Source organism: Gottfriedia sp. NPDC056225, from assembly GCF_042267765.1.
Classification (GTDB): Bacteria; Bacillota; Bacilli; order Bacillales; family Bacillaceae_G; genus Gottfriedia.
Genome location: NZ_JBHJTJ010000010.1, coordinates 36,350 through 128,311 on the forward strand (window position 1 = coordinate 36,350; position 91,962 = coordinate 128,311).

Genomic DNA, 91,962 nt, shown 5'->3' on the forward strand with positions numbered 1-91,962 from the left:
GGACCTGTTGCTCCGTCTGCTCCTGTTGCTCCCGCTGGACCCGTTGCTCCGTCTGCTCCTGTTGCTCCCGCTGGACCTGTTGCTCCGTCTGCTCCTGTTGCTCCCGCTGGACCCGTTGCTCCGTCTGCTCCTGTTGCTCCCGCTGGACCTGTTGCTCCGTCTGCTCCCGTTGCTCCTGCTGGACCTGTTGCTCCCGCTGGGCCTGTTGCTCCCGCTGGGCCTGTTGGACCTTGTGGACCTTGTGGACCTACTGGGCCTTGTGGACCTGTTGCCCCTGTAGCTCCTGTTGGGCCTGTAATTCCTGATGGGCCTGGAGGAGCTGGTGGTACTCCTGGACCTGGTGGTAATGGTGCTCCTGTTGGACCTGTTGAACTTGGTGGAATTGGGAAGAATGGTGGACTTGGTGGGCCTGGTGGCCCTGGTGGTATTGGCAAATAGATACACCTCCAAAAATATTTTGACGTACACTTTATATTATTTTGAAATAATTAATAGGATTGGATTTTATCATTAATTTGTTAATATATTTACAAAAAAATAATAGAATATAGGTATTCAGGTTAAATCTATGAATCAAATTTACTAGATTTAAGTCCTATCTACTAAATAAAATTTTATCTGTATACTTTCCAAAGCATTTCACAAAATAATTCCAATCATATTTCCGAGGCCTTTTTATTAATCATGAAAGCTATGTATTTTTTATTTATGCTCTGTTAAGTTTAAATGTTGATTTCTGAATAAAAAAAAACCACATTTTAATTGTGGTCAAATCTTTACTTTATGCGACTAACTCCCTACATTAATTGCACAATATCACTTATCAAATGCAGCTTCTGTTATTTTAATATTAAATCTTTCTTAAATACTTTTTGTAATTTAGTGTTTTCGAAACCAATCTTTTTATAAAAAATAAGGGTCTCTAATCTAGTTTCATTTGTCCTTACTCTTATTTCTTTATACCCTAATGATTTTGACCATTCTTCACATCTTTCCACTAGAAACTTACCAATTTTCTGTCCTCTATAATTACTGTCAACAATCAAACCACCAATCTCAATATAAGGTGGAGACTCAATCAAATAACGTCCGTGAGCATGAATCCACCCAATAAGTTTACCTTCAAATTCTGCTACAATTACCACATGATCTTCCTGTTCTAATATTTTATCTAATCTTTCAATGACTTGATTTTTTTGGACATTGTAACCTAATTGACATGATAATCTAGCAATTTCTGCACTATCATTCTTTGATGCAATTCTATAAATAATCTCCATATTACACCTCAATTTTTACGAGTATTTACAAATCTTTTTAATATAATAGCTGTTCTTCTTTAACTAAACCAGCTAATTTGTTGAACAAGCATACTTACTAATTCAAAGTAAAATTTACTTTTCTAAAGAAGACCCAAGTTCAAAAAAATTACATAAACTAATGCAGTAAAAATAAATGCTAACAATGCAGTTTTAAAAGTGCTCTTATTTCTCACACTATCTCCGTAAAATGAATCATCTTGCTCCATAAGTGCTCCTAATATTAGATAGAATACTGATGATACGGGTACGAATACAAATACCAATCTCACAATAATGGACGAAATCAAAAGAGCTTAAGCACCTCCACATACACCTAAAAATATATAATTCGAATATGACCTCATCAGCCTATTCCTTTTCATTATTTTCTCCTCTTTTTTGGGGATGGGATTTAATTGCCATTTAATTTTTTAAGATAAGTTTTCTATTAAAATCAAAGTATCTTTATTTTTAATATAATTTGGATCCGGATTTTTTACAAATGCATTAATTCTTGTCAACACCTTACTCTCCGATCTAGAGATGCTTGTCCGTCCATGATTTTTCAATCCATAATCAATTATAGATCGAAGTGTCTTTGACATAATTTTCGTTACCTTGGAAGTTTTCTCCTAGCTAGAAGCAAATTGTTCCAATTTTATTTGGCTTTTTTATGTCATTAAAACTATTTGTGTCAGCAATAGTAGATTTATAAATAATAGCAAATGACCATGGGTAACAACCCTTTCCAGCTTGAACTTACCAGTCTTTTAACTGAATAAGAATATCCAATCTACTTAAACTGAGTCTTTCTATAATAAAAAAACCCTACTCACATAAATTCATTCATCCATAAAGAGACGATAAATTATCTGTAAAGTAGGGCAAAAGAATCAATCATTGATTCTATTTTTATAAACTATTTCAATTAGTTAATTGATAATCCGCCGCTAGCATAGCCCGCAATTACTGTTGCAAGATCTAAGCCGCTTGAGTCAGCAGTAAATACTAGCAATACTCTAGTTCCTGCTGTTACAGGAATATTTGGTAATGCGACTGTTACAGAGCTAATAGCGCCTAAAGCTAAAACACCTGTTAAGCTAGGAGTCAATGGAGCGCTTGCTACTTGCGTAAATGTGTTATTAGGTGTAGGAGAAGTATAAACTCTCGCAGTAATTGTAACTGATCCTAATAAAGTTAATGCTACTGTAGTACTAAAGTACGCTGACACTGAAGTAAGAATACCAGCACGTGGCATAGAAAATGCTAGGTTTTGTAATAAGCCTGGTCCTCCGGCAATACTGATTGGTGCCCCTAGTACACTAACTACTGTTCCGTTGTCACCAAATCCGATTAAACCTTGTGTTCCTGCTGTATTAAATAAAGCTGATACTAATGCTACTGGAAGTCCAGATGCAAATGGGATAATAGCCGATGCCCCAGGTATACCTGTTGCTCCTACTGAACCTGTTGCTCCTGTTGCTCCTGGTGTTCCTGCTGCCCCTGTTGCTCCTGTTGCTCCTGGTGTTCCTGCTGCTCCTGTTGCTCCTGTTGCTCCTGGTGTTCCTGCTGCTCCTGTTGCTCCTGGTGTTCCCGCTGCTCCTGTTGGGCCTGTTGCTCCAGGTGCTCCCGGTGTTCCTGCTGCTCCTGTTGCTCCTGTTGCTCCTGCAGTACCTGGTGTTCCTGCTGCCCCTGTTGCTCCTGTTGCTCCAGCTGCTCCTGGTGTTCCTGCTGCCCCTGTTGCTCCTGTTGCTCCAGCTGCTCCTGGTGTTCCTGCTGCTCCTGTTGCTCCTGTTGCTCCAGCTGCTCCTGGTGTTCCTGCTGCTCCTGTTGCTCCTGTTGCTCCAGCTGCTCCTGGTGTTCCTGCTGCCCCTGTTGCTCCTGTTGCTCCTGGTGCCCCTGGTGTTCCTGCTGCTCCTGTTGGGCCTGTTGCTCCCGGTGCTCCTGGTGTTCCAGGCGTTCCTGCTGGGCCTGTTGCTCCTTGTGGACCAGGTGAGCCTTGTGGACCTGCTGGACCTGTTGCTCCTGGAATTCCTGCTGGGCCTGCTGGACCTGTTGCTCCTGCTGGACCTGCTGGACCTGCTACTCCTTGTGGACCTGTTGCTCCTGCTGGACCTGTTGCTCCCGCTGGACCTGTTGCTCCTGTTGCTCCTGATTCTCCTGTTGGACCTGCTGGGCCTCCTGAAGGGCCTGTTACTCCCGCTGGACCTGTTGCTCCTGTTGCTCCTACAGTACCTGGTGTTCCTGCTGCTCCTGTTGCTCCTGTTGCTCCTGCAGTACCTGGTGTTCCTGCTGGACCCATTGGACCAATTGGACCTCTTCTTCCTCTTTCTCCTTCTTCACCTTCTTTTCCTCGTTTACCTCTTTCTCCTTGTGGTCCTTGTGGACCATGTGGACCTCTTGGACCCGTTGCTCCTGTTGGACCTGTTGGACCAGTCGGAGGAAACGGTGGAAATGGCGGAATTGGTGGAATTGGTGGAATTTGTTCTGTTTGATTAGGATTGATTTCTGGTTCTTCTGATGGCTGTTGTGGTAGTGGTGGAATTGGTGGTAGTGGCAAAAAAATACACCTCTCATAAAAATTTTAATTGTACAATTTATTGTATAAAAAAAGGACAAATTGGTTCATTCACACCATAAAAATGAGTCAAAAAATAGGTGAATACTCTATTAAAATAATCTAATAGAATATTCACCTATTAAAAAAACCGGAAAGTTGATTTCCGGTTTTTTACTAATATAAATTAATTTAATACATGTTTGTTCCATTAATAAAACTTAATTGCCTACTAACTAGACAATTTGAAGAGTGGTCTAATTTAGCCTCTTAATTGAGCATTATGTGTTTCTTCTACTGCTTTTAATACTTTAGAGTGAGATTTTGTTACTTCTTCATCCGTTAAAGTACGTTCTGGATCGAAATACGTTAATGAGAAGGCAACTGATTTTTTACCAGCTTCCATCTTATCACCTTCGTATAAATCAAAGATTGTAGCATCTTTTAGAAGTCTTCCACCAGTTGAACGAATTGTAGAAAGAATATCACCCGCAAATACTTTCGAATCAACAACTAATGCCATATCTCGGCTCATTGATGGGAATCGAGGAATTGCATTGTATAAAATATCATCAAATTCAGTATTTAATAGCTTTTCAAGAGATAATTGGAAAACATAAGTTTCTTTAATATCCCATTCTTTTTGAGTAATAGGATGAACTTGACCAATAAATCCAATTTCTTCACCGTTTAATATAATACTAGCAGTACGTCCTGGGTGTAATTCTTCTTTTTTAGCAGCAGTATAGGCTATTTTATTTGATAAACCTAGTTCACTAAATAATCCATCTAAAATACCTTTTACAACGTAGAAATCTACTGCTTTTTTCTCACCTTGCCATGCATGTTGTAACCATAAACCAGTTAAAGCACCTGCTAAATATTCTTCTTCATGTGGAAGATCGTTCTTTTCCTTTGTTAAGAATACAGAGCCTGCTTCAAATAGTTGAACATTTTCTTCTTTACGTGCAACATTATATGCTACAGCGTCTAATAAATGAGGTACTAAGCTGAAACGTAGCTCACTACGCTCTTCACTCATAGGTAATGCTAAGCGTACAGGTTCTGCATCTACAGTTTCTAGTGCAAAGCGTTTTACTTTATTATTACTTGTTAAAGAGTAAGTAACTGCTTCGTAAAGACCTGCATGTTGTAAATATTTACGAATTTTTCTACGTTTCGCTTGATATGGTGTTAATTGTCCACGACTAGCAACACCAGTTGGTAATGTAGCAGGAATATGGTCATAGCCATATAATCTACCTACCTCTTCAACTAAATCTTCTTCTATTGAAAGATCACCACGACGGCTAGGAACAGTAACAGTAAATACTTCACCATTTTGAGTAGCTTCTAATCTTAAGCGACGGAAAATATCTTTAACAGTTTCTGCATCAATTGATGTACCAAGTACACCATTAATTTTACTAACAGATACTGATACTGATTTAGCGTCATCAACTAAATTGTCAGCAATGACAGTGCCTTCTTCTAATGTTCCACCAGCAAGTTCAGCCATTAACTGAGCAGCACGTTCCGAAGCAGGGAATGTACGTGAAACATCAATTCCTTTTTCAAAACGAGCACTTGAATCGCTTCGTAAGCCTAGATCTTTTGAAGTTTGACGAACACTTTGGCCTCTGAAAACAGCGGATTCGATTAAAACATCTACAGTATTCTCATCAACTTCTGTACTTTGACCACCCATTACACCTGCAACTGCAACTGCTTCTTTATCTGTTGCAATAACTAAATTATGTGGTTGTAATGTACGTTCTTCACCATCAAGTGTAACGATTTTTTCGTTTTCCTTCGCGTGACGAACAATAATTTGACTACTATTTAATTTATTAAAATCAAATGCGTGTAAAGGTTGACCGTACTCAATTAAAATATAGTTCGTAATATCAACTACATTGTTAATAGGACGAATACCCGCGCTCATTAATCGAGCTTGCATCCATAACGGAGAAGGTCCAATTTTTACACCTTTAACTAATTTAGCACTGTAGTATGAAACATCTTCTTTCGCTTCAATTGTAACGGAAACATAATCAGCATTTGCAGCTGAGTCAGCACAAATTGATGGAAGTTTCACATCACGGTCTAAAATCGCTGCAACTTCGTATGCTACACCAATCATATTTAAGCAATCTGCACGATTTGGTGTTAATCCAAGTTCTAATACTGCATCATCACGGTAAAGTACTTCTAATGCATCAGCACCTACTTCAGCATCGCTTGGTAAAACAAAGATTCCGTTTGAGAATTCTTTTGCAACTACCTTCCCTTCAATTCCTAACTCTTGAAGAGAACAAATCATACCTTCTGAAACTTCACCACGTAATTTTGCTTTTTTAATTTTAAAATTACCAGGTAAAACTGCGCCTACTTTTGCAACGATTACTTTTTGACCTTTTGCAACATTCGGTGCACCACAAATAATTTGGACTGGTTGCTCTTCTCCAACATCAACAGTACATTTTGATAATTTATCAGCCTCTGGATGTTGTTCACGTTCCATTACATAACCTACAACAACATTTTTAATTCCTTCAGAAAGAATATTAACTCCTTCAACTTCAATACCTGCTTTTGTAATTAACTTAGCAAGTTCGTCTGGTGTAACACCACTTAAATCAACGTATTCTTGTAACCATTTAGTCGATACAAACATGTTTTTCCCCTCCTACCTTACATTTGTTGGAATTGCTTTAAGAATCTTATATCGTTCGTATAGAAATGACGAATATCATCAATACCATATTTCAATAATGCAATACGTTCTGGACCCATTCCGAATGCAAATCCTTGAACTTCTTTTGGATTATATCCAGCCATCTCAAGTACGTTTGGATGTACCATACCTGCACCTAAAATTTCAATCCATCCAGTTTGCTTACACATGTTACAACCTTTTCCGCCACATTTCATACAAGAAATATCCATCTCTACTGAAGGCTCAGTGAATGGGAAGAAACTTGGACGTAAGCGAATTTCACGATCTTCACCAAACATTTTTTTCGCAAAAAGTTGTAAAGTACCTTTTAAGTCACTCATTGAAATGTTTTCGCCAATTACAAGACCTTCAATTTGCATAAATTGATGAGAATGTGTAGCATCGTCGTCATCACGGCGATAAACTTTACCTGGACAAATAATTTTGATTGGTCCTTTTTCGGTATTTGCTTCCATTGTTCTTGCTTGAACAGGTGAAGTATGAGTTCTCATTAATGTTTCTTCTGAAATATAGAAAGAATCCTGCATATCACGTGCTGGGTGACCTTTAGGTAAATTTAATGCTTCGAAATTATAATAGTCCTTTTCAACTTCTGGACCCTCTGCAATTTCGTATCCCATTCCAATAAATAAATCTTCAATTTCTTGAATAACCGCTCTAAGTGGATGTGCGCCACCTGCATGAACTGGTCTTCCAGGAAGTGTTACGTCAATTGATTCGCTTTCTAACTTTTCATTGATTGCATTTTGTTCTAAGACAACTTGTTTTGCTTCAAGTTTCTCTTGAATAGCTGCACGTACTTCATTAGCAACAGCTCCCATTTTTGGGCGCTCTTCAGGAGATAAATCCTTCATTGCTTTCATTGCCTCAGTAATCGGACCTTTTTTTCCAAGATAGGCAATTCTCACTTCATTTAATGCTTTTAAATCTTTTGCTTCTTCTATTTGCTTAATCGCATCTGCTTGTAAAGAAACTAAACGCTCTTGCATGAATAATCCTCCTATTCAAATTCAAATTTTATATTTTTAAACATAAAAAAACCTCGCTCCCAAAAAAGGGACGAGGATTGATCGCGGTACCACCCTAATTAACAGTTATTATTCAAACACAAACTAACTGCTCACTTCATTCATTTAACGATCTACTTAGATAGACCGAGTCGCCTTTACATTCAAAATGGTCCCGGCGCTAGCTCAAGAGGTGAATTCAATTTGGTCTACTATAAAAGTGCTCACAGTCTACGACACTTTTTCCCTGAAATAGAGATTCAAATTTACTCTTCTCTGTCAAAGCTTTTATGTATTAAATTTTTCTTAATTAATTATATTGATTTTTTTTCATTTATGCAACTACTCATTTGAGTAAGAACTATGAAAATTCAATAATTAGTGGAATCGCCCTTTTTATCTCGCGTCTTTCCGGCCTCACAAGCTATACATTAGAATTCCTGCTGCAATACCAACATTTAACGATTCAGCTTTACCATAAATAGGTATATATAGATTTTCATCCGTTAATGAAAGTAAGGTTGAATTTACACCTTTCCCTTCATTTCCTACAATAATGGCAAAACGATTTGAAGTTTTTACTTCATTAAATGGTTTTGCATTTTGAAGAGAAGTTCCATAAACAGTTATTCCCTTTTCTTTCAAATTTGAAACTACTTCGGTTAAATCTCCTCGTAAAATCGGTAAATGGAATATTGATCCTTGGGTTGATCGAATCGTTTTAGCATTATATAGATCACTTGTACCTGAACCTAATATAACGCCATCAAATCCAGCAGCATCCGCAGTTCGAATCATCGTTCCAACATTACCTGGATCTTGAACCTCATCAATTAATAATAATTTTGACACTTTCTCAAAATCAATTCTCACAAATGAAAATTCAATAATTGCAAAAATGCCTTGCGTCGTTTCTGTTTCACTTAATTCCTTACAAACCTCTTTAGATATATACGTAATATCCATTGACCCTGTTGAAAAATTAGAAGGCAGATCAATTTCTTCACTGATTAATAAATGAAGAATCGGTGCATCCTGCTTTATTGCTTCCTCCACTAAATGAAAACCTTCAACGATATATTGTTTAGCCTTATCTCTTCCTTTTTTTGTATGTAGTTTTTTCCAAGCCTTTACAGAATTATTTTGAATGGAATCAATTTGTTTCATAAAATTTCCTTTACCTTTCATCGTGTATCATATCGTTTATCATACATAAAATCGTTTCCGTTTACAAATACTACATAAAGCTTAATATGAAAGGAGAATTCAAAATGAATTTTAATATTCGCGGTGCAGTTCTTCACAATATTTCAGGTAATAAAAGTGATCAATTAGAAGCAACAATTGTAGATGCTATTCAAAGTGGTGAGGAAAAAGTATTGCCAGGTTTAGGTGTACTTCTCGAAGTTTTTTGGAGTCACGCTACTGAAGACCAAAAGCATGATCTTCTCTCAGTATTAGAAAATGGAGTAAGTCAATAATTTAATCTGTAAAAACATAGAAAAGGACTAACCAAAGTTAGTCCTCTTCATTTTTTTAGTATGATTTTACTTCGTTTTACCTTTCAAATCATCTATTGAATTAATCTTCATATATTCTGGTACGACTAAGCCTAATTTTGTCCCTTTTAAATTCGGTCCCAAGTCAACCAATTGTTTTTTGTACTCATTCATATAATCTTTATGAGTTGTCGGAAGCCATGCTGCAACCATCGCATCTGCACTTCCATCTGAGACACCAGCAAACATCGGTCCTGCCTCAACTTGTTTTAATGTAACGTCATAGCCTTGGTTTTCAAGTACTTTTCCAATCACATTTGTACTGGCAACTTCAGATTCCCATGAAACATAAACGAGACTAATTTTTTCACCATTTCCTTTTGAAGCATCTTTCGTCCAATCATTTACTTGATCTTGATGTTTTTTGATCCAATGCGCCGCTGCATTTTCAGGTTTTGCACCATCTTGAACATCCTTCATAACTTCTTCCATATCATTCGGCTTCCATGAAAAGTTATCTAGAATCTTGTACGCTCCAGGAGCGTCTTCATTTAATCCTTTTCTGACCACTGTATGAATTTCTTCATCCTTACCAAATGAGCCTTTTGGATCTTCTAAATATTTTAATTTATATTTTGAAAACATCCAGTGAGGTGTCCAACCAGTTACAATAATAGGTTCTTTATTTTCATAAGCTTTTTTTAATTCAGCAGTCATCGCTGCTGAAGATCCTTCATTTAAAGTCCAATCCTTTAAATCGTAATCCTTCATTGCTTTTTGTGTTGCTTTCATTAATCCAGCACCAGGGTCAATTCCCGTAATTTCAAAATTTACTTGTGCCCCTATTTTATTAGAAGATTTTTTATGATCATTACCGCCTGTTAATGCTACTGAAATAGCGGAAATACAAAAGATTATTGCAATTAAACAATAAACATATTTTTTGGCAAACCTTTTTCCATAAGCAGGTTGACGAAGATTTTGAGAAATTCGATCTAGAATAATTGCAACTATAACAATTGAAATACCTGCTTCGAATCCTTCACCTACTTTGATTTGGGTGACAGCACGATAAACCTCTGCACCTAACCCTGGTGCACCTACTAGTGATGAAATAACAACCATTGATAATGCAAGCATTATACTTTGATTAATACCAGCTAAAATTGTAGGTGCTGCTAATGGGAGTTGCACTTTAAAAAGTCTTTGCCATGTAGTAGAACCAAAAGCATTTGATGCTTCTATTAAATCGTTTGGAACCTCTCGAATACCTAAATTCGTTAAACGAATTGTTGGCGGTATTGCGAATATAACAGATGCTAAAATACCAGGTACGACACCAATACCGAAAAAGAGAATTGCAGGAATTAAATAGACGAATGCTGGCATTGTTTGCATAAAGTCTAGTATTGGAGTGATTATTTGTTTCACTCGATTGTTTTGTGACGTCCAGATCCCGAGTGGAATACCGATTACAACTGTAATAACGATAGCTGATAAAATTAACGCTAATGACTGAACTGTAGCATCCCAAAGACCAAGATTATCAATTAATAACAATCCGAGTAATGTAAACAGTCCGACTGTCCACCTACTCGTATAAAAAGCAATTAATGAAATGATTAAAATTAGAATAATTGATGGGCCAAGTTCTAAAACTTTAACAAGGTTATTTAAAAGGGCTTCTGTGATGTGAGTAATTGAATTAAATAGTGGATGGAAAGTTTTTATAATCACGTCTACAATTTTATCAATCCACTCAGCTAATGGAATTTTTGGAATACCCATATATTTAACCTCCTTTTATATTTAAATCGTCTGTTTTACCCGCTAAAGCTCCGATAACTGCCCCGCGAATAATAACACCTTTTAATCGATTATTTTCATCTACAACAGCTAATGGAAGAGTAGATGTTGCAAGCGCACCAATTACATCTGTTAATAAAGTATCTTCTTTAACAGACACAATGTCCTTTTGCATAACTTCCTCTACCGATTTATTTTTAATAAGGGCATTTGAAGCATCATCAGCAGTAATTGCACCAAGTAGCTTTTGTCGACGATCAATAACAAAAATACTAGAATACCCTTGATCTCTCATTATTTGTAGGGCTACTCGTGGTCCACGGTCCGGCGTAATTCTTTCAGCACGCTTCTGAACATGAGCTGCAGTTAGTACTTTTGAAAGATCGACATCTTCTACAAATCGCTCTACATATTCATTGGCTGGATTTACCATAATCTCTTCTGGTGTACCAATTTGCATTATATTACCATCTTTCATTAGAGCAATTCTGTCACCAATTCGTAATGCCTCATCAAGGTCATGTGTTATAAAAATAATCGTTTTTTTCATTGTCTCTTGTAGCTCTAATAATTCATCCTGCATATCTTTACGAATTAATGGATCGAGCGCACTGAAGGCTTCATCCATTAATAAAATGTCTGTATCACTTGTTAGCGCCCTTGCAAGGCCAACACGTTGTTGCATACCACCACTTAACTGTGAAGGGTATTGATGCTCATAACCTTTTAGACCAACGATTTCTAGTGATTTCAGAGCTTTTTCTGTTCTTTCAAGCTGCGAAATATTTTGTATTTCAAGTCCATATTCCGTATTTTCTAGAATCGTCTTGTGTGGAAACAAAGCGAAATTTTGGAAAACCATACTGATTTTTTTACGACGAACATTCCTTAATTGCTGTGGATTCATCTTTACGATATCTTCATCATCAATCAATATTTGTCCGGCCGTAGGCTCAATTAATCGATTGAGCATTCTAATCAACGTTGATTTACCACTTCCCGATAATCCCATCACAACGAAGATTTCACCTGGATAAATTTCAAAGCTCGCGTTATTCACACCAATAGTAGAGTTTGTTTGCTCTAATATTTGCTTTTTTGAATATCCTTTTTCTAGTAACTTTATGGCGTTCTTTGGAGACTTACCGAAAACCTTTGTTACGTTTTTCACTTTAACTTTTGCTTTCATTAACTCACCTCAAAACTAAATTTATTTCGCTTTTCATTGTCTAAATAAAGACTCTCCAATAATAAAATTAGCCAAGTACTTTAAAAGTCTTGGCTCCTTCAGTAACTCAATCTACAAATTGAATTACTTGTATAAATAGCTGAAAAAACAATATTCCAATTCATTTCCGAGTAACCTTATTTGAAAAGCATGCAATAATCATAACAATAGAATATGACAAAATTATTTCAAACTAATTATAGGAACAATACAATTTATTTCAGTTCGATAACATAGGTTGGGCTGTGTGAAGTGTGAGAAAGGCAAGAAAAGTTGGCAGAATGGGAGACGAGAGTATGTGGATTAGGTGTTTGAGAGTGGCGATTAAGAGTAGGTCATATTAGTTAAAAATTGGCTTCTAATTAATTTTGATATCCTCAAATAAAATTGACAGTATTACAAATACAATTCGAAAAATCGTAATTAAGAAGTGTATTGCAAATAAATTTCGGGAGTCGTAAATAAGATGTAGATCACTGCAATTTCCGAAGAATCGCAAATAAACTAAGAAAATACCCCACCAGTATAGGTATTAAACCTTATATAGCGATATAAGTATGAAATTTTCAGGTGGATACTATGCAAAACTGCTTTAAAATTTTCTTATATCGAATAAAAACGAATAGAAATTTGCTAAATTTCTAAAGAATGGATTGTTACAACGCAACGATACCCCCATTTTAGGTTTCCGGCTATTTTAATTAACTGTTAGTGATGCTTTAACTTAGCGTATAGTCGGCATTTTTCACAGTTTAAAAAGTATTTGTAGCAATAAAAAAAGGACGTCCACTTGTCAGTTAATCTGACTTATGGGACGCCCTCTTTTTATTAGTTATATGTTAATCGGTCAACTGTTTGACGGTCTAAGCGTTTAATTACTTCTACGATTAATTTAACTGTGTTTTCATAATCATCGCGATGAAGGATACCAGAATGAGAATGAATATATCTAGTTGGGATTGTGATTGCAATTGCAGGCACACCATTCATTGTAATGTGCATTGAACCTGCATCTGTTCCACCACCAGGCATTGCTTCATATTGATATGGTATTCCTACTTCATCTGCAACACTTACAACGAACTCTCTTAGATCTTTGTGAGATACCATTGAAGCATCGTATAAAACAATTTGTGGTCCTTTTCCTAATTTTCCTTGTGCTTCTCTGTCAGATACACCAGGCATATCACCAGCAACGCCAACATCTAGTGCAAAACCAATGTCAGGTTGGATTTTGTATGTAGATGTTTTTGCACCACGTAGTCCTACTTCTTCTTGTACAGTACCAACACCAAATACGACATTAGGATGTGCTTGACCTTGTAATTGCTCTAATACGTCAATTGCAATAGCACAGCCGATGCGGTTATCCCAAGCTTTTGCTAGTAATAATTTTTCGTTCTTCATCGTTTGGAATTCAAAATATGGCACTACTTGATCGCCAGGACGCACGCCGAACTCTAATGCCTCTTCTTTACTTGAAGCACCGATATCTATGAACATATCTTTAATATCTACAACTTTTCGTCTTGCTTCTGCACTCATAATATGAGGTGGCTTTGAACCGATAATTCCTGTAATATTTCCTTCTTTTGTAGTAATGGTAACACGTTGTGCAAGCATAACTTGAGACCACCAGCCGCCAATTGTTTGGAAACGTAAAAATCCTTTATCATCAATTTGAGTTACCATAAAGCCAACTTCATCAAGATGTCCAGCAACTTCAATTCTTGGTCCGTTTGGGTCACCAGTTTTAACTGCTATTAAACTACCTAAGTTATCAGTTACTACCTCATCAGCCAGTGGGGTAATATATTTTCTCATTACTTCACGTGGTTCATGTTCAAATCCAGCTACACCGTTTGCATCTGTTAGTTCTTTTAACATTTGTAACTTTGCATCTAAAGTAGACAAACTCATCCATCCTTTTTTTAATTAAAATTATGTACCATTACATTATACAGTTTGGCATTCCTTTTGACAAAATCTTTAGACTTTTCTTCAATTTCTACTTAAAACATATATATTTTATATTAATTTTCTCCTAATTATTTGTGGGGTATAATAAATAACTAATAATCAATTTTTAATTTACCCTACTGGAGATTACTATGATAACAACATCAGCTTTATATAAAGAAGCATCACAATTTATTTCACAATGTTATAAGGAGCTTAATCAATCTGGTCAAATAGAAGCTCGATTAAAATGTATTGAAATCGAAATTCAAGAGACTGGGTTTTACACTCATACATATGAAGAATTAGAACACGGTGCAAAAATGGCGTGGCGCAATAGTAACCGTTGCATTGGTAGATTGTTTTGGGATAAACTCCATGTTTTAGATGCTCGCCATATTAATGATGATGATAGTATTGAACAGGAAATCTTACATCATATAAAATATGCTACAAATTCGGGTAAGATTTTGCCTACAATTACAGTATTTAAAGCGAATCTAGGAACAAACAATTCTCTAACGATCCATAATCACCAATTAATACGATATGCTGGCTATGAAACTGAAAATGGAATAATTGGTGACCCAAAATCAATCAATTTTACAAAGGAATGTGAAAGACTAGGTTGGAGGGGGAATCATACTAACTTCGATGTTTTGCCCATTGTTTATTCTTTAGACAATAACGAACCAAAGTATTTCAAGATTCCTAATGAAATCATTCTTGAAGTACCGATTGAACATCCCGAATACGACTTTTCTTCCTTAAATGCTAAATGGTATGCAGTTCCGATGATTTCGGAGATGAATTTAGAAATAGGGGGAATATCATATAGTGCTGCTCCGTTTAATGGATGGTATATGGGAACAGAAATAGGCGCGAGAAATTTTGCTGATGAGTTTCGTTATAACATGTTACCGAAAGTAGCTACTCTTATCGGTTTAGATACAAAAAGAAATAGCACACTTTGGAAAGATCGAGCACTTGTTGAATTAAATATTGCCGTTTTACATTCCTATAAAAAAAATGGGGTAAGTATTGTTGATCATCATTCTGCAGCACAACAATTTCTTCAGTTCGAAAAACAAGAAGAAGCATGTGGCCGAGAACTAACCGGGAATTGGAAGTGGTTAATCCCACCAATGTCACCTGCTACAACTCATGTATTTCATAAACGATATGATGATACTATAATTAAGCCAAATTTCTTTCCAAAATAGATAAATAAAACCTTATGAATTAACTTAGCTAATTCATTAAGGTTTTTTCTTTTATTTGTTACAATATTATGTATCAGTTTAATTTTCTAATAATTTATAAAGGAGTATTTCAATGATCTTATTTCAAAATGACAATGTCACAGTATTTCAAAGTGTATTATTTCAAACAAACTCAACTGTCGTAGCAACTGACGACTGTATAATTATAGTTGATCCGACTTGGTTACCTCATGAAATAAATGAGATAAAAGAGTATGTTGAATCAATTAAGAATAATCGCCCAATTTATTTATATTTTACTCATGGAGATTTTGATCATATCATTGGCTATAATGCATTTCCAAATGCTCAAACAATTGGAAGTGAAAACTTACATAACCATCCCGAAAAAGAAATTAAAGTATCAAAAATTCGTCAATTCTATAATGATAATTATATTAATCATGTGGAACCAATTGAATTTCCAAGAGTTGATTTGATTATTAGTGAAGAAGGTCAGGAAATCAAAATCGGGCAGACTACGTTAAGATTTTATAATGCTCCGGGGCACACTCAAGATGGTTTATTTCTCTATATTGAAAATTTAGGTATATGGATTACAGGAGATTATTTATCTGACTTTGAGTTACCGATCGTATTTGATAGCGTGAAGAGTTACTACAGTACATTAGATAAGGCAGAGGAACTAATTAGTACTTTTGAACTTACATTATTAATTCCAGGTCATGGTCAAGTTTCATCAAATAAAAAAGAAATAAACAGAAGGATTGAACTAGGTAGAAATTACTTAAAAAGACTTCAAAATGCTGTACAGGAAATGAATGAAGCAGAAATAGATTCATTAGAAAAAGAATTTTTATTTCCTTCTGGCTTCACAAAATATTGTCATGAATCAAATGTTAATAACATGAAAAAAGAATTCGGCTTAGTTTAAAAATAAATCAAATAAAAAAAATCCTTAACAATTGTTAAGGATTTTTTAAATAATTATTTTAAGTTAGCTTTAGCAGCGTTTGCTAATTCAGCAAATGCTTTTTCGTCAGCTACAGCTAGATCTGCTAACATTTTACGGTTAACTTCGATACCAGCTAATTTTAAACCGTGCATTAAACGGCTGTAAGAAAGTCCGTTCATACGAGCAGCCGCGTTGATACGAGTAATCCATAATTTACGGAAATCACGTTTCTTTTGACGACGGTCACGGTAAGCATACATTAATGATTTCATAACTTGTTGGTTTGCAACTTTGAATAATGTATGTTTAGAACCGTAATAACCTTTTGCTAATTTAATAACCTTTTTACGACGAGCGCGTGTAACTGTACCGCCTTTAACTCTTGGCATATTGTTTCCCTCCTAGATATCTATCTAATACGTTTATCGTTCTTATTTCATGTTTGTAAGCATAAAGCGGATACGTTTGAAATCGCCTTTACTTACTAATGAAGCTTTACGTAATTTACGTTTTGCTTTTGTAGATTTGTTAGCGAATAAGTGGCTTGTGTAAGCACGACCACGTTTTAATTTACCAGATCCAGTCTTTTTAAAACGTTTTGCTGAACCACGGTGAGTTTTCATTTTAGGCATATCGTGTTTCCTCCTCAAATAAATTACTTTTCGTTTTTAGGTGCTAAGACTAAGAACATACTACGACCGTCCATTTTAGGGTGTGACTCAACAGTTGCAACTTCTGCACAAGCAGTTGAGAAACGATCAAGTACTCGTTGTCCAATTTCCTTATGCGTAATAGCGCGTCCTTTGAAACGAATAGACGCTTTAACTTTATCGCCTTTTTCTAAGAACTTAATTGCATTACGAAGCTTTGTGTTAAAGTCATGTTCATCAATTGTAGGACTTAAACGAACTTCTTTCATGCTAATAATTTTTTGGTTTTTACGACTCTCTTTGTCTTTCTTTTGTTGCTCGAAACGGAATTTACCGTAGTCCATAATACGACATACAGGTGGTTTAGCCGTTGGTGCTACCATCACTAGATCAAGATTAACATTCGAAGCTAACTCAAGAGCCTCTTGTTTAGTCTTGATTCCAAGTTGATCTCCGTTAGGACCAATTAATCGAACTTCACGAGCACGAATTCCATCGTTTACCATCATGTCTTTGCTAATAGTAAAACACCTCCAAGGTATTGTAAGAATGAGCTTAATTTGTATCGTTGAAGCAATTACGACCCAACAAAAAAGTGTGGGTATATAAATACACCCACACTGACAGTATCAAAGTAATTAATGATTCTGTTACCTGATAACAACTTGTAGCGTCATCCAGGTGAGAAGCGGGTGCTTCTTCTTCAACAAATAAGTATTCTTTTCTTTCGTTACTATAACATAGCGACATGATGTTGTCAATCTTCGTATGCTTTGTTCGCAACGAAATTTATTATATCAAAGAAACTTATTTATGACAATGCTTTTTTTTAATGTATATTTTCATTTCAATTTTTCCTGCGAAAACTCTTGTAATGTATGTATTAGGACTCGTTCTTGAAATATATTTTGTAATGTAATAATTAATGAGATATCAACTGATGAAGTGTATAAATGGATTCTTTTAGGAGCTATCGCAGTTAAAGGCAATATTAATTCATTATCTATATAATCCCTATTTCCTACTTGCTTACCATATCCTTTTAACACCTCTTTAGAGAGTGGTAAAAAAAGATGATCATATACACAAAACTTCCCGTCATAAACGATATGCACATGAGGAATGAGCGCATCTGTTTTAAGAACCTGCTGTCTTAAGCTTTCAATAAGATTTTGATACTCATTTTCTAATTTGTATTCGTCGATCGCAATTTCACAAACATAAGCTAACTGTTTATAATATTCTTTCAAACGAAATGTAATAAATGAATCAAAACTGAAGTTTACTCCATCTTTTAAATAGGTAGAAAGCGCATGTGATACTAAATGCTTACTCCTACGAATTTTTTTCTGATTTGGAATGCTCCGTCTAGTTCCTCTTAATAAAGATTGTGCGATTGGAATGATTTGACCTTGCTCGTCTTCCTCATAGAAAAAAGATGTATGTAAAATGGACTGAATCCATTTATCTTCTTTTTGAAGTAAAATAAATTGTACTAGTGTCGGAACTAAAATACTTTTTATTAAATCTTCAGTGTTTTGAGGAAATGTGATTAAAATTGTATTGATTTTGTGTCTTCTTAAAAAGTATGGTCTCGATTGCTTTTTTAAGCGTTTTTGTAATCGTTCGTAGACATAAGCTGCATCAATGGGTTCATTGAAAAAAATTTCAATCACCCTGTTCCCCCCTTTCTAGCACCACCTAGTCCTATATATATTAAAGTAATAATTAAAAAATGACGCAAAATCACATTGTTATTTGTGATTTTACGCCATTTTTTGTTTTTTTTATGAATGTCTTAAATTAGTTCCTGAAATCTTAACTGGTTTTGCTAAAAATTTTACTCGATCGACAATACGGGCAGCTTTCACTCTTTCTTCCTCTCCACGCTGAGAGTATGTCAAATGATGTTCTAATTGACTTAAATCGGCGTTAGATGTAAAGAATGTAGGCAGTTTTTCTAACATACGATATTGAAGAATCGTACCTAATATTTCGTCTCTTGCCCAACTAGACATTTGTTCGGCGCCAATATCATCTAACATAAGAATTTCTACTTTTTTTACAGCTTCAATTTTTTCTTCTAATGTCCCATCGCTAATAGAGCTTTTTATTTCACGTAAAAATTCAGGTAAATAAACGAGCATCGAAGCAATTTCTTCCTCTGCTAATTCATTTGCAATAGCCCCAAGGATAAAAGTTTTCCCAACACCAAATGGACCATGTAAATATAAACCTTGCGTCATTTTTCCCTTTTCATAATTCATAATAAACTGTCTTGCTGCTGAAATTGCTTCAAAACGGCCAGGGTCTTCTAATGACAAATTAGACATAGAAGCTTGCAGTACATCTTTTGGTAAATACATACATTTAATCAATGACTCGTGTTTTTTGCGTTTGTCATTTTTAATACCGTTTGGGCAACGATCGTATTGAACATCGATTCGCTTCCCTTGAATAATCAAATGAGGATGATATCCATGCACCATATTTTTGCATTCGCTAAATGATGGACAGTCTTCACAATTTACACTTTGGCCAATGTACTCATAAAGTTTGATTAAGCTACTATCAATCATTTTATCCGTAATTTCAGTTCTATGCTCATTTAAAAACGAAACAATTTTTGGGTGACTACGGACTTCTTGTTGCATTTTTTGAAATGTGTCCTGGAATTGTTTATTCTTCATTAATGCACTAAATGCGTTTTGAATTGGTTCCACTTATGTCCCCCCATTTACCGTTTCTTTTTATTTTTAAACATTTCTAGTTCTTTTTCTAGTCGTTTTCGTTCTTCATCTATCGAAGAATCATTTGTGCTATTCATTGCTACTGAATCTTTTGGTACTTCAGTCGTTGTATTCGGTTGAAGCCAATCAGGTACAATTTCAGTTCGAATTGCTTTATTACGTCTATTATTTGTTCGCGTTTTAGCAGCAGTTGCACTTTGTTTAGTTTCTTCAAACTCTTTGCGAGCAAGATCCATTGCTTGTTTAACTGTTGTTACACCTTTTCGTGCCCAGTGACTGGCTATCTTAATAACGTAATTTCTAGAAAGTTTTTTATCTAAACGAATCATTACGTAATCGATTAACACATTCGCTACGCCAGGTAGAAGTTTTTGTTCGATCATAATTTCTTCAATTATCTTCAAATCAGCTTCACTTGGTTCAGCTCCACCAGATATCTCCTTTAAATATTGACGGGGAGATATTGTTTCAAAGCAATGAATTAATTTTTCTTCTTGAGTTGTTGGCTGTTCATTCCCCATTTGTCTATGTTGAATTGGCTGAACCTTTTCAACAATCGTAGGTAAAGCTTCGTGATGCTGGAATTGGTACCAATCTCTTGCTTCTAAACGAAGTGTCTCTATATTAATTTTATTTTCTTCATTCAGTGAACGCATTACAATTGTTTTCATTTGAATAGGATTTATTCCATATAAAAATGCAAGTTTTAAAATGGTTTCTTTTACGTCTGAAGTAAATGAACGTTTCGGAACAAACGAATCTGAGAGACCGTCTAAAAATAAATCATAATCAAACTCTTCCATTTTCACAGAAATTTTAACAGACTGACTGTCTTGTAATATTTTCGTATCATTTGAAGTGGAAAGATCGTTACTTTGCTGAATTTCATTTAATTGCTCTACCGTAATGGTTTGAAATACTGAATCAAACGATCTAGATATCTCACAAAAGCCATCTTTCGAAAATGCTTGTCTACTAAAAAAGTTTTTTGTTCGTTGATATTGTGTTTTCCCAATTGTTTTAAACAGAAAGATATTTAGAATAGGATCTTCGAAAAAAGAATGAGGATCTAGCGGAGATTGAAGCTCATAAAGAAGCTTTTTCGTACTGTTTTCAAACCCTTCATAAACTTTAAGTAAGCCAATTCCTTCAAGGATTAATCTTTGTTCATAAATTGATTTTAAATTATTTTTCATTCCAAGCATTAGTGAATGATGTGTTAATGTATTAGGGTGGAGGTCCGTTTGCTCACATTCACCCCAAAGTGTCATATATAAACTTAAAGCTTGACTACCAATAATCGGCTGATACAACATCGTCAAAACTTGTCTATGAAAATTATGTAAATAGCCTGCTGCCGTTACAGTATAAGGATCCGCAGGAAGAACATCCATCCAATGTTGCTTATCAATAGACATTCAAAACTTCCTTTCTTGTATCAAAAGAGCGAAGTATTATTCGTCTTTACCTCGCTCTTTGCTAATTAAATCTTTTAATTCATCAATGAATACATTAATATCTTTAAATTGACGATAAACAGACGCAAATCGTACGTATGCAACTTCATCAACCTTTGATAAATGCTCCATAACCATTTCTCCTAGAACTTCACTTGGAACTTCAGATGTTCCACTATTTTTCAGTTCTTTTTCAATGCTATGAATAATGTCCTCTAGCTGAGATAAAGAGACAGGGCGTTTCTCACATGCTTTAATCAGTCCCCTTAACATCTTATCTTTACTAAATTCTTCACGAGCTCCCTCTTTTTTTACAACTAAAATAGGATTATCTTCAACTCGCTCAAAAGTTGTAAAACGATGCTGACATTCTTCACATTCACGTCTTCTTCTAATTGAACGACCTTCATCAACTGGTCTACTATCAAGTACTCTTGTCCCATTAAAGTTACACGTTGGACATCTCATCGTTATAGTTCAACTCCAAACACTAAATTGTTTAAACGTATTATTATAACTCTATACTATAACAAATTCAAAATAAACTAAAGTTTATTTCTAAAATGTCACAAAGACTTAGTTCTTGCAAATATTTTTCACTATGCAAAGCTAGTTCATTCCATAAACGTCTATATAAATACAATATTAATTAAATTAGTTAGAAAGAAAACAAAAAAGAGAGATGAAAAATCACCTCTCTCAATTCTTTTTAGTTACCGTTTACAACTTTTACATTATTAACTTGAATGGGACCCATTCCTCTTGGTAGCTCAACGTTTTCGCGAGTATCAGCTTCTAAAGCCTCTGCGATAAAGTTTGCAGCTACATTTGGATCAATTCTATCACCGCAAGTGTAAACATCAATACTTGCATAACCATGCTCAGGAAAACTGTGAATAGTTAAGTGTGATTCTGAAATGATTACGACACCACTAACGCCATGAGGAGCGAACTTGTGAAAAGCAACTTCACGAACTTCTGCACCAGAGCGTAACGCAGCATCAACAAAAGTTTCCTCAATAAATTTCATATCATTTAATTTTTCTGTATTGCATCCCCATAATTCTGAAATGACGTGACGACCCATAGTATCCATATTCATTTCCCCCTTAAATAATTTGTCATGACTTCTATTGCGAAAGTATGATCAACTACCACGGGGGAAAGTTAGTCCAAAGAGGTCCTAACCCTTTAAGTAATTAGTTATACTTTTAGAAGTTCACGAAAGTTAGTATACTTTCTTTAAATTTGAATTGCAAGATAAATTTTATTTTTTTGTTATTTACTTGATTAATTGTAATGAAATTGGGTCAGGGAAATATAGAAGTTCTATTGGCGCTACTATTATTTCAAAGCAACAAAAGGAAACCATAAAGGATTTAAGAGAAGAAGATTGGTGCATTTTTAAAACTTCCATCTTCTTTATAAACTCCTTTTTTAAATATATTATGTCGCACTAATCTTTAGTCAAATTATGGATAAAAAGTGTTTAAAATAAGACTTGTTGATTGGAACGAAAGGCACTCGACTCCCTAGAGAAATGCAAGAAGCCTAAATACCCCGCAGACGTTTTTTCTTACATATAAAGTCACAAATATCTTCTGTAAAACAGAGAATTAGTATGACATTTTTATTTATCATGCAACTTCAAAAAGACTAACCAGATTAACTAGTTAGCCTTTTGTATTCGTTTACATAATTTTATAAGTTCAGTTTTATCTTTTAATTTTTAAACCGTTTCAAGCTTTTTTATTTTTGATGCAACGATTGACACTAAGTCAACTACACGTCTTGAATAGCCCCACTCATTATCGTACCAAGCTAATACTTTTACTTTTGTACCATCGATTACCATAGTAGAAAGAGCATCAATAATTGCAGAATGTGTATTTGTATTAAAATCAATTGATACTAATGGCTCATTGCAGTATTCAATAATTCCGCTCATTGAACCTTTTGATGCTGTTTCAAATACTTCATTTATATCGTCAACTGTTACTTCTCTCTTTAAATCAACAACTAAGTCAACAAGAGAAACGTTTGGAGTAGGAACACGTAAAGCCATACCATGTAATTTTCCATTTAAGTGTGGAAGTACTTTAGATAATGCTTTAGCTGCCCCTGTAGTTGTTGGAATAATTGACTGGCTACAAGCACGTGCACGACGTAAATCCTTATGAGGATTATCGATATTTTTTTGATCATTTGTAAATGAATGAACTGTTGTCATTAAGCCGTTTACAATACCGAATTGCTCATCAAGTACTTTTACAACTGGCGCTAAACAGTTAGTAGTACATGATGCATTTGAAATAATATGATGTTTTTCTAAATCTAATTGATCATCATTTACTCCAATTACTACTGTAATATCTTCGTTTTTACCAGGTGCAGTTAAAATTACTTTTTGTGCTCCAGCAGTAATGTGCATTTTTGCTTTTTCAGCATCATTAAATTTACCTGTTGCTTCTATAACTATATCAACATTTAGCTCGTTCCATGGAAGTAACTCAGGATTTCTTTCGCTAATTAGTTCCACACGCTTTCCATCAACGATTAAATGATCTGCGTTTGCAATAACTTCACCATCAAATTTACCGTGAACTGTGTCATACTTAATTAAGTGCGCTAAAGTTTCAGAAGGATAGCTTGCATTAATCGCTACTATATTATAATCACCATTTTTAATTGCTTGACGGAAAACCATGCGTCCGATTCGACCAAATCCATTTATTGCTACATTTACCATAAGTAAACCCCCAATTAAGTTATACTGTTTATTATCTCCCTGCAATTAGTATAACACATAAGTCGGATTTTGGTTAAACTATTTACATTATTTTCTTAAATAATTTTATTTAATAGGTCTTTTACTTGTCTTTTTGTATCCTCAAGGTCACCATTATTATCAATTACATAGTCAGCCCTATCAGCTTTTTCCTTTACAGGTATTTGTGACCCTATACGTAATAGTGCATCCTCTTTCGATAATCCATTACGTTCCATCAACCGTTTTAGTTGATTTTCTTCAGACACAGTTACCACGATTACCTTCTCCACCAATTCAATTGAGTTACCTTCATATAAAAGTGGTATATCTAAAATAACAAGTGGTTCACCTTGATTTATGTACCTGTCTGCTTGTTTCTTCATTTCTCGTCTGACTTCGGGATGTACAATTCCATTAAGTTGTAAGCGCTTTTCTTTATTATTAAAAATAATACTTCCAAGAAGTGGTCTGTTAATTTCTCCAGACTCTAATAGAATCTCACTTCCGAAAGCTTCTTTGATCATTTCATATGCAGGTTGTCCAATTTCAACTACTTCTTTAGCAATTACATCTGCATCTACAATTGGAACATTTAATTGTTTTAAAAAATTAGAAACAGTACTTTTGCCACTTGCAATACTACCAGTCAGTCCAAAAATTTCACCCATGTTATAATTCTCCTCACTAAATAAAGAGGCCCAAATGGAAAAAATCCATTCGGATACACTCTTTCAGTATATTTATTACATCTTCAATAATCCAATTAATATTAAAAATATGCCTGGTAAAAAAGTTAATTTTTGAAGCCATAATGTTTTCGATAACACATTTCCTAATTTCATACCAAATAATAAAAATAATGCACTAGCAGTTGATGTTACAAATGCTGTCAATAATGGAGAAAATCCAAGTAATGATGCACCGATCCCAGCACCAAATGCATCAAGTGAAAGTGCAAAACCAAGTAACAACGCTTCCAATCCATTAATACTTCCAGAACGATCTATATCTGCAGTTGTAGGCTTCTTTAATATTTTTACGACCACACCTAAAATTTCAAATTCCCAGTCAATCCCTTTATCTTCAATCTCATTTTTTTCTTCCGCTGCTGAACTAGCGTTTTTATTCGATCGGTAAAATTGAAAAAGTACCCACAAACCTATACCTACAAGTACAATTCCTCCGATTCTTTTAGCGATTACTGGTGAGAAAAAGTCTGTAATTGCATGCCCAATGCCCATTGATGTCATTAGTATAATCCCTGAACAAGATGCAATTGTAATAATTGATTTTAAAGGAATTCTTACTTTTCGAAGTCCATAAGTAAATCCAACACTGCAGCTATCTAAACTTAGCGCGCATGCTAGTAGTATTAATGATAGCATATTTACCATAAAAATAGGCTCCTCTCTTTCGTACTCTTGTTATAGTATGAAAGAAAGGAACCTTATGTTAATTTTTTTTAGGCTGACAAACCGGACAAAAAGAAGTACCCCTGCCACCCACTGTTATCTTCTCGATCGGTTGGCCACAATTATGACATTCCAATCCTTTTCGGCCATACACTTTAATAATATCTTGAAAGGTTCCTATTTTCCCTTGCGAATTTACATAAGAACGAATTGTACTTCCACCTAAATTTACAGCTTCTTTTAATGTTTCTGTTATTGTTTCGGCAAGTAATTTTATTTGTTTTGGTTTTAAAGATGATGCAGGTGTTTCCGGGTGAATCATAGCCCTAAATAAAACCTCATCAACGTAAATATTGCCTAAACCGACCACCAATTCCTGATCTAATAACACGACTTTAATTTTTCGATTTGTATTTTTAAGTTTTTCTTTCATGTACTCCGGAGTAAACTCATCCGAAAATGGCTCTGGCCCTAACTTAGCAAGTGGGGGCCCTTCACTTTCTTCACCTTTATTAAACAAATGCATCGTCCCGAATTTGCGTACATCTTGATATCGAAGTTCCGTGCCATCATCAAATAGAAAACGCACATGAGTATGAGGTGCTACAGGTTCTTCGGTAGGGAAAACTCGAAATTTCCCTTCCATTCTTAAATGAGAAACAAGTGTGAAATCACTTAATTGAAAAAGAAGAAACTTACCTCGACGATTAATATTTTCTACAGTTTGACCTTTTAGTAAAATCTGAAACTCTTCAACTTCACTAGGTTTCTTAATGATTTTTCCCCATGAGACGATTACTGCCGAGATTGTTTTTCCTACTACTAAGTCCAATAAAGTTCGTCTAACGGTTTCGACTTCCGGTAACTCAGGCATACAATTTTCATCCTATCTATTAATTTAACTGTATAAGTACTATTGGTATTGATTTCATTATCCTTACTAGAAAATTGCACTTACTTTTTCTATTCATGCATTTCCTAATCTAGATTGTAAACACGCTCGATATTATTTTGCTTCGAACCAAGATTCTCCAGAATTATAGTCAACCTTTAGTGGTACTAATAATTCGACTGCATGCTCCATTACTTCTGGAACTAATTTTTCTAAGGTTGCTAATTCTTCTTTAGGTGCTTCTAAAATTAATTCATCGTGTACTTGTAAAATTAATTTTGCTTGAAGTTTTTCTGCTTTAAGTCGTTCATCTAGTAAAATCATTGCCTTTTTAATAATATCCGCAGCACTTCCTTGAATAGGCGTATTCATCGCTGTTCTTTCAGCAAATCCACGGACATTAAAATTAGAGCTTGTAATTTCAGGAATATAACGACGTCTATTTAAAATTGTACTTACAAATCCATCTAACTTAGCTTTTTGAACGATATCTGACATATAATCTTTTACTTTTGGAAAACTAGCAAAGTATTTTTCAATAAATATACCTGCTTCTTTTCTTGTAATACCTAATCCTTGTGATAAACCATAATCACTAATTCCGTACACGATCCCGAAGTTAACAGCTTTTGCTTGTCTTCTCATATTGCTTGTCACTTCATCTGCATTTACATGAAAAACATCCATTGCAGTTTTTGTATGAACATCAAAATCGTTTTTAAATGCTTCCATTAAATTATCATCTTGCGCTATATGAGCCAATACCCTTAACTCAATCTGTGAATAATCAGCTGCAAAAATCACCCAATCTTTTTTTGATGCTACAAAAGCTTTCCTAATTTTTCTACCTTCTTCTAATCGAATCGGGATGTTTTGAAGGTTAGGATCAATTGAGCTTAAACGACCTGTTTGTGCCAATACTTGATTAAAGCGAGTATGAACCTTCGAATCTGTCTGATTGATTACTTTTAATAATCCCTCGACGTATGTGGAATTCAATTTTCCAACTTGTCGATAATGAAGAATTAATCGAATAATTTCATGTTCTGATTCTAATTTTTCAAGGACATCAGCAGAAGTCGAATAACCTGTTTTTGTTTTTTTACCAGACGGCAAATTTAATTTCTCAAATAATATAACACCTAATTGTTTAGGCGAATTAATATTGAACTTCTCACCAGCTAGCTCATAAATATTTTCTTCAAGTACTTTTAATGTATTAGCTAGCTCTGAACCCATCGTACGAAGAGTCTCTTCTCTAACTGTTACTCCTTCAAATTCCATATCACCTAAAATAAACGTTAATGGTAATTCTAACTCAGTTAATAGTTCATATTGACTATTTTTTCGTAATGACTCTTCAAGTGTTTCTTCTAACTTACTAATAGCAATCGATTTGCGAACGATATACTCGGCTAAAACTTCTTGAGATGGCTGCGCTTGTTTTGCCCCTTTACCGTAAATTGATTCAGCGGTTTGAATTGAAAAATCAATTTTACCATTTACGATATCAGCAAATTCTTTATTAGACTGTGCTGGGTCATATATATATGAAGCAAGTAACGGATCGAAATTAACTCCCTTTAAATCGATTCCTCTCCACTTTAGTGCAACATATGCACCTTTCGCATCATATACATTCTTTTCAACACGCTCATCCTCAAGCCACTTTTTAAACAAATCTGACTCTAATCCAACAGATGTCGGAATGAAGAAATGGCCATTTTCATTTGAAAGTCCAAAGCCTTGAATTTGTTCCGAGTGATAATTTTCACCAATCATTTCCACGATTAAACTTGAATGATTTGCTAAGTGTTTTTCTTCGATTGAATCAAGTACATCATACTTTATCTCTTCTAGTTCTTCGACTGATTCCGTTAGATCCAATTTAGCTAATAAAGAAGTAAAACCGAGAGATTTAAAAAACTCTGCCACCTTATTCACATCTGCTTCAGGAAGCATAGTATCATTTACAGTCAGTTCGATTGGCGAGTTTTTATTGATTGTTGCTAATTGTTTACTCATTAGAGCTTGTTCTTTATTCTCACTTAAATTTTGAAGAAGCTTAGCCCCACTTACTTCATCCAAATGTTCATATAGGCCCTCTACAGTTTGATACTGCTTTAAGAGCTTAATTGCAGTTTTTTCACCAATCCCTGGAACACCAGGTATATTATCTGATTTATCACCCATTAAACCTTTCATATCAATAATTTGCTCAGGTGAAATCTCATACTTTTCATGTATTGCAGCCGGATTATATTCCTCTACTTCAGTAATTCCCTTTTTAGTCATACTTACTGTAATACGGTCATCAACTAACTGTAATAAATCTCGATCTCCAGAGATGACTTTTACTTCATATTCATCTTTTGACGCTTGTCCTGCAAGTGTTCCAATAATATCATCCGCTTCGTAATTATCTAATTCATAACGTGCAATTCCATAAGTATCTAATAGTTGACGAACAAGTGGAAACTGTTCGCTTAACTCTGGTGGAGTCTTCTGTCTTCCACCTTTATACTCTTTAAATGTACTATGTCTAAATGTAGTTTTCCCAGCATCAAATGCAACAAGCATATGACTCGGTTTTTCATCCTCAAGAATTTTCAACAACATCATTGTAAAACCATAAATCGCATTCGTATGAACACCTTTATCATTACTCAATAAAGGCAATGCAAAGAAAGCCCTATAGGCAATACTATTCCCATCAATCAAAACCAACTTATTCTTCAAAAATAAATCCCCTTTCTTAACCTCAGGGTAATCATCCCAGCTCTTGATATGTTATTAATACCAACCTTGCCTAAATTCCCTTATCCTTCTCTTAATAAAAGTTCAACTTTTTATGTAAATTCTTTTTCATGAAATCTTTAATCTAATAACGAAAACAAATAACTTATTTGAAATTGAACTTTGGTATTTATTTCCTTCCCAAAGCCCTGCCCTACTATTTTAACATGAACTACACATAAAAGAAAAAGAGGTCGTCTTTGATTTACCATTTAAAAGTATTTATTCACTCAGATGAAAGTTGAATAATATATGACTTTTAGAATGAATCAAAAACTACCTCTGTATTTATTCGAAATCGAGTATTTCTCTTTCAAAAATCAGTTCAACACTAGCTCCTTCAATCGCTTGTTGGCTGTCGACAACTTGGTGAAGACGCCAACCACTTTTAGCATAGTTTCCAACTACATCATAATAATGACGATTTGAAGACTTAGTGTTTACTTTTACAAATTCATATTCGTACATCAATAATCAACCTCCGATGTATGATTCTACTACACATAATTTCCCCAAAAATTATAAAAGTAACATAATCTCATAAAGAAAACTTTGTCGACTGACAAGCCTTTTTTTGACGAAGGTAGGAGCTTAGTTGTACTTATACTTTATTCTTAAAATTGGATACCACATCGAGTACGATCCAATTTATACTTTCTGAATATGCAATAAAAAAAGGTATCCTCTAGTATGGACAGGTTGATAAAAATATAAAACTGATCTACCAAAGAAAATCCGCTGACTGGCTAGGCCATTAGAAGAATATTGAGGCGTATCTGTAATTACACTTATTTTGATTTTTCTTTTCAAATAAAAAATCCCGGAAGTATCAATACTTCCGGTTTGAAGACAACACCTTGGATGAAGGGGTTTTCATCATTACTATAACAAGTTTTTATTAACGATTATTAAATCTACTGTAAAATATGTGTAAATTATCAAATTGAAGTATTTTTATTTAACGTTACAATAAATGATGTCCCATGACCTAGTTTACTTTCTACTTCGACTTTACCTTTATGAGCTTCAACGAGATGCTTCACAATAGCTAGTCCTAAACCAGTTCCACCGGAGTTTCTACTTCTTGCTTTATCTACCCGGTAAAAACGTTCGAAAATACGAGAAATCTCTTCTTTCCCTATTCCTACTCCTGTGTCATTAACTTTTATTACAATATGATCATCAGCCTCAACAGCAGTAACAAATACTTTGCCACCAGCTGGAGTGTAATGAATCGCATTATCCACTAAATTGATAAATACTTGTTTTAATCTTAACGCATCAGCATTAACCACTAATGGACTATTCAAATATAATTTAAATTCTATATTTTTCTCTAATGCCTTTTGATTCATCATTTGATGAACATCTTCAATGACTTGTTTTACCGAAACTTCTGCAAGGTCTAATTTAAAATTCTGCTGCTCTATTTTAGATAAGTCTAATAAATCTTGAATCAGTGTTTGCATACGGTCACTTTCCGTTAATATAATCGATAAGAAGTTTTTACATAACTCTTCACTTTCCATTGCACCATCTAGAAGAGTTTCAGTAAAACCTTTAATAGACGTAATCGGTGTTTTCAGTTCATGAGAAACATTTGCAAAGAAATCTTTACGAACTTGCTCTAGTTTCTTTAATTCACTTATGTCATGAAAAACAAGAACAATACCTTTCCATTCATGATTAATCCCAATAATTGGAGCACCATAAATTTCAAAATGTTTTCTTTCAATTGATAATGGTAGAATAATTTGCTTCCTAACTTTTATTTCTTTTAAGAAGATTTCTTCTACGATTTCGATTACTTCTTTATGTTTAAATGCATCATAATAAAGTTCACCTAAAATACTTCTCGAGTCCACTTTAAATGTCTCTCGATACGTTTTATTAATTAAATTAACGTGGCCTCTACTATTAATTAAAACGACACCACTACCAATATTATGGATCAGCGTGTTTAATCGATCTTGCTGCATCTCTTGTTGCATGGTCATTTCCTGCAAATTTTTTGCTAGTACATTCATTGCCTGACTTAAAACAGTTGTTGATTCATTACTTTCAGTCAATGTTCTAGCTTTATAATTCCCTTTAGATAATTCAATGGCAACTTGGGTGATATCCTCAATCGGTTTTGAAAATTGATGGGAATATCGTATTAATAAAATAATAATGGCAAATAACACAAAACCTAATAAAGAAAATAGCAGCACCCAAATACTACTATATACTTCTTTGATTGACTTCGTTGAATAATCAACTATTAAAAATTGCTTATTCCCATTTGGATTTGTAATTTTCTTTCCATAAAACTTAACTCCAGATTCTTTTTCGCTAAATTTAGCTGCTTTCTTTACTTTATCAAGCTGTTCAAAATAAGAATTTAAACTTTCTGATGCAATAGTTAAATCTGCATTGCTAGATTTAGCAATAAGATTGTGCTTGTCATCAAATAACAAAACATCTATATTTAAGTCCTTTGCTATTTTCTTTAACGTTTGATCAGAAATATTACTAGTTAATGGTGTATTTGACTCCATTATCGAAGCAATTAAGTTTGTTTCGCGCGCAATCCTTTGATCAAAGTTTGTTAAATAAAACGATTTAAATATTTGCCCTAATATGATTCCTAAAATTGCAAGGATCACAATAATAATTGCGGAAAATCCATAGAGCAATTTTCGATTTAGCTTACTCATTCAGTCTAGGTTCCTCTAATTTATAACCTAATCCACGAATCGTTTTAATATAAACTGGTTTTTTAGAGTCTAGTTCTATTTTTTCTCTTAAATGACTTATATGAACGTCGACTATTCTAGTATCACCTGCAAAATCATAATTCCAAACTGCGCTTAATAATTGATCTCGAGTTAATACCCTACCTTTATTTTTGGTTAAATATAATAATAACTCGAATTCTTTAGGCGTTAACTCCAGTTTTTCACCTTGGAAATACGCTTCATAGTACTCCGGTAAAATTTTCAAATCTCCAATTATTAGCGTATCAGTATCGTCGTTAGACTGTACCGGTGTTTCCGTAATTTTACTTCTTCGTAAAATAGCCTTTACGCGTGCTACAACTTCTCTTGGGCTAAATGGTTTTGTCATATAATCATCTGCGCCAAGCTCAAGTCCTAAAACTTTATCAAATTCGTCATCTTTTGCGGTTACCATTAAAATAGGCGTCGTATTTCTTTGTAATCGTAATTCTTTACATACTTCCATGCCATCTTTTTTTGGTAGCATTAAATCTAGAACAATTAATTCTGGCTTCTCTTCAATCGCTTTTTGTAAACCTGCATCACCATCAGTTGCCGTAACGACTTGAAATCCAGCTTGTTCTAAGTTGAATTTGATTAAGGTTAAGATATGCTCTTCATCGTCTACTACAAGAATTTTATTGTTCATTTGTTTATATTCCTCCAGGTTAATGTTAAACCCTCATCCATTTTGTATCTTATTTTTTTATATTTATCTATTTTTAATCATACTAGAAATTTATTCAGACGTAAAACTTTAAAAGTAAGTCGGGCAGTTTAATGCTTAGTAGTAAAAACTGCGGATATGAAAATTAGATACTCAAGTAAGGATTGGAGTATGCTATTGAACATGGAGACGTTGTTAGCATAATCATGGAGGGGTCATGAGTTAATAAGTGAGTGGGATTTTAATCTTTTTAACTCATGAGGCTGTATTGGTAATAAAGCTAGCTTCACAGAAAGAAAAAAAGAATGTCTTTTGACATTCTTTTTAAAAGTTTTCATATAGTAGTGCATTTGATTGATTTACTGTAGGTGGAATAACTGTAAGTTTTCCTGTTGCAATTTCAGTTTGCGTTTTATTTAAAACGCTTACATTAATTTCTACTTCATTTTTTTCTATATTAATATCGACTACTTCAAAATGAATTGAGATTGTTTCATTGTGGTATATATGTTGATCAAATTGAAGTTCTTTTTTTACAACGTGACTTCCAGGTCCAGGTAAGTGCTTTGTAACTGCTGCAGAAACTAATCCGCTAATAATAAAGCTTGGTACGATTGGTTTATTATATTTTGTTTGTGAAGCATAGTTATATTGAGTATATAAAGGATTTGTATCGCCTGTTAAAGCCAGGTATAAGTAAATATGTTTTTCTTCAATATGTTCTGTTACAATTAATTTTTCTCCAATTGAAATGTCTTCAAGTTTTCGTCCGATCTTTGCTTTTTTAGTTAACATATTAAACCCCCTGTTTATCTTAATATTTTAAAAATTCGATAAACAACAGCAAAATTCCTTCTTAATCGGCAAATTTTTTATCAAAAAAATAATAAAAATTGTCAATTTAATCTATTTGTATTTTCTCCCTATATAGTAGATAAAATTCTCGGCTCCACATTTAATTTCTCCCCCTCCAATTTGCTTAATCATAATAAGCCAAAGGAATTTGAAACAAACATATCGAAAATATAATAAGAGCTTATGAAAGGAAGAGTCAAATTTGAATAATATCATTTTTCCAGGAATTATCTTAATTATATTAATAGCAGTTTTTATTCTAATCAATAAATTATTGAGAAAGTCTAGAAGGTTATAATTCAAGCTGGCCCTTCCATCATCATGTATTTTAGATCTAGGGTTTGTTGGTAAGTTAACTTGTACATACTTATATCGTGAAATACCATACCGAATTATTTAGATATTAACTGTAATTTAGCTAAGAGAAAAGGAGAGTTGGGAATGTCTTATATCGTTGATTTTAAAAATGTGTCTACAGTCGGTTTAGAGTCTTCACCTGTTGCCGAAGCTCTTGCCGGTTTACGTGCAAATGAAGCACGCTATTTTATGAACAAATATAAACATGAATTCACAGTAGTACCAGCAAGCGAAAGTCAGGATGCTCTTGATTATGCAAATCGTATTTTGAAAGAAGAGCGAGATATTGAGTTTGCAGCCAAACCATTAGAAACGTCGAGTTTTCAAGTAGAAAATATTAAATTTACTTACGTATTTTATGAAGATGGTCTCTCGATAAATGTTATGTATACAGTTGATGATCCTAAGAAGCGAGCAGTTGGTTTTAAGCTATCTGATGGTATGGAAGTACCAATGGAATTAGTAGAGAAATTTAAGTTCGCTAGACAGAAGTCTAAGCTAGCTGGAACTATTCGTGGCTCATATTTTGTTATTAAAGGCGAATATTAATCAGCAATAGAGTAATCATTTTAACATTGAATCGACTTGGAAGTTTTTAAATGAGGATGTCCTAAGAGTTAACTTTTAGGGGCATCCTCATTTTACATTTATAGGAAAAATTAAAAAGAAGAGTAATCGAAATATAAGTCGAAGTGCAAATAAGATCGTGAATCTTGCAAATAAAAATCCGGAAACTTCAATTAAATGTCAAAGTGCAATTAAAAATGGAGAATCTGCAATTAAAATTAGTGTAACTGCAATTAAATTCAGTGAATCTGCAATTAAAATTAGTGTAACTGCAATTAAATTCAGTGAATCTGCAATTAAATTCAGCAAAACTGCAATTAAATTCAGTGAATCTACAATTAAAATCAGCAAAACTGCAATTAAATTCAGTGAATCTACAATTAAAATCAGCAAAACCGCAATTAAATTAGCTAGAATCCTTTTTAAGATAAGATATTACCTCTACCGGTTAGGGTATTTCTCCTGAAAATGATCAAAATTAGTTGAACAAATACTGAATTTACTCTAATTCTTACTAGACCGACTAAAAAAGTGAAGAATTAAACTAAATATCCGAAAATGGGGATCACAAAATCAGCACTAATTGCAAAACACCACTAAAACACCCCTTCTTTGCTCCAAGAGGGACATAGCCCAAATTTCTCTAATTAAAATAAGGGTCGCCCTAAGTGTCAGTTATTGACATCTAGGACAACCCTTTCTTGAAACTCTGTTATTTAAGCTAATACATTCATAACGTTTTTAACAGCTGCAACTGAACGATCTAATGCTATTTTTTCATCAGCCGTTAAATCTAATTCAATAATTTGTTCAATACCGTTACCGCCAATTATTGTAGGTACTCCTAAGTATATTCCGCTGTAACCGTATTCGCCTTCTAAGTAAGCAATTGTAGGTAACACGCGACGTTGATCTTTAAGAATAGCTTCAACCATTTCTACTAAAGAAGCTGCTGGTGCATAATACGCACTGCCGTTACCTAGTAGATTAACAATTTCTCCGCCACCCTTACGAGTACGTTCAACAATAGCATCTAAACGATCTTTTGGAATTAGTTTTTCTAATGGAATACCACCTGCATATGAATAACGCACTAATGGTACCATATCATCTCCGTGACCACCTAAAACAAATCCAGTTATATCTTTAACAGATAAGTTTAGTTCTTGAGCAACAAACGTTCTAAAACGAGCTGTATCAAGTACTCCAGATTGTCCGATGACACGGTGTTTTGGAAATCCAGCTTCTTTGTATACTGTATAAGTCATTGCATCAACCGGGTTTGTTAAAACTACGATTGTACAGTTAGGAGAGTATTTTACGATTTCACGAGTAACTGCTTTCATGATGTTTGAGTTAGTTGATACTAGATCATCACGACTCATACCCGGTTTACGGGCAATTCCTGCTGTGATGACTACTACATCTGAGTCAGCAGTGTCAGCATAATCACTAGTACCAATAATGTTCGCATCAAATCCTTGGACAGGACTTGCTTCAAGCATATCTAAGGCTTTACCTTTTGTAGGGTTCTCTAGTTGCGGAATATCAACTATAACAACATCCCCTAATTCTTTTTGTGCAAGCAAGAAAGCTGTTGTAGCACCAGTAAATCCAGCACCTACTACGGAAATTTTACGTCTACGAATTGACATACAAATACCTCCCTTTTGTTTACAAACACAATTTAATTATACAAGAACTGATTCCATATTAGAAATTAATTCGCTTGCAAATTCTGAACATTTCACTTCAGTAGCCCCATCCATTAGACGAGCAAAGTCATAAGTAACAACTTTTGAAGCAATTGTTTTTTCCATTGAACTTAAAATCATAGAAGCTGCTTCATTCCAGCCCATATGCTCAAGCATTAATACTCCAGAAAGAACAACTGATGATGGGTTAACTTTATCTAATCCAGCGTATTTAGGTGCTGTACCATGAGTAGCTTCAAAAATAGCATGTCCAGTTTCGTAGTTGATATTTGCTCCAGGAGCGATACCAATTCCACCAACTTGAGCAGCAAGTGCATCAGAAATATAGTCACCATTTAAGTTCATTGTAGCTACTACATCAAACTCACGTGGTCTAGTTAAGATTTGTTGTAAGAAGATATCAGCAATACTGTCTTTTACTAAGATTTTGCCAGCTTTTTCAGCATCATCCATTGCTTTATCAGCAGCATCTTTACCGCTTGTTTCTACAATGCGATCGTATTCTGACCAAGTAAATACTTTATCACCGAACTCTTGTTCAGCAACTTCATATCCCCAGTTCTTAAATGCACCTTCAGTGAATTTCATGATGTTACCTTTATGAACTAAAGTTAATGATTTACGGTTTTCTTGGATTGCATAATTAATAGCAGCGCGCACAAGACGTTTTGTACCTTCTTCAGAAATTGGTTTAATACCGATACCAGATGTTTCTGGGAAGCGGATTTTATTTACTCCCATTTCTTTTTGTAAGAATTCTAATACTTTTTGTACTGCTTCAGAACCTTTTTCATACTCGATACCAGCATAGATATCTTCAGTGTTTTCACGGAAGATTACCATGTCTGTATCTTCTGGACGTTTAACTGGTGAAGGTACACCTTCAAAGTAACGTACTGGACGTAAGCATACGAATAAATCTAATTCTTGACGTAATGCTACGTTTAAAGAACGAATTCCGCCACCAACTGGTGTTGTTAAAGGTCCTTTGATTGCGATCATGTATTCTTCAATTACATTTAAAGTTTCTTGAGGTAACCACTCACCAGTTGCGTTAAATGCTTTTTCTCCAGCAAGAACTTCTTTCCATTCAATTTTACGAGTACCATTATATGCTTTTTCTACAGCTGCATCTAATACACGTGAAGATGCTGCCCAAATATCTGGACCTGTTCCGTCGCCTTCAATAAAAGGAATGATTGGATTGTTTGGCACGTTTAATTTGCCGTCTAATAAAGTAATTTTTTCAGCTTGCATTACATGCTCCCCCTTGTATAAATAATTAAATACATTTAAATACATGCTTTTGAGAGGAAGATGGCTCTTCCTCTCTTTACTATACCACTATTATTCGGATATTAAATACTATTTTAAGTATTCAATCTCTTCCTTATGCACGCTCTTCAATTGGAATGTAAGAGTTTTTCTCTGGTCCTGTATAATCTGCGCGTGGACGAATAATACGATTATTTTCGTATTGCTCCAAAATGTGCGCAGTCCAACCAGACATACGGCTAATAGCAAAGATTGGTGTAAATAAATCATGTTCAATTCCTAAGCTGTGATATACAGATGCAGAGTAGAAATCAACATTTGGCGGAATATTTTTTTGAGTTGTAACAATCTCTTCAATTTTTTCAGACATTGTGTACCATTTTAATTCTCCAGTAATTGCACCTAATTGACGAGACATTTCTTTTAAATGTTTCGCACGTGGGTCCCCACCACGGTAAACGCGATGTCCGAATCCCATAATTTTAGATTTAGCATCCATCTTCTCTTGAATGTAAGCTTCAACATTTTCAATCTCACCGATTTCGGCTAGCATTTTCATAACGCTTTCATTTGCACCACCGTGTAACGGACCTTTTAAAGCACCGATCGCAGCTGTAATTCCTGAGTAAATATCAGATAATGTAGCTACGCAAACGCGTGCAGTAAAAGTTGAAGCATTTAATTCATGGTCAGCATGTAGTACTAAAGCCTTATTAATTGCTTCTTCTGCAATTGCATTCGGTTTATCACCTGTCAGCATGTATAAGAAGTTAGCTGAGAATGATAAATCTTTATTAGGAGCAACTGGCTCAAGCCCCTGACGAATACGAGAAAACGCTGCCACAAAAGTCGAAATTTTAGCTTGAAGCTGGATTGCTTTTAGATAATTTGAATCAGAGTCCATTGCTTCCGCATTTTTATCGTACACTGCAAGCATTGAAATAACTGTGCGAAGGACCGTCATAGGATGTACATTTTTTAAGTTAGTTGATTTTAAGTAAGTAATAACTTCTTCTGGTAATTCAGCATTTTCTGCTAATTGAGAAGATAGTTCTTTAAGTTGATCCTTATTTGGTAATTTGCGTTGCCATAATAAATATACTACTTCTTCAAAACTCGCATATTCTGCTAATTCATCAATCCCAATACCTACATACGTTAATGTATCATCAATAATAGAACTTATAGAAGTCGTAGCTGCTACAACACCCTCTAAACCACTTTTAACTGTCATATTGCCCTCTCTCCTTTACGCAAAAATTTCCCCTAGTATTTATTAACATATATATACTGGTATAACTCTTTTATAATACCGAGTATACATAGAAAGGAACCCTACTATCATTTATTATAAACAATAATCTGACTTTTGTGAATGAAAACAATTTACTAAAATATAATTATTATGCAATTACTTAACTAATTCTACAATCCAAATGAATAGATATGCGATTCCAGCGCCTATTAACGGGCCTACTGCAACCCCTTTAAACACGGCTACAGACAACACAGTACCTAGCACTAACGCAGCTGTTATTTGTGGACTAGTTGCTAGTAAATGAACTCCTCCTTTTGCAAGTAATGCGACAGCGATACCAGAAAGCAATGCAATCCATGCAACAGGAGTTTTTAATGCTTCGATCAATTGTTTAAAACCGATTTCACCAGTTGCAATCGGCACTAAAACAGCAATCGTAATAATCGTTACTCCTAAATTAATACCTTTTGATTGCATATAAGGAAATACTCGTGCCCCTAAAGGAGTATATTTTAGTACTAACAATACTATAATTGAAATAATTAAAGAGTTATTTTTAGCTATCACACCAATTAATAATAAAACCAAAAGAAAAATTGTTGATTCACTCATTTGTTAGTATCCCCTTAATGAATATTTTATTAATAAATACTACCAAAATTTACTATTATAAAAAAATAATTCTTGATAAAATAAACTAGAGGACTATTTTACATTGGAAGGAGGTAAAAATTTGAGTAGAACTTTAGTTTTTCAAATCATTCGTTTTTTATTTGTGATCGCATGTATTATTTTAGGCCTTTACGTTGCTTTATTCATATCTAAACTTACATATCCTTTTATTATCGCAATCATCGTCGCATACATTTTAAATCCACTAGTTAATTTATTAAACGAAAAAGCACGTATTCCAAGAGGAATAGCTGCATTTTTATCAATTATTTTACTTTTAGCAGTAGTTGCAGGATTGTTTACACTATTAATTACTGAAATTATTTCAGGGTCAACGTATTTAATTCAAGTTGTTCCAGATAGCTTCGAACGATTAATTTATTTTGCTGAAAATATTGTCTCAGATAAAGTTATTCCTTTATACGACTTAATTATGAGCAAATATAGCCAACTCGGTGCTGGACAGCAACAGACAATTCGAACTAATATTCAATCGATTGGTGATTCTGCAATTAATCTAGGAAAAGAAGGATTAAATGGGATTATTTCCGGGATCAAATTAGTAATCGCTCTACTTCCAAACACAGCTACAGTAATTTTCGTTTCTTTCTTAGCTACATTCTTTATTAGTAAAGATTGGTACAAAATTAAAAATTTATTCGCAAAATATACTCCAAATCGCATCCAACACTACAGCAAAACAATCTTTATTGACCTACGAAAAGCTTTGTTTGGTTTCATCAAAGCACATATCACTCTTATATCTATGACAACAGTGCTAGTCTTAATCGGTTTATTAATCCTTAGAATCCCTTTCGCAATCACTATAGCTATTTTAATTGGCTTCATTGACTTACTACCATACTTAGGAACAGGCTTAATTTTTGTACCATGGATTTTATATACTTTCCTTTCTAGCGACTATAAATTAACGATTGGTCTCGCGATTTTATATGGTGTTGTAATCGTACAACGTCAACTTGCCGAGCCAAAAGTTCTATCTTCAAATATAGGCCTAGATCCACTTCCTACTTTAATCTCGTTATACGTTGGTTTTAAATTTTTTGGTTTTCTAGGTTTAATTGCCGGACCTGTTACACTAGTAGTACTATCAACGTTATATCGTGCAAAAGTCTTCCATGAGCTTTGGAAATATGTAAAAGGTTCACAATAAAAAATGTCCTATAAATCATTACATGAAATATTTATGAAACAAAAAAGCCCATGTGAACGATTATTCCATGGGCTTCTTTTAGTTAATCTATATCTATTGATTAATAGACTGTAATTGATCTTGGTGCACTACTTTTAGCTTTCGTGTCCTTTGCTGTAATCGTCAGTTTCGTTCCCTTTTTTTGCTTCGGAATGCTAACCTTAAAGTCTCCATTACTGTTTGATTTTGCACTATATGAATGTGTTCCAATCTTTACAATAACAAGCGCATACTTTTCAGCTTTTCCTGTAACAGTTGTGGATGTATAACGAACAGCATTAACAATCGGAATATTCGGCGCTGCCCTTAATACAATAACCGTAGTTTTCGTACTAAGATTCCCACTCAAATCCTTTGCAGTAACATTTATTTTCCCTCCAATATTTTGAACAGGAATAGTAATTTTATAGTTTCCGTTGATATCTGCTTTTAAATTATATATTTTCGATCCAATTGTTACAGACACTAACACATACTTTTCTGTTTTACCTGCAAGATATGAAACGTTGTTGTAGACTTTATTAACGCTAGGTGGCTTAGGTGGCGTTACATCCTTTACTTTAATTATCACTTGTTTACTTGCTTCGCTACCATCCATGGACATAATTTTTATTTCTGTTCCGGCAGTCTGTTTTGGTATCGTGATTGAAAAAATTCCTTTCTCTGAAACGATTCCATTTCCTAGTATTGTGCCATTTTTATAAAGTACAACATTCGTTCCTGGTTTCGCACTTCCTGTGACCGTCGTAGACTGGTCAGTTATTTCATGAGGAACAGGAGTTGGTACTAGATTTTTCACATTTACTATTCGCTCAAAAGACGTGTTATTACCTGTTTCATCCTCTGCATCAACTTTTAGTTTGTACGCACCGTTTAAAAGTTTAGTTGTATCCCATTCTCCAAAATCAACGTTCGAACCTATGCCGCTTTTAATTGTGATCCATTTAGAAGGTGATTCACCAACACCAAAAGAAACACTATATGTTTTTAGTTGAAAGTCATTGATTGACCCCTTTAGAAGTACCGTTCCACTTATCAGTTGATTGTCAACCGGCGAAATAAGTGTGATTTGAGGTGACGTTCGATCTTCAATATTGATGGGAGTTGAAGCATAATCTCCAAAGTACCCATCATTTACATTAAACATTCGCCATTTCATAATAGAAGTTCCAATCGGCAGATCAGCTGGGAGGCGAAAATCAAAAGTTTTCGTATCTCCAGTGTTGATGAGATCCTTATCGTCTAATTCATTCACATATGTATCCGTTTTTAAAAGGAATCCTGCTGATTGACTCCATGGCTCTGTTCCAATATTTTTGAATACATACTGGACATAAGGGCTACTTCCCGCCTCCTGAACTTGAGGAGGGGAAGATAATCTGATTAGTTGAGCGTCAAACTTCTTTCGGGCTGTCACTGTAACTGGATTGGAATATGAAGAATAGTTATCTCCAAGATCCTCTACAGCCTTGACTGACACTTTATACGTAGCCCTTGGTGATAAATAACTTTCTGGGATGACAATACTGTTCGTTTGAGTGCTACCCACATAAACTGTACTACCTGTTTCCGTTGTTAGTTTCACATTATATTTTAGGGACCTTCGATCAGTTGACGGATTCCATGATAATGAAAAATTTGAAAATAGTTCATCAGTTGCGCTTATTCCATCAGGAATAGTTGGTGCCGTCGCATCAGGCATTATAACAGGTAAAATTTCAGTTGGCCGAGATTCTCCATATTCATTATAAGCCGTAACTTTAAAGTAATATGTATTTTCTTGGTGCTCTTTATCACCTTGCTTTTCATACAAATAACCCGGGGTATCAGATAAGTCAGTTCCTGAACCGTCTGTATGTAAACTAAAATCTCCACTGTCTATTTGTTCGGCTGTTGGCCAGACCTTTCGATCAATTGATTTCCAATTAGTTGAAGGTCCATCATAAATCATTTCAAAATCTTTTCCATTAAAAAGATAGAGCCTATACCCCTTTGCTCCTGTGACTTGGTACCAATTTAAATCTACTCTTACTTTTTTTGAGTTAGCCCCTAATGTACCTCTATTAGCTATATTTCCGAATCTTGGTTTTGGTGAATAACGAATTTTTAATACAGGCATTAGTGCTCTATTATCAGTTGCTTTTACAAAAGTATGAACACTTGATCCATCTGCAGCTAACGCTGTTTTCAGAGCTAAACCGTAATTCGCATCCGGATGTTCATACCAATCAAGCACAAGTTTCGAAACATCCCAATTATAAGTGCTTCCGCCAACTTGCATTGGTAAAGTTGTATTTGTAATTGAATCATTTTCTATAGTAGGTTTATTTTCCCATGTTACATCATTTGCTGACCAATCTTTTTGAATTTTATGGATCGAAAATTCTTTATTTGAATATAACCCACAGCTAGTACAAACTTCACTATTCATTACTTTTAGGCTTAGTGTTGCACTGATAAATAATGCACCATTTAAAGATGGAAGACCATCACCGAATTTAATAAAAGTTTCATATTGACCGTTTTCATCTCTACCTACTTTTACTTCATTCGAGAGAGAAGTATTTTTTGTTGGCTCTGCTTCTGATACATATGAAATAGTACCTTGACTAGTGTCAGCAGTCGACTGCTTCATTACCCATTTTAAAGTGATAGGATCTTGTTCGTATAGCGAATACGGATGCATTTCAATCGTCTTAGAAAGATCCGTGTTCAAGAAAACTTGAGAAAATTCATCACCTGAGAAATCAGATGAGTCCGCCTCAATTTTTGACGGTAGTAGCGAAAAAAGAATACTAGATACTATACATGCTGAAATTATTTTTTTAAACATCGTTACCTCCGCTCTAAATGATACTTTTAATCACACGATTCAAATTTTATCATAAATTGAAGGAAAAAATTGGTTTAAATTACGTTTCCCTAATAAAAGGATTCTATTTAAATTTAAAAAAATGTTTTAAACACAAAAAAAGATAGGGAATCTTTATGATCCCTATCTTTCGCTTATGGTTAATATTTACTATTTTTTTATAAATCCAGTCCAAACAACATTACCTTTAAACTTCTTCATTACAAAATAAAGAAGTCGTTGAACAAATATAATTCTAATTGGTTTAATTAACAATATTATCGCCAATAAATCTGTGATTGGTCCCGGAATAAAAAATAGGAGACCGATTAGAAAAAAGGATAATCCTTCTATCATGAGTAAATCTGGCATTTTGCCTGCCCGAAGCTGTTCCCCGGCTTGTTGTTTCACTGTAACCCAAACGCTTCGCATGATATAAATACCAATTAAAAATGTACCGATCAACCATAGGAATACTGTTAAGGAACCAATAAATCTCCCAAGTATTGTTAAAAAGAATAAATCTATTATTGGGATTAACAATAGCCATCCAACCAATTTCTTCATGATAGTTCACCTCTTACTAAGAATATAAATAAACCGTTTAACTAAATTATGTTAAAACTACAGTCTTTTTTAAACAAAATCAAAAAATAAAGAGAAGGTAACTTCGTCCTTCTCTTTATTATATATTAAAATATGCTCTTATGTCCTGTACTAACAATTCCTCTTGAAGCATCTACTGTAACAGCTTGACCGTTTACTAAGATGTTTGTTGCATTATCAACTCCAACAATTACTGGAATTCCTAAGCTTACACCAACTACTGCAGCATGACTAGTTAATCCGCCTTCTTCAGTAATGATCGCTGCAGCTCTTTCAATTGCTGGCATCATGTCTTTATCTGTGCTATTTGTTACAAGGATACTTCCTGGTGTAACTTTAGAAACAGCTTCTTCACCTGATTTTGCGATAACAACTTTTCCTGCAGCAGTTTTACGACCAATTCCTTGACCTTGAGCTATTACAGCTCCCACTACATGTATTTTCATCATATTTGTCATTCCTGTTTCACCAACTGGTAATCCAGCAGTAATGATGACAGTGTCACCGTTTGAAACGAATTTAGCGTCTTGAGCTGCTTCCATTGCATGTTGTAACATTTCGTCAGTAGAATTTGCTCTTTCTCTATATTCAGTTTGAACACCCCAAACTAAAGTTAAACGACGGCAAATACGAATATCAGAAGTAATTGCTAAGATTGGAGCCTTTGGACGATATTTCGAAATCATTTTCGCAGTATGTCCACTCTCTGTTGGAGCAATAATTGCAGCAACTTTTAAGTTTAATGCCGTTGCAGCAACAGATTGGCCAATTGCATCTGTGATTGTTCCTTTATTTTCTCTTTGGCGCTTTTTAAATAATTCTTCGTATTGTAAGCTTTTTTCAATTCGAAGTGCAATAGAGTTCATCATTGAAACAGACTCAACTGGGTACGTACCTGCAGCAGTTTCACCTGATAACATAATTGCATCCGTTCCATCAAGAATTGCATTCGCTACGTCACTTGCTTCCGCTCGTGTAGGACGTGGATTACGTTGCATTGAATCTAACATTTGAGTAGCAGTAATAACTGGTTTGCCTAAATTATTACATTTTTTAATTAATAGCTTTTGAACGATCGGTACTTCTTCTGGTGGAATCTCTACGCCCATATCACCACGTGCAACCATTAAACCATCAGATACATCAAGAATTTCATCGATATTATCAATACCTTCTTGGTTTTCGATTTTTGGGATAATTTGAATATAATCAGCATTATGTTTTCCTAAAAGCTCACGAATTTCAAGTACATCAGAAGCTTTACGTACAAATGATGCTGCAATAAAATCAACCTTTTGCTCAATACCGAATTCAATATCACTAATATCTTTTTCCGTAATACCTGGTAGGTTAACACGTACATTTGGTACGTTTACACCTTTTTTATTTTTTACTAAACCGCTATTTAAAATTTTAGTACGAATATCTTTTCCTTCAATACCGATTACTTCTAATCCTATTAAGCCATCATCGATTAAAATTCTTGATCCAATACGTACGTCGTCAATTAATCCTTCATAAGATACTGCAAATTTTTCTGCTGTACCTACTACTGGGTCAGTCGTAATGATTACTTCATTTCCAGTTTTTAATTCAGCTTGGCCACTCTCAAAATCTAAAGTACGAATTTCAGGACCTTTTGTATCTAAAAGAATTGCTACAGTTCTCCCAGTTTTCTCTGAAGCTTCGCGAATACTTGTAATTCTTGCTGCATGCTCTTCATGAGAACCATGTGAGAAATTTAAACGTGCTACATTCATCCCGGCATTAATTAACTCTACTAACTTTTCTACCGATTCACTAGCAGGACCAATCGTACAAACTATTTTTGTTTTACGCATTTTTTACCCTCCAAATTTATATAAAACTCTCAAAACTATTTTTATGAAATCGATTGCTCAATTAAATCTAATTAAATTAAATTGAAAGCTCTTGAGATAATTGATACATATCTTGATCAAGCTCATGCTTTTTAGATAATGCCTCGATAATATCATGATCAACTAGCTTATTATTTTGGATACCGACACAACGTCCACCTTTGCCTTCCATAAGAAGTTCTACGGCTTTTGCTCCTAAACGACTTGCTAGAACTCGATCCGCAGCGCTTGGTGAACCACCACGTTGAACATGTCCTAAAACTGTTACACGCGTATCAAAGTTAGTTCGCTCTTGTATTACTTTACCAATCTCAATTGCACTTCCAACACCTTCTGCAACTACAATGATACTATGTTTTTTACCACGCTCACTACCGCGGTTTAATTTACTGATAATATCATCCATATCATAATCACATTCAGGTATTAAAATCGTTTCTGCTCCATCAGCTAAACCTGCCCATAAAGCAATATCCCCTGCATTACGTCCCATTACTTCAATTACATATGTACGTTCATGTGATGTTGCTGTATCACGAATTTTATCAATCGCATCAATAACAGTATTTAAAGCTGTATCGAAACCAATTGTAAAATCAGTGCCTGGAATATCATTATCAATCGTACCTGGAACACCAACACAAGGATAACCATGTTCAGTCAGTTTTTTTGCACCTTGATATGAACCATCTCCACCAATAACAACTAAACCTTCAATTCCAAACTTTTTCAGCTGTTCGATTCCTTTCATTTGTCCCTCTACTGTTTTAAACTCTGGACAACGTGCACTAAGTAATTTAGTCCCACCACGGTGAATAATATCACCTACAGAACCTAATTCAAGCTTTTCAATATTTCCATTAATAAGACCAGAATAACCTTGATATACACCATACACTTCTAAGCCATGGAAAATCGCTTTCCTTACAACTGCACGAACTGCAGCGTTCATTCCTGGAGAGTCTCCTCCACTAGTTAATACGCCAATTCTTTTCATTATGTATTCACCTCAATGATTTTACCTTATGCTTTTATTCATTTAAATAAAGTACCATGTAATACATTTTTAAACAATAGAAATAATGTGAACTTTTTCATAAACTTTTTTTAATGAATGTAACACTTGTAAAAAGTATGACGATAGCCTTTATACATATTGCTATTTTTTACTAATTTCTAAAAATAATACAAAAAAGAGCATGCTAACATATTGTTTCACACACTCTAGAAGTTAAACTAAATAATATTGTTAAAAAGAAATTTGTCCTAACTTTGCGTGTTTTTCATATCGTTGTTGAACTAATTCTTCTTTATCCATAGTTAGTAAAGACTTTAATGTCTCATATAAATACTTATCGATATATTTTGCCTGTTGTTCAACATCATTTTGCGCTCCGCCTTTTACTTCAGGAATAATTTGGTCCACTACCCCTAATTCTAATAAGTCTGGAGCTGTAATTTTCATCGTTTCTGCAGCTCTACGTGCTTGTGAAGCATCCTTCCATAGAAGTGCTGCTGCACCTTCAGGTGAAATAACAGAGTAAGTCGAGTTTTCTAACATCAGTAACTTATTACCGATACCTAGTGCTAGAGCACCTCCACTACCGCCTTCACCAATTACAATACAAATAGTAGGTACTTTTAAACCTGCCATTTCAAAAATATTTCGAGCAATTGCTTCGCTTTGTCCTCGCTCTTCGGCTGCTTTACCTGGATAAGCACCTTTTGTATCAATAAATGCAATAATCGGTCTATTAAATTTCTCTGCTTGCTTCATTAAACGAAGTGCTTTTCGGTATCCTTCAGGATGGGGCATACCAAAATTTCGTTTAATATTCTCTTTTGTATCTTTACCACGTTGATGTCCAATAACAGTAACTGGTAATCCGCGATATGACGCAATACCAGATACGATTGCTGCGTCATCACCAAATAATCGATCACCATGGCATTCGAAGAAATCATTAAATAGTCTATCTATATAATCTAATGTAGTTGGTCGTTCTGGATGTCTAGCAACTTGTACACGATCCCAAACTCCCATGTTACCATAAATTTCGTTTTCTAAAGTTTTTAAACGTTCTTCTAAACGTTTGATTTCCTCAGAAAAATCAACATCATGTTGACTTGTATAAACTTTTAATTCGTCTATTTTCGTCTTAAGTTCATGAATCGGTTTTTCGAATTCTAACATAACCACTATTGCAAGACACCCCCTTGATGTAAATTAAGGATTGTAAATAATTTTGATCGTAATTCTAACCGTGAAATTACTGCATCAAGCTGACCATGATTTAACAGGAATTCAGCTGTTTGGAAATCCTCAGGTAATTCTTCACGAATTGTTTGCTCGATAATACGTCTACCAGCAAATCCAATTAACGCACCAGGCTCAGCAAAGTTAAAATCGCCTAATGATGCAAAGCTAGCAGATACTCCACCAGTTGTAGGATTTGTCATTATCGAAATTGCTAAATAGCCTAACTCGCTATGCTTTTTAAGTGCCGCACTTGTTTTTGCCATTTGCATTAAGCTTAAGATACCCTCTTGCATTCGAGCTCCACCAGATGCAGTAAAGATAATAAACGAACACCCATCAGCAGAAGCGCGTTCAACCGCACGAGTTATTTTCTCTCCTACAACAGATCCCATGCTACCCATACGGAATCTTGCATCCATAACTGCTATGACAACAGGAATTCCGTCGATGTTTCCTTTTCCTGTAACAATAGCCTCATTGAGCTCTGTTTTTTTACGATCCCCTTCAAGCTTTTCGATATAATCCGGGAAGTTTAAAGGATTCGCAGAAATCATATCTTTATCAAATTCTTCAAATGTGTCAGCATCAATTAAGCTTTCGATTCGCTCATATGCTGTCATTTGATGGTGATAACCACAACTATTACAAACTTTTAGGTTTTTTATTAATTCTTTTGTAATGCTTATTTTTTTACATTTAGGACATTTTGTCATAACACCATCAGGTAAATCTTGTCTCATTACTTCTGAAGGTATAGATGCATATTTTTTCTTTTTGGAAAATAAGTCTTTGATTTGCAACCTAATTCCTCCTAACTTTTTTAGTACTAAATACTAATAGGATACTATAAATGTTATACACTTTTTGTTAACATTTGTCGATAAAATTCAGCTTAATTTCATCATTCCTATTATTTATTTAACTTAAAAATTATAAAATGTCTTCAAAAAATATATTATACAATTTTTTTAAAAACCCTTTAATTTCAACAAACTTTGCGCTTTTTTTACCACATCTAAATATTATAGCAGATAAAAAAGGATAGTACTACATTACTTAATTTTAGTACTGTAATACTATCCCCTTTAATATTGTTATCTGGTAATAAATGTTATTTAATTAAAGCAAGTTTTTTTGTTTTTTCTTCAATTTCCTTTGGGTCAACATTCATACGAGCAACCCCTGTTTCCATTGCAGCTTTTGCAACACTAGCAGCTACTTTTGGCGCTACGCGTGCATCAAATGGAGCTGGGATAATAAAATCAGGTGATAGTTCAGATTCACTTACTAAGCTTGCGATTGCATGTACTGCAGCAATTTTCATTTCTTCATTAATATGTGTAGCACGAACATCTAACGCTCCACGGAAAATCCCTGGGAATGCAAGGACATTATTTACTTGGTTAGGATAATCACTTCGACCAGTACCAATGACTAAGGCTCCAGCTTCTTTTGCATCTTCAGGCATAATTTCTGGATCAGGGTTAGCCATTGCAAAAATAATTGGATTTTCATTCATTGAACGAACCATCTCTTGTGTAACCGCACCTTTTACAGAAACGCCAATAAATACGTCCGCTCCTTCAATTACCTCTTTAAGACTACCTTGAATTTTATCTTTATTTGTATATTTCGCAACTTCATTTTTAACACTATTCATACCACTTGGACGACCTTCGTAAATCGCTCCTTTAGTATCACACATGATAATTTGGCGTACACCAAATCGATACAATAATTTTAATATAGCAATACCTGCAGCACCTGCTCCATTTAGAACAACTTTAATATCCGCCATATTTTTATTAACTATTTTTAAAGCATTAACTAAACCTGCAAGTGTAACGATTGCTGTTCCATGTTGATCATCATGGAAGATTGGAATATTTGTTTCACGCTTTAAGCGTTCCTCTATAATAAAGCAGTTTGGAGCTGCAATATCTTCTAAATTTATTCCACCAAATGTAGGCTCTAATAATTTAACTGTTTGAATGATTAGCTCTACATCTTGCGTATTTAAACAGATTGGAAATGCATCAACACCGGCAAAACTTTTAAATAGCGCAGCTTTCCCTTCCATAACAGGTAATGCAGCCTCTGGACCGATATTGCCTAATCCAAGAACGGCAGAACCATCAGAAACGACACCAACCATATTACCTTTCATCGTGTATTCATACACTCTGCTTTTTTCTTCGTAAATTTCTTTACATGGCTCGGCAACACCTGGTGAGTACGCTAAACTTAGTTCTTTAGCATTCGTAACTGGTACCTTAGAAACCGTTTCTAATTTACCTTGGTGTACTCTATGCATATGTAATGCTTCTTCACTTAATAATGACAAACTATTCACTCTCCCTAATGTCGACGAGTTGACTTTTCAACTGTATACTTCTCAGTTATTTCTCTTTTAAATGACAATGTAAATTTTTTTGAAATACATCATGTTTATAATAAATGATTTTGAAGAAGAATGTCTATTTCTTTAGTACAACATTAGCATCTCCTACAATATTTTTTAGCGCTGAAAGACAAGCTACTGAAGGATTTACATAATATTGTTCAGATAATTGAACTGCCTTTTTTTCTTCATCGTAATAAAGAACTACCTTCGTATGTCCTTTAAATTTAGCGATTGCTTGTTGTATTGTGTAAGAAATATTTTTATTAGTATGTCCCGTTATTTTAATAAATAAAGTATACTCTTTCTGCTCATTTCTTTCTTCCATCTCTTCAATCGAAAGTACTTCATTTATGATTAATTGCTTTCTTTCATCCCGTTCATCGATTTTTGCTTTTACGACTACTACTTCTTTTTCTTTTAATTTGTGGCGGTACTTTTCAAAGGTAGTTGGAAACACGACTGCATCGATTGAAGTACTTAAATCTTCTACTTCTAAAAAAGCCATATGCTGTTGTTTTTTTGTTTTTGTAATGCGTAAATCCTTAATATAGACAAACAATAAATGCTCCGAATCCTTTTTCATCAAAATTGATGAAATGGTGGAAGTCCCACTTTCAATATGCAATTTCTCATATTGGCTAATTGGATGACCTGTTAAATACGTACCTAATGCTTGTTTTTCCAATTCAAGCTTGATTGAAATTTTCATTGGATCGACTCTAATAATTTCAGGTTTTGGAACAAAATCTTCATCTAGAAATAAGTCAAATTGATCTTCATTTTCAGGTCTTACGATATCCACATAATCAAAAATAATATCGATATTAGCTAATAAAGTTGCGCGATCAAGATTAAACTCATCGAAGCATCCTGCAAAAATCAAATTTTCAATACTCTTTCGGTTTAATGCTTTTGGAGATATTTTAATACATACATCAAAAAAATCTTTATACGGACGTTTCTGTAGAATTTCTCTTACAGTAGCCATACCAATATTTTTAATTGCCAACAAACTAAATCGAATCCCATTCCCTTCAACGACAAATGCATACTGACTTTTATTAATGGAAGGCGGGTAAATTGGAATCCCTTTTAATTTCGCTTCACCAATATAATTCGATACTTTTTCTTCACTTCCTATAAAGCTTGATAAAAGTGCAACATAAAATTGAAGTGGAAAATTCGCCTTTAAATAGGCTAATTGATAAGCAATCATACTATAAGCTACAGCGTGACTTCTGTTAAAACCATAATTAGCAAATTGAACAATTAAATCGTATACTTCATTTGCAACTTGCTCATCATAACCTTTAGAAATTGCACCTTCTACAAAATGAATTCTTTCTTCATCTAAAACTTCCTTCTTCTTTTTACTAACTGCTCTGCGAAGTAAATCAGCTTCACTTAAAGTAAATCCTGAAAGAGTGGAAGCAATTTGCATGATTTGTTCTTGATAAACGATTACTCCATAAGTTGGTTCTAATATTTTTTCTAAAACTGGATGAGGGTATGTCACCTTCTCCAATCCATGCTTATATTGAATAAACTTTGGAATTTGTTCCATCGGACCTGGACGATAAAGTGCGTTAACAGCAACTATATCTTCAAACTGATTTGGCTGTAATTGCTGTAATACTCTTCTCATCCCTGATGATTCTAGCTGAAAAACACCTGAAGTATCCCCTTTACTTAGGATTTCAAATGTTTTTTGATCTTCTAATGGAATCTCTTCCAATTTAATTAAATCGCCCTTTGTTTCGTAAATTAATCGACAGACCTCTTCTAATAAACTTAAGTTTCGAAGTCCAAGGAAGTCCATCTTTACTAATCCTAGCTCTTCAAGTATTTCAGCAGGATATTGTGTTAAAAACACCCCGTGATTCCCCTCTTGTAGCGGGACAACATTTGTTAACGGAAGCTCGGAAATAATGACACCTGCTGCGTGAATACTTGTATGTCGTGGTAAACCTTCAACACGACATGCTACTTCGAAAATTCGTTTATGAATACCGGAATGTTCTACGTGGCTATTAAATGCTTTTGATTGTTCGTAAACATCTTTTAATGTAATCCCTAGCGTTGAAGGAATTAGTTTAGAATACCGGTCGATCTCTGATGGCGCTAGTCCCATTACCCTTGCAATATCTCTAATTGCTGCTTTTGCACCTAAAGTTCCAAACGTAATAATTTGTGCAACATGAACATCACCATATTTTGATGCTACATAATCAATCATTTCATCACGTCGATGATCTGGGAAGTCAATATCAATATCGGGCATCGTAATTCTTTCTTCATTTAAAAATCGTTCGAAAAGTAAATTATAATGAATTGGATCGACATTTGTAATCTTTAAAACGTATGCTACTAATGATCCAGCTGCAGAACCACGTCCTGGTCCAACCGCAATTCCTTGTTCATGTGCATATTTTATAAAATCCCAAACAATGAGGAAATAATCATTGAATCCCATCTTATTGATCGTGTTTAATTCAAAGTCTAATCTATGCTTAAGTTCATCTTTCATTTCACCGTAACGTTCAATTAGCCCTTTTTCACAAACAATTTTTAAATATTCAACTGTTGAATATTCCTCAGGGACTGGATATTTAGGCAATAGAGGTTGATGAAATGGAATTGTTAAATCGCATAAATCTGCAATATGTAAAGTGTTTTGAAAGGATTCCTCTTCATCCACAAACAAACTTAACAATTCAGTTTTAGTTTTATAATAATATTCACTCGAATATAGTCTTGGCCTTGATTCATCCGATAACTTCGTACCGTTTTTAACGGAAAATAATGCATCTTGAATAAGTGCATCATCTTTTTCAATATATCGAACATCATTTGTAATCACTAGCTTTATATTTGTCTCTTTTTGGAGTTGCTTTATTAATGGATACAGAGCTCGATTTTCAGGTAATCCGTGATCTTGAATACTTACGTAAAAGTGATTGAAAATTGTTTGATACTCTTTTAGATGCAAGGTAGCTCTTTCAATCTCACCATTTAAAAGTAAGTTTTCAATTTCACCTTCTAAACCTGGGGTAATTGCGATTACTCCGCTACTATATGCTGATAACCATTTTTTAGGAATTCCTCGTGGTGATTTTGTTCCAATAATACTTGTCAGTTTTAAAAGATTTTGATAACCAGTCAAATCTTTAGCTAGTAAAACCATCGGATAAGACTGCTGTTCATCCATTAAAATCGAAAGCTTTACCCCTACAATAGGTTTAATTCCTGCTTTTTGACACGCATGATAAAAAGGAATTACACCGTACATGACATTTTCATCTGCAATTGCAAGCGCAGGATGTCCTTTTTTTACAGCAGCGTTTATTAATTCATCTATTTTACATGCGCTTTGTAATAAGCTATAAGAACTTTGAACTTGCAAATGAACAAAACTCATCTACATCCTCCTTACCATCTTTTATTAGATTCTTACTTATACTTATTTAGCAACGATTTATTCGAAACCAACAGTTTAATATATTCTATTCTATCACAAAATGCGAACTTACATTCTATTTTTGTTCGTAAATATTAAAACAAATCTTTTATTATAAACTTACTTTAATACTCATCATACACATCACACTTTGTCCATATATATTATTGAAGGAGTGAGGACAAGTGGAGCTTAAGTTGCCTTTTATACCGGCGTTAATTTCAATGTACTTTATTTCACTAGGAATAATAATCGGTGGATCCATAATTGGTTCAATTGGATACTATGTGATCGGTCAGCCACCGCTTAGTAGCATGTATGACTTATCAATGAAACTACGAATTTGGGCAATAGTTGGGGCGATTGGTGGAACATTTGACACTTTTTATAGTTTTGAAAAAGGACTATTTGAGGGTGAAACAATTGAATTCATTAAACAAATTTTCATGATTATCGCTGCTATGGGAGGCACTCATACTGGTACAATCCTTATCCAATGGTTTACAGGAGAACATGTTTAATGAAAGCTCCTCCAGAACGCCTTTCTCAAGCATGGGCAAAATTTTTTGTAGGCATATTTTTCGGATTTATTATTAGTTGGCTTGTCTTTATCTATATGTATGGTGTAACAGAAGAAGAGCAGGTTAAACAAATATCTGAATTGAAAATGCTCAATAATGAATATTTAAGAGATAAAAATATATTCTTTGAAAATATGGAGCGAATGAACAAAGAAAACAAACGAAAATTAACAGTACAAGAAATCAAAGTTACAATTTTAAATTCCAAACAATACAATTTAAATGAATTTACCACTCTTCAACTTGTTAATGATGTAAAGAATGACTTAAGTAATTTACTTACCCAAGATATAAAAAGCGTTTCTCAAAATAGAGAATTATTAAGGCGAGCAATCGAAAATAAAGTTTATATTAAAGACGATCGACGATTTAAACTTGAAATTGATACGATATACTTTGATACTGTGTTAGAAATTACATTAAAAATAAAGAGTACAAAATAAATGAGAGGCTATTCGTAACGATGAGCCTCTCATTTTATTTTTTAATCTTACTTCTCTTCTTTACAAACCTTTTGAAGTTCTTCAACAACTTTTTCTGTTTCTTCCCACGAGAAGACTTTTGCTCCAGATGCAAGCGGATGCCCACCACCATTAAACATAGCAGCTACTCCATTTATAACTGGACCTTTAGAACGAAGACGTACTCGAATTAAATCATCTTCCTCTAAAAATATTACCCAAGCTTTTACGCCCTTTATATGGCCAAGCGAACTTACTGCTAATGAAGCTTGCTCAGAGGTTACATTATATTCTTCCATTAGAGCCTTCGTCATATTTATATGACCGACACCCTCTTCAGTAAGTTTGAAATTTTGAAGAACATATCCATTTAAATGAGCCATCTCAATTGATGTCTCGTACATATTGTCATAAATTTCGTTTATTGAAAAATCCTTCTTAATTAAATTGCTAGCGGCATGAAAAGTTCTTTCGGTCGTACTTGGAAATAGAAATCTGCCTGTATCTCCAATGATTCCTGCATAAATTAATCTTGCAACTTGGTCTGTAATGACTAATTGCTCATTACTACTCTCAGCAAGCTCAAATATCAACTCACTTGTTGAGCTAGCAGTTGTATCAACATGCATAATATCACCATATGGATCTACATTCGGATGATGATCAATTTTAATAAGTTTCTTTCCATTAGTATACCTAGCATCATCTACTCGCTCGGTATTTGCTGTGTCGCACACAATAACAAGAGCATCATCATATACTTCGTCTGCAATTACATCCATTTTATGTAAATACTCTAGCGATTGTGGTAATTCTCCTACTACATATACTTTTTTTGCAGGATAACTTGCTTTAATCATCTCTGCTAAACCGCACTGTGAACCAATTGCATCTGGGTCTGGACGAACATGACGATGAATAATGATCGTATCATATGAATGGATATCTTTTAATATTTGTTCTTTCAATGTTAAACTCTCCTTTATATGAAAACTTTTGAAATATAGTTTCTATGACTGTAAAATAGAATTATGTATTAGTTATTGAAAGGTGGAAGCTAAGTGGATAGCATCGCAACAGTCTTAATTATATCTTTTCTATTCTTCTTATTTTACGTTACCAAATTTTTCTTTACAAGCGAACTACTTACAAAAAAAATTGCTGGCTCGCGTGCAAGAATTACCTTTGGTTTATTCCTATTACTTTATGGTGTAAATCAAATGGTTAACAAGCTTGAGTTATTAACAATTTGCATTGGAATTGTGTTCATCATATTTGGTGCGGCAAATCTATATCGTGGATATTTACAAAATAAGCACTATAAAGCAATTGAAAATAAACAAACTGCTTAAAATTAAGTGCAATCAAACGTACAAGAGTGTAAACAATTACACGGGGGATCACTAGAAATACAAAGACTATAAGATAATAAAAGAAATCTAGAAGGTGCGAAAACAACATGATGACAGAAGAACTATTTTCATCGAAATTTGATGAACTTGTAGAATTATCACATTCTAGTACCAAGCTTCAAAAACTACTTTCTTTTGCGGAAGAATTAGAAAACCAAGAGGAATGGGGCTATCTATATTATGTCAACATGGAATTAGCAGAAACCGCTTTCTCTATCGGTGAAATAGATTTGTTCATTGATACCTTTTTGTGGTGCATAGATTTATATGAACAAAATGAAGAACGCATAGAGCAAGAACAAATCTTATGGTATTACAAATGGCTATTAGAAATTTTACCACATTCTCTCAGATTCTCTTTAGAAGATATTCAACAGTATTTCGAGGACTTTAAGAATCGTTTAGTGATTGCAAACTATTCTTTAAGACCCTATTTTCAAGCATTATATGTAATGAACTTATATTTAAATAAAATCGATCTTGCAGAACAAAACTATCAACTATTTAAAAAATCTCCAAGAGACGATTTAAGTAATTGTGAAAAATGTGAATTGTATGGTGATATGATTTATTTTCTAAAAACTAAAAATCTTCAAGAAGCGTTAACGATCCAAACTCAAATAATGAATAGCACAGTTGATTGTGACGAAGCAATTCATAAATCCTACTCAAAATTACTTCTGCCATTATTAGAAGTAAACAGAAAAGAAGAAGCACTATTCATTCAACAAAAAGCTTATTTTGTAACCTATAATCGTACAAAATACATTCCTGAATTAAGTGAGCAAATTATCTTTTTAACTCATTGTGATCCTGACAGAGCAATCGAATTGTTCTATAAACATGTAGATCTCTGTGACAATCTTTCAAATCTAGCATATAAATTTGAATTTTGGCTTGCAGCATTATTTATGGCGAAAAAATTAAACTTAAATGAGCAAGATTTTATTTATGATTTAGAAAAACTAGAGAAAATTGTCTATGACCTAGCGAAGGATTTTGATACTAGAAACGAAAACAATGAATTTGTTAATAGAGTTAACAAACTACTTTCAAACTTAAAATAAAAGATGATTAGGCAGGGGCTAGTTAGTTCTTGCCTTTTTCTAGTTTAGAAATACGAACAAAATATGTACTTTGTTTATAAAGTTGTGAACTTTGTTCATAAAGGGACGGGTTTTGTGCATAAAGCTCTGACTTTTGTGCATATGTTCAGTTTTTTCGTTTATAATGTCCTTGGTTTCGTTTATAAAAGGATGATTTCCCACAAAAAAAACACTAGGAAACCTTACTTCCTAGTGTTTTTCAAATCTATTTAAAACAGCCTCGATATTATCGATCTAATAATTGCATCATCATTAATGCTTTGCCCACTAGTATTCCTTGTTGAAATACTTCAACGTCCACCTTTCCAAATTTACGACCTAATTCTAGTACTTTTGGTTTTATTTCAATTACGTCATCAATTTGAACTGGTTGAACGAAGTAAATTGTAATATTTTCAACGATTAAGTCCCCTTTTTTCATATCGCGAACAGCACGTTTGCCCGCCTCGGTTACAATCGTCGTAAATACGCCATGTGACAGTGTTCCAATTACATTTGTCATTTGCGGAGTTACATTACATCTTATAGTGAAGTCGTCATTTTTTTGTTCTTTATTGTTATGGAATTGACTAGTAACAATGTCATCAATTGTTTCGCCAACTTGAGGCTGACGTTGTAATTGTTGAAGTGCTTCAAGCACATCTTGGCGACTGATAATACCGATTAAGTTATTCGATGAATTGACAACTGGCAGAAGCTCGATTCCTTCCCAAACCATCATTCTAGCAGCTGCTGCTACGGACATCTTTTCGTTAACACTAATCGGTTGTCTAGTCATTACTTTGTCAATTCTTTGAGTACGTTGTTCGTTAATAATATCCTTCGAGGTTACGATTCCAATTAATTTACCTCGATCATCGACTACAGGATATCTTCCATGCCCAGTATCTCTATTATGCTCGTACCATTTTTCTACTTCATCTGCTGGAGATAATGTAGCTGTTTTTTCAGTTGGAATCAAAATATCTTCAACTAATACAATATCCTTTTTAATTAATTGATCATAAATTGCTCTATTTATTAATGTCGCGACAGTAAAAGTGTCATAACTAGAAGAAATGATTGGCATTTTCATTTCATCCGCAAGACGCTTAACACTTTCATCCGTATCAAATCCACCTGTGACTAAAACTGCTGACCCTTCTTTTAGTGCTAGTTCATGCGCTTTCACTCGGTTTCCGACGATCAATAAATTATTTGCACTAATATACCTCATCATTGCATCAAGTTGCATAGCACCAATAACAAACTTATTCAGTGTTTTATGTAAGCCTTCTTTACCACCTAAAACTTGTCCATCAACAATATTAACAACTTCGGCAAAAGTTAATTTTTCAATATTTTCTTTTCTTTTCGTTTCAATTCGAATCGTACCTACGCGTTCGATCGTACTAACAAATCCTTTGTTTTCCGCATCTTTAATTGCTCTATACGCAGTACCTTCGCTTACACTTAAATCTTTCGCAATTTGCCTTACCGATATTTTATGACCGACTGGTAGTTGTTCAATATGTTCTAGTATTTGATCGTGCTTTGTAGTCAATTACCTCACCAAGCTTTCAATGGTTGTATTAATATTTTTATTAACTATTATATAACAATTCATACCATGAAAAAAAGCACGTTTCAACGTGCTTTAAAAACTGTACTATAAATTTCTATATAATTTGTATTACAATATTGAAATTGTTGTATTTGCCTCGTGAATAAAACCATTTTTCTTCGGTAATTTATCTAGGAATTCGTTTGGATCTACTTGGATTGGTGGGAATGTATTATAGTGCATTGGAATTACTTGCTGTGCGTTAATCCACTCTGCAGCAATTACTGCATCGTCGATTCCCATTGTAAAGTGATTTCCAATTGGTAAATATGCTAGATCAATCTTTTCATATTCACCTAAAGTTTTCATACCTCTATATAGCGCAGTATCTCCTGCATGATAAATCGTTTTACCAGCAATTTTTAGTAAAACGCCAGATGGCGGACCAACATTAATGATTTGTTTATTTTCTTCATCAACTATGCTTGAACCATGAATTGCTTCAACTAATTTTAATTTTCCAAAAGAAAATTCTTTTTCTCCACCAATATGCATCGGAACAACTTTAACTCCTTGCCAAGAGATCCAAGTTGCTAATTCAACTGGAGCAATAACAGTCGCATCATTTTTTTTAGCGAGTTCAACCGTATCACCTAAATGATCACCGTGACCATGTGTTACATAGATATAATTCACTTTTAGCTCGTTTACTTTCACATTAGTATGTGGATTTCCGTTAATAAATGGGTCAATAATAATTGTATCTTGACCATGCTCTACTAAAATAACACTGTGTCCAAAATATGTAATTTTCAAATTAAGTCGCTCCTTTATAAAAAATTAGTCTCTACCACATTTTAACAGATTATTTTCCATTACAAAAATAAGAAATAAGTTAACTATTTTACGAAATTCGATAAAAAATGCTAAAATAAGAGAGTTATGAACTGTAAAGACTTTTTTTGTTTATTGCAGTAATTTTTGTTTTTTAAGAAAGGATGTTACAAATGGAACACCGTATACAAAATCTATCAACTTGGTTAAAAGAGCAAGATATTCAACTAGGATTTATTACATCTACTGAGAATGTATTTTATTTAACAAATTTCCATTGTAATCCACATGAACGTCTTTTAGCTTGTCTTGTATTTCCAAATCATGAGCCTATCCTTGTTTGTCCACAAATGGAAGTTGGACATGTACAAAATGCTGGTTGGAAATATGACGTAATTGGCTTTAATGATAGTCAAGATCCTTGGGCTATGATTCAAGAATCATTAGCAAAACGTAACATTACAGTAAATCGTATGGCAATCGAAAAAGAACATCTTCTTGTTGGTCGCTATGAAAGATTAGTACAACTTTTCCCTGGTGTTCAATTCCTTGCGGCTGAAGAAAAATTACATGACTTACGCCTAATTAAAGATAGTGAAGAAATTCGTCGTATGCAAGTTGCAGCTGAGGCAGCTGACATGGCTTGCCAAATTATTGTTGATCGTATTGCTGAAGGCAAAACAGAAATGGATCTAATTGCTGAAATGGAATACGAAATGAAGAAAAATGGTATTTCTAAAACTTCATTTAGTACGTTAATTTTAACTGGTGCAAACTCAGCGCTACCTCACGGAAATCCTGGTACTAACCCTATTAAAAAAGGTGATTTCGTACTAATGGACTTAGGCTTTATCGTTGATGGATATTGCTCTGATATTACTCGTACAGTTATGTTTGGTCAACCAAATGAGCAACAACGTGAAATTTATGAGACTGTATTAAAAGGTCAACTTGCTGCAATTGAAGCAAGTAAACCAGGCGAAGTATTAGGTAATGTTGACCGTGCTGCTCGCCAAATTATCTCTGACGCTGGTTATGGTGAATATTTCGTGCACCGAATTGGACATGGTTTAGGAATTGGTATCCACGATTATCCGTCAGTAAATGATTCAAATACTGATATTATTAAACCTGGCATGTCTTATACAATTGAACCAGGAATTTATGTTCCAAATGTTGGTGGAGTACGTATTGAGGATGATATCGTTATTACAGAAACAGGTGCAATTACGTTAACGAAGTTCCCTAAAGAATTAATCATTCTATAATTATGAATCAAAACCAATTAATGAAAATTCGGCAAGTCCTTCCTTCTGACGTTCCTATTATGCATAAGTGGGAATGCGATGATGAGATTGGTAAACTTGTAGGTATCGAAAAACCTCGTTCATTAGAGGAAATAGTACAAGGTTATGAAAAGTACTTTAACGGACTTAAACCAAATCTTCATTTGTTTACGATCGAATATAATGGGGTATGCGTTGGAAGAATTGAGTTAGGAAATCTAGATCAAGAGAATAATCACGCTGCTTTTGGAATTGTAATTGGAGATCAATCGATGCATAACAAAGGACTTGGATCATTCGCTTTAAATTACCTACTAAATTATTCTTTTAATGAACTAAAACTCGTAAAAGTATATTGTGAAGTATATGACTTTAATATTGCTTCACAAAACTTCCTTACAAAATTAGGCTTTCATTTAGACGGTATATTGCGTAAGCATGAGTATTTTAAAGGTGCTCAGCGTGATATGTATCAATATAGCATTTTGGAGGAAGAATTTAATTTTAGTACAGAATAAATACAATCAGAAAACCCCACCTTCATTTTATTGAAGATGGGGTTTTCTTTTTAAAAAATCCCTTTACCAAAATTGATAAAGGGATTTAATGATTTATTAGTTTGTAGAAACAGACGTACCTTGTAATAAAGTAGTTGCTTCTTTATATTCTAAACCATGTGCTTCAGCTACTGCTTCGTAAGTTACATATCCATCAAGTGTATTAATACCTTTGAATAAAGCAGTGTTTTCTAAGCAAGCTTTTTGGTAGCCTTTGTTAGCAATTTGTACTGCATAAGGAACTGTAACATTTGTTAACGCCATAGTAGAAGTACGAGGTACAGCACCAGGCATATTTGCTACAGCATAGTGTACTACTCCGTGTTTCTCATACGTTGGGAAATCATGAGTTGTAATGCGATCTGTCGTTTCGAAAATACCACCTTGGTCAATTGCAATATCAACTACAACTGAACCTGGTTCCATTGATTCGATCATTTCTTTTGTTACTAGTTTTGGAGCTTTTGCACCTGGAATTAATACTGCACCAATTACAAGATCAGATTCTTTAACCGCTTCAGCAATATTGTAAGGGTTTGACATTAATGTCGTAATTTGATGACCAAAAATATCGTCTAATTGACGTAAACGATCTGGATTTAAGTCAATCATCGTTACGTGAGCACCAAGACCAACAGCTACTTTAGCAGCATTTGTTCCTGCTACACCTCCACCAATGATTGTAACTTTGCCACGACGTACTCCTGGTACTCCACCTAATAAAATACCTTTTCCGCCTTTGTTTTTTTCTAAGAATTGAGCACCGATTTGAGCAGACATACGTCCAGCTACTTCGCTCATTGGAGTTAATAATGGTAAAGTGTTACCAACTTGTACAGTTTCGTAAGCAATACCAACTACTTTATTATCAATTAAAGCCTTCGTTAATTCAGGTTCTGGAGCTAAATGTAAATATGTGAATAAAATTAATCCTTCACGGAAATATCCATACTCACTTGGAATTGGTTCTTTAACTTTCATAACCATTTCATTATTCCAAGCTTCTTGCGCTGTTTCAACAATTGTTGCGCCAGCTGTTACGTATTCTTCATCAGTAAAACCTGAACCAAGTCCAGCACTTGTTTCAATGAAAACTGTGTGACCATGTCCAACTAAGTTCATTACTCCAGCTGGTGTCATTGCTACACGATTTTCGTTATTTTTTATTTCTTTTGGTACCCCAATACGCATGTTATTTCCCCCTGAAATATAATTGATTCGTGCCTCTTTGATGAGCTCTATTTATTAAATAAATAATACATTTTTATATTAACACAAAACATAAAGACAGAAAATGAAAACGCTTAATTTAGTGTAATAAATATTAATTCAGAATCTTTCTTATTATAAATTATGCTTAAATAATGGAATTGTCCCATCAAACTCATCATAATGGATTATGTCTATATTTGTTAATTACATCTAAACCGCCTGTAATCTCAAATATATCTCCTGTTATAAAATCAGATTCTTCCTTACATAAAAACTGCACCATTCTAGCAATGTCTTCTCCGGTACCAGACCTACCTACAGGTGCTAGCCCTTTTCCTTCTCTACTTGCTTCATCTCGATTTACTTCTTTCATATCGCCAAAAATATCACCTGGACAGATCATATTAGATGTAATTCCGTTTTCTGCTTCTTCATAAGCAACAGTTTTAGTTAATGAAACTAGCCCTACTTTTGCTGCACTGAAAGCAGATCGATAAATCCATCCCGATGCCGAATTAGCACCTTGAAAACCATAGTTAATAATTCGACCATATTTTTGGTTTCTCATTATTGGAATAATTTGCTTTAAAAGATAAAACACACTGTGCAAATTTCCATACAACAAGTATTCCCACTCTTCATCTGTGTAGTCAGCCAGTTTTTTACGGTTAAATAAATAAGGTCCAGCATTATTAATTAAACAATCAACCCTACCGAATTTCTCCATCGTTTTTGAGACAATCTCTTTAATAAATACTTTATCGGAAATATCACCTTTTATAAAAAGAATATTATCTAAATAGTCCTTCCATTCTTCTTTACGTTGTATGACGGCCTGCTCATCCGAAAAGTATGTAACAGTGACTGAATATCCTTCGTTTAAAAATGATTCAGTTACTTTCTTCCCTAACCCCTTCGTTCCTGCCGTTATAACAGCATGTCTCATAAAACTCTTCCTTTCAAATCTAAATAATTTTATATAGGTGAAAATCATCTAGATAACTCAATCAATTGTATGTATAAGCAAGGTCATAATTTTTTGTTCTAAATTTTTGTAAAACCTTTAACACAAAGTCGTCCTTAAAAATCCTGTCATTATCTTATACAAAAAAACTGTAATTTAGTAAGATTATTTTATTAAATGATAACTATGATTTCTATTATTTTGAATTATTTTCCTTTTATTTTAATTATTTTTATTTTTAGTTTTTTGCTCTTTTCACTAAATGCGAAATCAAAATAATAAAATTTTACAATTCAATTTGTTTCACTTATTTTTTTCAATGTATAATATACTCGAGGGGAGGAGTAAAAAATGTTACAAGATTATTTTTCATATGATGAACGATTAGGTATTTTTCTACCCAACTTAAAGTTAGATTGGGAAGATTACTCTTTCGATCAACAACAAATGATTCTTACAGAATGGGAATATATCCGTGGTGAAATACCTGATCTAATTAAGCGCTTAGAGTTTTCAATTAATGATAAGCTAGAAAAATTAAATCATGAGTCTGATTTTGTTTTGAGCTGTAAACTTAATTCTGACATTGCAGATTTAGCTTCAATCATTAATGATCTTTGGATTTGGTTTAGAAGTAACCAACAAGTGTCGAATGATACAAAAATACATGGTTAAAAAGCCAACATCTAGTTTGTTGGCTTTTTTCACGTGTTGAAAAAAGAACTTGTCAATCAAACAACAATATCTTCAATGTAAAGGAAGTTGTACGTGGTTGATTTCCACTACAGGATTCTCGCTTTCCGTGGGGCGAGACCTGAGCCTCCTCCGCTAGCCTGCGGGGTCTCAGCCTTCCCGCATTTCCCATAGGAGTCGAGAACCCTTCCATTTCAATCAATTCTTTAAAATAAATAAAAATTTAATAAAACCTTATTAATCATTAGAAAAAAATAGAAATTAAATACTAGGATTCTTTGTTATAATCGGTAATCGTTTATTTATAAACAAATAAATGAATTGCTTCTTAAAAGAATTAGCATCTCAATAATTTATATTCTAACAAGAGCCATTACTAAAATTTGATGTATTACACAAACAAATTATCTAAAAAACAAATAAATAATATCTTCAAAAGAACTTTACCATCAAATAGTTAGTTTAATAACATTTTAACGATGGACTATGACTTTTTTTATTCTTCTAAAGCAATTCTTTTTGATAATATTCGATATTGATAAAATTGTTTCGTATACTCTAATACATTTTTGGTAAACGATTCATTCCATTTAGATCCTACCGTGACCCCTAATAGTGGAATACCACCAAATAGCTTTTTCCTCAATGAATGTATGACGAATAACTTACTCATTTGTAAAAGGAGCGTATAGTAGAAACCTTCTCCTTTAAATTCATTTTCCCAAGTCGCAAATACATCATCATCTTCATGCTTTTGAATATCTGTCATTAAATGATTCCATATAACATATCTCTGAGGTGACGGGAGAATTGCACCTTGAAGTACTTTTAAGCTACACTCCATCTCCTTTGGAATACTAACATCATATCCATAACAAAGCGCTATTTCTTGTACCGATTTCAGATTAATTAATAGTATTGCCGGCAAGTCGCCAAATAAGGCTAGTTTTGAACTAGTTCCGCTGATCCCACCTTGAACACATGAAATGATTAATGCTTTCGATATTTCTTGCTCAGCTAAAAAATTTAGTTGTCTTAATGGTAATTTTCTTAAATCACTAATTGTCTTAATATCACTTTTCAAAATTTGAGCTCGATTTAGGATATCTAGTTTCTTTTCTTGAAAATGTTTTGATGTTTGTAATAACGACTGTGTGTGGAAAAAAGCTGTTGAAAAAAAATCATTAAAGGCATTCGAATAGTCTTGAGGAATTTTCTGAAGGAGAAGATTAGAAGCTTTTTGATAGATCTGCTCAAATTTATTTAAATTTTGATGTTGTTGTTTCTTTTCAATTAAATCGTTCAGTTCAATCCATAATTTAAATTCTGTCAACTGATCCATATTATCACCTCGAATATAAAAAAAACGTAGAGCAAAAATGTGATCTCATTTAAAGAATATGAGGTCAACTATTTTTGTATGCTCTACGTTCATTCATTCAATTGGAATTATTACATTCCAACACGCATTACGTCTCTTGCGATCATAACTTCTTCATTTGTAGGAATAACGATAACTTTAACTGGTGAGTGATCAAAGCTAATGAAAGCTTCTTTTCCTCTAAAGTTATTTTTACTTGGGTCAAAATAAACTCCCATAAATTCAAGACCTTCTAAAACGGCTTGACGAATTTCCGGACCATTTTCACCAATACCTGCTGTGAAAATAATCGCATCTACACCTTTCATACGAGCAGCGTATGAACCTAAATATTTGTGGATACGGTTTACGAATACACTTTGTGCGATTTTAGCACGTTTGTTGCCTTCTTCAGCAGCACTTTCAATGTCACGTAAATCACTTGAGAATCCTGAGATTCCAAGCATACCGCTTTGTTTGTTTAATACTTCAAGTACTTCCTCAGCTGTTTTGCCTGTTTTTTCCATAATAAATGGAATTAAAGCAGGGTCTAAGTTACCAGAACGAGTACCCATTGTAACACCTGCAAGTGGCGTGAACCCCATTGAAGTATCAATTGATTTTCCACCCTCAACTGCAGCAATACTTGCACCATTTCCTAGGTGACATGAAATGAATCTTAACTCTTCAATAGGTTTACCAATCATTTCAGCCGCTCTCTCAGTTACATACTTATGAGATGTACCGTGGAATCCATATTTACGAATACCAAATTGTTTATAGTACTCGTAAGGTAAGCTATAAAGATAAGACTCTTCAGGCATTGTTTGATGGAATGCAGTATCAAACACTGCTACTGCAGGAACATTCGGTAATAGTTCTTTAAACGCACGAATACCAACTAAGTTAGCTGGATTATGAAGTGGAGCTAAATCAGAAAGTTCGTCAATTTGCTTCTCAACTTCTTCAGTAATTAAAACAGAATCAGTAAATAATTCTCCACCATGAACTACACGATGTCCAACACCATTAATTTCATCATATGAAGAAATTACACCTAAACCTGTTAGCTTCTCAAGTAGCATTTTTACTGCTACAGAATGATCTGCGATATCAGTAACTTCTTTAATTTTTTCACCATTTACTGTAATTACAAATACGCTATCCTTTAAACCGATACGCTCTACTAAACCAATTGTAAGTACTTTTTCACTAGGCATTTCAATTAACTGAAACTTTAATGACGATGAGCCTGCATTAATCGCAAGAATATTTGCCATTCTTCTACATCTCCTTTAAACATGAAACTGTTATATTTTTATTATCGAAATTATTATAACACAAATTAGTTTACGTGTTTAAAAGTTCAATTATTGTAAATTTTCTTTAAACCATTCATTCATTTGAATCATGATATTTTCAATTGCCTTCATATTAGTTAACTTAGGGAAATCAACTAATAAAGCCTGTTTTGGCTTCTTCATATTTTCTGCATTTTTTCGGATTATTAATATACTTTTTTGATGTCTTTCATCTTTAAAGGCAGATACTGGCAACTGTATCAATCCTTGAATAACGCCTGTTTCATTAATATAGCTCTGTAACTGTGCTGATTGTTCAGACGTAAATAGATGATTTGGAACTAATGAAATGAAAAATCCACCAGATTTTAAGTAATTCATACTTTGCTCAATAAATAAATGATGAGCATATGACATACCTTCTTTTGATTTTAGAGCAAAATCTTTTGAACGATCAGCGTTTGGATAAAAACCAACAGGCAAGTCACAAACAACAAGATCAACTGGATCAACAAATAACGGTGCCAAACTATCTTGATTAAATAATTCAACTTCGTGTCCTAACAAATTGCCAATAACAAACGCAATCTTAACTAAAACGTCATCCACATCAATCCCAACAGAAGCAGTAAATTTATCCTTTAAAGAATTTAAAATTGTTAATAAAAGATTTCCCGTACCAATTGCCGGATCTAATATCGTTAAATTTTGTTTTCCTTCAGTCAGCTTTCCAACTAAGTAAGACATAATAAAAGCAATGCCATCAGGAGTCATTTCATGGTTTGTTTGCACCCCTTGTTTCATTCCTTTTAAAATTGCTAATTGAAAGGCTCTTCGAATGCTTTCATTATCCTTTGATGCTGACGAAAATTCATTAATTGTTTTCATAAGCTTTTCTTTTTGTGAATCATTAATCTCTTCTTGTAACACTTCACACTCAAAGAAATTTTCCCCAGTTTCAATTAATGCCTCTAAATAGGATATGTCTAAATTATCTTTTAAACATTCTGTCGATTCATCTATGTAATTAAATAAAAACTCTACTGAATTCTCTTTTACCATTTTGTATTCCTCACCTTCATAATTGAACAGTCATTGTTTCTCATTATACGTATGCATTTAAAGCGTGTCCACTTTATAGAAATGGCAGACCTATTATGATGTATCTCTCAATTAGAAGGGATGAAAAAATATTCTATAGATTAATCTTAATACAAAATTAACGTTGGATATATTTAACATTGTGAATATTTAATGACTTTCAATGTAATTTTTAATTTTTCTAATATAATAAACAAGAATTATCATGAGTTGAAAGAAGGAGTTGAAGCAAATCAATATTAGGTCAGTAAGGCATTTCTATAGGAAAACGGGGTTATTATATGTCGAATTACTATAAATTAGCTCTTTTTTGGATTTTACAGGTTATTTGTTGCTTACTTTATTTAAATTTTTCACCAAGTATTCAACATGCCATTTTTTTTACAATAGCTTTTATTATTAGCGCTGTTGTATTTACTTTCACTTCTACACTACTTTCATTTACTTATTATGTAGCAATAACACTTTTATCCTCTTTTTATTATATGTATTTGGCATTATCACAATCGTGGACACCTATTGATCAAAGAGATCATATTATAGCTCACTTTATCTCGATCGCTTCTTTATTTATTTTATTTATTTCTAGCTATCATTTTAAAAAGATCGCTAAAGAAAATATTGCCTTATCAAAAAAGCTAAAGGAACTTGAAGGATATATCTTAAATACGAAAGTGTTGTCACAAAGAGAATTTGAAAATCGTGCCGAAATTGTTATGAATGCAATGAAACGTAGAAATGAAAATGGTTATTTAATAACGATTAATTTAGCTAAATTGAAAAAAAATATAAGAAAAAGTATATTTTATGATTTGTCGGATGCCGCTTTAATTTCTGTCAGAAATCAATTTGATTTAGTAGGTCAGTTTGAAACTGGAGAGGTTAAAATACTTGTTCAAAATACAAATAAAGATGGTATCGACATTGTATTAAATAGACTATTTGCAAATTTCAATAAAAAGATTGACTCAAATATAAATAATCAACTAATTATTAATACAACTTTAATTTAATTGAGGTGAAATGAAGTGCGTGTTTTTTTTGTTATATTTAGTTTCATTTTACTATGTATAGGTATAATTGCTGTTTCTTTCTTTTATGGCATTAAAGTGATTTTACTTTTTTCAACTTTTTTATTTATCACACTATTATTATATTATTCCCTTTTAACTGTAGCTGGTCTTTATTTCCGTTCAAAATCGCATAAAGAATATCAGGTTAAAGAACCAATTACTAATTATCCAAGTGTAGATATATTAATCCCCGCTCATAATGAAGGGGTTGTTATCAAAAATACTTTGGCAGCAATGGCAAAAATTAAATATCCTGGATTGCTGACAATTTATTTACTAGATGATAATTCGCAAGACGAAACAGGTGAAATTGCAAAGGAATTTGCTGATGCATATAGTCATATTCAACATATTAAAGTTCCTTCCGGAGAACCAAAAGGCAAATCACGAGTTCTAAATTATGGATTAAGCATCTCAAAAGGAGAATACTTTTGTGTTTATGATGCAGACAATCAACCTGAACCAACTGCATTAAAAAAATTAGTTGAAGCAGCTCTTGTTACAAAAAATTCAGCAGGAGCGGTCGGTTACGTTAAAACAATAAATGAATCAACAAATTGGTTAACCAGAATGATCTCGATTGAATTTCAAGTTTTTCAATTATTGATGCAATCTGGTAGGTGGCAATTGTTTAAAACTGGTTCTCTTACCGGAACAAATATGTTAGTTAAAAGAGCCGTCATAAATGAACTCGGTGGATATGACCCATATGCGATCGCGGAAGATGCTGAATTAACTTTAAGGATCACACAAGCAGGATACTTTCTTCCAATCGTTCCAAATTCGGTTACATGGGAGCAGGAGCCTGAGACAATTAAAGTGTATATAAAACAAAGAACTAGATGGTTACAAGGAAATTTATATATTCTTGAGAGAGTTTTTACTACACCTGGCTATTGGAATGGTCGATTACTTATTCACTCATTACACCAATTATTAGTCTATGTAGTATTTTGGATATTTTTAGTCATATCCTATAGTTGGTTTATACTTGGTGTACTTGGGTTATTTTCAATACACTATACAATTCCACTACTCTTTATTTGGTATCTTTCATATCTAGTTTATACGGCCCAATTGTTCAGTGCACAAATTGCAGAAAAAACGTTAAGTCCAATTAATATTTTCTGTTCATTCATCATGTACTTTACCTATGCGCAGCTATTTACGTATTTATTTGTAAGAAGTCTTGTATTGTATATTAAAGCAAAAATAAATAAAAAATCAATCGGATGGGATAAAACTACTCGTTTTACACATCAAAAGAATTTATTTTAAATTAGATAAACAAAAAACCTCTATTTTAGAGGTTTTTTAACTTATGTTCGCCTTTTTGAGGATTGGTTTTTTTAATCTAGTTATATAATTTAAGTTTTTTTGTCCGTGGACAAGAAGGTACAAAGATGTAATGACCGACATTAAAGTATACGGCTTATAAGCTAAGTACTTTGACTCCCATTTGTTCGCAAATTTACTTTTAAACGTCAATAATCCTTTAAAGTTATAAATTGAGTTACCATACTTAAAAATGATCTTTGCAAATTTTTCAATATAGGATGCACTTGAATCTAATCCGACATTCGCAAGTGGAGCCATTCCAAGACTGCAGCTTTTAAAACCGTTTTCTTTAGCCCAAAACATAATAGAAACAAAAAGCATATCCATCGTTCCATATGGTAATTCTTTTAAATATCTCATTAAATCAATCGTTATATTATCACCTTGTATTGGCAATGTAGTAAAAGCAATGACATGACCATTTATATTTCTTAAAATTCCTACAGGAAAATTTGAAACATAATCAAAATGGAATGATCCTACTGAAAAAGACAATTCTTCCCTACCATTTAACCATTCATCCGAAACTTCTTTTAATTCTTGAAGTAGTTCAATCGAATGACCAGGCATATTTACTTCAAATTGATAGCCTTGTCGAATAAATTTATTCCTTTTCGTTCTTAGTTTTGCTCCTTTTTTGCCTGTAATTTCAAACTGTTCAAGTTCAACAATTGCTTCTTCACCTAATTTTAACAACCGATAACCGGCTTTTTCGTATAACATTTTTGATTTTTCATCTATTTGATAAAAGCTTGGAATACATTTAATACTTTTACAATAATTTTCAAACTCCATTAACTTTTCAAAAGAAACCTCTCCAATTGGATCGCATAAAACAACTAATTTGTTACTTTGTTTACGATAAATAAATGCAGACTTTTGATCTTCTGATAGGAATACCTTTTTATCACCAAGTAATCCCAGATGTGTTAATGATGTCCCACCATATGTATCAATAAGTTGTTGAATGATCTCAATTGTAGTTTTATGAATTGATTCTTTTAAAATTGGTTTCATAATACCCCCTAATTATAGAGTCATATTTCTCAATCTTTATTTTACAAAAAATAATTCTAAGTGTGTATCCAATTCATCGAAATATTTTAATAATGTATTATTTGGTAATATTAAACCCCTCCTGTATAATTCAATTTATTAAACTTATTGGATGTGAAAATGTATGAATAAGAAGATTGGTTTTATTGGATGCGGAAAAATGGCCCAAGCCATGATTGGTGGGCTGATTGATTCAAATGTAATTGGAAAAAATCAGATTTATGTAAGTGCAAGGTCAAATGAGACGCTTGAAAAAGTTAAAAATTTATACGGGGTTTTAACTTTAAAAAGTAATATCGAGTTAGCTCAACAAGTTGATTATTTGTTTTTAGCTGTGAAACCTGATTTATATCCAACAATCATTGAAGAAATTAAAGAAGTAGTTTCACATAACACTGTCATCATTACAATTGCTGCTGGCATTACTTTAGAAGGTGTAGAAAAGTCATTTGGTAAAGAAGTTAAAATTGTAAGAACAATGCCAAATACACCATCTTTAGTTAGGGAAGGTATGAGCGCTCTTTGTCATAATCATATTGTTACTGAAAATGAACTAAATGAAGTTATGGAGATTTTTAATAGCTTTGGAAAATGCGAAATAGTTAATGAGAAATTAATGGATGCAATTCCTGCTATAAGCGGCTCGTCACCTGCATATGTTTACTTAATGATAGAAGCATTAGCGGATGGGGCTGTTTTACAAGGAATTCAAAGAAACCAAGCATATAAGTTAGCTGCTCAAGCAGTTTTAGGAGCTGCGAAAATGGTACTTGAAACTGAATTACATCCTGGCGAATTAAAAGACCAAGTATGTACACCAGGTGGTGCAACAATCGAAGCAATTGCTGAATTAGAAAAGCAAGGCTTCCGTTCATCAATTATTTCGGCAATGGAGCGTTGCACAGAGAAATCAAAGTCATTAGGAAATTAAATTTATCATAGCGTTGACTACCGTAATAATTAGTTTTAATAAGATTCACTCACATTTATATGTGGGTGTTTTTTTATCACGAAATATAAAAAAACTGCCGAGATCTACTCGACAGCCTTTTAACTCTTAATTGAGTTATTTTAAATTATTTTGCAGCTTTTACAGCTTCGATTGCTGCTTCATAGTTTGGATGAGTTGTACCTTCTGCTACGTACTCAACGTAAGTAACAACATCATTTGAGTCTACTACGAATACTGCACGAGCTAATAAACGTAATTCTTGCATTAATACACCAAATGCTTCACCAAAAGATGCATCACGGTGATCAGATAAAGTATGTACATTTTCTAAACCACTAGCAGCACACCATCTTTTTTGTGCGAATGGTAAGTCCATAGAAATTGTTAAAACTTCTACGTTTTCTACGTTTGATAATTCTTCGTTAAAACGACGAGTTTGTGCATCACAAATACCAGTGTCTACAGATGGTACTGCGCTAATTAAGCGAACTTTACCAGCTGAAGCTTCTAAAGTTACTGGGCTTAAATCATTTGCTAAAACAGTAAAGCTTGGAGCTTTTTCTCCTACTTTTACTTCTTGTCCAACAAGAGTTACTGGATTGTTTTTAAATGTTACAGATGCCATGATATTTCCTCCCAAAATTACAAAATGTTCACAACATTTATCTTACTGGAAGGACACCTTGATTGCAATTAACTTTACTTAAATTTTATATTTAATCTAAATCTGTATCAAAATCTTCTTCAGGTTTATCTGAATCATCTTTTTTCTTCATGTATTTTTTTACTTTTTCTAAAGCTTGTGGCGCTAAGTCCATTAGCTTTTCAATTAAATGCGTATTTTGATCTAAGTGAAGTAATTTAACTCCATCTTTGCTTACAATTAAAAATGCAATTGGAGTGATTGATGCTCCACCACCAGTACCTCCTCCAAATGGATGTGGACTTCTTACTTCAGCTTGCTTTACACCGTCTACAAGATGATAATTTCGAAATTCACTTCCACCAGCTGCGAAGCCAACTCCCACTTTTGATACAGTTAAAATTAAACTTCCATCAGGTGTTGAAATAGGATCACCAATAATCGTATTAACATTAATCATTGCTGATAAGTTTTCCATTGCTGCGTGCATTAAGTCTCCAATTGGATGTTGACTCATTGTTAATCACCTCTAATTAGTTTCGATTGGATGTGTTGCTTTAAATTCTTTTCTAGTTTTCAAATAAGCTTTTAAAAATAATAATCCCGCAAATACTGCCTTTCGTACCGAAAATGAAAACCTGATTTTACCAGTCGTTTCCATTATATTTGTATAATAGTTCGGTGTAATATCGATCGTTGGAGGATGATGTAAAACCGTAAATTTGCTTAATAAGTTTTCAAAAATTCCAATTGCACTATAAGCCGTTCCGATCGATATCCCTGTTAAAGCAGAGTTTCCAACACCAAAATGAATATGGTAAGTTAAATTGTAAATTTGTACAGACCTTAGAAATTTCGTAATGATAGTATGTCCATTCGAATATAAATTTATGAAAAAATCAATTTGTTGAAAGACAGAGATGTCCCTTTTCTTCTCTAAATCCGACACATCTTCCTTAACTTCTTTTGGTCTTTTTAAAGGAACTGTAAAGTTAAAATGTACTAAGTTTTTCAAAATAGAAAGTTTAACATTCATAAACCGTTCTTCTTTTGTATAGACACTGTTAATAACTACTTTCATATTAATAAAAAGTACAAAGAGTATTAATAGAAACACTATGCATGCAATAAAAATTAGAATAGAGTATATATAAAGCAAAAAACCACCCTTTTTTGTAACAGTATAGGCAAACCAGTAACCGGATAAACAAAAAAGAACGGTAAATTTAAATACCATTCTTTTAGAGTGTTGAACTATTGAGTTGTATTCGAACGATTTGTGAAAATTGTTGATAAAAAAGATTTTTATTGATAATTTATTTGCTTATGTTGATCTAGTTACGATATTTGTTAATAAACTATTTCTTACAATAATGATTGATTATCCAGCGTTTAATATCGCTCCTCTGACTTTCTATAAACAGTATTTCCTCGGCAAATAGTTTCACTACATTTTACAGATAGTAGACTGTTTGGATCTAACACAAAGGGATCTTCATCAAACAGAATCAAATCAGCGAAATACCCTTCTTTTATTAATCCTCTTTTGTCATCTTGACCGAATGATGCCGCACTATCAACTGTGTAAAGTTTAATTGCTTCGAATAAGCTAATTGCTTCTTGAATATTATAGACTTCTCCATTTTTTGCTTTTCGAGTAACTGCTGTATAAATTCCTTGCCATGGATTAACTGTATCAATCGGTGTATCTGATCCATTCGCTAAAGCAATTGATTCATTTAGTAAAGACTTCATCAAGAATGCATAGTGGTTTCTACTATTACCGATTCGATCTACTAACCATGGGTAATCAGCATATAAAAATGACGTTTGTACATCAACAACGATATTTAATTTTTTCATTTCCTCAATTAGCTTAGGAGATAAAAGCGCACAATGAATAAATCGATCTGGTAACTCACCTTGATTAGGATACTTTTTAACTGCATCAATACCTTGCTTTACAGCTAAGTCACCAATCATATGAAATGCAATTGGCAAATTATTTTCACGTGCTTTTTTCGTAATTACTTCTAATTTTTCTGGGGAAGTCACCTGTAATCCAGTGATCCTATTGTCGTCTTCATAAGGTTTTTCAAGCAGGGCTGTTCTACCACCAAATGAACCATCAATAAATGCTTTTACGCCTCCGAATGATACATTTTTATTTCCGCTATGTAATCTATCTTTAACCTCATCTAAAGTCGTGTGATGAATTAAGACATGTGTATGGAATGGAACTTCATTTAAAAGTTGTTCATATAAATCAATGACTAAATTGGCATTACCATAGTAAGATAAATCCTCCGTAACGGCACCAACAATACCATGTTGATAACAATCTTTTATTGCGGAAATAATTGCTTTTGACAAATATAGATCATCAGGTGCCGGCATTGCTTTAAGGACTAAATTGACAGCTTCATCATACAATAAACCGTTTAACTGTCCATCCTCGGAGAATCCAATTTGTCCACCTTCAATCTGCATATCGTCATTTATACTTGCTTTATTAAGTGCAAGGGAATTGACAAAATAGACATGTCGACAAGTCCTTTTTAACACCATCGGATTTGTATTCGATAATCGATTTAAATCGTCAATGCTAAAAGCTGGTATTGAATTCCATTCGTTTTCGTTCCATCCCTCACCTATGATCCATTCATTAGAACCTGATTCACTAACTGCTTTTTTCATACGCTCTAGCATTTCACTATATGTACTACACTTCGTCAAGTCGACGCGATTTTTCGCTTCACCATGTCCAATTAAATGTAAATGACTATCTATAAATCCAGGAAAACCAGTTTTCCCATTACAATTAATCTTTTCAAATTGTTCACCATCTAAAAAAGATAATAGCGAATTATATGTGCCAGTTTTTACTATTCGGTCATCTTCTGTAATAATTGACTCTACCTTTTCCCCTTCACTTTCCATCGTATAAAATAAACCATTATACCAAAGCTTTTTCATCTAAAAACCACCATCCCTTTGCAAATTCGTTATTTTTTCCAAACAAAAATAAAGAAAACTCGCCGGTTAGCGAGCCCTTAGGCGTATAAACTTAAACTACCCCTCACATTTGTACTTTCTTAATATGAAAAAAGGAGGGAATTCCCCCCTCATTTTAACATAAGTATTTACTCAATTCGATTCACGTAATTGTTCCATTGCACGCAGCTCTACTCTTCGGATTTTACCAGAAGTTGTTTTCGGTAGCTCTTGAACAAATTCAATTTTACGTGGATATTTATATGGTGCAGTAATTTTTTTAACGTGCTCCTGCAATTCTGAAATTAAATCTTCTTGATTTTGGGTATTCTCTGTCAATACAACAAATGCCTTTACAATATTTCCACGTAAAGGATCAGGACTTGCAACGACTGCACATTCCTTTACAAGCTTGTGTTGTACAAGAGCATCTTCTATTTCAAAAGGACCAATCGTATAACCTGAGCTAATGATAATATCGTCACTACGTCCATCGAACCAATAGTAACCATCTTCATCTTTTTTAGCTCGATCACCAGTTAAGTAATACTCACCTTTTTTTTGTGCATTTGTTCGCTCCATATCATTATAATAGTGTTTAAAAAGAGCAGGAGAGCTTAAATGCACTGCAATATGGCCTACTTCGTTAGATCCGACCGGATTTCCTTCATCATCTACGATTTCAACTAAGTTACCAGGTGTAGGAATTCCCATTGAACCTACCTTTGCTTTAATGTCCTTCATCGTTCCAATTAATAAAGTATTTTCAGTTTGTCCATACCCATCTCTTACATCAACATTAAAATGTTTCTTAAATGTACGGATTACCTCTTGATTTAATGGTTCGCCCGCTGAAACAGCACTTCTTAATGCTGGTAATTGGTATTGATCTAAGTTATCAACCTTTGCCATAAATCGATATTCGGTTGGCGTACTGCAAAAAACTGAAATATTTTGTTCTTTAAGTAATGTTAAGAAAGTGTTTGCATCAAATTTCCCTTCATAAAAGAACCCTGTTGCCCCACTTCCTAACGTTGCTAAAAACGGGCTCCAAATCCACTTTTGCCAGCCTGGACCTGCAGTCGCCCATACAGTGTCCTCCTCCGTAACATCTAACCAATTTGAAGCAACAGTTCGAATATGCGCATATCCCCAACTGTGAGTATGTACAACTCCTTTTGGATTGCCAGTCGTTCCAGATGTATACGAAATAAATGCTAAGTCATCACTTTTTGTTTCTACAGTTAATACGTGGGCTCCGCTAATCGCTTGATCATTTAATGAAGTCCACACAGTTTGTTGATTATGGATTGTAAATAATTTATATTTTCCACTTTTAGCAATCTCACTAAATGTACCTATATATTCATCATGCGATACAATCGCTTTAACTTCACTATGTTCTAGACGATATTGAATATCTTTAACAGTTAACATTTCAGAACCTGGGATGACAACGCATCCTATTTTTAAGATTGCTAAATAGACTACATAAGTCTCCACACATCTAGGCATCATTACAAAAAGTTTGTCCCCTTTTTCAATGCCACTATTTTTAAATGTAAAAGCATATTGATGAACTTTATTATAAAGTTCCTTATATGTTATTTGATTGGATTCACCGTTTGAATCAACCCATTTCAACGCTACTTTATCCGTTGTTGCAAATTTTTCAATTTCCCATACTAGATTATATACTTTTGGAGCTATTAAACTTGTTCCGTTCATCTTAGTTAGTCCTCCTTTTGATCATTACTAAAATTATATTTTGAATTTTGCAAAATAGAATAATAATGGTTTCGTTAATTATATCGTCAATTCCTGCTATTTATCGACTATTTTTCAGAAAATTTAAATAAAAACACATAAAGAAAACTCGCCGATTGGCGAGCTTTAAAGCGAAGACAGAGGGGTAGTTGCACTTATACTTATACCTAAAATTGGCAACTACGTCGATTTATCTTCACCGTTGCCAATTTATACGCTTAATGTGCAAAAAAATAAACCACCTAGATAGATGGTTTCACTTCTTATGATCTAAATCTTTCTTTTCAACTACCAACTGTAATACTGTAAGTACAAGTAAACGTTTCATTAGGATTTAAATTTTGAATACCTAGTTTGTTTTTCATTTCTTTTACTGGACCAATTTCATCTGCAATTCCATACCATGGTTCGATGCATAGAAAGGGCGCAGTTTGTGTTGTCCATATTCCCACATATGGAAAACCTTCGAAATTTACTTTAATCATACTACTGTGATTTTTTGAACGAATTGTCATTACATTTTTATTCAGTTTTTCAAATATTAAAGCATCATCCTTAAACAGCACTCGAGTTAAAGGTAAACTTTTTATGTTTTGAGCAATCAGTTCTCTTTTGCCATTTCGATAAGGGCCTTCTAATTTAATTGTTTCTAATTTTTCTTCTTCTTCAAATTGTAAATAATAGTCCTCAAAAGTTTCACCTTCCTTGAGAGGAATATTAAATGCTGGATGAGCACCTATTGAAAACGGCATCGATTTCTGATCATTATTCGTCACGACATTCTTAATAAAAACAGTATTATCCTTTATTTTATAATTAATATTTAGCGTAAATTGAAATGGATACTTTAAAAGGGTTTGTTCACTACTTTTTAACTCATAATTGATTTCACCTTCTTTTAGATCGGTTAATTTAAAATCCATATCTCTTGCAAATCCATGCTGAGAAAGCTCATAAATATGATTGTCCACTTTATATTGATTATCAATTAATTTACCTACATTCGGAAATAAAACAGGTGCATGTCTCCCCCAATAAGCTGGATTAGCGTTCCATAAATAATTTAGCCCATCCTTTTTATGATGGATACCTGTCAACTCTGCTCCCCCGGATTTAGTTGTAATTCTAATAAATTCATTTTCAATGTATGACATGAACAGGTCTCTCCTTTAATTTATTCTCTCTATTATAGCAAAGATTGATCTCGCTACTAAATCATCGAGAAAGACAAAGACAAAATAGAAAAGGGGTAGGTTTGACCCTACCCCTTAATCCATAATTATTTAAATTCATTATTTTGAATATCCACCAAGGCTTTGTTCAGCCATTTGTACTAAACGTTTTGTGATTTCACCACCAACAGAACCATTCGCGCGAGAAGTAGAATCAGGGCCAAGTTGTACGCCAAACTCTGTAGCAATCTCATACTTCATTGCGTCTAATGCTGCTTGTGCACCAGGTGCTACTAATGAATTACTTGAATTATTTCTATTTGTCATGTGTTGTCACCTCCTTGTGAGTATAGAGTGTGATAAAACACATGACTTCATTCATAATTTAATTGGTAATTTTTAGTATTTTTTATAAAAGCGCGTCGATATCGATTTCTTCTTGTTTCGTTGACGATTGAGTTCGAATCATTTCGTTTTCAAAAATGATTGATTCTCTATTGCTAACGGCTTCATTAATTAATTCTGTAAAGTCAAAACGACTTTCAAAACGAGCCACTTTGTCACGTTTTGGTTTTGTAGTTGGATTAGATGGAGTGAAGATTGTACAGCAATCCTCGTATGGTCTAATACTAATATCATACGTATCAATTTTCTTAGCGATTTCCATAATCTCTAATTTATCCATCGCTAATAGCGGTCTTAAAACTGGATAATTCGTTACTTCATTGATTGTATGCATACTTTCCAATGTCTGACTTGCTACTTGACCTAAGCTTTCACCAGTAGCTAAAGCTAGTGCTTTTCGATTCACAGAAACTTGCTCAGCAATTCGTAGCATAACTCGTCTCATGATCGTCATAGTGTAGCTTGCTGGCATTTCCTTATGAATCGCTTTTTGAATTTCAGTAAATGGAATAACATGTAAAGTTACACGTCTACAATATCTAGTTAGTTTACTTGATAAATCGATTACTTTTTGTTTTGCACGATCACTCGTAAATGGAGGACTTTCAAAATGAATCGCTTCAATTGATACGCCTCGTTTTAGCAACATATAAGCTGCTACAGGACTGTCAATTCCTCCTGATAGTAATAGCATAACTTTTCCGCCAACTCCAACTGGATATCCACCTGCACCATATTCTTCTCCACAAGTAATATACGTAGCATCATCACGTACTTCTACGCGAACAGCTACATCTGGATTATGTACATCTACAGTTAAATGCTCTGTATTTTGAAGTATATACCCACCAAGCTCACGATTAAGCTGTGGTGTATTTAATGGAAATTGTTTATAACTACGCTGTACGTTCACTTTAAATGTTTTAACACTATCACCTAGCTCATTAACCGCTTCAAGAGCACCTACTTTAATGGCATCTAATTCAGTATCAACTTTCCTAGCAAAACTAAACGTATGAATTCCAAAAACTTCTTTTAAATTTGCAGCAACTTTTTCATGGTCTTCACCATTTAATTTTATATACATACGATCACGTGTCGTAGTAATTTTTAGTTTTTCAAAAGATTTTAAACGTTTACTAACATTTTCTCTTAATATACTTGTAAATCTACCTCGGTTTTTCCCTTTTGTAGTCATTTCTCCATAACGAATCAAAATATATTCTACATTCATGCTGTTACCTCATTACCTTATATAAATTTTTTATTACTTCTTTAATTATTTTATTAAATTGCTCTACTTCATCCATCGTATTTTCATAAGAAAGACTAATTCTGACAGCACTACTCGCTACTTTCTCGCTTTTACCCATACTCTGTAAAACACGGCTAATTTCAAAAGTTTTCGAAGAGCATGCTGATTTTGTAGAAATAAAAACATTTTCTTCAGATAGAGCATGGACAATTACTTCTGGCTTTAATCCTACAAATGAAATATTTATTATATGAGGGGCAAAATTTGATTCTGGTGAATTCATTACGGCTCCGTCAATTACTTCTAAATGTTGAATTAGCTCACTTCTCATATGAATTAAGTGACTTTTCATCGTTTTTTGTTTTTCTAGCGTAATTCTTAAAGCTTTTGCCATCGAAACTATTCCAGCTAGATTTTCCGTCCCTGAACGAATCTCTCTTTCCTGTGAACCACCTGTCATTAAAGAAGATAATGTTACACCCTCTCTAATATATAAAATTCCTGTCCCTTTTACACTATGAAATTTATGACCAGAAATCGTTAACAAATCGATTGCAGACTGCTTAATCGTTAACGGAACTTTTCCAATACCTTGTACAGCATCAACATGGAAAAATACTTTTGGATAATCCTTTAATAATTGTCCGATTTCATTTATGGGCTGAATTGCTCCTGTTTCATTATTTACATGAATGACAGAAACAAGTATAGTATCATCTCTTAAAGCTTCTTTTAGTTCCTCGACAGAAATAAACCCATCCTCATTTGGAGTTAAATAAGTTACTTCAAATCCAAGTTCCTCTAACTGTTTATATGCTTCATAGATTGACGGATGTTCAATTTCAGTTGTAATGAGATGTTTCCCTCTTGAACGGTGCATCATGGCAGTACCTTTTATAGCTAAATTATTACCTTCTGTTCCACCTGATGTAAAGATGATCTCTGATGGTTGAACCGATAAAAGCTCTGCAATTTGATTTCTAGCTTTTGACAGTAATTGCTCAGACCGTCCACCAAGTTTATGAATCGAAGAAGGATTTCCAAAAAACTGGTCCGAAACTGTAATATATGTATCTAACACCTCTTTATAAGGTTTAGTAGTAGCACTATTATCAAAATAAATCATAATTCTTCCGTAACCTCCATATTGCTTGAGTCCATTTTTCATTATATCTGAAAACAGACGAAACCCCTAAGATTTGCATCTATAGGGGTAGTGTGTACTTTTGTTCATTTAGTATTTCTTGTAACTTATCAATTGCACCTGGCTCAACATTTTCAATTGAGACAGCAGCTTCTTCTAGAGCTTCATTATATTGAAATTCTCTAAATAACTGTTCTGCTTTGTCCATTGACATTGCCATTTGTACATTATTACTTCTATAGCGATTTCCATATTGTATTACTTTTTCAACGAAATATCCTTGTTCAATCATATATTTCGTTTCTTTATAACAATCGTTTACAGCTGTTGCAGCTTGTTCTAATAAAGACGAAACAGTTGTCATTTTTAATGGTTTTTTCTCTAATTCTAAATAAACCCTTTGCATACTGTCATGAGCGTCTTGAATTTGTTTCATAGAAGAAACTGGCATTCCAGGCAGATTAGAAATTTGAACAAGACGTTTGACCTCTAACATTAAGCGCTTCATATCAATCAGCTGATCACGTGCTTGTAGTTCATCTTTTCGAAGTGCTTTCAACATTTCAACATACGCTAAATGAGATTCCTTCACTTCTTCCATCTGTTTTTTCAATAAATCTAACTCATCTCTTATAACTGAAAATGCAAGATCTTGTTCAGCTACCCGAATTTGTAATAGCTCGAATCGCTTTGTAATGATATTTACCTGCTTTTCAACTAATTTTTGAGCTTTAGTATCTTCATCACTTAACTCATAAATTTGTTGAACTAATTGAGTCTCTTCTTTAGTTTTCAAATTATTTTCTCTAATTTCTAGAACTTCTTCCTGCGAAGACCAAATCTCTTTTTCAACTACGTATTTACTCTCAACTTCTTTTTCTAATAAATCATAGATTGCATCAACTTTTGCTTTTACAAAATCAAGCTTGTCGTTTGCTTCAGTGATTTCAAGCTTTTTAATTAGCTCAACACAGTCGATACAGATTTTTGAACATTCAATTGTTTCATTTTCTAAGAATTCAAAGTCAAGCGCATATCCATCTGCTTTCATTTGCTTTAAACCATCTGAAAGATTATGTATTTGAGACGGCATTGTCGTTGTGGATTCAATATATAAATCTGGTATGATTTGCATATTTACTTTTAAAGTATTCACTTCATCGCTTATATGCTTAACTAATTCTCGTGCTTCTAAATAATTACCGTTTTCAGTCGTTTCATTAAATAATTGAACTTGTTGCTTTATTTCGTCCATTTTTTCTTCTAACTGAGTTTCAGAGATAGAATATAAATGACGATGTGTTAGTAAAAGTTTTCTTTGCTCAAGATATTCTTGATTTAACTTTTCAATATCTGAATTATTTTGTTCTTCACTACCAACTAAGTCACTTACTTCATTTAGAATTAATTCTACACTTGTCTCAGCTTCATTCAAGCGCGCTTCAAGTTCCGTAATTCCAGCTTTTGCTTTCATGAAATGATACTTGTTAATTGCTTCATCAATTTCTTGGAGTGAATCAGTTACTTTCGGTATAAAAGCTGTAACTATTTCATCCCAATCAGTTCTCCATTTTTCAAAAAGCTCTTCTGTTTGTCCAGTCATATTTAATGCCTTAAGTTTTGAAAGTTCATCCGTTACGGGCTTACTCATTAACTGCATTTTCCATGCCTCTAGTTCATCGAGTCTCTTGTATAAACGTTGTCGAATTGTTAAGGCTACAATCATCAATGCGATAACAATACTAATTACGACTAAAATTACATAGAATGTCATTTCCCTGATGTACCTCCTCTACTTGCCATCTAGATCTATTTATATGTACGTCATTATTTCACTCTTTATTAAGGTCATAGTTAATAATAACATGAGACAGTTGTTTTTTGGCCTAATTTTTTCAATTTTTTCATATTTTTATCAAACTATAATATACCCTGTAAAAACTTGTAGAAAATTCAAAATTTCAATCAACGAAAAACGCCTTTCCATTGTGATTGCTCATAATGAAAAAGGCGATCTATTACGATGAAAGCTCAACATGGCTAATGATATTCTCATCCGTATCTAGTAGTGATTCAATCCATTTCTCTACATACTCTTTATATCTTTCAAAAAAATACAAGTCATTTTGCTGAATATACAAAACTTCATTTAAATAGCCAGGAAATAAGTATGGTGTAGATAGAAATGATTTTAATTGCACAAAAAATACTGAAAATGGCATCGTAACTTTTGAATTTGAATAACGAATTGCATCATAAATTTGAGAAAAAATATAACGCTCCCGCGTTAAATAAGTAATCATAATTTCTCGAATAAATACAGAGTCTAATGTTAATTCCCTATAAAAAATCGACGTAGATTCTTTCTTTATATAATAATAATTCAGTACATCTTCAACTAAATCTTTTAAAATTTTTTTTGCATTTTTATCGTACAATAATAAACAATGTTGATCTAAAATCTTTACGTAGCCTTCTAAAAATTCTACTATGATATGTTCAAGTAATCCTTGTTTACCTTTAAAATAATATGAAATTGTTGCGATATTAACATTAGCATTTTTAGAAATATCTCTCACTGAAGTGCCATGATATCCATTAACTTTAAATAAAGTAAGCGCTGTCTCGATGACTTTTCTTTTAGTTGCAAGTTTATCTTGCTCCACACTCGTCACCCTCTTCTACAACATCAATAGCTTAATTAATTAGAGAAATTTTGATAAATTCCTCTACAAATCGGTCGACAAAATTACCAGTATTATTTCGAAATATGCTATGATATTTCACATGAAATAGGGAAAGGGGTCTACAAATGTTTCAAAAAGTCGAATATTCAGGAACGAAAGAACAACAATACAATACTCTTACAGCTCAAGTTAAAGCTTTAATCTACGATGAGCATAACTTAATTGCTAATTTAGCAAATACATCAGCTTTATTAAATCAATTTTTAGATAGAATAAATTGGGTTGGATTTTATTTAAAAGATGGCGATCGCGATGAATTAGTTTTAGGTCCCTTTGTAGGTCTTCCTGCATGCGTACGTATACCATATGGTAAGGGAGTTTGCGGTACATCTGCTCAAACTAAAACAGTCCAAAGAATCGATAATGTTCACGATTTCCCTGGACACATTGCTTGTGATGCTGCTTCAAATTCGGAGATTGTTATTCCAGTAATGCACAACGGAGAAGTAATTGGCGTTCTAGATATCGATAGCCCAGAATTCAATCGTTTTGATGAAATTGACCAAAAATATCTTCAAGCAATTGTTAATTTAATTGAGGAAACAATTCAATAAGAGCTTCAAAAAGAAATCCTGAAAATGGATTTCTTTTTTTATGTTGTTGGAAAAAGAGCTTGTCAAACAGTGTCCAACATGATCATTGCTGAGTAAAGTTGTTTTAACGGATTACACTACCACCTGATATGAGTATGCTGTTTTCAGATTTGTGCTTTTTTCTTATTCATGAAAACCTTATGAGTAACATTTTTTTTGATTTGCGCTTTTTTACTTACTCATGAACACTTTATGAGTAACTATTTTTTCGGATTTCCTCTCTTTTTTAACTCATGAACCCTTTACGAGTATGTTATTACAAGATTCAACCTTATTTACTTACATGTATCCTTACATGTGTAATTATTTTCATATTGCGGTATTATACGATTCCTCTCCCTTTCATTCGACCTTGTTTTTAAAACTGCCCTTGACTATTTTATACTATTTGGTTATAATATTTTTTGTGTAAAATAACGCAGCGTTGTAAGCACAGGCTTGATCTTTATTTTGTTCCTCTACTATTTTAGAGGTGTCATCGCGTAACTCTGGCTGCTGGAGCGAGGATACATGAAAGCAAAATAAACTGACTGGGGCTACACGAACGTTTTTATTTTACTCCAAAATAAAAACTTAAAGGAGGAGACAATCAATGTCTCGTTATACAGGATCTACTTGGAAATTATCTCGCCGTTTAGGCATTTCATTAAGCGGAACGGGTAAAGAATTAGAAAAACGCCCTTACGCTCCAGGTCAACACGGACCAAACCAACGTAAAAAATTATCAGAATACGGTTTACAATTACAAGAAAAGCAAAAACTTCGTCACATGTTCGGTGTTAATGAGCGTCAATTCCGTCGCACATTTGATATCGCTGGTAAATTAACTGGTAAACATGGTGAAAACTTCATGATCTTATTAGAAACTCGTTTAGACAACGTAGTTTACCGTATGGGTCTTGCTCGTACTCGTCGTGCTGCTCGTCAATTAGTTAACCACGGTCACATCATGGTTGATGGCAAACGTGTAGACATCCCATCTTTCCGCGTGAAAATTGGTCAAACTATCAGCTTACGTGAAAAATCACAAAACTTAGCTGTAGTTAAAGAAGCTGTTGAAGTTAACAACTTTGTACCTGAGTACATCACTTTCAACGCTGACAAATTAGAAGGTACTTTCAACCGCTTACCAGAGCGTTCTGAATTACCAGCTGAAATTAACGAAGCTCTTATCGTTGAGTTCTACAACCGTTAATAATATCGCTTCTTAGAAAGCGATCAAAACTCCCTATCAATTTTGATAGGGAGTTTTATTTATAAAAAAAGCCCCCGACTTTACTCGGAAGGGCTACTTATGCGGAAATGAGAGGTGTATTAAAATAACTTTTTTATATTATTTTAATTTCACTACCGCTAGATCATGTTGCAGTGCATTATTACCTTCTTGAGGGTCAAATGCAATGTCACTAAGTCCAAATACATTTACTACAACATCACTATCTTTTGGATGATGGATTCTTACTTCGTATGCAAATAGTGTCGGTGGTAGTTGAAAAGATCTAAATGTTCTGTATTGATTTGGTGGAATTACAATCATAGTTGGGTCAACCATTGGAAGAATAACTGGTGAACCAGATGACCAGTCAAACATAAACACACTAACTGAACGAGAGTCTTCCGGGTCAAGATTAAGAGCTTCTACTGTTAAAAACTGAGTATCAGAATGTCTTCGTAATACGCCTGTTGATAAAAATCTTGCCATCAACGTCACTCCTTTCATATTATTTGGACAAGCAAATCCATATAATATAAAATGTTTCATTTTAAAAAATGAAATGGACATTGGTACAATTACTTAATAGTTTTTTAAAAAATGATAGATTACCTATTTTTAACTCATATTTGTTTATAGTACATTGCTTTTAAAATAGATAAACATTCTCTAAAATACGCTGTTGGAATAATCACTTTTGGTGTTTTTGCCGGAAGACCAATCACATTTAAGCCTTGTTTTTTAGCTAATTTTAGAGATCTAAATAAGTGATAATCATTTGATACAACGATCCCTTTTGCGTTTGCATTATTTATAAGCTTTTTGGAGTATTTCATATTTTCATAAGTATTAGTTGATAAATCTTCTTTAATAATTCGATCTTCTCCAATACCTAATTTGATTAATTCACCCTTCATACACTCTGCTTCTGATATTAATTCATCGTTTCCTTTTCCACCTGAAACAATAATTTTTGCACTAGTATTTTCTTTTGCATACTTTGCCGCTGTTTCAATCCGATAGCGTAAAGCTCTAGTAGGCTTATCTTTTTTCAAACCAGCCCCTAGTACAATAACATACTCAGCATCTTTTGGAACCTTATGCTTATATTGCAGAAAACTATTTGCACCAATAAATACGATACAGAATAAATAACCTAATATTCCAATTAATATTGTATATGTAATTAATTTTAAAAAACCCATTACGTTTATCCCCTCAAATCAATTTAATTTAAATTCTATTTTATCGAAAAATTAAGATATTTTCATTAAAAATTGAAATGTGACATAAATCTTTAACATTCATCTTTTAAATAACAGGGTATATGTGACATAGAAAAATCCCTTTTAAATGAGGATCATCTCATCATAAAAGGGATTAGACTTAAATATTCTTTATAAATTATCTTGGGTACTTTAAGTCCATTGGATTTTGTTGATCCTTAGAAAGTCTCTTTTGGTGAGCTTTCGTTTTAGCATCTACATGATTTGCATCACTTGGACGATTTTTCTTTGAACCACCAGCTGCATGACTCATCCTTTTCCCTCCATTAACCAGTTAGTACAAAAACTAGTTTACGTAGAATGAATTTGTTTATGCGGCATTTCTTGAATTTTCACCTTTAATTTCTGTCTTTAAACCTTTACCTAAAAGAGCAGCTACTATACTAAATAATGGAGTAATAAACAACACGAACGAAAATGGTAAATAATCAATAACTGGTACTCCTAATGTTGAAGCAAAGAATGCTCCACTTACACTCCAAGGTACGATTGGGTTAAAAAGTGTACCTCCATCTTCTAATGCACGGGATAAATTTTTAAGTGGAATATTTTTATTGATAAATACGTCTTTTAATAATTGCCCAGGAAGTAGAATTGAAAGGTATTGTTCACCTGTTAATAGGTTCACACTCATTGCAGATAATGTACTAGCAACAACTACATTTCCACTACGTTTTAAGTTAGATAACGATTGGATTAATGTTTCGAATACTCGAAGTTCTTGTATTAATCCACCTAAAGCAAGGGCAATAAAGATCAATGAAACAGACCACATCATGGATTGTAATCCTCCACGGTTAACAATTGAATTAAGCATTTCATTCCCTGTATCTAATTGGAAACCATTTTGTAATGTTGAGAACACTTTAGTAAGTGTAATATCTTTTTGAATGAAAAATGATAAAACTAATGAACTAACAATACCAGCTGACATTGTCGGTAAAGTTGAAAAGCCTTTAAATGCCATGATAAAAACAATTAAACATGGAATTAATAATAAAGGATTAACTTCAAAGCTAGAAGATATTGCTTTTTTCATTTCAGTTACTTGCGCCATATCTGTATTTCCATGCCCCATACCTATGATTAAAAATAAAATAACAGTAACAATTAAGGCTGGGATTGTTGTATATGCCATGTGGCGAATATGTTCATTGACCTTTATGCCTAAAATACTTGGAACGAAATTCGTTGTATCGGAAATGGGTGACATTTTATCCCCAAAACATGCTCCACTAATAATTGCACCTGCTGCAATTGCAGGAGGAATTCCCATAATATGAGCAATTCCCATTAAAGCTACACCAACTGTAGCAATTGTTGTAAATGTGCTCCCCGTAAAACTAGCAACAATAATGGTAATAAATATGGCGCTAATGGCAAACCACTTAGCTGAAAGAACAGAAATTCCGTAAAATAATAATGTAGGAACTGTGCCACTAAGCATCCAAGAACCAATTAATAAACCAATCATCATTAAGATTAAAGTTGGTGACAATCCATTATGAATTCCTTTTTTCATACCATTTTCAATCTGTTCCCATTTGAACCCTTTAAATAATCCAAATATAGCTAAACTAACTACACATAATAGAAGCGGAATTTGCGGATCAGCTTTTAAAAAGACTAGACAACTAGACATAATAACGGTAAACAGTGCGATTAACGCACCTAATTCTATGTTTTTCATTTTATATACTCTCCCTACTTATACATCCATATATACGTGTTCACGAAACTTTACAAACCCTAATTTCTCATAAAATCTTCTTGCATTTTTATTATCGATCCAATAATCTAGGTCAATTCTTGATAGATTATGATCGCGTGCAAACGAGGCAATTTTATGGATTAAAAATGAACCGTAACCTTTATTTCTTTTTTCTTCGTTTATACTTATTTGATGAACATACCCTAACCTAAAAGCTTTTTTAATAGGTCCTTCAGGAATATCTTTTATTTCAACCCAAGCATAGCCAATTAATTCTTCAACATCTTTAACGATGAAAAAATGATGCTCTGCTTTATCTACTACACTCTTAAAAAACTCAGTCATTTCAGCTAAATTGTGAACCTTAAAAAATTCTGGAAACAATTCAGCATGTAGATTTTGGACACCTTCATTAAGTTTTGCCAATATTCGGTAATCTTTTGTTGCAAATATCTCCATGATTTCTCACCTCTTAAAAAAAATACAAAAAAAAGAGGCCTCCCTATTAAATATAGGGACGACCTCAATCGCGTTACCACCCTAGTTATAAGAAATACATACTTTACTAGTAATTCCTTATCACTCGAATCTGTAACGTAGACTTACGTTCTTTCCTTCATTAGATGAACTAACTACGAAAAGAAAACTCCCGAAATGTAATTCATTTGATTGTGCAGACGAGTTTTCACCAACCACTCGCTCTCTGAACTGCTCCCAATCAAATTACTGCTTTTTCGTTCACTGTTTGTTCGATATTATAATGTCACCAAGTGGTATTTCTTTTTACCACGACGGATAATGATAAATTGTTCTTCAATTGCATCTGATTTAGATAACACTTTTGCAACGTCTTGAATACGATCTCCATTTACATAAACAGCACCATTTTGAACATCTTCACGTGCTTGACGTTTTGACGGAGAAATTTTTGCTTCAACTAGTAAATCTACTAATCCTTTTTCTGCATCACTTAAATTAAATGAAGGTACATCTTTAAAACCTTGTTTAATTTCTGCTGCAGTTAATTCTTTTACAGTTCCACTAAATAGTGCTTCTGTAATTTTAATTGCTTGATCAAGTGCTTCTTCTCCATGAACTAATTTAGTTACTTCAGCAGCTAATGCTTTTTGAGCAACACGTTGTTCAGGCGCATCATTAAATTGTTTCTCAAGCTCTAAAATTTCCTCTTTTGATAGGAAAGTAAAGTATTTCAAGTATTTAACTACATCACGGTCATCTGTATTAATCCAGAATTGGTAGAATTCGTATGGAGTTGTTTTTTCAGGATCTAACCAAACTGCTCCACCTTCAGTTTTACCAAATTTAGAACCATCAGCTTTTGTAACTAAAGGTACTGTAAGTCCAAATGCTTTTGAATCTTCTTCTGTTTTACGAATTAATTCCATACCAGCTGTAATATTACCCCATTGATCACTACCACCAATTTGTAATTTACAGTTATGGTCTTGGTATAATTTTAAGAAGTCATATGATTGTAAAATCATGTAACTAAATTCAGTAAACGAAATACCTGCTTCTAAACGAGATGCAACTGAATCCTTCGCAAGCATGTAATTTAATCCGAAGTTTTTACCGATGTCACGTAAGAAAGTAATAACATCTAGTTCGCCAGTCCAATCATAGTTATTAACTACTTTAGCAGCGTTTTCACCCTCAAAGCTTAAGAATGGTAATAGTTGTGTACGAATTCTTTCACTGAACAATTTTACTGTATCAGCAGTATTTAACGTACGTTCTGCCTTTTTACCACTTGGGTCACCGATCATCCCTGTTGCTCCACCTACTACACCAATCGGTTTATGACCTGCAACTTGGAATCTTTTTAACATTAAAACTGGTAATAAATGTCCAATGTGTAAGCTATCGCCAGTCGGGTCAAAACCACAATATAATGAAACAGATTCTTCGCTTAATAATTTTTGTAGACCTTCTTCATCTGTCATTTGATTAATTAATCCACGAAATTCTAAATCTTGTAAGATATTTTCCATTTTAGTCCACCCCTTCGATCATCTATACGTCGTCTAAACAAAATAAAAAGTCCCTACTGTTAAACAGTAGGGACGAATAATTAAAATCGCGGTACCACCCTAGTTGTAGCTAAAAATTTAGCTACCTCTCAAACAATTAACGGCTGTTAACCGTTCTAATCCTAATTTGTAATCGATACAAATTTCGAAAAAGAATGCTCCAGGGTGTAATTCATGTCAATGTTTGTGCTAATTCTCACCAACCATTAGCTCTCTGATCCAATTCATTCACACTACTAAGCCTTTCAACGCTCATTATTAAATGTTATGAAACATTTATAACATAAATAAAACGTTTTAGTCAAATAGATAATTAATTATTTATTAATTTTATATAAATTGTCATGCAATTT

At 33.6% G+C, this 91,962-nt stretch carries 81 protein-coding genes, 1 pseudogene and 4 other annotated features; of the genes and pseudogenes, 18 read left to right on the plus strand and 64 right to left on the minus strand.

Annotated elements, in window-relative coordinates:
* From ACFCYN_RS09200 to ACFCYN_RS09225, 6 genes and pseudogenes are all read right to left on the minus strand, one after another.
* Positions 1 to 434, minus strand: a pseudogene (locus tag ACFCYN_RS09200) (hypothetical protein); the annotation flags it as partial.
* 405 nt (positions 435 to 839) lie between these two features.
* Positions 840 to 1,280, minus strand: coding sequence for a GNAT family N-acetyltransferase (locus ACFCYN_RS09205; protein WP_375948877.1), 441 nt, complete (start codon positions 1,278 to 1,280; stop codon positions 840 to 842).
* A gap of 949 nt (positions 1,281 to 2,229) precedes the next feature.
* Entirely contained in the window at positions 2,230 to 3,861 is a 1,632-nt protein-coding gene (locus ACFCYN_RS09210) for an exosporium glycoprotein BclB-related protein (protein WP_375948879.1), read from the minus strand.
* A 259-nt stretch (positions 3,862 to 4,120) separates the two neighbouring features.
* Positions 4,121 to 6,535 (minus strand): phenylalanine--tRNA ligase subunit beta, encoded by a 2,415-nt coding sequence (pheT, locus tag ACFCYN_RS09215; RefSeq protein ID WP_375948881.1) that lies wholly within the window; start codon positions 6,533 to 6,535, stop codon positions 4,121 to 4,123.
* Positions 6,536 to 6,552: 17 nt separating this feature from the next.
* Positions 6,553 to 7,587, minus strand: coding sequence for a phenylalanine--tRNA ligase subunit alpha (gene pheS / locus ACFCYN_RS09220; RefSeq protein ID WP_098119199.1), 1,035 nt, complete (start codon positions 7,585 to 7,587; stop codon positions 6,553 to 6,555).
* A gap of 63 nt (positions 7,588 to 7,650) precedes the next feature.
* Positions 7,651 to 7,897, minus strand: a binding site (T-box leader).
* A gap of 125 nt (positions 7,898 to 8,022) precedes the next feature.
* On the minus strand, positions 8,023 to 8,772 hold the full coding sequence (locus ACFCYN_RS09225) for a TrmH family RNA methyltransferase (RefSeq protein ID WP_375948883.1): 750 nt from the start codon (positions 8,770 to 8,772) through the stop codon (positions 8,023 to 8,025).
* Between the two features lie 104 nt (positions 8,773 to 8,876).
* Here ACFCYN_RS09225 and sspI point away from each other — a divergent pair, with 104 nt between their 5' ends.
* Positions 8,877 to 9,086 (plus strand): small acid-soluble spore protein SspI, encoded by a 210-nt coding sequence (gene sspI, locus ACFCYN_RS09230; RefSeq protein WP_172447285.1) that lies wholly within the window; start codon positions 8,877 to 8,879, stop codon positions 9,084 to 9,086.
* Between the two features lie 66 nt (positions 9,087 to 9,152).
* On the opposite strand, the gene ACFCYN_RS09235 is transcribed toward sspI, so the two are convergent.
* The 3 genes from ACFCYN_RS09235 to ACFCYN_RS09245 all read right to left on the minus strand — a co-directional run bounded on the left by ACFCYN_RS09235 (position 9,153) and on the right by ACFCYN_RS09245 (position 14,058).
* Positions 9,153 to 10,892 (minus strand): glycine betaine ABC transporter substrate-binding protein, encoded by a 1,740-nt coding sequence (locus ACFCYN_RS09235; protein WP_375948885.1) that lies wholly within the window; start codon positions 10,890 to 10,892, stop codon positions 9,153 to 9,155.
* A 4-nt stretch (positions 10,893 to 10,896) separates the two neighbouring features.
* Positions 10,897 to 12,099, minus strand: a complete 1,203-nt coding sequence (gene proV / locus ACFCYN_RS09240; RefSeq protein ID WP_172447283.1) for a glycine betaine/L-proline ABC transporter ATP-binding protein ProV — start codon at positions 12,097 to 12,099, stop codon at positions 10,897 to 10,899.
* Between the two features lie 867 nt (positions 12,100 to 12,966).
* On the minus strand, positions 12,967 to 14,058 hold the full coding sequence (locus ACFCYN_RS09245; protein ID WP_375948888.1) for a M42 family metallopeptidase: 1,092 nt from the start codon (positions 14,056 to 14,058) through the stop codon (positions 12,967 to 12,969).
* 191 nt (positions 14,059 to 14,249) lie between these two features.
* Here ACFCYN_RS09245 and ACFCYN_RS09250 point away from each other — a divergent pair, with 191 nt between their 5' ends.
* A complete protein-coding gene (locus ACFCYN_RS09250; protein WP_375948890.1) occupies positions 14,250 to 15,320 on the plus strand; it encodes a nitric oxide synthase oxygenase in 1,071 nt (356 codons plus the stop codon).
* Positions 15,321 to 15,432: 112 nt separating this feature from the next.
* Complete coding sequence (locus ACFCYN_RS09255) at positions 15,433 to 16,254, plus strand: MBL fold metallo-hydrolase (RefSeq protein ID WP_375948892.1); 822 nt, start codon at positions 15,433 to 15,435, stop codon at positions 16,252 to 16,254.
* Between the two features lie 53 nt (positions 16,255 to 16,307).
* Here ACFCYN_RS09255 and rplT read toward each other — a convergent pair whose 3' ends face one another.
* The 17 genes from rplT to ACFCYN_RS09340 form a co-directional block, all read right to left on the minus strand.
* Positions 16,308 to 16,664 carry a 50S ribosomal protein L20 gene (rplT, locus tag ACFCYN_RS09260; RefSeq protein ID WP_025568430.1) on the minus strand — a complete coding sequence of 119 codons (357 nt, stop codon included), beginning with the start codon at positions 16,662 to 16,664 and terminating at the stop codon, positions 16,308 to 16,310.
* Between the two features lie 42 nt (positions 16,665 to 16,706).
* Positions 16,707 to 16,907 (minus strand): 50S ribosomal protein L35, encoded by a 201-nt coding sequence (rpmI, locus tag ACFCYN_RS09265; protein ID WP_025568429.1) that lies wholly within the window; start codon positions 16,905 to 16,907, stop codon positions 16,707 to 16,709.
* A gap of 23 nt (positions 16,908 to 16,930) precedes the next feature.
* Positions 16,931 to 17,434, minus strand: a complete 504-nt coding sequence (infC, locus tag ACFCYN_RS09270; RefSeq protein WP_069034593.1) for a translation initiation factor IF-3 — start codon at positions 17,432 to 17,434, stop codon at positions 16,931 to 16,933.
* A gap of 74 nt (positions 17,435 to 17,508) precedes the next feature.
* Positions 17,509 to 17,635, minus strand: a sequence feature (ribosomal protein L20 leader region).
* Positions 17,636 to 17,767: 132 nt separating this feature from the next.
* Positions 17,768 to 18,601, minus strand: coding sequence for a sporulation protein YtxC (gene ytxC / locus ACFCYN_RS09275; protein WP_375948895.1), 834 nt, complete (start codon positions 18,599 to 18,601; stop codon positions 17,768 to 17,770).
* 111 nt (positions 18,602 to 18,712) lie between these two features.
* On the minus strand, positions 18,713 to 19,648 hold the full coding sequence (gene dnaI, locus ACFCYN_RS09280) for a primosomal protein DnaI (protein WP_375948897.1): 936 nt from the start codon (positions 19,646 to 19,648) through the stop codon (positions 18,713 to 18,715).
* Between the two features lie 14 nt (positions 19,649 to 19,662).
* Positions 19,663 to 21,093, minus strand: coding sequence for a replication initiation and membrane attachment family protein (locus ACFCYN_RS09285; protein WP_375948899.1), 1,431 nt, complete (start codon positions 21,091 to 21,093; stop codon positions 19,663 to 19,665).
* A 36-nt stretch (positions 21,094 to 21,129) separates the two neighbouring features.
* A complete protein-coding gene (gene nrdR / locus ACFCYN_RS09290; protein ID WP_098119210.1) occupies positions 21,130 to 21,600 on the minus strand; it encodes a transcriptional regulator NrdR in 471 nt (156 codons plus the stop codon).
* A gap of 241 nt (positions 21,601 to 21,841) precedes the next feature.
* Positions 21,842 to 22,228 (minus strand): adenosylmethionine decarboxylase, encoded by a 387-nt coding sequence (speD, locus tag ACFCYN_RS09295; protein ID WP_088068549.1) that lies wholly within the window; start codon positions 22,226 to 22,228, stop codon positions 21,842 to 21,844.
* A gap of 633 nt (positions 22,229 to 22,861) precedes the next feature.
* Entirely contained in the window at positions 22,862 to 23,881 is a 1,020-nt protein-coding gene (locus tag ACFCYN_RS09300; RefSeq protein WP_375948903.1) for a glyceraldehyde-3-phosphate dehydrogenase, read from the minus strand.
* A 95-nt stretch (positions 23,882 to 23,976) separates the two neighbouring features.
* Positions 23,977 to 24,570 carry a dephospho-CoA kinase gene (coaE, locus tag ACFCYN_RS09305; RefSeq protein WP_375948905.1) on the minus strand — a complete coding sequence of 198 codons (594 nt, stop codon included), beginning with the start codon at positions 24,568 to 24,570 and terminating at the stop codon, positions 23,977 to 23,979.
* 75 nt (positions 24,571 to 24,645) lie between these two features.
* Positions 24,646 to 25,296 (minus strand): sporulation membrane protein YtaF, encoded by a 651-nt coding sequence (ytaF, locus tag ACFCYN_RS09310; RefSeq protein ID WP_172447274.1) that lies wholly within the window; start codon positions 25,294 to 25,296, stop codon positions 24,646 to 24,648.
* Between the two features lie 58 nt (positions 25,297 to 25,354).
* Entirely contained in the window at positions 25,355 to 26,188 is an 834-nt protein-coding gene (gene mutM, locus ACFCYN_RS09315) for a DNA-formamidopyrimidine glycosylase (RefSeq protein WP_172447273.1), read from the minus strand.
* Positions 26,189 to 26,320: 132 nt separating this feature from the next.
* Positions 26,321 to 28,945, minus strand: a complete 2,625-nt coding sequence (gene polA, locus ACFCYN_RS09320; RefSeq protein ID WP_172447272.1) for a DNA polymerase I — start codon at positions 28,943 to 28,945, stop codon at positions 26,321 to 26,323.
* Between the two features lie 345 nt (positions 28,946 to 29,290).
* Entirely contained in the window at positions 29,291 to 29,470 is a 180-nt protein-coding gene (locus ACFCYN_RS09325) for a DUF4177 domain-containing protein (RefSeq protein ID WP_098119216.1), read from the minus strand.
* A 470-nt stretch (positions 29,471 to 29,940) separates the two neighbouring features.
* Positions 29,941 to 31,701, minus strand: a complete 1,761-nt coding sequence (pnpS, locus tag ACFCYN_RS09330; RefSeq protein WP_172447271.1) for a two-component system histidine kinase PnpS — start codon at positions 31,699 to 31,701, stop codon at positions 29,941 to 29,943.
* A complete protein-coding gene (locus ACFCYN_RS09335) occupies positions 31,694 to 32,410 on the minus strand; it encodes a response regulator transcription factor (protein WP_098119218.1) in 717 nt (238 codons plus the stop codon). Before ACFCYN_RS09335 ends, pnpS begins: the two co-directional genes overlap by 8 nt.
* Positions 32,411 to 32,752: 342 nt before the next feature.
* Positions 32,753 to 33,223, minus strand: a complete 471-nt coding sequence (locus ACFCYN_RS09340) for a MaoC/PaaZ C-terminal domain-containing protein (protein WP_098119219.1) — start codon at positions 33,221 to 33,223, stop codon at positions 32,753 to 32,755.
* Between the two features lie 501 nt (positions 33,224 to 33,724).
* Between ACFCYN_RS09340 and ACFCYN_RS09345 the strand changes: the two genes are divergently transcribed.
* Both ACFCYN_RS09345 and ACFCYN_RS09350 read left to right on the plus strand, forming a co-directional pair.
* Positions 33,725 to 34,189 (plus strand): phage tail protein, encoded by a 465-nt coding sequence (locus ACFCYN_RS09345; protein WP_375948909.1) that lies wholly within the window; start codon positions 33,725 to 33,727, stop codon positions 34,187 to 34,189.
* Between the two features lie 157 nt (positions 34,190 to 34,346).
* Complete coding sequence (locus tag ACFCYN_RS09350) at positions 34,347 to 34,673, plus strand: hypothetical protein (protein WP_375948911.1); 327 nt, start codon at positions 34,347 to 34,349, stop codon at positions 34,671 to 34,673.
* Between the two features lie 250 nt (positions 34,674 to 34,923).
* Here the strand turns inward: ACFCYN_RS09350 and mdh are convergent, their stop codons facing one another.
* The 4 genes from mdh to ACFCYN_RS09370 all read right to left on the minus strand — a co-directional run bounded on the left by mdh (position 34,924) and on the right by ACFCYN_RS09370 (position 39,067).
* Positions 34,924 to 35,862: a malate dehydrogenase gene (gene mdh, locus ACFCYN_RS09355; RefSeq protein ID WP_375948913.1), complete on the minus strand. Its 939-nt coding sequence runs from the start codon at positions 35,860 to 35,862 to the stop codon at positions 34,924 to 34,926.
* Between the two features lie 36 nt (positions 35,863 to 35,898).
* Positions 35,899 to 37,179: an NADP-dependent isocitrate dehydrogenase gene (gene icd, locus ACFCYN_RS09360; protein ID WP_172447268.1), complete on the minus strand. Its 1,281-nt coding sequence runs from the start codon at positions 37,177 to 37,179 to the stop codon at positions 35,899 to 35,901.
* A gap of 133 nt (positions 37,180 to 37,312) precedes the next feature.
* Positions 37,313 to 38,431, minus strand: coding sequence for a citrate synthase (citZ, locus tag ACFCYN_RS09365; protein WP_375948916.1), 1,119 nt, complete (start codon positions 38,429 to 38,431; stop codon positions 37,313 to 37,315).
* A gap of 177 nt (positions 38,432 to 38,608) precedes the next feature.
* A complete protein-coding gene (locus ACFCYN_RS09370) occupies positions 38,609 to 39,067 on the minus strand; it encodes a DUF441 domain-containing protein (RefSeq protein ID WP_098119225.1) in 459 nt (152 codons plus the stop codon).
* Between the two features lie 121 nt (positions 39,068 to 39,188).
* On the opposite strand from ACFCYN_RS09370, the gene ytvI reads away from it, so the two are divergent.
* Complete coding sequence (ytvI, locus tag ACFCYN_RS09375) at positions 39,189 to 40,301, plus strand: sporulation integral membrane protein YtvI (RefSeq protein ID WP_172447266.1); 1,113 nt, start codon at positions 39,189 to 39,191, stop codon at positions 40,299 to 40,301.
* A 100-nt stretch (positions 40,302 to 40,401) separates the two neighbouring features.
* Here the strand turns inward: ytvI and ACFCYN_RS09380 are convergent, their stop codons facing one another.
* From ACFCYN_RS09380 to dnaE, 8 genes are all read right to left on the minus strand, one after another.
* Positions 40,402 to 43,173, minus strand: a complete 2,772-nt coding sequence (locus ACFCYN_RS09380) for an Ig-like domain-containing protein (protein ID WP_375948918.1) — start codon at positions 43,171 to 43,173, stop codon at positions 40,402 to 40,404.
* A 189-nt stretch (positions 43,174 to 43,362) separates the two neighbouring features.
* Positions 43,363 to 43,758, minus strand: coding sequence for an FxsA family protein (locus tag ACFCYN_RS09385; protein WP_172447264.1), 396 nt, complete (start codon positions 43,756 to 43,758; stop codon positions 43,363 to 43,365).
* A 125-nt stretch (positions 43,759 to 43,883) separates the two neighbouring features.
* Positions 43,884 to 45,638, minus strand: a complete 1,755-nt coding sequence (pyk, locus tag ACFCYN_RS09390) for a pyruvate kinase (protein WP_172447263.1) — start codon at positions 45,636 to 45,638, stop codon at positions 43,884 to 43,886.
* Positions 45,639 to 45,714: 76 nt separating this feature from the next.
* Positions 45,715 to 46,674 (minus strand): 6-phosphofructokinase, encoded by a 960-nt coding sequence (gene pfkA, locus ACFCYN_RS09395; protein ID WP_172447262.1) that lies wholly within the window; start codon positions 46,672 to 46,674, stop codon positions 45,715 to 45,717.
* A gap of 252 nt (positions 46,675 to 46,926) precedes the next feature.
* On the minus strand, positions 46,927 to 47,877 hold the full coding sequence (accA, locus tag ACFCYN_RS09400) for an acetyl-CoA carboxylase carboxyl transferase subunit alpha (RefSeq protein WP_216854007.1): 951 nt from the start codon (positions 47,875 to 47,877) through the stop codon (positions 46,927 to 46,929).
* A complete protein-coding gene (accD, locus tag ACFCYN_RS09405; protein WP_172447803.1) occupies positions 47,877 to 48,677 on the minus strand; it encodes an acetyl-CoA carboxylase, carboxyltransferase subunit beta in 801 nt (266 codons plus the stop codon). Before accD ends, accA begins: the two co-directional genes overlap by 1 nt.
* Before the next feature lie 371 nt (positions 48,678 to 49,048).
* Positions 49,049 to 50,281 carry an NADP-dependent malic enzyme gene (ystJ, locus tag ACFCYN_RS09410; RefSeq protein WP_375948921.1) on the minus strand — a complete coding sequence of 411 codons (1,233 nt, stop codon included), beginning with the start codon at positions 50,279 to 50,281 and terminating at the stop codon, positions 49,049 to 49,051.
* Between the two features lie 133 nt (positions 50,282 to 50,414).
* The gene (gene dnaE, locus ACFCYN_RS09415; RefSeq protein WP_375948923.1) at positions 50,415 to 53,759 is read right to left on the minus strand and encodes a DNA polymerase III subunit alpha; all 3,345 of its coding nucleotides are present in this window, start codon (positions 53,757 to 53,759) and stop codon (positions 50,415 to 50,417) included.
* Between the two features lie 224 nt (positions 53,760 to 53,983).
* Between dnaE and ytrH the strand changes: the two genes are divergently transcribed.
* Complete coding sequence (gene ytrH, locus ACFCYN_RS09420) at positions 53,984 to 54,319, plus strand: sporulation membrane protein YtrH (protein WP_306659816.1); 336 nt, start codon at positions 53,984 to 53,986, stop codon at positions 54,317 to 54,319.
* Positions 54,319 to 54,822, plus strand: coding sequence for a sporulation membrane protein YtrI (ytrI, locus tag ACFCYN_RS09425; RefSeq protein ID WP_172447260.1), 504 nt, complete (start codon positions 54,319 to 54,321; stop codon positions 54,820 to 54,822). Before ytrH ends, ytrI begins: the two co-directional genes overlap by 1 nt.
* Positions 54,823 to 54,869: 47 nt before the next feature.
* Here the strand turns inward: ytrI and ACFCYN_RS09430 are convergent, their stop codons facing one another.
* A complete protein-coding gene (locus ACFCYN_RS09430; protein ID WP_172447259.1) occupies positions 54,870 to 55,808 on the minus strand; it encodes a DHH family phosphoesterase in 939 nt (312 codons plus the stop codon).
* A gap of 93 nt (positions 55,809 to 55,901) precedes the next feature.
* Here ACFCYN_RS09430 and ACFCYN_RS09435 point away from each other — a divergent pair, with 93 nt between their 5' ends.
* Complete coding sequence (locus ACFCYN_RS09435; RefSeq protein ID WP_098119235.1) at positions 55,902 to 56,192, plus strand: YtpI family protein; 291 nt, start codon at positions 55,902 to 55,904, stop codon at positions 56,190 to 56,192.
* Between the two features lie 107 nt (positions 56,193 to 56,299).
* Entirely contained in the window at positions 56,300 to 57,319 is a 1,020-nt protein-coding gene (locus ACFCYN_RS09440; protein WP_375948927.1) for a hypothetical protein, read from the plus strand.
* Positions 57,320 to 57,584: 265 nt separating this feature from the next.
* On the opposite strand, the gene ACFCYN_RS09445 is transcribed toward ACFCYN_RS09440, so the two are convergent.
* Positions 57,585 to 58,901 carry a DRTGG domain-containing protein gene (locus ACFCYN_RS09445; RefSeq protein ID WP_172447257.1) on the minus strand — a complete coding sequence of 439 codons (1,317 nt, stop codon included), beginning with the start codon at positions 58,899 to 58,901 and terminating at the stop codon, positions 57,585 to 57,587.
* 129 nt (positions 58,902 to 59,030) lie between these two features.
* The gene (locus ACFCYN_RS09450; protein ID WP_172447256.1) at positions 59,031 to 59,717 is read right to left on the minus strand and encodes a metal-dependent hydrolase; all 687 of its coding nucleotides are present in this window, start codon (positions 59,715 to 59,717) and stop codon (positions 59,031 to 59,033) included.
* A gap of 191 nt (positions 59,718 to 59,908) precedes the next feature.
* Here ACFCYN_RS09450 and ACFCYN_RS09455 point away from each other — a divergent pair, with 191 nt between their 5' ends.
* Together ACFCYN_RS09455 and ACFCYN_RS09460 are read left to right on the plus strand one after the other, a co-directional pair.
* Positions 59,909 to 61,003: a M24 family metallopeptidase gene (locus ACFCYN_RS09455; RefSeq protein ID WP_172447255.1), complete on the plus strand. Its 1,095-nt coding sequence runs from the start codon at positions 59,909 to 59,911 to the stop codon at positions 61,001 to 61,003.
* 20 nt (positions 61,004 to 61,023) lie between these two features.
* Entirely contained in the window at positions 61,024 to 61,539 is a 516-nt protein-coding gene (locus tag ACFCYN_RS09460) for a GNAT family N-acetyltransferase (protein ID WP_375948930.1), read from the plus strand.
* 96 nt (positions 61,540 to 61,635) lie between these two features.
* Here the strand turns inward: ACFCYN_RS09460 and ald are convergent, their stop codons facing one another.
* Both ald and ACFCYN_RS09470 read right to left on the minus strand, forming a co-directional pair.
* Positions 61,636 to 62,769, minus strand: coding sequence for an alanine dehydrogenase (gene ald / locus ACFCYN_RS09465; protein WP_172447253.1), 1,134 nt, complete (start codon positions 62,767 to 62,769; stop codon positions 61,636 to 61,638).
* Between the two features lie 196 nt (positions 62,770 to 62,965).
* Positions 62,966 to 63,736 carry an SDR family oxidoreductase gene (locus tag ACFCYN_RS09470; RefSeq protein ID WP_172447252.1) on the minus strand — a complete coding sequence of 257 codons (771 nt, stop codon included), beginning with the start codon at positions 63,734 to 63,736 and terminating at the stop codon, positions 62,966 to 62,968.
* Between the two features lie 369 nt (positions 63,737 to 64,105).
* On the opposite strand from ACFCYN_RS09470, the gene ACFCYN_RS09475 reads away from it, so the two are divergent.
* A complete protein-coding gene (locus tag ACFCYN_RS09475) occupies positions 64,106 to 64,429 on the plus strand; it encodes a hypothetical protein (RefSeq protein ID WP_172447251.1) in 324 nt (107 codons plus the stop codon).
* 514 nt (positions 64,430 to 64,943) lie between these two features.
* On the opposite strand, the gene ACFCYN_RS09480 is transcribed toward ACFCYN_RS09475, so the two are convergent.
* The 3 genes from ACFCYN_RS09480 to ACFCYN_RS09490 all read right to left on the minus strand — a co-directional run bounded on the left by ACFCYN_RS09480 (position 64,944) and on the right by ACFCYN_RS09490 (position 68,170).
* Entirely contained in the window at positions 64,944 to 65,789 is an 846-nt protein-coding gene (locus tag ACFCYN_RS09480; RefSeq protein WP_172447250.1) for an EcsC family protein, read from the minus strand.
* A gap of 110 nt (positions 65,790 to 65,899) precedes the next feature.
* Positions 65,900 to 67,087 (minus strand): acetate kinase, encoded by a 1,188-nt coding sequence (locus ACFCYN_RS09485; RefSeq protein ID WP_172447249.1) that lies wholly within the window; start codon positions 67,085 to 67,087, stop codon positions 65,900 to 65,902.
* A 90-nt stretch (positions 67,088 to 67,177) separates the two neighbouring features.
* Positions 67,178 to 68,170 carry a class I SAM-dependent methyltransferase gene (locus ACFCYN_RS09490; RefSeq protein WP_375948934.1) on the minus strand — a complete coding sequence of 331 codons (993 nt, stop codon included), beginning with the start codon at positions 68,168 to 68,170 and terminating at the stop codon, positions 67,178 to 67,180.
* 320 nt (positions 68,171 to 68,490) lie between these two features.
* Between ACFCYN_RS09490 and ACFCYN_RS09495 the strand changes: the two genes are divergently transcribed.
* Positions 68,491 to 69,222 carry a hypothetical protein gene (locus tag ACFCYN_RS09495; protein ID WP_375948936.1) on the plus strand — a complete coding sequence of 244 codons (732 nt, stop codon included), beginning with the start codon at positions 68,491 to 68,493 and terminating at the stop codon, positions 69,220 to 69,222.
* A gap of 15 nt (positions 69,223 to 69,237) precedes the next feature.
* Positions 69,238 to 70,560, plus strand: a complete 1,323-nt coding sequence (locus ACFCYN_RS09500) for a glycosyltransferase family 2 protein (RefSeq protein WP_375948938.1) — start codon at positions 69,238 to 69,240, stop codon at positions 70,558 to 70,560.
* 36 nt (positions 70,561 to 70,596) lie between these two features.
* Here ACFCYN_RS09500 and ACFCYN_RS09505 read toward each other — a convergent pair whose 3' ends face one another.
* A complete protein-coding gene (locus ACFCYN_RS09505; RefSeq protein ID WP_375948941.1) occupies positions 70,597 to 71,637 on the minus strand; it encodes a phosphatidylglycerol lysyltransferase domain-containing protein in 1,041 nt (346 codons plus the stop codon).
* A 163-nt stretch (positions 71,638 to 71,800) separates the two neighbouring features.
* On the opposite strand from ACFCYN_RS09505, the gene proC reads away from it, so the two are divergent.
* The gene (proC, locus tag ACFCYN_RS09510) at positions 71,801 to 72,607 is read left to right on the plus strand and encodes a pyrroline-5-carboxylate reductase (protein ID WP_098170707.1); all 807 of its coding nucleotides are present in this window, start codon (positions 71,801 to 71,803) and stop codon (positions 72,605 to 72,607) included.
* 145 nt (positions 72,608 to 72,752) lie between these two features.
* On the opposite strand, the gene tpx is transcribed toward proC, so the two are convergent.
* The 11 genes from tpx to refZ form a co-directional block, all read right to left on the minus strand.
* Positions 72,753 to 73,253, minus strand: coding sequence for a thiol peroxidase (tpx, locus tag ACFCYN_RS09515; RefSeq protein ID WP_098119251.1), 501 nt, complete (start codon positions 73,251 to 73,253; stop codon positions 72,753 to 72,755).
* 91 nt (positions 73,254 to 73,344) lie between these two features.
* Complete coding sequence (gene ytfJ / locus ACFCYN_RS09520; RefSeq protein ID WP_172447244.1) at positions 73,345 to 73,788, minus strand: GerW family sporulation protein; 444 nt, start codon at positions 73,786 to 73,788, stop codon at positions 73,345 to 73,347.
* A 12-nt stretch (positions 73,789 to 73,800) separates the two neighbouring features.
* Positions 73,801 to 74,307, minus strand: a complete 507-nt coding sequence (locus tag ACFCYN_RS09525; protein ID WP_172447243.1) for a DUF2953 domain-containing protein — start codon at positions 74,305 to 74,307, stop codon at positions 73,801 to 73,803.
* 356 nt (positions 74,308 to 74,663) lie between these two features.
* A complete protein-coding gene (locus ACFCYN_RS09530; RefSeq protein WP_375948945.1) occupies positions 74,664 to 76,247 on the minus strand; it encodes an amidohydrolase in 1,584 nt (527 codons plus the stop codon).
* A gap of 171 nt (positions 76,248 to 76,418) precedes the next feature.
* Complete coding sequence (mbcS, locus tag ACFCYN_RS09535) at positions 76,419 to 77,993, minus strand: acyl-CoA synthetase MbcS (RefSeq protein ID WP_172447241.1); 1,575 nt, start codon at positions 77,991 to 77,993, stop codon at positions 76,419 to 76,421.
* A gap of 323 nt (positions 77,994 to 78,316) precedes the next feature.
* Positions 78,317 to 79,186, minus strand: a complete 870-nt coding sequence (locus ACFCYN_RS09540) for an aldose 1-epimerase family protein (protein WP_375948947.1) — start codon at positions 79,184 to 79,186, stop codon at positions 78,317 to 78,319.
* Positions 79,187 to 79,324: 138 nt separating this feature from the next.
* Positions 79,325 to 79,531, minus strand: a complete 207-nt coding sequence (locus tag ACFCYN_RS09545; RefSeq protein ID WP_098119257.1) for an alpha/beta-type small acid-soluble spore protein — start codon at positions 79,529 to 79,531, stop codon at positions 79,325 to 79,327.
* An 82-nt stretch (positions 79,532 to 79,613) separates the two neighbouring features.
* Complete coding sequence (gene thiI, locus ACFCYN_RS09550) at positions 79,614 to 80,843, minus strand: tRNA uracil 4-sulfurtransferase ThiI (protein WP_172447239.1); 1,230 nt, start codon at positions 80,841 to 80,843, stop codon at positions 79,614 to 79,616.
* A gap of 4 nt (positions 80,844 to 80,847) precedes the next feature.
* A complete protein-coding gene (locus ACFCYN_RS09555; protein WP_172447238.1) occupies positions 80,848 to 81,990 on the minus strand; it encodes a cysteine desulfurase family protein in 1,143 nt (380 codons plus the stop codon).
* A gap of 79 nt (positions 81,991 to 82,069) precedes the next feature.
* Entirely contained in the window at positions 82,070 to 83,782 is a 1,713-nt protein-coding gene (gene ezrA, locus ACFCYN_RS09560) for a septation ring formation regulator EzrA (protein WP_375948950.1), read from the minus strand.
* Positions 83,783 to 84,026: 244 nt separating this feature from the next.
* Positions 84,027 to 84,674, minus strand: coding sequence for a forespore capture DNA-binding protein RefZ (gene refZ, locus ACFCYN_RS09565; protein ID WP_375948953.1), 648 nt, complete (start codon positions 84,672 to 84,674; stop codon positions 84,027 to 84,029).
* Between the two features lie 146 nt (positions 84,675 to 84,820).
* Here refZ and ACFCYN_RS09570 point away from each other — a divergent pair, with 146 nt between their 5' ends.
* Together ACFCYN_RS09570 and rpsD are read left to right on the plus strand one after the other, a co-directional pair.
* Positions 84,821 to 85,309 carry a GAF domain-containing protein gene (locus tag ACFCYN_RS09570; RefSeq protein ID WP_375948955.1) on the plus strand — a complete coding sequence of 163 codons (489 nt, stop codon included), beginning with the start codon at positions 84,821 to 84,823 and terminating at the stop codon, positions 85,307 to 85,309.
* 631 nt (positions 85,310 to 85,940) lie between these two features.
* Positions 85,941 to 86,543 carry a 30S ribosomal protein S4 gene (gene rpsD / locus ACFCYN_RS09575; RefSeq protein ID WP_098119263.1) on the plus strand — a complete coding sequence of 201 codons (603 nt, stop codon included), beginning with the start codon at positions 85,941 to 85,943 and terminating at the stop codon, positions 86,541 to 86,543.
* A 138-nt stretch (positions 86,544 to 86,681) separates the two neighbouring features.
* Here the strand turns inward: rpsD and ACFCYN_RS09580 are convergent, their stop codons facing one another.
* The 6 genes from ACFCYN_RS09580 to tyrS form a co-directional block, all read right to left on the minus strand.
* Positions 86,682 to 87,050: a hypothetical protein gene (locus tag ACFCYN_RS09580; RefSeq protein ID WP_216854006.1), complete on the minus strand. Its 369-nt coding sequence runs from the start codon at positions 87,048 to 87,050 to the stop codon at positions 86,682 to 86,684.
* 134 nt (positions 87,051 to 87,184) lie between these two features.
* Positions 87,185 to 87,766, minus strand: coding sequence for a YdcF family protein (locus ACFCYN_RS09585; RefSeq protein ID WP_172447234.1), 582 nt, complete (start codon positions 87,764 to 87,766; stop codon positions 87,185 to 87,187).
* A 199-nt stretch (positions 87,767 to 87,965) separates the two neighbouring features.
* Positions 87,966 to 88,100, minus strand: coding sequence for a hypothetical protein (locus ACFCYN_RS09590; RefSeq protein WP_098119266.1), 135 nt, complete (start codon positions 88,098 to 88,100; stop codon positions 87,966 to 87,968).
* 57 nt (positions 88,101 to 88,157) lie between these two features.
* On the minus strand, positions 88,158 to 89,537 hold the full coding sequence (nhaC, locus tag ACFCYN_RS09595) for a Na+/H+ antiporter NhaC (RefSeq protein WP_172447233.1): 1,380 nt from the start codon (positions 89,535 to 89,537) through the stop codon (positions 88,158 to 88,160).
* A gap of 18 nt (positions 89,538 to 89,555) precedes the next feature.
* The gene (locus ACFCYN_RS09600; protein WP_172447232.1) at positions 89,556 to 90,017 is read right to left on the minus strand and encodes a GNAT family N-acetyltransferase; all 462 of its coding nucleotides are present in this window, start codon (positions 90,015 to 90,017) and stop codon (positions 89,556 to 89,558) included.
* Between the two features lie 51 nt (positions 90,018 to 90,068).
* Positions 90,069 to 90,309: a binding site (T-box leader), on the minus strand.
* Positions 90,310 to 90,313: 4 nt separating this feature from the next.
* Positions 90,314 to 91,570: a tyrosine--tRNA ligase gene (gene tyrS / locus ACFCYN_RS09605; protein WP_375948959.1), complete on the minus strand. Its 1,257-nt coding sequence runs from the start codon at positions 91,568 to 91,570 to the stop codon at positions 90,314 to 90,316.
* Positions 91,571 to 91,635: 65 nt separating this feature from the next.
* Positions 91,636 to 91,867 (minus strand) — a binding site (T-box leader).
* Positions 91,868 to 91,962: the final 95 nt, after the last annotated feature.

Coding starts and splice junctions, on each gene's coding strand:
- ACFCYN_RS09205 (WP_375948877.1), bottom strand. CDS start 1,280: ATGGAGATTATTTATAGAATTGCATCAAAGAATGATAGTGCAGAAATT.
- pheT (WP_375948881.1), bottom strand. CDS start 6,535: ATGTTTGTATCGACTAAATGGTTACAAGAATACGTTGATTTAAGTGGT.
- pheS (WP_098119199.1), bottom strand. CDS start 7,587: ATGCAAGAGCGTTTAGTTTCTTTACAAGCAGATGCGATTAAGCAAATA.
- ACFCYN_RS09225 (WP_375948883.1), bottom strand. CDS start 8,772: ATGAAACAAATTGATTCCATTCAAAATAATTCTGTAAAGGCTTGGAAA.
- sspI (WP_172447285.1), top strand. CDS start 8,877: ATGAATTTTAATATTCGCGGTGCAGTTCTTCACAATATTTCAGGTAAT.
- ACFCYN_RS09235 (WP_375948885.1), bottom strand. CDS start 10,892: ATGGGTATTCCAAAAATTCCATTAGCTGAGTGGATTGATAAAATTGTA.
- proV (WP_172447283.1), bottom strand. CDS start 12,099: ATGAAAGCAAAAGTTAAAGTGAAAAACGTAACAAAGGTTTTCGGTAAG.
- ACFCYN_RS09245 (WP_375948888.1), bottom strand. CDS start 14,058: ATGAGTTTGTCTACTTTAGATGCAAAGTTACAAATGTTAAAAGAACTA.
- ACFCYN_RS09250 (WP_375948890.1), top strand. CDS start 14,250: ATGATAACAACATCAGCTTTATATAAAGAAGCATCACAATTTATTTCA.
- ACFCYN_RS09255 (WP_375948892.1), top strand. CDS start 15,433: ATGATCTTATTTCAAAATGACAATGTCACAGTATTTCAAAGTGTATTA.
- rplT (WP_025568430.1), bottom strand. CDS start 16,664: ATGCCAAGAGTTAAAGGCGGTACAGTTACACGCGCTCGTCGTAAAAAG.
- rpmI (WP_025568429.1), bottom strand. CDS start 16,907: ATGCCTAAAATGAAAACTCACCGTGGTTCAGCAAAACGTTTTAAAAAG.
- infC (WP_069034593.1), bottom strand. CDS start 17,434: ATGATGGTAAACGATGGAATTCGTGCTCGTGAAGTTCGATTAATTGGT.
- ACFCYN_RS09285 (WP_375948899.1), bottom strand. CDS start 21,093: ATGTCTATTGATAAGCAACATTGGATGGATGTTCTTCCTGCGGATCCT.
- nrdR (WP_098119210.1), bottom strand. CDS start 21,600: ATGAGATGTCCAACGTGTAACTTTAATGGGACAAGAGTACTTGATAGT.
- speD (WP_088068549.1), bottom strand. CDS start 22,228: ATGGATACTATGGGTCGTCACGTCATTTCAGAATTATGGGGATGCAAT.
- ACFCYN_RS09300 (WP_375948903.1), bottom strand. CDS start 23,881: ATGGTAAATGTAGCAATAAATGGATTTGGTCGAATCGGACGCATGGTT.
- coaE (WP_375948905.1), bottom strand. CDS start 24,570: ATGGGTGAAATTTTTGGACTGACTGGTAGTATTGCAAGTGGCAAAAGT.
- ytaF (WP_172447274.1), bottom strand. CDS start 25,296: ATGGTAAATATGCTATCATTAATACTACTAGCATGCGCGCTAAGTTTA.
- mutM (WP_172447273.1), bottom strand. CDS start 26,188: ATGCCTGAGTTACCGGAAGTCGAAACCGTTAGACGAACTTTATTGGAC.
- ACFCYN_RS09325 (WP_098119216.1), bottom strand. CDS start 29,470: ATGTACGAATATGAATTTGTAAAAGTAAACACTAAGTCTTCAAATCGT.
- pnpS (WP_172447271.1), bottom strand. CDS start 31,701: ATGAGTAAGCTAAATCGAAAATTGCTCTATGGATTTTCCGCAATTATT.
- ACFCYN_RS09335 (WP_098119218.1), bottom strand. CDS start 32,410: ATGAACAATAAAATTCTTGTAGTAGACGATGAAGAGCATATCTTAACC.
- ACFCYN_RS09340 (WP_098119219.1), bottom strand. CDS start 33,223: ATGTTAACTAAAAAAGCAAAGATCGGACGAAAACTTGAAGACATTTCA.
- ACFCYN_RS09345 (WP_375948909.1), top strand. CDS start 33,725: ATGTCTTATATCGTTGATTTTAAAAATGTGTCTACAGTCGGTTTAGAG.
- mdh (WP_375948913.1), bottom strand. CDS start 35,862: ATGTCAATTCGTAGACGTAAAATTTCCGTAGTAGGTGCTGGATTTACT.
- icd (WP_172447268.1), bottom strand. CDS start 37,179: ATGCAAGCTGAAAAAATTACTTTATTAGACGGCAAATTAAACGTGCCA.
- citZ (WP_375948916.1), bottom strand. CDS start 38,431: ATGACAGTTAAAAGTGGTTTAGAGGGTGTTGTAGCAGCTACGACTTCT.
- ACFCYN_RS09370 (WP_098119225.1), bottom strand. CDS start 39,067: ATGAGTGAATCAACAATTTTTCTTTTGGTTTTATTATTAATTGGTGTG.
- ACFCYN_RS09380 (WP_375948918.1), bottom strand. CDS start 43,173: ATGTTTAAAAAAATAATTTCAGCATGTATAGTATCTAGTATTCTTTTT.
- ACFCYN_RS09385 (WP_172447264.1), bottom strand. CDS start 43,758: ATGAAGAAATTGGTTGGATGGCTATTGTTAATCCCAATAATAGATTTA.
- pyk (WP_172447263.1), bottom strand. CDS start 45,638: ATGCGTAAAACAAAAATAGTTTGTACGATTGGTCCTGCTAGTGAATCG.
- pfkA (WP_172447262.1), bottom strand. CDS start 46,674: ATGAAAAGAATTGGCGTATTAACTAGTGGAGGAGACTCTCCAGGAATG.
- accD (WP_172447803.1), bottom strand. CDS start 48,677: ATGAGACAAGATTTACCTGATGGTGTTATGACAAAATGTCCTAAATGT.
- dnaE (WP_375948923.1), bottom strand. CDS start 53,759: ATGAGTTTTGTTCATTTGCAAGTTCAAAGTTCTTATAGCTTATTACAA.
- ytrI (WP_172447260.1), top strand. CDS start 54,319: ATGAAAGCTCCTCCAGAACGCCTTTCTCAAGCATGGGCAAAATTTTTT.
- ACFCYN_RS09440 (WP_375948927.1), top strand. CDS start 56,300: ATGATGACAGAAGAACTATTTTCATCGAAATTTGATGAACTTGTAGAA.
- ACFCYN_RS09455 (WP_172447255.1), top strand. CDS start 59,909: ATGGAACACCGTATACAAAATCTATCAACTTGGTTAAAAGAGCAAGAT.
- ACFCYN_RS09460 (WP_375948930.1), top strand. CDS start 61,024: ATGAAAATTCGGCAAGTCCTTCCTTCTGACGTTCCTATTATGCATAAG.
- ald (WP_172447253.1), bottom strand. CDS start 62,769: ATGCGTATTGGGGTACCAAAAGAAATAAAAAATAACGAAAATCGTGTA.
- ACFCYN_RS09470 (WP_172447252.1), bottom strand. CDS start 63,736: ATGAGACATGCTGTTATAACGGCAGGAACGAAGGGGTTAGGGAAGAAA.
- ACFCYN_RS09475 (WP_172447251.1), top strand. CDS start 64,106: ATGTTACAAGATTATTTTTCATATGATGAACGATTAGGTATTTTTCTA.
- ACFCYN_RS09480 (WP_172447250.1), bottom strand. CDS start 65,789: ATGGATCAGTTGACAGAATTTAAATTATGGATTGAACTGAACGATTTA.
- ACFCYN_RS09485 (WP_172447249.1), bottom strand. CDS start 67,087: ATGGCAAATATTCTTGCGATTAATGCAGGCTCATCGTCATTAAAGTTT.
- ACFCYN_RS09490 (WP_375948934.1), bottom strand. CDS start 68,170: ATGGTAAAAGAGAATTCAGTAGAGTTTTTATTTAATTACATAGATGAA.
- ACFCYN_RS09495 (WP_375948936.1), top strand. CDS start 68,491: ATGTCGAATTACTATAAATTAGCTCTTTTTTGGATTTTACAGGTTATT.
- ACFCYN_RS09505 (WP_375948941.1), bottom strand. CDS start 71,637: ATGAAACCAATTTTAAAAGAATCAATTCATAAAACTACAATTGAGATC.
- proC (WP_098170707.1), top strand. CDS start 71,801: ATGAATAAGAAGATTGGTTTTATTGGATGCGGAAAAATGGCCCAAGCC.
- tpx (WP_098119251.1), bottom strand. CDS start 73,253: ATGGCATCTGTAACATTTAAAAACAATCCAGTAACTCTTGTTGGACAA.
- ytfJ (WP_172447244.1), bottom strand. CDS start 73,788: ATGAGTCAACATCCAATTGGAGACTTAATGCACGCAGCAATGGAAAAC.
- ACFCYN_RS09525 (WP_172447243.1), bottom strand. CDS start 74,307: ATGAATGTTAAACTTTCTATTTTGAAAAACTTAGTACATTTTAACTTT.
- ACFCYN_RS09530 (WP_375948945.1), bottom strand. CDS start 76,247: ATGAAAAAGCTTTGGTATAATGGTTTATTTTATACGATGGAAAGTGAA.
- mbcS (WP_172447241.1), bottom strand. CDS start 77,993: ATGAACGGAACAAGTTTAATAGCTCCAAAAGTATATAATCTAGTATGG.
- ACFCYN_RS09540 (WP_375948947.1), bottom strand. CDS start 79,186: ATGTCATACATTGAAAATGAATTTATTAGAATTACAACTAAATCCGGG.
- ACFCYN_RS09545 (WP_098119257.1), bottom strand. CDS start 79,531: ATGACAAATAGAAATAATTCAAGTAATTCATTAGTAGCACCTGGTGCA.
- thiI (WP_172447239.1), bottom strand. CDS start 80,843: ATGAATGTAGAATATATTTTGATTCGTTATGGAGAAATGACTACAAAA.
- ACFCYN_RS09555 (WP_172447238.1), bottom strand. CDS start 81,990: ATGATTTATTTTGATAATAGTGCTACTACTAAACCTTATAAAGAGGTG.
- ezrA (WP_375948950.1), bottom strand. CDS start 83,782: ATGACATTCTATGTAATTTTAGTCGTAATTAGTATTGTTATCGCATTG.
- ACFCYN_RS09570 (WP_375948955.1), top strand. CDS start 84,821: ATGTTTCAAAAAGTCGAATATTCAGGAACGAAAGAACAACAATACAAT.
- rpsD (WP_098119263.1), top strand. CDS start 85,941: ATGTCTCGTTATACAGGATCTACTTGGAAATTATCTCGCCGTTTAGGC.
- ACFCYN_RS09580 (WP_216854006.1), bottom strand. CDS start 87,050: ATGGCAAGATTTTTATCAACAGGCGTATTACGAAGACATTCTGATACT.
- ACFCYN_RS09585 (WP_172447234.1), bottom strand. CDS start 87,766: ATGGGTTTTTTAAAATTAATTACATATACAATATTAATTGGAATATTA.
- ACFCYN_RS09590 (WP_098119266.1), bottom strand. CDS start 88,100: ATGAGTCATGCAGCTGGTGGTTCAAAGAAAAATCGTCCAAGTGATGCA.
- nhaC (WP_172447233.1), bottom strand. CDS start 89,537: ATGAAAAACATAGAATTAGGTGCGTTAATCGCACTGTTTACCGTTATT.
- ACFCYN_RS09600 (WP_172447232.1), bottom strand. CDS start 90,017: ATGGAGATATTTGCAACAAAAGATTACCGAATATTGGCAAAACTTAAT.
- tyrS (WP_375948959.1), bottom strand. CDS start 91,570: ATGGAAAATATCTTACAAGATTTAGAATTTCGTGGATTAATTAATCAA.